Raw genomic sequence first — 85,316 nt, forward strand, 5'->3', positions numbered from 1 at the left:
AGCCGAGCGGCAATCCGAAGGCGGATTTGCGGCAGTATTTCATGCTGGCGCATGGCTCGCATCTGGTCGACACGGCGCGCTTCCTCTGTGGCGAGATCACTGCCGTACGCGCCCGTCTCAACGAGCGCTTCGGCGCCTATTGCTGGTTCGTCGAGACCGAGTTCGCCAACGGCGCGCTCGGCCATCTCGACCTGACGGTTGCGGTGCGCATGGACTGGCACGAGGGCTTCCAGCTCTATGGCGAGAACGGCTCGGTGATCGCGAAGACCTTCAATCCCTGGTATTTCCGCGCGAGCGAGGTCGACATCTTCCACGAGAAGGAAGCGACCTCGCGCAGGCCGCTCGGCGCCGACGGCCACTTCTTCCGCCGCCAGTTGGAAGGTCTCGCCGACACGGTGCTCAACGGCGCGCCGCAGCGCGGCGCCAATGTCGAGGACGGGCTCGCCTCGATCCGCGCCATGGTGGCGATCGCGCGCTCGGTCGAGAGCGGCGAGCGCGTCGAGCTTGCCGGCGTCAGCGGAGCGGTCTGATGCAGGTCGGGGTGTTCGCCAAGACTTTTCCAGGCAGCGACCCGGCCGGCGTCTTAGCTGCCGTTCGCGACGCCGGCTTCGCGGTCACCCAGTTCAACCTCGCCTGCGCCGGCCTGCCGTCGATGCCGGACAGCGTTCCGGACGAAGCAATCCGCGCCATCGACGCAGCCGCCAAGGCTACCGGCATCGGTCTCATCGCGCTGTCGGGCACCTACAACATGGCGCATCCGGACAGCCGGGTGCGCGACGACGGGGTGCGGCGACTGGCGGTCATCATCGAAACGGCAGCCAGGCTATCGATCCCGCTCGTGACGCTCTGCACCGGAACGCGCAACGCCGAGGACCAGTGGGTGCACCATMCCGACAATGCCGATCCTTCGGCCTGGGCCGACATGGCGCGCGAGATGGAGAAAGCCGTGCTGCTCGCCGAACGCCACGGCATCGATCTCGGCATCGAGCCGGAGCAGGCCAACATCGTCACCTCGGCCGACGATGCCGTGCGGCTAATTTCCGAGATGGGCTCGAAGCGGCTGCGCATCGTGCTCGACCCGGCCAATCTCTTCGAACAGGCGAGCGCCGATGAAGCGCGCGCTATCGTCGCCGAGGCGGTCGAACGCACGGCGGGCCACGTCTCCCTGGCGCATACCAAGGACCGTTTCGCCGACGGGCGTTTCGCCACGGCCGGACAAGGCGTGGTCGACTTCGCCGACTTCATCGTCCGGCTGAAGGCCACCGGCTTCGACGGACCGCTGATCACGCACGGTCTCTCTGCCGCGGAAGCGCCGGGCGTAGCCCGATTCCTCAAGGGGCTGCTGTGATGGGCACGCTGCGCCGCGACGGCGCCACGCTCCGTGTGACCGACACGGGCGAAGGCCCGGCGGTCGTCTTCCAGCACGGGCTGGGTGGCGGCGAGGCGCAGGCCGCGCAGACTTTTCCCACCGGCTTCCGCCGCATCACGCTGGAATGCCGCGGGCACGGCGGCTCCGGGTTCGGCGAGCGGCGGCCGTTCTCGTTCGAGATGTTCGCCGACGATGTTCTTGCCGCCGCCGACCAGGCCGGCCTCGACCGCTTCATCGCCGGCGGCGTCTCGATGGGCGCGGCGATTGCGCTCAGCCTCGCCTGCCGTCATCCGCGACGCGTCGCCGGCCTCATCCTGGTGCGGCCGGCCTGGACGTTTTCCGCCGCGCCGCAGAACATGCAGCCGATCGCCGAGGTCGCCGAGTTGATCCTCGAACATGGAGCCGACAAGGCGCGGACGATCTTCGCGCAATCGGAAACCGCCACGAGGCTCAATCGCGAGGCGCCAGACAATCTCTCCTCGCTGCTCGGCTATTTCGACCGGCCGGACTCCAAGGCCTTCGCGCAGGTGCTTGCCGACATCGCCGGCGACGGCCCCGGCGTTTCCGAACGCGACGTGGCCGCGCTCGACATTCCGGCGCTTGTCGTCGGCAACGCGGTGGATGCCGTGCACCTACTGTCGGCCGCCCACGCGCTTGCCGCCGCGATGCCAAACGCGACCCTCGCCGAGATCACGCCCAAGGCGCGCGACAGCGCCAGGCATTTCAGCGAGTTGCACGCGCAAATCGCCGCCTTCCTGCAAACCCACTCGAAAGTCCGGAGCCGCATTTTCTCATGACCGGCAAACCCCTATCCGGCCCCGCCGCCATCGCGGCGCTTCCGCGCGATCGGCTGATCGGCGAGTTCTCGCTGTGGTCGGCGGATCTCGCCAATATGGAGCGCGACCTGAGGCGCATCGAAGCGCATGCCGATCTGCATCATATCGACGTGGCGGATGCCCGCTTCACGCCCGGCTTCCTGTTCTTTCCCGACATGGTGGCGCGCATCGCCAGGCTGACGGCGAAGGCCATCCATGTGCATCTGATGGTCGAGGCGGAAATCGTCGAGGCGCAGACGCGCCAGTTCATCGAGGCCGGCGCCGATCTCGTCACCATCCATGCCGAGAACGGCGAGGCGGGCCTGCGCGCCGTAAGGCTGGCGCATGAGCTCGGCGCCGAGGCCGGCGTCGTGCTGCGGCTGGAAACGCCCGTCTCCGCCATCGTTCCTTTCCTGCCGGAGGTCGCCTTCGTGACGCTTCTCGGCACCTCGATCGGCGTCAAAGGGCAGAGCCTGTCGGATCAGGCCTGTCCGCGGCTGATCGAGGCGCGTGCACTGATGAGGCAAGCCGGCCGCGAGGCCGACATCCTGCTTGCCGCCGATGGTGGTATCCGCCACGACACAGTGCCGCTGCTGCGCGCCGCCGGCGCCGACACTGTGGTGCTGGGCTCGCTCGCGTTCGGCGATCCGGACCTCGCGCAGCGCATGGCCTGGCTGCACGGACTGAAGGCCGCCGGCTGATGAGCACGCTTGCGCTTGCCTTCGATCTCGGCGGCACGGAGCTGCGCGGCGCGCTGGTCGAGCGCAGCGGCGAGGTCATCGCCCGTGTCTCGGAGCCCACGATGGCGGGCGCCGGATCGAAAGCGGTGATCCGCCAGATCATCGCGCTGGCGGAGAGGCTGCTCAATGAGCACCCGCAGGCAAAGGTCATCGGCCTCGGCGCATGCGCGCCGGGCCCGCTCGACCCCAAGGCGGGCATCGTGATAGCACCGCCGACACTTGCCGGCTGGCACAATGTGCCGCTGATGGACATCCTCAGCCGGCAGTTCGGCCTGCCGGTGCGGCTGGAGAACGATGGCAATGCGGCGGCGCTCGGCGAATGGCGCTTCGGCGCCGGGCGGCGCACCGACTCGCTGGTCTTCGTCACCGTGTCGACCGGCATCGGCGGCGGCGTGGTTGCCGACGGTCGCCTCTACCACGGCAGGCGCGGTCTCGCGGCTGAGATCGGCCACATGACAATCACCGGCGAAGGCGACCGCTGCTTTTGCGGCAATATCGGCTGCTTCGAGGCGGTCGCCTCCGGTACCGCGCTCGGGCGCCGGGCGACGCAGCTCACCGCGCCAGGCGACGGCTCGCTGCTCAGGTGCCTTTCGAAGGGCGGCGACGTCTCGGCTCGGCACGTCGTCGAGGCCGCGCGCGCCGGCGATGTGACCGCGCACGAACTCGTCGAGGCGGAAGCGCGATGGCTGGGCATCGGCTTCACCAATCTCCTGCATCTCTATTCGCCGGACCTGATCGTGATGGGCGGCGGCCTGGCCAAAGGGTTCGACCTTCTGGCGCCGGGCATCAGGGCGACGGTCGAGGAGCGCGCCATGCCAGCCTATCGCGAAGTTCCGATCGTGCCGGCCGAGCTCGGCGACCGCGCCGGCCTGGTCGGCGCCGCGAGTCTGATCCTGTGGGAAGGTGAGCCGCGCACGGCGCCGGCGCCGCTGACCTGAGCAAGAGACGCCGGCGGATTTGATCTCGCGCCGGCGGCCGAGATCATCGAGCGGATGACGGAGAGCCGCGGGAACTGAGGGCGCCACCTCTTCCCTCATCGCCGGTGCCCGGCGTGGCCTGTGGCAGAGGCCGCGCCAGCAGATAGAAGGCGGCAACGTGCGTGATCATCAGCAAGGGCACATAGACGATCGGGATCGCGTAGGTTGCTCCCAACTGTCCCGCCAGATCGGGAAGATCGAGCACGGTGCCGTGGTAATAGTCGACGACAAGGTCGACGATGCCGACCAGATTGAACGCGACGACCGAGGGCCAGAAGACTGAGGGTCTCCGCACAGTAAGCAGCGCCAGCATGGCCAGCAGCCCGGTAGCGAAGTCGCCATAGGCGGCGAAGGCAGCAAAGCCTGCGGGCAGGTTCGGACCGACAACGCCCGGCAGCAGGAAGACCAGCCCGAAGAAGCGGAAGCTGTGCAGCGCGGCGATCGCGCGCTGCGCCTCGACGCGATCCATGAGCCTGAGCCTTGGCCAGATATAGGCGCCGAAGCAAAGCAGCCACGGGACATAGCCCAGCACGAGATGGATGTTGAAGATCGCCGCCGGTGACATTTTTCGTCTCCTCGCTCACTATTTGCTTGCGCAATTCCGGACGGAAAACCGCTGCACACTTTTCCTGGAATTGCTCTATTTACTTACGCAATTCCGGACGGAAAACCGCTGCACACTTTTCCTGGAATTGCTTAGTTGGCTGGAAGGGCCTCGAACACGGCTGTCAGGACGCCCAGCCGGCCTTCCATGAGATTGCGTCCGAGATTGGAGGCAAGGTCCACGAAGCCAGATCCCATGACGACGCCGAGGTTCAGCGACGGGGGCGGTCCGGACGCCCGGAGCTCGGCGAACCAGGATTTGGCGGCCACAGTGTCGTCCTGCTGGACAAGGGTGGCGAATCCTGCAGCCTCGATCGCCTCGCGCGTCGCTGCCGCCGACAGCAGGAAGCTTTCTCCGGGCGTCTTCGCCCATGGAACCGGATAGTGCGGATCGCCGCCGTTCAGCACCACATCGAAGGTCGCGAATTTTCCACCCGGCTTCAGCACGCGCCTTATTTCGCGGTAGAGCAGCGGCCTGTCGGCAATGTTCATCGCCACATGCTGCAGCAGCACGACGTCGAAACGGCCGTCGTCGAAGGGAAGCGCCAGCGCGCTGCCGGCCGTGAACGACACCTTCGCGCTCTGCCCCGTCCGTCCGGTCAGATATTGCGCAGCCTCGACGAAGGGCTCGCTGAGGTCGATGCCCACRACGTCGCAGCCATAGGTCGCGGCGAGAAAGCGCGCCGGCCCGCCGACGCCCGATCCGACGTCGAGCACCACCATCTCGGCCGTGATGCCGGCCAGACCGGCGAGTTCCGCGGTCGCCGCGAGGCCGCGCGTGTGGAACTGGTCGAGGGCTGCCAATTGCTCGGGTTTTAGCCGCGGTTCATCCGGGCCGAAAACTGCCAGGGCCGTCTTCAAGCGTTCGRCCAGGCCGGTCGCGCGGTAGTGATCGCGCACACGATCGAGATTATCTGTCATTGCCATTCCTCCAGGCTTGCAGCAGCAGAGATAAGACAGCTTTCGGCCAGCAACTATCCGCGATAATGTCGATGGGCTATGAAGCAGAACTTCACAGTCAGGCATGGCGCGCTCGATGGCGTCGAGGCGTTCCTAAGCGTCGCCAGGCACCGCAACTTCCGCAAGGCGGCGGCGGAGCTCGCCGTCACGCCGTCGGCGATCAGCCAGGCGGTGCGGGCGCTCGAGGCGCGCATCGGGGCCGCACTCTTCATCCGCACGACGCGCAGCGTCGGCCTCACCGAGGCCGGCGAGCGTTTCCTGTCGCGCGCCGGACCGGCTTTCGAGGAGCTGATCGCCGCAAGCGACGTCGCGCGCGAATTCGGCAAGCGCCCAACCGGATTGCTGCGCCTCTCGGTGCCGCCGGCGGTGATGCCGATCCTGCTCGAGCCGCTTATCGCATCCTTCTGCCAAGCCTATCCTGAGATCGAGCTGGAGATCGTTGCAAGCGGCGAGCTAGTCGACCTCGCGACCGGAGGCTTCGATGCCGGCATCCGGCTCGGCGAGCTCGTCGCCGCCGACATGGTGGCCGTGCGGCTGACCCCGCCCTTCCCGCTCGTGGTCGCCGGCAGCCCCGACTATCTGCGCCAGCGGAAGCGACCGGAGCGCATCGAAGACCTGCGCGGCCATGCCTGCCTGCGCATGCGCCGCTCGAACGGCTCGGTCGCCCCCTGGCGCTTTGCCGACGGCAACAAGACGGTCGAGGCAATCGTCGCCGGGCCGCTCATCGCGCATGACTACCCCACGCTTCTTGGGGCGGCGATCCAGGGCCTTGGACTTGCACAGGTTCCTGGCCCGCTCGCCGGCGCATCGATTGCGGACGGCCGTTTGCAGGCACTGCTGACACCCTTCGCTGTCTCCTCGCCAGGGGCTTTTCTCTACTACCCCGAAAGACGGCAGGTCCTGCCGAAGCTTCGCGCGTTCATCGATCATGTCCGCCTTCACAGCGGCGGCGACCCCGCGCGAAAACGAATGGGGAAACGGCGGTCGCCCGAACCCGGCGCGGCAAAAGCGGCCGACGGCTGAAGCGGTGAATCACGTCAGGCTGGACTGGAGCGTCGCGCCCGTTTCCTCTCTGCCGCCGCGAGGAGGTCCACGAAGGCGCGGACCTTGGCCGGCCGGTAGCGGGCCGGCGGAAACACGGCATGGATGCCGCCGGCGGGCAAGGTCCAGTCGGCGAATACCCGGACGAGGCGGCCCGCGGCGATTTCGTCCTCGACGGCAAAGTCGGGAAAGATACCGAGCCCGATGCCGGCGAGTACGCAGGCCTGCACGGCCGGCGTCTTGTCGCAGACGACGATCGGATTGAGTTCCGTCAGGACCGTCTCGCCATCCTTCGAGAATTGCCACTGGCCGACGCCGCGCAGTTGCGCGTTGGCAACCCATGGCAACGATTTTGCCAGCCTGGGGCTTGCATTCTGCGGCAGGCTGGCCGCCAGCCTGGGTGCCGCGACGACGACCTGCTGCAAGGTTCCCAGGCGCCGCGCCTGGTTGCTGGAATCGGCGAGCCAGCCGATGCGGATGCCGAGGTCGATCTGCTCGTCGACCAGATTGCTGATGGCATCGTCGAAGATCGCCTCGACCTTCATCTTCGGATATTTCCTGAGATATTCGGCGATGGTCGGGGCCACCACTTTCGCGCCGTAGTCGAGCGACGTGGTGAGGCGCAGGGTTCCCGTCGGCTTGCCTGTACTTTGCGAGATGTCGCCATAGGCGGCTTCAGCCTCGCGCAGGATGATGGCCGCGCGGTCGTAGAACAGACGCCCCTCCTCCGTCGCGGTGACGCGCCGCGTCGTCCGCCGCAGCAGCGTCGCGCCCAGCTCCTCCTCCAGCTTGCCCACCTGATGGCTGACCACGGCCTTGGCAACATCGAGACGGTCGGCAGCGGCAGTGAAGGATCCGGTCTCCACGACGGTGGTGAAGTAGACAAGCCGGTTGAGGTTGAGAAGGTCGGCCATCGGATTTTGTCTGATTGGATCAGACAGTTTGTATGATTGATCGCTGTTTTTCGCAACCGGCCGAATTGCCATCTAGCCGCGACGACGCTGCCTAGACGAGACGGCCATGACCGATGCCACCGTGACCTATCTTTTCGACCCGCTTTGCGGCTGGTGCTACGGCGCCACGCCGATGCTGGACAAGCTTGCGGCGAACGGCATCGGGCTCACCCTGCTGCCGACCGGGCTCTTCGCCGGCGCCGGCGCCTGGCCGCTGGATGCGGGCTTCGCCGCCCATGCCTGGGCCAACGACCAGCGCATCGAGCGGCTGAGCGGGCAGCGCTTCACGCAGGCCTATCTCGACAATGTGCTGAACGTGCGCGGCACTTTGCTCGACTCCAGCGCCGCAACTCTCGGCATCACTGCGGCCGGCCTCGAGGATCATCAGCGGCGGCTGCCGGCGCTGAAGGCCATCCAGCATGCCCGCTATGTCGACGGCCRCGACATCGTCACGCCGAGCGGCGTCGCCGCGGTGCTGGCCGACGCCGGCATGACGGACGCTGCGAGGCTCGTCTTGGYGCCGACCGATAGCCTGCTCGCCGCCACCCGCGACCTCGTCGGCCGCGGACGTGCCCTTTTCCAGAGGCTCAACGCCAATGGCGTCCCATCGCTCGCCGTCATCCGCAACGATGCGCCTCGGCTCATCGGTTCGAACGCGCTCTTCGGCAGCTACGACAATCTCGTCGCCCATCTCCAGGCGGCCTGATCCCGCCCCTCCCCAAGCAGAAGGAAATACCATGAAAATCGCCCTTATCGGCGCGTCCGGCCATGTCGGCTCGCGCCTTCTCAAGGAACTCTCCGATCGCGGCCATGCCGTCACCGCCATCGCCCRCAACCCCGAAAAGATCGCGCAGCTCCCGGGTGTGACCGCGGTGAAAGGCGACGTCTTCGACAAGGACGGCCTCGCGGCGCTGATCAAGGGGCATGACGCCGTGATCAGCTCGGTGCATTTCACGGCCAGCGATCCCGACATGCTGATCGCGGCGGTGCGTGCTTCGGGCGTCAAGCGCTACCTCGTCGTCGGCGGCGCCGGCAGCCTCGAGGTCGCGCCGGRCAAGCGCCTGGTCGACACGCCGGAATTCCCCGCCATCTACAAGGAGGAGGCGCTCAAGGGCGCCGATTTCCTGGGCGAGCTGAAGACGGTTGCCGACCTCGACTGGACCTTCCTGTCGCCTTCGGCCCTGTTCGTGGCGGGGGAACGTACAGGCAAGTTCCGGCTCGGCAAGGAGGCGCTGCTTTCGACCGACAAGGGCAGCAGTATCTCCTTCGAGGACTATGCCATTGCCATGACCAATGAGATCGAGAAGCCCGAGCATATCAGGCAGCGCTTCACCGTCGGCTACTGAGGCGACCGCTTTCAGCTCCTTGTGGCGGGTCGCCGGCCATGGCGGACCGCCACTACGCGGTGTGAGACGCGATCAACGATTGGATGCGTTCGGCGTCCGCGCGCCTGACGGGATTGTAGACGATCATGCCGAGTTCCGGACGGCCATCGACCGCGAAAACGGAGAACTCCAACTCGATCAGCCCGATCTCGGGATGCCGCAAACGCTTCACACCTTCGCCATGCGCCGGCACGACGTCATTGTCCCGCCAGAGCGAGGCGAACTCCGGACTGATCCGGGAAAGCTCCTCGACGAGTTCCGTGATTTCCGCGCCGGCGCCGGCCCGAACGGCATCGGCCCTGAAGGAGCCAACCACGAAGCGGGCGACACTCTCCCAATCGTCCTGCGCGTCGCGCACGCGCGGGTTGCCGAACATCAGGCGCAGGATGTTGCGCTGCTCGCGCGGCAGCTTGGAATAGTCGGTCAGCATCGCCGCCGCCGCACGGTTCCAAGCGACCACATCCCATGTCGCGGTCTTGATGATTGCCGGGCTTGGTTCGAACGCGTCGAGGACGCGCTGGAGGCGTGGCGTGACGCTGTCGACGTTTTTGTAGCAGACTTCCGGCGGCCGCCCGAGCCCCAGCATGAACAGGTGCTCGCGTTCGGGTTCGGTCAGCATCAGCCCGGTCGCGATGCGGTTCAACACATCGGCAGACGGCGCGCCGCCCCGCCCCTGCTCCAGCCAGGTGTACCAGGTCGGGCTGATATTGGCGCGCTGCGCCACCTCTTCACGGCGCAGGCCTTGCGTGCGCCGCCGCCCCGTGGCGAAGCCGAAGGCGGCGGGATCGAGGCGCATGCGGCGATCGCGAAGAAAAGTGCCAAGCTTGTTGGTCGTGCCGACGGGCATTCCGATCCTGTTGGCTATTATACCATGATAAAGTCACTACTTTAACAGAATGACTTATAGCGCAAGAAGGGCCTCCGAACAACAAGCGGAGACCTCCCATGCGTGTATTTCTTACCGGCGCAACCGGCTTCATCGGTTCCAGAATCGTGCCCGAACTCCTTGCCGCCGGRCACAAGGTGCTTGGCCTGACCCGCTCCGAGGCCGGTGCGCGGTCTCTTGTGGCCGCGGGCGCCGAGCCTCATCGCGGCGACCTCGAAGACCTCGGCAGCCTGCGCGACGGCGCGGCCAAATCGGATGCGGTGATCCACACCGCCTTCGACCACAATTTCTCGAATTTCGTGGCGAATTGCGAGAAGGACAAGCGGGTGATCGAAGCACTGGGCGGCGCGCTTGCCGGCTCGGACCGACTGCTCGTCATCACATCCGGCGTCGGCATGGGCAGCGGCGAGCCCGGGCAGCCGGCCAGGGAAGACGTGTTCAACACCGAGCATCCCAATCCGCGCATCCTGTCGGAGCTTACCGGCGCGGCGATGGCTGAGAAAGGCGTCAAAGTATCGGTGGTGCGGCTTCCGCAGGTGCATGACACGGTCAAGCAGGGCCTCATCACGCCGCTGGTGGCGCTCACGCGCGCCAAGGGCGTGTCGGCCTATGTCGGCGAGGGGCGCAACCGTTGGTCGGCGGCGCATGTCCTGGATGTCGCGAAGCTCTATCGTTTGGCGCTAGATAAGCAGGAAGCCGGCGTGCGCTACAACGCCGTCGCCGAGGAAGGCATCGCCATGCGCGAGATCGCGGAAGTGATCGGCGCCGGTCTCAACGTGCCGGTGGTTTCGCTCGCGCCGGAAGAAGCGGCCGGCCATTTCGAATGGCTTTCCATGTTCGCCGGTCTCGATACGCCGGCGTCGAGCGAGTGGACGCGTGCGAAGCTTGGCTGGCGGCCGACCGGCCCCGGGCTCATCGCCGATCTCGAGCAGATGGACTATTCGCAGGCGGCAGCGGCGTAAAATTAACGGGGCACACGCCTCCTTCAGGCGCGCAGCAGATCCGCCAGGCTGTCCGACTTCTCCACCTTGTCGGTGAGGTCGAGCCCGGACAGCAGGTCGACCAGATGGCTGTTCATCAGCGCCGCGGCGTCGGCGCTGTCGCCGGCCTCGATCGCGTCGACCAGCGCATGATGGGCATGCTTCTCGCAAGTCGCGTCGCGGCGCTTCCAATAGAGCGCGATGATCAGCGAGGAATGCGAGACGAGGTCGCGCACGAAGTTGGTGAACACCGAATGCGCGGCGATCTCGGCGATGCCGACATGGAAGCGCRCCGACAGCATGATGGCGTCGCTGTCGCGGCCCGCATGCAGCGCCTCGTGCTCCTTCTCGAGATGCTTGCGCAGCTGCGCGATGTCGGACGGCACGGCCGCCTTGGCGGCAAGCGCCGCGACCTTGGGCTCGATCAGCGCCCTCGCCTCGAACACCTCCCGCGCCTCGATCTTCGACGGCTGGGCGACGAAGGCGCCGCGATTGGGCTCCAGCCGCGCCAGCCGGTCGTGCGCCAGCGCTTGCAGGGCGGAGCGGATGACGGTGCGGCTCACCGAATAGATCGAGGCCAGTTCGTCCTCCGGCAGCTTAGTGCCCGGAGCGAGCCGATGGCTGACGATGGCGTCGCGGAGCGCATAGTAGATCGGCGACCAGCGCGCTGCCGGCCTGTCGTCGCGATCTTCTTCCCTGAGTACCGTCAACATGCTTTCACTGCGCAGGCCCGAYGTGGCCCGTTCTGCCCCCAAATCGCCAGCAGCCAGTCCAATCTAATGGCGCTCGCGCCCCGGTCAATCCCGAGGGGATCCGATCTCCCGGGGCCGTGCTAGCCCGGCGAGCCGGCGCCCATAGGCGATGCAGGCGCGAAAATTCCCGCGAAACGCTTGCCGCGAGGAACCGCATAGCCGCCGACCTTCGACGTCCTCAGTCCCACCTTGAACAGGCTTTCGGCCAGCGTGACCGCGCAGACAACGCCGTCGAGCACCGGAACGCCGTGCTCTTCCGACAGGCTATGGGCCAGATCCGCCATGCCGGCGCAGCCAAGCACGATCGCCTCGGCGTGATCCTCGCGGATGGCGCGCGCGATCTCGTCCGAGATCTTGTGCCTCGCGTTCGAGCCGGGCTGTTCCAGATCGAGCACGGCGACCTCCGAGGAGCGCACCCTGGCGCAGCGCGAGGCAAGCCCGTATTTCGCCAGATTGTGTTCGATGGCGGGAACCGAGCGGGCAAGCGTGGTGACGACGCTGAACTTGCCGGCGACGAGGCTAGCTAGATGGAAGGCCGCCTCGCCGATGCCGATGACGGGAGCTTCGCTGGCGCAGCGCGCAGCATCGAGCCCGGTGTCGTCGAAGCAGGCGATCACATAGGCGTCCGCTTCCGGCGCCTTGCCCATCTCGGCGATGATGCCGGGAATTGCAAAGACCTCGTCGAAATAGCCCTCGATGCTCGGCGGACCGTCGGCCRGATTGACGGCGATGATTTCGGTTCCCGCCGACGCGACGCTCGCGGCCGCCTTGCCGATCTTGCCGGTCATCGAAGCGGTCGTGTTGGGGTTGATGACGAGTATGCGCATTAAATCAGCCTCAGATCTCGCCGCCGAGATAAAGACGCTTGACCCGATCGTCGGTCAGCAGTTCGGCGGAGTTGCCGCTCAGCGCGACGCTGCCTGTGGTCAGCGCATAGGCGCGCTGCGAAATGCGGAGCGCCATGCGGGAGTTCTGCTCGACCAGGAGAACGCTGACCTTCTCGTCGCGGTTGATCGCGACGATCGAGCGGGCGATGTCCTGCACGAGCTTCGGCGCGACGCCGAGCGAGGGCTCGTCGAGCAGCAGCAGCTTCGGCTTCGCCATCAGCGCGCGCCCGATGACCAGCATCTGCTGCTCGCCGCCGCTCATCGTGCCGGCGGCCTGCGAGAAGCGTTCCTTCAGCCGCGGGAAGCGCCCCAGCACCATCTCCATCGTCGCCGCGATCTCGGCCTTGCTGGAGCGCGTGAAGGCGCCCATCAGGAGATTGTCCCTGACCGTCATAAAGGGGAAGACGCGCCGTCCCTCCGGCACCATGGCAATGCCCAACTTGACGATCTTGTCCGGGGCGGCGCCGTCGATGCGCTTGCCATTGTAGTGGATCTCGCCGGACCTGATCCGGTTGAGGCCGGTGATGGCGCGCAGAATCGACGACTTGCCGGCGCCGTTGGCGCCGATCAGCGCGACGGTCTCGCCCTCGTTGACCTCGAGCGAGACGCCCTTCAGCGCGTAGACATGATCGTAGTAGAGCTCGACGCCGGCGAATTTCAGGATCTGGTTCATAGGCCGATCGCCTCGTCTTCGCTGCCGAGATAGGCTTCGATGACCTTCTCGTTCGCCTGGATTTCCGACGGCGTTCCCTCGGCGATCTTCTGCCCGAAATTGAGCACCACGATGCGGTCCGAGATCTTCATCACGGCCGGCATGTCGTGCTCGACGAGCAGGATGGTGAGGCCGAGATCGCGCAGACGCCGCACCATCGCCACCATGCGCATCGTCTCCTCGTGGTTCATGCCGGCGAAGGGCTCGTCGAGCAGCAGGATCGAGGGATTGGTGGCAAGGCCGATGGCGATGCCCAGTGCCCGCAAATGGCCGTGCGGCAGGTTGCGGGCGATCTCATTGGYGAGCGAAGCCAGGCCGAGCAGCGCCAGGATCTCGTCGGCGGATTGCCCGAAAGCCGCTTCATCGGCCTTGGCCGTGCCGGTGCCGAGGAAGAAGCCGACGAGACTCGCCTTCGAGCGCAGATGGTGCGCGATGATGACGTTGTCGCGCACGCTCATGTTCTTGAAGATCGTCGTTTCCTGGAAGGTGCGCACGACCCCCTTGCGCGCGGYGATATGCGGCGCCATGCCGGAGATGCGTTCGCCCTTCAGGCGGACCTCACCCGACGTCGGCCTGAGGAACGACGAGATCAGCTTGAACAACGTCGACTTGCCGGCGCCATTCGGGCCGATCACCGAGAGGATCTCCTTCTCGCGCACCGAGAAGGAGACGTTGTTGACCGCGACGAGACCGCCGAAGCGTTTGCTGATGCCGGAGACTTCGAGCATTTCGGCCATGGCTCAAGCCTTCTTCCGCGTCGGAGCCGTGAGGCTGAGGAGGCCGTTGGGCAGCACCAGCATCAACACGATCATCAGGCCGGAATAGATCAGCAGCTGGAACTGGCCGGTCTGGAACAGCAGATCCCAGCCGAAATAGAGCACCAGCGTGCCGAGCATCGGCCCGAACACATAGCCCAGGCCGCCGAGGAAGCAGTTCAGCATGAAGTTGACGGAATCGGTGACCGTGAAGCTCGACGGATAGATCGACTGCGAGATGGCGGCGAAGATCGCGCCGGCAACCCCGCCGAAGAAAGACGAGACGGCATAGGCGATGACGCGCAGATAGGCGATGTTGACGCCGATCGAGGAGGCGAGTTCCTCGTTCTGCTGCAGCGACTGGCAAAGCTTGCCGATGCGCGAATGGACCAGGCGGTACATCACGCCGAAGCAGGCCACCATCAGCGCGACCGCGAGCAGGTAGAAGGCGAGCCGCGAATTCTGCAGCGTGGCGAAGTCCGGAATGATCGTGAGGCCGAAAATCGACAGCGCGCCGGGCAGCGGGATGCTGACGATGCCCTTGGCGCCGTTGGTGATCGGCAGCGCCAGGGCTAGCAGCCGCGCCACCTCGGTCAGCGTCAGCGTCACCATGGCGAAATAGACGCCGCGCAGCCGCAGGATCGGCAGACCGATCAGCACGCTTGCGGCGGCGCAGAAGAGACCGGCAACCGGCAGCGTCAGCCAGAATGACCAGCCATGGTTCATCACCAGAATGGCCGAGACATAGCCGCCCATCAGCGCGTAGGCGCCCTGGCCGATGTTGATGCGGCCGATATAGAAAGTGAGCCACACGCCTGCGCTGGCGATGCTGAGAAGCGCCACCGAGGTGAGCGTGTAGTAGAGGTCGATCCGGCCGCTTGCCGAGATCGCCGCCGGCACGGCGATGAAGACGATCGCCAGGAAGACGACGATCGAAGCGATTTTCATGTTGCGATTGCGGGTCATGGCGCGATCAACCCCACGGCTTGCCCATAAGCCCGTTGGGGCGGATCGACAGGAACACCATCAGGGCGGCGAAGATGACGAGGTAGGTGACGTCGCCATATTCGCGCAGCACCGTCAGGCCGACCGACTCCATCATGCCGAGGATGAAGCCGCCAGCGATAGCGCCGCCGACGACGCCGGCGCCGCCGATCATCACCATCAGGAAGGCCTTGATCGAGATCGGCCCGCCGATGCCGGAATTGACGCCGGTGATGGTGACCAGCAGACCGCCGACGACACCCGCCAGCATCGCGCCAAGCGCAAAGCCGATCATCGAATAGCGGTCGACCCGTACACCCATGAGCTGGGCCGCGACCCGGTCCTGGGCGAGCGCGCGCATGGCGCGGCCAACCCGGCTGTATTGCATATAGAGGACGAAGGCCGCGATGAAGACGATGGCCAAGGCGCCGACCACGAGGCGGTCGTAAGGCATGATGATGCCGACCTGGTTGAAGACGCCCTTGACGATCTTGGGAACGCCGCGCTGCTTCTCGCCGAACATGAGCAGGATGACGGCGTCGAAGAAAAAGGCCGTCGCGGCCGCGAGCAGCATCGTGCTCTCCTCGCGATGACTGCGCCGGATGACGGTGCGGAACAGGAATTTCTCCATCAGCGCGCCGATGACGGCGAGCGTCACACCGGACGCCAGCAGCGCCACGACGAAAGGCAGGCCGAGCTGGCCGTAGACAGTGTAGGTGATGAACCCGCCCAGAACGTACATCTGCCCGTGGGCGAAATTCAGCACGTTCATCAGGGCGAAGATCAGGGTGAGCCCCAGCGCAATCAGCGCATATTGGGCACCGAGATACAATCCGTTGGCGATKACCTGTTCCATGGAGACCTTCGATCTTCCGCGGGGTCCRGACTATCGCCCGGACCCCCGGCATGCGGGAGGAAGCAACCTAGGAACCGAACCCTAGTCGACCGAGCCGACGAACAGGGTCTGGAAAGCACCGTCCTTGTATTCGTTGACAACCATCGGCACGGCGAGCTGGCGCTTCTGGCCGAAGGATGTCGTGCCGACATAGCTCAGCTTGGCGTCGCCTTTCAGGAAGGGATTGGGCGCCGAGAAGGTGTCCATCGTCTTCTTGAACTCATCGACGTTGTTGATGGCCGCCGGATTGGCCTTCAGTGTTTCGAGAATATACTCCAGCGCGTAGACCTTGGTGTTGGACTCGTCATTGTACTCGCCAAACATCTTGGTATAGCGGGCGACGAACTCCTTCATTTGATCAGACGCGATTTCCGGCGTAGAGGCGCCGCCGACGGAAATGAAGCCGTTGGCGTACTCGCCGGCGCCCTCTTGCAGCACCTTGGCGTCCTGGGCCGTCTCGGTCGAGATCAGGCCCTCGAAGCCGAGCTCACGGGCGGCGCGGATGAGCAGCGGCGCGTTCGCCGGAGCGACGCCAGACAGCACAAGGAGGTCGGGCTTCAGCGCGACGATCGGCGTCAGCACCGGCGTGAAGTCGCGGGTGTCGTTCTGGTAGGTGTCGTTCTGGGCGACGATCTGCAGGCCGAGCGCCTTGGCCGCCTCGACGCCGCTGTCACGCTGGCTGAGCGGGTCGGACTCGTTCGCGGCAACAAAAGCGATCGTCTTCACGCCCTTGTTTTCCTTGAGGTATTTGTAGATCGCCGGACCCGACTGGTAGTTGGCGATCATGCCGAGCACGGCGTTCGAGGCCGGCTTCTGGTAGAGCGCCTTCGGGAAGGCATAGGGGAAATAGATGATGCCGTTGGCCTCGGCGACGGGGCGCACCGCGGCGGCACCGTCATCGACATTCGGCCCAACGACATAATGCACACCTTCCTGCGCCATCTTCTCCATGCCGGCGATGGCGCGCTTGGGATCCTTCTGGTCGTCGAAGGTGACGATGTTGATCTTATAGGTGTCGTTGCCGATCTTGACGCCGCCGGTCTCGTTGAGCCAGGCGGCGCGCGTCTGCATCGAGCGCACGTTCGACGTGCCCCAGGCGGCGGCAGGGCCGCTGGTGACGCCAACGAAGCCGATTTTGAGTTCCTTGTTTTCAGCCTGCGCGGACGGAATGCCGATGGCGGCAATGGCCAGGGTGGAGACGGCGCCAAGCACCATCGATTTCAGGGTGGAGCGTCGGTTGATCATCTGCAGTTCCCCTTCTGGTTATCGCGCCTTGTGTTTTGTTCGTAGGGTGCGCGGATAGCCTAAGGGAAACCCACTGCGGCAAATTGTCAACATCTTTCTGAATTATTGTATACAATAATCGGAAGAAATGTGTGCGATGGGCTCCCAGCCTGGCCAGGCAGCACTCAAACGAGGCTGTCCGCCGGAGCGCCAGCCAGCCTGGGTGAACCCGATCAGGTTCGTAGGGATGCAAATCAGGTTCGGGCTTGCCGACGGCCGATTGCGCGCAGAAAAAGCGATCGCGGGCGGCGCCTATTTTCCGCAGTGATGGTCGTTGATCTTGTTCAACGCGTTCGCATCCGGGCCCGTCCGGTGATAGGAGCAGGCGCCCGCCGCGGTGGTGACCAGCATGGCGTCGTAATAACGCGGTCCGCCGAACAGGATGTCGATGAGGTCGCCTTCGGCCGGAACATAGCGTTCGCGCTCGACCGGGCGATGATAGTGCCGGTCACCTGCGAATGCCTGGACGGGACCGGCAACGGCGGCGGCCAAAACAAGAGCACAGATCGCAACGTATTTCGTCATCGGCGGCACCCTTCCGGCCATACTGTTTGCAGCATATCCAAAATCGCCAGCTGAGCAAAAGTTCCCGCGAAGGACTTTGCAAACGAGTCCGCCTCCGTCGAGAAAGGCCTGTCAAATCCCTAGTCGAGGAAACCTTAATGCAGGTGCCTCAGCTTGTCGGGATTGCGCATCACATAGATTGCGCTGATCTTGCCATCCTCGATGTCGAGCGCGGTTGTCTGGAGTTCGCCGTCGGACTCGAGCGTGACGAAGCCAGGCAAACCGTTGATGAAGCCAAGGCGGACAAGCTGCGAGCGATTGTCCTGAAGCCAGGCGGCGATGGTCTCGTACTGCTTCATGACGGCGTCGAAGCCGAAGACCGGCTCTGTGGCTGCAGGACRCTTGCCGCCGCCATCGGCATGGGCGCTGACATCGGCGCTCAGCATGGCGCCCAGCGCCTTCATGTCGCCGTTGCGCGAAGCGTTGAAGAAGGCCTCGGCAAGCTCGAGGCCCCGTTCTTTCTCGACCTTGAAGCGGGGCCGCGCCTCGCGAACATGGCTGCGGGCGCGGGCTGCAAGCTGGCGGCAGGCAGCGGCGTCGCGCTGGATCGCCGCCGAAACCTCCTCGAACTGCAATCCGAACACGTCGTGCAGCAGGAAGGCCGCCCGCTCGAGCGGCGACAGCCGCTCCAGCGCCAGCATCAGCGGCAAGGTGATGTCGTCCAGCTCGTCGTCTTCGACGACGGGATCGGGAAGCCAGGTGCCGACATAGGCCTCGCGCCGGTGGCGGGCGGATTTGAGCTGGTCGAGGCAGAGGCGCGTGACCGTGCGGCGCAGAAAAGCCTCCGGCTGGCGCACCTCGGCGCGGTCGGCCCTCATCCAGCGGATGAAGGCCTCCTGCACCATGTCCTCGGCATCGGCAACGGAGCCCAGCATGCGGTAGGCGACCCGCATGAGCTTGGGGCGCAGCGGCTCGAATTCCGCCGCCGCGCCGCCGGATGCCGGCTGCGCCATCAAGCGGCGGCCGCCTTGTTGGAGGCCTTCGCATTGGCGGCTTTCAGGGCCGCCGGGTCGACGAAGCCGCCGAAGCCGACCGCGATGCGGTTCCAGCCATTGATTATGTTGATCATCAACGTGAGCTTCACCCGCTCCTCTTCGGAGAAATGGGGCTTCAGCGCTTCATAGGCGGCTTCATGCGTATGGCCTTCGCTCATCCGCGTCAGCGCCTCGGTCCAGGCAAGCGCCGCGCGCTCGCGGTCGGTGTAGCACGGCGCCTCGCGCCAGGCGGAAAGCAGGTAGACGCGCTGCTCGGTCTCGCCGCGTTCGCGGGCATAGGTCGTGTGCAAGTTGATGCAGTTGGCGCAGCCGTTGATCTGGGAGGCGCGGATCTCGATGAGCTCGGCGAGAGCCGGATCGAGGCTGGAGGAGATGGCGAGCGAGGCGCGGTGCCATTCCTTCATCAGCGACGGGGCGGCGGCAAGGGGATCAAGTCTGACAGTCATGGTCGGTTCCTTTCGTTGGTTCCGACCTCAAGACGAGTGAGATTGTGCCGGATGTGACATGGCGCCGAAATTTTTGCTCGACGGAGTCAGACTTGTCCAGGACAGATCCCTTTACTCGAAGGCGTAAGTGAAGCCTTCTGAAGAGGCGCCCACGGTGACCTTCGTCGTCTTCTCGCCCTCGAGCGAGCGGTTGAGCACCCCGCGGCTCAATTCCGGCAGCAACGTATTGGTCAGGATGGCATCGATCATTCGCCCGCCGGATTCGATTTCGGTGCAGCGCGCCTTGACCAGATTCATGACGCCGTCGCCGATGACCAGTTCGGCATCGTTGGTTGCCCTGAGGCGCCGCGCGATCTTGGCGAACTGGTGACGGGTAATCGCCTCGATCATCGCATCCGACAGCGGATAATACGGGATGGTCACCACGCGGCCGAGGAAGGCGGCTGGGAACACTTTCAGCAGCGGGGCGCGTAGCGCGGTGTCGAGGTCGTCGATGCCAGTTCGCACCGTGCCGTTCTTCGTCCGCTCCATGATGACGTCGGAACCGACATTGGAGGTGAGCAGGATCAGCGTGTTCTTGAAGTCGATGCGCCGGCCCTCGCTGTCGTCCATCATGCCCTTGTCGAAGACCTGGAAGAAGATCTCGTGCACGTCGGGGTGCGCCTTCTCGACCTCGTCGAGCAGGATCACCGAATAGGGTTTCCTGCGCACCGCCTCGGTCAGGATACCGCCCTTGCCGTAGCCGACATAGCCGGGCGGGGCGCCCTTCAGCGTCGAGACGGTATGCGCCTCCTGGAACTCGGACATGTTGATGGAAATCAGGTTCTGCTCGCCGCCATAGAGCGTCTCGGCCAGCGCCAGGGCCGTCTCGGTCTTGCCGACGCCGGAAGGGCCGCAGAGCAGGAAAACACCCACCGGCTTTTCCGGCGCGCCGAGACCGGCGCGGCTGGTCTGCACGCGCCTGGCGATCATCTCCATTGCATGGTCCTGGCCGACCACCCGCTCGGACAAGGTGGCGGCCAGCCTGAGGGCCTTCTCGGTCTGGCTGGACAGCATCCGTCCCGTCGGGATGCCGGTCCAGTCCTGCACCACGGCGGCAACGGCATTGCGGTCGACTGAAGGCAGGATCAGCGGCGTCTCGCCCTGCGCCGCTGCCAGCTCCGCCATCAGTTCGCGCAGCCGCGCGAGATCGGCCTCGGGGGCTTCGGCAGCCGTCTCGGCAGAAGCTGCTTCGGGCTTTGCCACATCGGCCGTGGTCCCGTTGCTTTTCGCGGCGATGGCTTTGCGAGATCCGGCGTCGGCAGTTTTGCTTTCGGCTGCCTGTTTCTCTGACACCTTCGCTTGCGTCGCTTCGGCGTCCTCTTCTCCGGCGGCTTCCTCGCCCGCCGCCGCGTCGAGCGGGACGCCCTCACCGCGCAGTCTGGCGCGCAGGTCGAGGATCTCGCTGACCAGCGCCTTTTCGCGATCCCAGCGCGCCTGGGCAGCGGCTAAAGTGGTCTCGGTTTCCGCCAGACCGGCGTCGACGCGAGCCTGCCGGTCGGCAACGTCGATGCCGATCGCCGCCTCGCGACCGATGATGCCGCGCTCGACCTCCAGCGCCTGGCGGCGGCGCAGAATGTCCTCGACCTCGGCGGGCGTGGCATGCTGCGAGACCGCGACGCGGGCACAAGCCGTGTCGAGCAGGCTGACCGCCTTGTCCGGCAATTGCCTGGCGGGGATGTAGCGGTGCGAAAGCGCAACCGCCGCCTCGATGGCCTCGTCCAGGATCTGCACCTTGTGGTGCTGCTCGAGCACGCCGGCGACGCCGCGCAGCATCAGCACGGCTACCGCTTCCGAGGGTTCTTCGATCCTGACCACCTGGAAACGGCGGGTCAGCGCCGGGTCCTTCTCGATATGCTGCTTGTATTCGGCCCAGGTGGTGGCGGCGATAGTGCGCAGCTCGCCGCGCGCCAGCGCCGGCTTGAGCAGGTTGGCCGCGTCGCCGGTGCCGGCCGCGCCGCCGGCGCCGATCAGGGTGTGCGCCTCGTCGATAAACAGGATGATCGGCGTCTCGGACGCCTGGACCTCGTCGATGACGGCCTTCAGYCGCTTCTCGAACTCGCCCTTGACGCTGGCGCCCGCCTGCATCAGCCCGACATCGAGCATGCGCACGCTGACATTCTGCAGTGTCGGCGGCACGTCGCCCTGGGCAATGCGCAGGGCAAATCCTTCGACCACGGCCGTTTTGCCGACACCCGCCTCGCCGGTCAGGATCGGGTTGTTTTGCCGGCGTCGCATCAGGATGTCGACGATCTGGCGGATCTCGGGATCGCGGCCGACGACCGGATCGATCTTGCCGTCGCGGGCGCGCTGGGTGAGGTCGGTGGCGTATTTCGCCAGCGCCGAATCCCCCCCCGGGCCGCGCTTCATCGGCGTCTCGGGGGCGGCTGGCGCGGGAGGTGAGCCGGCTTCGAGCGAGCCTTCGGTGACATCGGCGAAGCGAGAAATGACGGCGTCGGCATCGATCTTGTCGAACTCGGCGCTGATCTTCGACACCAAGCCTTCCAGCATCGGCGTCTTCAGGCAGGCAAGCAGGATATGGGCGCTGCGCACCTCCTTGGTGCCGAACTCAAGCTCCGCCAAGCTCCAGGCTTCCTGGATGGCGTGGAAGATATGGTCGGAGAACTCTTCAATCGAGGTGGCGCCATAAGGCAGTTTGTCGATGGCGCGGGTCATGTCCGCCGTCAGCCGGCTGACGTCCAACCCGGCATCGGCGATGATCATCTGCACGTCCGAGCGCTCGGAGAGCACCAGCTGCTGGATGAAATGGACGAGCTCGACATAGGGATTGCCGCGCAGCTTGGCCGTGTCGGCCGCGGCCTTGAAGGCGCGCACCCCTGTGGCATTGAGCTTGGCGACCAGTTCCTTACGCTTGAAGCTCTGCGATGACCGGCGCTGTTCCATCGAACCTGCTCCCGCAATCTGCCGACCGTACCCTGCCATATAAGCGGCTGCTTGACAAAGCCRCATGACGGACAGGCCGCCTGGATCTGTCCGGGCGGCACCGCCCGGTTACTCAAGCCTTGCAAACTCATACAACAAACACCGGATTACCGTCCGGGCTATGCGARCCATTTCACATACCCGGCCCRRCAATCGCGCCATGGGTTTCGCCGACGAAAACGGTCGCGTTTAGCTTCCGTTAGTTTTTGAGCAGATGCTCAATTGTGGTAGAGTGAGACCGTGTGATAACGTTGCATCACATAGTGGTCTCGGGGCCGCGGGCTGGGGGGTTAGTGTGATTGATCTCGCACTCTGGCTGAATCCTCTGAACGGTGAGAATCCGTCGGGAGAGGACTTGCGCAACGACCCGGCCTTTCACGAGCTGGAGCGCCTGRCGGAGCCCCAGATCAAGGTCGTCCATGACGGCAACAACAAGCCTACAGCGCAATCCACCCCGGTCGACTGGGYCGCTGTCCTCGACAAGGCGGAAGAGTTGCGTTCCCGCGGCCGTGACCTGCGCCTGCTGGTCATTGTCGCGCGGGCGCTGGCCAACGAAGAGCGGCTGGCCGGCCTGGCGCGGGGTCTGACCCTCATCGCCGGGACCTTCGACCAATATTGGGACACGATGCATCCGGCATTGCGGCCRAACGCGCCGCCGCGCGACGCCGCCCTGCGCCGCATCAATGCCCTGCTCGATCTCCAGAACGGCCAGCAAGGGCTGCTGGCGAACCTTCGCGAGATGGTCTTCTTCTCGCCGCGCCAGATCGGACCGATCAGCGGGCGCGATCTTGAACAAGCCGCGCTCGACGAGCGCGTCATGCTGCAGGAGGCGGCTTCGGGGCTGAACGCGGCCGAGAAGGCGGCGCTGACGAGTGCCCATAGCCAACTATTGAACCGGGTGCGCAGCGGCTGCGCGGCGCAGATCGACCAGGCGGGCGACGCGATGACCTCGCTGCTCGCCGACGCCCGCGCCGTGATCGCCGCCCTCGACGAAGTCGACGCCGCCCTCAACAAGCGCATCGACGGCAACGGCCCCACCATCCCGGAATTGAGACGCTTCCTGCAGCGCTTGCTGACGACGCTGGAGCGTAATTCGGCCGCCGGCGCCACGGCCAACGGGGCCGCAAAGCCAAATCAGCAGYCGGCCGAACCGGCATCACCCGCCCGAAACGGTCATGGCGCAGACGCGATGGGAGCCTCAGCAATGGGAGCCGAACCGATGGYAAGTGTCGCAGGCTATGCGGAACCGAGCGCCGGGCTGCCCGACCGGATCACCTCGCGCGACGACGTCGTCAAATGCCTCGACCTCGTCGTCGCCTTCTATGACCGCACCGAACCGTCGAGCCCGATACCGCATCTCGCCCGCCGCGTGCGCCGCATGGTGCACATGGATTTCGTGGAACTGATGGAGGATCTCGCCCCGTCGGGGCTGAAGGAGTTCCGGCTGCTTGCCGGTGTCCCCGATCCGAAGAAGCCGGCCCAGAAGGATGAAAGGTAACAAGCATGCCAGCAGAGAGCAAAGCGAAGGTCATCGAAAGAAACCGCGCCCCGCGCGTGCAGATCGCCTACGACGTTGAAACCTACGGCAGCCCGACGACGATCGAACTGCCGTTCGTCATGGCCGTGATGGCCGATCTTTCCGGCGCTTCACAGACCAAGGAAGCGATGAAGTCGGTGCTGGACCGCAACTTCGTCGAAACTGACGCCAACCGCTTCCCGAAATTCATGGAGGCGATGGGGCCGCGCGTGAAGGCGCGGGTGAAGAACACGCTGCCGCAGGCCGAGGGCGCCGAGCGGGAGGAGGAACTGGCGGTCGATCTCACCTTCTCGAAGATGGGCGATTTCGCGCCGGACAAGATCGCCGAGCAGGTCCCGCAACTGGCCGAGATCCTCAAGATGCGCCGTCAGCTCGAAGAGCTGCTCGGCTTCATGGACGGCCGCGTCGACGCCGAGAAGCGCATCGCGCAGCTTCTCAACAACGAGCCGCTGCTGAGCAAGATCGCCAGCCAGGCGATGTCTGACGGCAAGGCCGAGGAGTAAGTCATGGCTGAGCAACAAACCACTGCAACCGCCACCGCCGAGGCGGAAACCATCGATCTCGGCGAATTCAGCGGACTCCTGGAAAAGGATTTCAAGGTCAAGAAGGACGACAGCGAGAAGCTGCAGCAGTTGGTGCGCAAYCTGGCGCTGGCCGCGCAGTCGCGCTCCGAGACCACGACCATCTCGTCCAATGCGATCAAGTCGATCAAGTCGCTGATCGCCGGCATCGACAAGATGCTGACGACGCAGGTCAACGAGATCCTGCACGCGCCTGAAGTGCGCGAGATGGAAGGGACATGGCGCGGCCTGTGGTACCTCGTCAACAACACCGAGACGGATGCGAAGCACCTCAAGATCCGGGTGATGAACATCTCCAAGGAGCAGCTGGCCGACACGCTGGAAGACTATGAAGGCCAGATGTGGGACCAGAGCCCGATCTTCAAGAAGGTCTACACGGACGAGTATTCGAYGCTGGGCGGCGAGCCAATCGGCTGCATCATCGGCGCCTACGAATTCTCGAACCATCCGCGCGACGTCGGCCTGCTGCGCAACATTTCGGGCATCTGCGCGTCCGCGCACACGCCCTTCATCGCCGCCGCCTCGCCGCGCCTGTTCCGCATGGACAGCTGGCAGGAACTTCCGAACCCGCAGGACCTGCAGATGATCGTGTCGAACCCGGCCTATGCGTCGTGGCAGTCGCTGCGCGAGAGCGAGGACGCCCGCTATATCGGCCTCACCATGCCGCGTGTGCTGGCGCGCCTGCCCTACGGCACCGAGACCGTACCGGTGAAAGGGTTCACCTTCGAGGAGGAGGTGGGCGGAGACCACAACAAATATGTCTGGATGAACGCCGCCTTCCCGATGGGCGTGAACATCAACCGTAGCCACAAGCTCTTTGGCTGGGGCACGCAGATCCGCGGCGTCGAGAACGGCGGCACGGTGCTCAACTTGCCTGTGCACGCCTTCCCGACGGACGACGGCTCGATCGCGATGAAATGCCCGACGGAGGTCGCCATCGACGACCGGCGCGAGGCGGAACTGGCCAAGCTCGGCCTGATGCCTATCCTGCACCGCAAGAACACCGACCTCGCGGCTTTCATCGGCGCCCATTCGCTGCAGGACGACGAGACCCGCGCCGGCCGCCTGGTCGATCCCGACGCACAGGCGAACGAGCGTCTCTCCGCCAACCTGCCCTATCTGTTCCCCGTCTCGCGCTTCGCGCACTATCTCAAGGCGATCGCGCGCGACAAGATCGGCTCGTTCAAGGAACGCTCCGACATGCAGATCTGGTTGACCGAATGGATCAACCGGTACGTGCTGGCCAACCCTGCCTTCGCCGACGACAAGGCGCGCGCCAAGCGCCCGCTGGCCGCGGCCGAGGTCCAGGTCGACAGCGTCGAAGGCCGGCCCGGTTACTACAATGCCCGTTTCTATCTGCGTCCGCACTACCAGCTGGAAGGTATCAACGCCTCGCTCCGGCTGGTGTCGGAACTGCCGTCAGTGAAGGGGTGAAATCGTAAGCGCAGTGATCTTGTTTCGTTTGACAGCGGTGGAGAAAGACAATGCCGACAACAATGAAGATCGATGGGTTTCTGAAAGTTCCGGACATCAAGGGGCCCAGCAAGCGCGACGGCCACGAGGATGAGATTGAGGTCCATGGCGTCGACTACAAGATGGTTGCGCCCTACGACCCAAACTCGCTCTCCCGCCGCGGCCGCGTAGCGCTCGGCATGATCAAATTCACCAAGCATTACGACAAGTCGTCGCCCTACCTGAAGAAGGYATTGTTCGAAAACAAGGCGCTCGACGAGGTGGTGTTTTCGGCACGCCGCACCATCGACGGTGAGACCAGCGACTATCTGGTCGTCACGCTCACCGATGCCTCGATCATGGAATACGACATGACGCAGGCCGATGACGAAGCCGATCTGATCGAGGAAGAGGTCAGCTTCGCCTACAAGAAGATCAAGTTCGTCTACAACAAGGACGACGAGATCGAAATGGATGTCTATGTCGGCAAGTGAGGCCAGGCGGCCCGGCGCGAACAAGGCGCAGCTAGCCGGCAGTTCGCGGGCAAAGCGCGAGGCGGTCCAGCCCTCCCTGTGGGACCGCCTCATCAACGACCTGCCCGGCCTGACCTCGGAGATAGACGGGCTCAGCCGGCAGTTGCAGGAAGAGCTCGGCGCCGAGCGCGTGGAAGCTCTTCTTGCCGGCAGCGCGCGGGCCATCGATGCCGATGCGGAACTCACGCCGGACCAGAAGCGTCGGCTGCACCGTCTGGTCTTCCAGACCGAGCACCGCGCCGAGATCGAAAGCCGCGGCGTGGTGGTGTCGGCGCGCGTGCTCAAGGAAGCCGTCCGGCGCGACATCGAAGCCCTGTTCAATACCGAACGATTTGAATCCGTTCCGATGCTTTCCGACGCCGAGCAGGAACAGCCGTTGGAAGAGCTGCCCTCGCTTGCCGACTTCCCGGAAGTGCGGCGCAGCGTGGTCAACTACGGYGTGCCGTCCTTCTCCGGCCGCTCGTCGCGGGACTTCGACCGCGATGCGCTGGCGCGCGAGATTCRCTCGGTGCTCGCCACCTTCGAGCCGCGTCTCAAGGAGAGCGCCACGACGGTCAATGTCACCCTCGGCGACAAGAGCGTCGGCCTGAAGATCGAGATCGACGCCGTGCTGATCATGACGCCGACGCCGGAGCGCATGCGGCTGCGCACCATGATCAATCTCGACAACGGCCTGGCGCGAACCGAGTTCAGGGAGACCTGAGATGGATCGGGTCTTCGTCGAATATTACGAAGAGGAGCTGACCCATATCCGCGCGCTGGCCGCGGAATTCGCCGACATGCATCCGGCGGTTGCCCGCAATCTTTCCCTCGACACGGTTCCGTGCCCCGATCCCTATGTCGAACGGCTGCTCGACGGCGTGGCCTTCCTTGCCGCGCGCACGCGGCTGAAGGTGGACGCGGAGCGCTCGCGCTTCTCGCGCGCCGTGCTCGACGTGCTCTATCCGGACCTGGTGACGCCGGCGCCGGCAACGGCGATGGCCGTGCTGAAGCCAGGGCAGCAGGTGCAGTCGATGATCGCCGGCCATTCGGTGGCACGCGGCACGCGCCTGGTCTCCAGCCTGCATCCGGGACTGTCGACGCGCTCAACCTTCACCACCGCGCAGGAGGTCACGCTGTGGCCGATCGCGATAACCTCGGTCAGCTATTTCCAGGACCGCAGCGGGCTGGCGGCGGCAGGCATCGGCCCTGTCGGCGGCGTGCGCGGCGAAGCGGCGCTGCGCATCGCGCTCGCCCGGACCGGGCAGGGCAAGCTCAGCGAACTCGCGTTAGATCGCCTCGATCTCTATTTCGCCGGGCGCACCAAGGCGCCGCTTCTGTTCGACGCGATCTTCGGCGCCTGCTCGGCCGTCGGCGCGCGGCCGGAAGGCAAGACCAATCCGCTCTCGACCCTGCCCGAGCCCGAGATGGTCGGCATCCGCGACGACGAGGCGCTGATGCCGCGCACGCGCCCGACCTTCGAGGGTTACCGGCTGCTGCGCGAATATTTCATGATCCCCGAGCGCTTCCATTTTGTGCGGGTCTGCGGCCTGCAGCCGGTGGTGCGCAAATGCGAGGGAGGAATAGAAATCATCTTCCTGTTCCGGCGCCCGGTGCCGGAGCTCGCCGATGTGACACCGGCCGATTTCGAGCTCTTCGCGACGCCGCTCATCAATCTGTTCGAGCGGGAATGCAACGTCATCGAGATCGATCCGCGCAGGACGCGGCAGGTCGTGCATGCCGATCGGACGCGCGCACGCGATTTCGAGATCTTTCGGGTGACCCGCGTGGAAGACGCCGACGCGGAAGGCAGCGAGGCAGAAATTCCCGAGCTCTTCAGCCTCGGACAGAACCGCGGCGGCGGCTGGGTCTATTCGACCGAACGGCGCCCGCGCCGGGCGACGGAAGACGAGCGGCGCGACGGCGTGACCCGCACCTCCTACACCGGAGACGACGTCTTCCTGGCGGCCTCGCGGCCCGCGGGGAGCCCGGCCAACCGGCCGCTCAAGCGGCTCGACGTGACGGCGCTCTGCACCAACCGCGACCTGCCGATCCTCGACGATACGCCGACGCTGACGCTGGAGACGGCCGATCCGGTCGAAGCGGTGAGGCTGCTTGGCGCGCTGCGCCCGCCGCAGCCGGYGATCCCGGCATCGCTGCCGGYGGGCGCGGAAGGCGAATCGCGCGCCGACAATCTCGCCTGGCGTCTGGTGGCGCAGCTCTCGCTCAATTTCCTCAGCCTCGCCAAGGAAGGCCGCGGCGTCGACCCGCTGCATGCGCTGCTCGACCTCTATGCCGACCGTGGCGATCCGAGGCTTGCACGCAACGTCCATTCGATCGTGCGCATCGATTCGCGCCCGGTCATCGAGCGGCTCAAGATCGACGGGCCGATGTGTTTCGGGCGGGGCACGGAAGTGACGCTGCATGTCGACCAGTCGGTGCTGGCGGGGCAAAGCACGCTGCTGCTTTCGGCCCTGCTGGCGCGGCTGTTTGCCCGCCATGCCGGAATAAACGGCTTCGTGCGGACGCGCACGCGGCTGCTGCAGAAGCAGGAGGATGTGCCATGGCCGATGACGCCCGGCAATCGCTACCTGATCTAGGCAGCCCCGCGCCTGACGCGACCGCCACGAACGGAGGCGAGGCGCTGTCGGAAAGCTTCGACTTTTTCGAGCTGCTGCGCCGGCTGGAGCAGAGCGGCGGGCTGTTCGGCTATTCCGGCCAGGCCAATCGCGAGCCGGCACGGCTCGGCCAGCATGTGCGGCTGAGCTTCTCGGCGAGGGATGTGATCAAATTCCAGGAGGCGAGCGAAAAGGCGCCGGCGCGGGTCACCATCGCCAATCTCGGGCTGCTCGGACCTGAAGGCCCCATGCCGTTACATCTGACGCGCTGGGTTCTCGACCGGCTGTCGCAGCGCTGGTTCACCGGAACGGAGGCGGAGCAAACCAGCGACACGACCTTCGTCGACTTTGTCAACATCCTGCAGCATCGCATGATCGCCCTTTACTACCGGGCCTGGGCGGACGCGCATCCGGCTGTGCAGGTCGAGCGTTCTGTCGGCGGGCGTGTCCGCGCCATGCTCGAAGCCATGGCGGGGATCGGGCTTCCGGGCACCCAGGATCCCGAGCTCGACACGGTGAGGCTGCGCCAGGCCGGATCGCTCGCCAACCAGGTCGACGGACCTGAGCGGCTGACGCTGTTCCTCGCCACGGCCTTCAAGGTGCCGGTGCAAATCAAGGAATTCGTCGCCGCCTGGATCACCATACCGGCGGCGCTGCAGAGCCGCGTCGGCAAGGCCTATGCGGCGCTCGGGCGCGGAGCGACGATCGGGCCGCGCGTCTTCAGCCGCCAGAGCCGGATCGAATTGCGCGTCGGCCCGCTCAGCCTCGACGACTTCAAGGCATTCCTGCCGGGAAGCCGCCGCCTGGCGCTGTTCAAGAAGGCGGTGCGCGACATGATCGGCGAGACGCTCGACGTCGATCTCAGGATCGTGCTCGCGCGCGAGGCCGTGCCGCCGCCGAAGATCGGAACCGTCCAGCTCGGCCGGACCGCCTGGCTTGCACGACCCGCCGACAGGGGAGACGCCGACGACCTCAAGCTGCATACGGTTGTCGGCTGGCGGCCGGAAATGGCGGAGGCGGCGGCATGAGCCTGGTGCTGACGCTCGAACAGGGGCCACGCTCCCAGGTGGTCAGACAGACCCGCCTCGACGAGGGCGAACTGGTGATCGGTCGCAGCGCCGATGCCGGCTGGCAGATCGACGATCCGGACATGTTCGTCTCGCGCGCCCATTGCAAGATCAGCGGCGGCCGCGACGGCTATTTCGTCACCGACACGTCGAGCAGCGGGTTGTTCATCGACGATTCCGACAGCCCGCTCGGCGCCGGCAGGTCGACACGCCTGCAAAGCGGCATGCGGCTGAGGATGGGCGACTACGTGCTCTACGTCGAGGTCCAGCCCAACGCGAGCCGGACGTCGGTTGGTCAGGTCGCCAACCGTTCCGCCCCCGCATGGTCGCCGCCGGAGCCACGCGCTTCGCCTGCCATCGGCGGCGACGATTTCTTCTCGGCCAAAGTCGAGGAAGAGCCGCGGCAACCGCGTCCGGCCGACCTGCCGGACCCGTTCGAGCAGCCGGTGCCGGGCGCCTACGATCGTGCCGCGAACCGGCGCAGTTCGCCTGCCTTCGACGACCCGTTCAGCCTCGACCCGGTGCCGACACCGGTATCCAGCGACGCCGCGGCACCTGGCCGGCCGGATCCGTTCGGCTTTGGCGACATGCCGTCCCATGGCAGCGCGGCGGAGCCCGCGCCGAAACCGGCGAGCTTCAATGACGATTTCGGGTTCGGGCCGGCCCCGACGCCTGCCCCGAGCAACGGCGCCGGCTCTGCCAGCCGACGCGAGCGACAAGCCGAAAAGCCGCAGGCGGCGCATCCGTGGGACATGCCGAGCCAGGCGGCCGAGCCCCCTGCCGCGCCACGCCACGCCCCCGCCTCAAAGCCGTCCCGTTCCGCCCAGCCCGGGCCAGGCGACATGGCGCTGCGCGCCGCATTCCTGCGCGGCATGGGCGTCGAGGAAGCCGATTTCCCGGGGCGCGATCCGGTCGCCGAAATGGAGAAGTTCGGGCGCGAGTACCGGCTGATGCTGGATGGCCTGATCCAGCTCCTGCGCAAGCGCGCCGAAGAGAAGGGAAGCGCGCGCGTCGCCCAGACGGTAGTCGGGGCCTCCGAGGTCAATCCGCTCAAATTCCTGCCCACCGTCGAGGATGTCATCGTCACCATCATCTCGGAGCGCAGCCCGGGCTTTCTCTCCGGCGAGGCGGCGATCAGCGATGCGGTGAAGGACCTCGCGCAGCACCATGTGCGCGCCTGGCGCGGCGTTCAGGCCGCGCTCCGGCGCATGATCGACCGCTTCGATCCGGCGGCGATCGAGGAAGAGCTGAAATCCAATTCCGCGATCGGCAACCTGCTTTCGGGCGGGCGCAGCGCCAAGCTGTGGGAGCTTTACCAGAAACGCCATCGCGACATCGCCCAGAGCGCGGAATCGAGCTTCCTGGGCGAAATCGGCGCCGACTTCAGGGATGCTTACGAGGAGGAGTAATACATGATCGATCGACGCGAATTCATCGTTGCCCTCGGCGCGACGGGGCTGCTTGCGGCATGCCAGAGCGGCCCGCCGAAACCATCGGTCATCACGGTCAATGTGGCCGGTGGCGCCGGCATGAATCCGGGCCCCGGCGGCGGCGATCGGCCGGTGACGGTGCTGGTGATGCGGCTCGCCAGCACCGGCAAATTCAACTCGGCCGATTATTTCGCGCTGCAGGGCGATGCGGGCTCGGCGCTCRGCGCCGACCTCATCGGATCGGACACCATCTCCGTCGCGCCGGGCAAGACGGCGGCAAAAACCATCACGGTCGAGCCGAACGCGGCGGCGCTGGGCTTCGTCGCCCTGATCCGCGAGCCCGGCGGACGCAACTGGCGCACGACCAAGTCGGTGTCGCCCGGATCGAAATTCACCATCAACGTCAGCCTCGGCAAAGGCGGCATTTCCGCCTGACAGCGAGACAAGGGGTGGCAGTGCAGAGAGCAACGGCATGAGCGACGCAAACRGGGTGCTGTGGTCCGAGGGTCTCTTCTTGAGGACCCAGCACTTCCAGCAGCAGGACCGGTTCTTCGAGACGATGGTGCGCGGCGCCTTGCAGGCCGGCCAACTCCACACGTTCGGCTTCCAGCAGCTGACGCTCGACCAGTCGCTGCTCGATGCCGGCCAGGTTTCGATCGTATCGGCAAGGGGTATCTTCCCGGACGGCACGCCCTTTTCCATTCCGGAATTGATGGACGCGCCGAAACCGTTGCCGGTCACGGCAGACACCGGCGCCGGTTCGGTGCTGGTCGCCCTGCCGCTCGAGCCGCCCGGAGGCGTCGGGTTCGATCCGGCGCATGCCGCATCGACCGGCGCGCGCTATCACGGCAGGATCGTCTCGGTGCGCGATGCCGTGCAGGGCGGCGCCGACCCGGAAGAGATCGAGATCGCCCGGCCGCAGGCGGTGCTCTTGGCACCCGGCAAGTCGGTCGGCGGCTATACCGCGCTGCCGGTCGCCGACATCAAGGGCGTTCGCGCCGACGGCGGTGTTTCGCTCGACGAGAGCTTCCTGCCGCCGACGCTGATCAYCGGCGCAGTCGCCTGGTACCGGCAATTGCTGCAGGAGGTCGTCACTGGCCTCGACCAGATCGCCGAGGCGCATGGCAAGATGGTGATGGGTGGACCCGGCCGGAGCGTCGAGGACCTGCTGATGCTCCATCTCGCCAATGCGGCCAAGCCGCGGCTTGCCCATATGCTGGCGCAGGACGTCTTCCATCCGGCCGAGCTCTACCTCGAGCTTGCCGGCCTCGCCGGCGAGATGGCGACCTACGGCTCCAGCTCGCGACGGCTCGGCGAGCTGCCGGCCTATGACCATATGGCGCCCGGCCCGGCCTATATGGCGCTCGCCGACGCCTTGCGCTCGCTCATCCTCAGCCTGCGCTACATCGAGCCGAAATCGCGCGCACTGCCGGTCATGCGGCATTCGACCAATGTGTGGAAGGTCCGCATCGACAATCCGAAGCTTCTGGTCGCCAGCCGCATCGTCATCCGGGTCGGCTCCGAGCTGTCGGAGGACGCGCTGCGCAAGATCTTCGTCAACCAGGCGACCGTCGGCGCGGCGGACCAGTTCGAGGGCCTGTGGAAGTCGCGTCTGCCCGGCATCCCGCTGAAGCCGCTGCACTCGCAGCCGCGCGAGATCCCCTACGACGGCGACCGGCTGTGCCTGGAGCTGGATCAGAAGAGCGAGCATTGGGCCTCGCTGCTCGACGCCCCCGGCTTCGTCATCGGCGTTTCCGGTGTGCTGCCGAGCGAGCCGCAGGTCGACTGCTATTCGGTGAACAGGTGAGGCCATGAGCCGGGATGATCCTTTCGGACTGTCGGAGGATCGCGAACGCACGCGGATCAGRCTGACCGGCGCGTCTCCCCGGCCGATGACGCCGCTGACGCCGAGCGCGCCGGTAAAGCGGGCGCGCGCGCATCCCAACATGCTCATCAACACATTCGCGCCGCTGCTCGAATTCGCGCCGGAGCTCGAAAGCGCGCTGGCACCGGAGAACCCGGAGGTGTTGCGCACGCGCCTGCTCGACGAGTTGGTGCGGGCGCGCGATGCCGCCATGGCGGCAGGCTCCTCGCTGGAGCGGGCCGACCAGGCCGCCTGGGCGGTGGCCGCGCTGCTCGACGATCTCGCGCTCAACACGCCCTGGGGCGGCGCCAGCGCATGGCCGCGCCAGCCGCTGGTGGTCATGCTGCGCGGCGACGTCGATGCCGGCACGCAGTTCTTCTCTCGTCTCGACGAACTGGAGCGGCACCCGAACCGCGACCGCGAATTGCTGGAATTGCAATATTACTGCCTGGCGCTCGGCTTCCGCGGCAAATATCGCGTGCCCGGCCGCGCCGGCGACCGTTCGCTCAACGCCGTGCGCGTGGCGGCAGCCCGCTTCCTGCGCAACGCTGACGCCGAAGACGCGCCGCTGTCGCCGAACTGGAGGGGCGTGGTCGCTCCCGACGAGCCGCAGCGATTCATCGTTCCGATCTGGGTGATGGCGCTTGCCGCGGTTGTCATCGCCGCCGCCGCCTATGTCGGGCTTTCGATGGGGCTGAGCAGCCAGGCGGTCGAGCTTTCCGCCCTGGTGCGCGCGCTGCCGCCGCCGCAGCGCACGGATGTCGCCCGCGCCGCGCCCAAGGTCGACGCGCCCGAACCCGAAGCGCCGCAGCCGGAGCCGGTCGATTTCGCGCTGCTGCCGGAATTCAAGGCCGAGGCGCCGGATGGCCTCAAGGGGGCACTGAGCGGCACAGAGAGCGTTTCGCTGGCCAAACTCATCATCCAGTCTTCCAACCCCGAGCTTTTCCAGTCGTCACGCGCGACGCTTACCGAAGGCTACGAACCGCTGGTGGCGTCGATCGCCAAGGTGATCCTCGCCAATCAGGAGCTGATCGGCAACATCACCGTCGTCGGTCATACCGACAATGTGCGACTGCAAAAGTCCAACCCGCTTGCGACCAACCAGCGGCTTTCGGAAGCGCGGGCCGAGACGATARCCAACCTGCTGGTGCAGGCCGGCGTGCCGAAGGAGCGCGTCCATTCCGAAGGGCGCGCGGAAACCGACCCCGTGGCAGACAACTCGACACGCGAGGGCCGGGCGCTCAACCGGCGCGTCGAGGTGCTGGTCGAGAAGAGGCTCTGAGATGTTCATCCTGCGCTTCCTCTGGGCGGTTCTCACCTCGCGCTTCCTGTGGACGCTGATCGGCATCGCGCTGCTTTCGCTTCTCATCTGGGTGTTCGRCCCGATCGTCCAGGTCGGCCCCTATTCACCGTTCGATTCCGACAATGTGCGCATCGCCATCATCGCGGGATTGATCATCCTGTGGCTGATCTGGCTGATCATCGCCCAGCGCCGCGCCATCCGCGCCAACCGCATGTTTGTCGCTGAGATCGCGGCGCCTGCGGTGGAGAAGCAGCTCACCCCCGGCGAGGAAAGCGTCGCGGCCGTCGGCGCCAAATTCGCCGAGGTGATGGCGGAGCTCAAACGGCGCAAGCTCGGCGGCAGAAAATTCCTGCGCGAGATCCCGTGGTATGTCATCGTCGGACCGCCGGCCACCGGCAAGACCACGGCGCTGCGCCAATCGGGCCTCAACTTCCCGATCGATCTCACCGACGATCTGCAGGGCGTCGGCGGCACGCGCAATTGCGACTGGTTCTTCTCGGAGAACGCGGTTCTGATCGACACCGCCGGCCGCTACGTCCAGCAGGAAAGCCAGCCGGACGTCGACGCGGCGGAATGGCTGGGCTTCCTCGACCTGCTGAAGAAACATCGGGGCCGACGGGCGCTGAACGGCGTCATCGTCGCGCTGTCGATCGACACGCTCTCGGAAGGCGACGATGCGATCAAGGCGCATGGCCGCAAGATCCGCCGCCGGCTGGCGGAGCTCAACGACCGGCTCGAAATCCGCCTGCCCGTCTACCTGATGCTGACCAAGGCCGACCTGATCAAGGGGTTCGAGGCCTTCTTCGGCGGCTTGTCGACCGCCGCTCGCGAACAGGTGTGGGGAACGACGTTCGCGCTCGATGCGCGGGTCGACGCCGGCATGATACAGACGGAGCTGGCCAGGCTTGCCGCGGAACTGGAGCGGCGGCTGGTGCCGCGGCTTGAGGACGAGGATAAGCTCGGCTCGCGCGCCGAGATCTTCCGCTTCCCGGCCCAGCTCGCCAGCCTCTCCGAGCCGATCCAGGTGCTGGTCGAGGCGATGTTCGGTGAAAGCCGCTACGAAGAGGCGGCCTGGCTGCGCGGCCTCTATCTGACGTCGGCGACACAGGAAGGCGCGCCGATCGACCGGCTCACCGCGGCGCTTTCCTCCTCCTTCGGCCTGCCGCCGCGCCGCGCGATGCTCGCGCCGCGCGTCGAGAAGCGCAGCTTCTTCCTCCGCAATCTTCTGACCGAGGTCATCTTCAAGGAAGCCGGCCTCGGCACGTTCGATCCGCTGGCGCAGCGCCGCCGCGCCTGGATCTGGCGCGGCGCGGCGGCCGCATGCTCGGCCGTGGCGCTGCTCGCCGTCGGATTGTTTACCTGGTCCTATCTCGACAACCGCAACGCCATCACCGCGCAGGCCGGCCAGTTCGAGGCGCTGCAGGCGCCGCTGACGGACGTTTCCGCCACGCCGGCATCGGTGGAGCAGCCGACGATGGACGGCGCGCTGGCCGCGATGGACGCGGTGGCTACGGCCCGCACCGCGCCGCCGGATGCGGCCCACAACCTGCTCGGGCCGACCGCCTCGGCGGAGCTGGTGCGGGCGCAGACCGACACCTACGACCATGCGCTGCGCAACGTGCTGGAGCCGCATATGGTGGCACTGCTCGAAGCAACGATGTGGCGACAGATCCGCGATCCGGACTTCATGCTCGGCGCGCTGAAGACCTATCGCATGATGACGGGCCTGTCGCAGATGGACCCCGACTTCGTCCAGAACTGGTGGGTGAACAGCCTGCCGCAATTTGCTGCAGCCCCGTCCTTCCCCACCACCGATGCCGAGGACCACCAGCTTGCCGCGATCCGCCGCATGGCGGTCGACGACAGCTACATCGCCCCCGACAAGGAGCTGGTGGCGGAGGCGCTGAAGACGGTGTGCACGGTCTCGCTGCCGGAGCGCGCCTACAAGCAGCTGCTCRCCGACCCGGAAGTCGCCGGCGTGAAGGAATGGGTACCTGCCAATTTCGCCGGACCCAATGGCGCCAAAGTGTTCGCGCGGCGCTCCGACAAGACGCTGCGCGTCGGCGTTCCCGGCCCCTACACCTATGCCGGCTTCCATGATGCCGTTCTCGACCGCGTCGAGGATGTTGCCGCGCAGGCGGCGCTCGACCGCGCGGTGTTCGCCGGCGGCTGCTCGGAGAATTCCGAGACCTCAGTGTCGGCGCTGTCGGTGGATATTCTGAAGCTTTATTACGACGACTATATCGCGCAGTGGGACAGCTTCCTGCGCGACATGCGGCTGGCGCCGCTGAYCGACCTCAACGTCGCCAGCGAAAACCTCAAGGACCTTTCGAGCGCCGATTCCGCGCTGAAGCGCCTGCTGACAGCGGTGGTGCAGGAAACCGATCTCACCCGATCCGACGACGCGTCGGCCGACAACAAGAGCGGCGGCGCCGYCAAGACCGGCTCGAAGCTGCTCTCCAAGCTCGGCAAGCTGGGCAAGGTGGTGAAGACGGGGGCAAAGCTTTTGCCGCGCGCCGGCTCGGCAAATCAGGTCGACATGACGGGCAGCCTGGTGGCCGAACATTTCAAGCCGCTTAAGGGCACTATCGCCCAAGTCGACGGCCAGCCGCCGGCGCTCGATGCCGCCGTTGTGGCGCTGACCGCGCTCTCCAACGTGCTGCAGACGGTGACCGCCAATCCCGATCCGCAGGAGGCCATCAAGAAGCAGGGCGGCCTCGCCGAGCTGACGGGCGCGGTCGCACGRCAGGCGCAGATCCTGCCCTCGCCGATCAACGACTGGCTGGGCGGCATTGCTGGCGACACCAGYGGCCTGTCGCAGAAGGCGGTCACCAACGAGCTCAACGCCATCTGGCGCGCCGACATCCTGCCCTTTTGCCAGGCAGCGCTCAACAACCGCTATCCCTTCAGCCCGGACAGCGCGGTCGACGTCAATGTGCGCGATTTCCAGCGCCTGTTCGGACCCGCCGGCCTGATCGACGCCTTCATCAACGACCATCTGATCAACTATGTCGACACTGCCAGCGAGCCCTGGAAATGGCGCGCCGATTTCGGCCTCGACCCTTCCGCGCTGCCGGCGTTCGAACAGGCAAGGCACATACGCGACGACCTGTTCCCCGGCGGCACCGGCCCGGTGATGAACTTCACGCTAGAGCCGAAGGACCTGTCGCCCAACGTGGCGCGCGTGACGCTCAATCTCGATGGCCAGAACCTCGTCTACTACAACAACGCGACAAGGCCGCAGCCGATGACATGGCCCGGCAAGGACGGGACGGGCGTGATCTCGCTCGCCTTCCAGCCGGTCGACGGCTCGCCCGAGGTGATGCTCAACGAGACCGGCAGTTGGGCGTGGCTGAGGATGCTGCGCGGCGGCAAGTTCGCCGGAACCAAGCTCTCCGACGTCTACAGCCTGCGGCTCGGGACGAAAGGCATGTATGCCGATTTCGAGCTCAAGGCAGCCAGCGTCGAGAACCCCTACACGCTCGAAATGTTCAAGAAGTTCACATGTCCGCCGCAGATATGAACACGGCCGGCTTCTACGGCAAAATGCCAGCCACCGGCGATTTCGTGACGCGGCGGCTGCCGGGCGATTTCGTGCGCGCCTGGGACMGCTGGCTGGCGCAGCACATCGTTCCGCTGTTTGACCTTGGAACTTGGCCGGCGGACACCGCGTTGCGGTTTCTGGCAGGCCCCGCCTCCTTCGGCGCCTCGATGGGCATCGTCGTGCAAAGCGCCGACAGGATTGGCCGCCGGTTTCCCCTGAGCGTCGTCGTGCGGCTCACCGAGGCGTCTCTCACGCTGGCCTATGCGGACGGCTGGTTCGACAGCATCGAGGAAGCGGCCTTCGCCGCGCGACAGGGCGAGCTGACGCCCGACGAACTGGATACCGCCCTGACGGCCCTGTCCCCGCCACCTGTCGAACAGGATGGTGACACGATCGACGACCTCGTCATGTGGACAGCGCGCTCGGACATTTTCGATGTCGATCCGCAGACGCCGCAGCCGGTGCTGGAGCAGATCTTCGCCGCGAGTTGGGAGACCAGCTGATGCAGATCTGGAACCAGATGGGCTATCCGCACCAGTTCACTATGGGCATGGATAAGGCCGGCCATGAGTGGCTGGTCGTGGTGGTGAAGGGCACGTTCRATTTTCCGGAGAAGCCGGGCGGACTGGTGCGGAAATCGGCGGAACAGGTTCCGCTGGTCATGGCCGATACGCATACCGGCGCGCCGGGCTATTCGGCAGCACTGTGGGAAACCGACTTCGCCTTCCGCAAACCGCGCTGCGACGTGATCGCCAATGGCTGCGCCTACGCGCCGGGCGGACGCCCGGCGGAGCGGGTGCCGGTCGGCATCAAGGTCGGCAACTGGTCGAAGCTGTTCGAAGTCGTCGGCCACCGCGAATGGCGTGCTGTCGGGCCCATGTTCACCGCAACCGCACCGCAGCCCTTCCTGAAACTGCCGATCTCCTACGATGTCGCCTGGGGTGGCGTCGACCGGCTGGACCCCGGCGACCAGCTTCCCGCCAGCTACAAATACAACCCGGTCGGTACCGGCTGGTCGCGCGCGAAGAACCAGCGGTTCATTCCAGGCCTTCGCCTGCCGAACACGCAGGCTATCAATGAGGAAATCCGCTCGCCCTTCGGCGACTACAAGCCGATGAGTTTCGGACCGATGGGCCGCGGCTGGCCTGGCCGCATCGAATATGGCGGTACCTATGACCAGAACTGGATCGACAACGTCTTCCCTTTCCTGCCTGAGGATTTCGACGAGCGCTATTTCCAGATGGCGCCGCCCGACCAGCAGATCGACCATCCGCGAGGAGGCGAAGAAGTGGTGCTGGTGAATCTGACGCCGGAGGGGCGTGTGAGTTTTCGGCTGCCCTCGTCGGCATTGCCGATGACGTTATTCAAGGGCAGGCAGAAAGCGTACGAGGCCGACATACTTCCCGATACTGTTCTTCTGGACACTGAGAAGCGCCGCTTCTCGCTGGTCTGGCGCGTGTCGCAACGTATCCAGCGTACCATCCTCGATTTTTCCGAATGCTGGGTTGGCCCGCCGACCGAGTCGATGCTGCGAGCACGCGCCACCGGGCGCGCCTATGTTCGGGCTAGCCTCACTGTCGCCGACGACGAGGCCGAAGACGCATGAGTATCACAATCGATATAGCCGCAATCGGCATGGTGACGGCCGTCGGCCTTGACGCGCCCTCGGCCTGCGCAGCGATGCGTGCCCGACTCGATGGTTTCCAGGAAACTCGCTTCCTTGGGCCGGGCGGTCAATGGCTGATCGGCGCGCCGGTGCCGCTGCCACGCGGCTGGATCGGCGAAAAGCGGATGGCTCATCTTGCCGCCGCGGCGATCTGCGAAGCCTTTGAAAGCGTTCCCAAAGCACGAGGTCAAACTGCACTCATTCTCTGCTTGGCGGAGGAGAGTCGGCCAGGCCGGCCGGTAGCTGACGGAGCTCGTCTGCTCCACCATATCGCTGAAATTGTCGATGTCGAGCCCCACGCGCGCTCTCGCATCATCAATCACGATCGTGCATCAGGGCATGTGGCGCTGGAACAAGCGCGCAGGATGATTGCCTCCGGTGAGGCACCTTACGTGATGATCGCCGGCGTCGATAGCTATCTGACGGCTCCGGCCATCGAGCACTACCGGAAGAACAACCGACTTCTGGCGCCCGAAAATCCCAACGGTTTTATTCCCGGCGAAGCAGCTGCCGCAGTTTTATGCCAGCGATCGGGACATCGTGGCTTTCGCCTCTTCGGCCTCGGCCTGGCCCGCGAGGCCGCGTCGATCTACAATCCCGAGGACTTGCCCTTGCGTGGCGATGGCATGACCGCGGCATACGAAATTGCCTTCAAGGAAACCCGCATCGAGATGAGCCGACTCGGCTATCGCATAGCCGATCTGATTGGTGAGCAATATTGGTTCAAGCAGAGCGCACTGGCAAGCTTGCGACTATTGCGCGGCCGTCACGATTTTCAGGATATCTGGTCTCCAGGCGAATCGCTTGGAAATGTCGGCGCGGCAGCAGGTCCGCTCATGATTGGCATGGCTTGGACGGCGTCCCGTAAAGGGTACGCCGCCGGCAGTCCGGTGCTAATCGAAGCATCAAACGATGCCGGCGCCTGCGGCGCCGCACTCTTTGCGACGAGATTCGCCTGATGGGCAATGTCTTCGCAAACGGTCTGGAAATTTCCGGCAAGGCGGTGAACGCCCAGACGATTGCCGCATTCCCTGACGTTTGCTTCACACCACCCGAAAACCCGGCGACCCCTCCCGGGGTGCCCATCCCGTACCCCAGCTTCGGGATGGCCAGCGATACCGAGCAGGGGACGAGCACAGTCAAGATCGGCGACCAGACCGTTAACATCAAGAACAAATCCGACTTGTCCAGAACGTCAGGGACAGAGGCGGGTTGTGYTGCCAAAAAAGGCGTTGTCACTTCGAAGAACACCGGCAAGGAGTACTTCAACTCCTGGTCAAACAACGTGAAATTCGACGGCGAGCCGGTTATCCGTAACACAGACCTTGCCACCAACAATCATGCTTCTCCGGTCGGCAACACCCCACCTTGGGTTCACATAGCGGCCTTGTCCGTAGGCGGGCAGAACTGCCTGGCGTTGCTTGCCTCAATTGACATCCACGTGCACCCCTATGACGAGGCCGACAATCACTGCAAGAAGGGTAAGCAACAGTCTGATCATGTTATTCAGAATGCATTTTTCGAACCCGAGCGTGGTGGCGGGCCCATAAGTGCGTTCCCGCGCTACACGGAAGGCGACGCGCCCTGCATATGCCTCAACGACGGCAAGAAGAAAACTACTCAGCACGGCAAGAAATCCCGCAAGCAGATCAAGCGTGCGGCAGCCCAGCGCCGGGCGGGCGGCGCTGGCAAGTCAGGAGCTTGTTCGCAAAGTTACGCATCCGCCCGCGATGCCGAACTTCAACATACGGCCGAAAGCCTGCCGAAGCTGGCAGCTAGCCCCGACGCGCAGGAGTGCTTGAAGGCCATATGCGACACATATTTCAAATGGGCCACTAGAAAGCGTAGCCAAGACCGACTCGATGAAGTTCAATGCGACGTACCGAAGGTATGAACAATGGAATGCACCGACGCCCACATCRCAATCAAGGATGCGTTTTACTGCCTGTTCTACGAGGAACTCGGTCCCGGTAACCATCTTTCTCGCATCTATCACTTTAGCGGACGAAGGAACCCACAGGTTCGTCTCGTCGCCGAGATTCGCGAATGGATAGCATCGATTTGGGYCAACCGCGTCGGCAGACTTTTTGGAGCTGTCTGGGACGGCCAAATACTGTCGATCGGAGACAGGGTCGAACCGATCGCCAGCGTCGATCTTCTAGGTACGATCAAACTCGCGGGTTTCGCAGACGAACCTCAGTTCATTATGGGCGAAGATGGTCTTATCTTTGAGAATCGGCGTGGTGCCTGGCAACGGGTTCCATTCCGCGGCAAGCAGGACGTCTATTCGGTCGCTCGAAGGAAGGCGGACGAGTATGTGTTCGCAGCCTCGACTGGCCGGATCATTACGTACGTCGCGGGCACGGCTTCAGTTGATCACCTGCCGACTAATGTAGATCTGCATGGAATCGCCTTCACCTCGCCGGAAAAAGGAGCGGTCGTGGGAGATGAAGGCGTCGCCTTCCTGTATGGCTCTGGTACATGGACTGATGTTTCCGAAGATCGACCGAGTTTGCAGGATGTTCACGCGTTCAAAGGCCGCCTACTGACCACGTTGGAGGCTGAGACAATAGACGAGATCGCCGGAGATGGTTCCTTCGCTACCGTCTATGATCGGCCGGGGTATTATCTCTCGTCGAACGATGATTTCTGCGTGACTTTCGACGATGAGGCAGCACATATCTTCGACGGCCGCGCGTGGGTCTCGGTCCCGTTCGCTGGCCTAGTTCCGTTCTAGCAGATGAAAGTCGCCCGGAGACGTGCAGCGTTTGGAAGGACGGCAGGCATAGAAATAACGCAGAAAAGCTCTTCGCAAGAATCCATTTCTGCATAACGTGATCGTCATTGTCTTCGCGTCGATCGTCGGGCTAGTTCTGGCTGGACGTAGACTTTTCAGTCTCTGTTGGCGGACAACCACGCGCGGACTTTTTCAACATCCAGATCAACGATGCGCGGCGGCTGAGCCACTGAAAGCATGCGAACTACAAACAATTCCCCGGGTTCAGGGTACTCGGCATAGCGCTCCCTCGCAATTTGGCTACCCACGTCGCCGGCTACTTTAAGGCCATCAAGATGCGCCTCCAGTCGCTCGACCAACCGGGCGAGGCGCAGCTCGTCCATTTCAGGATTTTCGTCAGGATGTAGCAGATGACGGTCGTAAACAGTCCAAAGGAACGCTGCCATCTCGGCATGTTGACGGACAATTTCGCGAAGAGCTGGCGCTGGCATCAGTTCAGATTTACCGAGCCACCGCGGATTCGGTTTGCCGCGCTGGCATGACTTGTCAGATACGTACCGCGTATAGTGATGTGACCATCCTTTTCCATGATGATGGTCGCCTTGCCGCAGCGAAGCTCGATACGTTCGTTGGCGCTAATTCGAACACGTTCGCCGTCTCGAATGATGGTCGAAGCATCTGATTTGGGAACGGGATCAATGATCCGCCCGACAATAAGTGGTCGACCGGGATCTCCATCCTGAAACAGCAAAGCTACCTCTGCGCCAATCATTTCCGAGGTGAGTTCTGCAAGGCTACGCGCGGGAATAGCCGTCTCTCGCAGGTTGCCGGGAAAGACGACCAGGGGGGCATTCTCGYCGAAGCCCAGGAATATACCGATCACAACTCCATCGATCCGTTCGGCCGTTCGTGTCATCGCCAACGCCCTCAATTCTGCTTAATTTCCGAACCTTTCATTGTGATATCGCTCGAAGCTTTCACGTTGATTTTGCCCGACCCTTTGACTGTGATGTCCTTGCCCTCGATCGTGATCGTGCCATCCTTCTTCATGCCGATTGCAGCTGACCCGCACTTGATGATGATCGAGTCTCCCGCGTCGATCACCAGATCTTTCCCAACCTTGATGGCACCGTCTTCGTTAATCTCGACCACACTGCCCTTGCCAATCTTCAGCGCACGTGCGCCAGCCACTTGCGTAGCGTCGTCTTCCGCTATTTTGGTGCTGCGGCCTTTGCCGATTTCCGTGGTCTGCCCGCCTCCAATCTTGAAACTCTGATCGGCGCCGATATTGACACTCTGCGCAGTCCCGATGTTCCAGCTATCAGCGGCTCCAATATCGTGGCTCTGCTCGATTCCGACCGTCACCGACCGTGAGGCGCCAATCGTATTCGTCTGCGCTGCGCCCACGGTTCTTGTCTCCGTGGCCCCTACCGAGTCTACACGCGCCGCACCCACCGTGATCGTCTGCACCAGCCCCACCGTCTGGGAATGGTTCGCATCAATATTTTCCGTGGAATTCGCAACGACGTGAATGGTCTCGTTTGCCATCACCGTCAGCGAGYGGTTCGCGCCCACCGTCTCGGTGTCGTTGCTGCCGATATTGGTGGTCTGGTCGACGCCGATCTTGACCGTCTTGTTGTTGCCGACGTCCTCGTCGAGGTTGTGGCCGACGGAATGCTTGGCGTCGTGGTCGATGCGGTCGGACTGGTCGTGTTGCACCGTCTTGTTGCGGTCGTGCTTGATCAGCAGGTGGTGGTCCTTCTGTGCCTGGAAATTGACCAGCTCCGAGCCCGCTTTGTCCTCGAACATCAGCTCGTTGTAACCGCCGCCGCCTTTCGATGAGTTGGATTTCCAGCCCGATTGTGTCGCGTTGCCAGGCAGCCCGTAGGGCGGCATCTCGGCGGCGTTGTAGACACGGCCGGTAATGATCGGCAGGTCCGGGTCGCCCTCGATGAAATCGACGATGACCTCCTGGCCGATGCGCGGGATCTGGATGAAACCCCAGCCGCTGCCGGCCCAGGTCTGCGACACGCGCACGAAGCAGGAAGAGTTCTGGTCCTTCTTGCCGAGGCGATCCCAGTGGAACTGCACCTTCACGCGGGCATATTTGTCGGTGAAGATCTCCTCGCCCGAGGGGCCAACAACCGTCGCCGTCTGCGGCCCGCGCATGATCGGCCGCGGCGTGGTGCGCGGCGGGCGGTAAGGCAATGAAATAGGTGCCGCCCCCAACACGACCCTGAAGTTCTCGGTGAAGGCCTCGTTCTGGGTCCGGTAGCCCGGATCGAACAGCCTGTATTCGGCGCTGATCACCAGATATTCCTGGTTCTGGTCGTCGCGCGGGAAACTCTCCAGCTTGAAGGWGCAGCCGGAAAAAAGGCCGCGCACGGTGCCTACAGCCGTGCTGCGCTGGTGCACGGCCTGAAGCTCCTCGCGGCGGATTCCAGCAACCGTATCGCCACGCCCGACATCGAGATGCGCTCCGGGCTGCCGATAGTTCTCGCCGGAGGCCTCCTTGTGGCYGAACGGCTGCGCCGACTTCGCCATCAGGTCGGCGCCCGGCTTCTGGAAATCATAGTCGGTATGGGCATAGGCGCCCGGCCGCACCGCGCTGCCCGGGATCCATTCGGTGATGTATTCGACGTCGCGCCGCGAGCCCTGCCCCTCGAAGTTATAGAGCACCTTCTCGTAGCCCGGCGCCGGCTTCAGCTTGCTCATCGCATCGCAAAGCACCAGCGTATGCTTGCCCTCGTCGTGCTCGAAGAAATAGAAGATGCCCTCGTGCTCAAGCAGCCGCTGCACGAAATCCAGATCGCTCTCGTCATACTGCACGCAATATTCGCGCGACGGATAGGAGCCCTGCAGGCGCTTCTCGAATTTCGCGATGCCGTATTTCGAGAAGATCTTCTCGACGATCTCGACCACCGTCATGTTCTGGAAGATGCGGCAGTCGGTGGTGTTGCCGAGGAACCAGAGCCACGGCCTGACCACCGCTTCGTAATAGGCCAGCCGATCCTCGATGCGGGTCAGCTTGAACTCCGACACAAGGCCGCTGAACCAGCGCTTCGGATCGGATTCGCCTTCGACCGAGACGGCGCCGCCCAGCATCTTCAGCGGATCGACATCGTGGCTCTTGGAGACGAAGCCGACGGTATAGGCGAAGCAACGGCTGACCTCGTCACGCCCGACGAGATGGGTGAAGGTCAGCAGGTCGGCGCCAAGCGGCGTTTGCACAACCGTGGCACGTTCGTTTGGCATGGGTCGTGCCCCTCCTGGACGCGGCCGCCAGTATGATGGATTGAAACCCCCGCTATGTTAACCRCATCACGTTCGGGAACTTTTCGCACCCACCGCACCGGACTACCGCAAGCCTAGCACATGTTTGGCGGBGGCCAAACAACAGCGACGGCTAAACTATGCCCCATGCGCGGGGCATGCGCGGGTGTGAAACGCTCCTCTCCCGCCGCTCCTTGAAGCTGATAGAATGGCCGGAACAATTCCAGGAAAGTCCGCAACGGTTTCCGTCCGGAATTGCGTGAAAACAAGTATCTATCGGTGAGGCTCGGCGGCAGTATCGGATGTTCATCTCGCTCCAGATCAGCAATGTCGACAGGCTGCCTTCCGGCACGGCGACGAGCTACGCCGCCCGTGACCGCAGCTTCGAGATCGGCCGCGAGAATTGCGACTGGACACTCGCCGACCCGGACAAGTTCATCTCCGGCCGGCATTGCGAGGTTCGCTTTCAGGCGGGCGCCTTCTGGCTCTACGACATCTCGCGCAACGGAACCTTCATCAACGGCTCCAGCCAGCGCATGGCCGGCCCGCATCGGCTCACCCATGGCGACCGGCTGCTGATCGGCCGCTATGTCATTTCGGTTTCGATCGATGACGAACGCATCGCCGCCGGCCATCCGCAGGCTAGGGCCGGTTCGACGCAGCGCGAGCTGCCGCAGTCGACAGGCAGGCCGCTGGAGTTCTCCAACGAGCCGTTTTTCAGCCCGACGGAGCAGCGCGCGGCACAGCGGGCGCCGGTATCGACGTCGTCTGCGCTGCAGCCGACCCCTGCAGCCCCGGTTGTCCRCTCCGCCGAAGCCGACAGCTTGCTGCGGGAGATCGCGAAGGCCGCCGGCATCGCACCTGAGCTGCTTCGGTCGCGCGACCCGCAAGACGTCGCCGCCGAGATCGGCACCGTGCTTCGAACCACGGTCGAGCAATTGTCGCTGCTGCTCAAGGCCCGCGCGGCAGCCAAGGTGCTCGCCAAGAGCGCACATCGCACGATGATCGGCGCCGAGAACAACAACCCGCTGAAATTCGTGCCGGGCACCGACGACATACTGGAGATCATGTTTGCCAAACGCAGGGCCGGGTATCTCGACGCCGCRCACAGCGTCGAGGACGCCTTCCGCGACCTCAAGGCGCACGAATTCGCAACCTATGCCGCCATGCAGGCCGYGCTTTCCAGGCTGCTCGACGACCTGTCGCCCGAGGCGATTGCCAGGAAGCTTCCGCCAACCTCCTTTTCGTCCAAGAAGAGCCAGGCCTGGGATGCGCTCGTCGCCACCTGGCGGACCATGGAGGAGACGCATGAGAACGGCATGCTCGACGTCTTCCTCGCCTATTTCAGCGAAGCCTACGCCAAGGCCGGCAAGCAGAAATAGCCGGCTAGTCCGGCGAGGCCAAACCAGGCGCTATGTGACGGGTCTCACAGAAGAAACCACCGCTTCGACCATCCTGCTTTCCGATTTCAATCATGGGCCTGTGCGACTAGGATAGCGGATGGAAGCTTGCCTGGCGGGCAAAGCGGCGTGGCTTGGGGCGTGTGCAGCAATGTCATGTTTCGGCGAGATGAGCCTTTCCATCCGGCCCGCCGCCCGGTCTTGGCATGGAAAGCGCGACGTCGGCCTCGTCTCTCGCCGAAGACATGTTCGCTGCGCATCGCGGGTGGATCGCCGATGAGCTCGAAGGACGATCCCTCCCGGCCGGCGGACAAGACCGTCATCCGCGCGCCGCGGCCAAGGCAACGATCGCCGGCTCCTGAGAGTTCCCCTGCGGGCAGCGGTGCGCCGGTTTCGACACCTCTAAGAGAATCGACGCTATTCGACGCCGGCGTCGGCCGGCGGATGCCGACAGGCTGGTCGTCGGGAACCGTGATCTATCAGGGCGCCGCTGCCGATGCAGCGGCGCCCGCTCCATCCCCTCCGGCGTTGCAACAGGAAGCGGTGCTCGACGCCACGGATGGCGTGAAATACGCAGCGGCAAATCCTATCCTCGCTGCGGCCGCGCCCCTGCTGATGCTGTTCGGCCAGTTGCGGCTGATGCCGGTCGAGCGGCATGCGGCTCCCTTGGCGGAGCACATCGCAGAAGCGATCGAGACCTTCGACCGGGAGTTGGCGACGGCCGGCGTTGCCGCGGAGGACGGCAGAATCGCGAAATTCGCCCTTTGCGAGACCGCCGWCGATCTCGTCGRCAACCTGCCCTGGCCGAAGGACGACGGCTGGAGCGGGCACAGTCTGGTGACAAAAATCTTCCACGCCAGGCCAACCGGCACCGGTTTCTATGAGGCGCTGAACAAGATCCTGGGCAGCCCGGAGGGCCATCACGACCTGCTCGAAGTGATGCATGCCTGCCTGTCGCTCGGTTTCGAAGGCCAGTATCGCGGTCGGGCTGGCGACAGTCTCGAACGCGTCCGGCGGGACGTCTATGACACGATCCGCTATTTCCGCCCGCGCGCCGGGGAGGACATCTCGCCCCATTGGCAAGGCATGGCGGCGACGATGTCAAAGCCATCGCCGCGGCTGCYGCTCTGGGCGGTGGCTGCCGCCGCGGCGACGCTGGTGGCAGCGGCGTTCTTCGGATTGCGGGTCTTGATCACAAATGAAGGGGATGCCACGGCCGGCGAGCTGCTGGCGCTCAATCCGTCGACACCGGCCACCATCGAACGCGCCAGCGTGGCGCCGCTCGCCGAGCCCGCGGAAGCCTCCCCGCCACCGCCCCCAGTCGCCGCAGCGACCGCCGCCATCACCCAGATCGACCGCATCCGCGCCGCGCTCGCCAAGGAGATCGCCGGCGGCGGGCTGACCGTCGGCACGAAGGGCAATTTCATCGTGGTGGAGGTCAACAATCAGCTGCTGTTCGCGTCCGRCCAGGCCGAGCTGAAACCGGAGTTCCAGCCCATAGCGGCCGACATCGCCACGGCGCTCGATGCCGAGCCGGGGCCGATCCGGATTGTCGGCCACACCGACAATGTGAAGCCGCGCAAATCGAGCCAATTCAAATCCAACTTCGACCTGTCCGTCGCCCGCRCCAAAGCCGTGCAGGCGATGATGGCAAAAGCGTTCAAGGACCCGTCGCGGATAATGGTCGACGGCAAGGGCGAAGACGAGCCGATCGCCGACAATGCGACCGCGGAGGGCCGCGCCAAAAACCGCCGCGTCGATGTGATGATCCCGAAGGAGGAGACGCTGTGAGCGGGCGCGGCGGGAAGCGGCGATGATGCGCTGGGCGCTCAGGATATTCAGCCTGCTTGCACTTGCCGGGTTCTCGGCGGCCGTCTGGTATGCCGGGCCGYTGATCCACTTTGCCGATACCCGTCCGCTCGAACCCGTCTGGCTGAGGGCTGCAATCATCGGCGTGAGCGTCGCGCTGCTTGCGCTCTTCTACGGCATCCGGCTCTGGCACAAGCGCAAGGCGCAAAGGGCGCTCGAGAAAGCAATCACGTACAGCGATGATCGCAATGACGACGCGCAGGTGCTCGGGGCGCGCATGAGCGAGGCCATTGCGACGCTGAAGCGGTCGAGTGGCAAGCGCAACTTCCTCTATGAGATCCCCTGGTACATCATCATCGGTCCGCCGGGCGCCGGCAAGACGACGGCGCTGGTCAATTCGGGGCTGAAGTTTCCGCTTGCCGGCTCCGGCACTGCGCAGCCCTTGGCCGGCGTCGGCGGCACGCGGTCCTGCGACTGGTGGTTCACCGACGATGCGGTGCTGATCGATACCGCCGGTCGCTACACGATGCAGGACTCGGACCGCGAGCGCGACAAGGCAAGCTGGCTTGCTTTCCTGGCGCTGCTCAAGAAGCACCGCACCAGGCAACCGATCAACGGCGTGATCCTCGCCATCAGCCTAGGCGACCTCATCAGCCTCGACGACCAACAGATCGACGCGCACGTCGCCGAGATCCGCAGCCGCCTGCGCGAGCTGTATGAAACGCTGAAGGTCCAGTTCCCGGTCTACCTGCTCTTCACCAAGGCGGATCTCGTCGCCGGCTTCATGGACTATTTCGGCGATTTCGACGAAGCCCGCCGGCGCAAGGTGTGGGGCGCGACGTTCCAGACCACCGACCGCAACAGGAACATGACCGGCGAGGCTCCGGCCCAGTTCGACGCGCTGGCCAGGCAACTTGCAGACGAGGTCGCCGACCGCCTGCAGGACGAGACCGACCCGGCCGCGCGCATCGCGATCTTCGGCTTTCCGGCGCAGTTCGGCGCGCTGAGGACCCGTGTGCTGCGCTTTGTCGGCAGCCTGTTCGATCCGTCGCGGGCGCACGTGAACGTCAGCCTGCGCGGGCTCTATTTCTCCTCGGGCACGCAGGAAGGAACGCCTATCGATCAGGTGCTGGGCGCCATAGGCCGCAGTTTCGGCAGCGCTGCGCAGGCGCATCTTTCCGGCACCGGCAAAAGCTTCTTCCTGCACGATCTATTGGCCAAGGTGATCTTCCCGGAGGCCGGCTGGGTCTCGTTCGACAGGACGGCCGAACGGCGCACGGCATTCGCCARATATGCCGGCCTCGCCGCGATCGCGCTGGCAGCCTTCGCAGCGCTCGGCGTCCTCGGCGTCAGCTTCGCGGCCAACCGGTCGCTGATCGACTCCACCAGGCAGGCCATGGCGCATTATCGCGACAGCGCGGACTCGCTGCTGAAGAGCACGACGGTGAGCGATGTCGATCTGGAGAACGTCATCGGCCCGCTCGATCAGCTGCGCAACCTGCCAGCCGGATTCGAGACCGCCGACCAGACGAAGCCGATCGAGGAGACGTTTGGGCTGAGCCAGCGGGAGAGGCTGCTCTCGGCGTCCAAAACGGCTTACCGGCAGGCACTGGAGCGAAGCTTCCGCTCCCGGCTCCTTGTTCAGGCGGAGCGGACGATCCAGGCCAGGATGGCCGACCCGATCGCGCTCTACGAGCCACTGAAGATCTACCTGATGYTGGGCGGCAAGGCGCCCAAGGTCGATGACGAGTTGATCGTCTCCTGGATGAARCAGGACTGGGAGGAAAACCGCTATCCGGGCGAGAACAATCGCGAGGGCCGCGCGCAGCTCGAAAAGCATTTGCGCGCCATGCTCACGCTCGACGATGCCTATGACCCGGTCTTCGCGCTCAACCAGCCGCTGGTCGAGGCAGCGCAGCGCTCGCTCGGGCGCATGAGCCTTGCCGACCGCGCGTCGGCGCTGATCAGGTCGGCGGTCTACGCGGCAAGGCTCGAGGATTTTTCCGTCTCCGCGAAAGCAGGCCCCGAGGCGCAGCTGCTGTTCGAACGCATGGACGGTAGCGAGCTCTCCGATCTTCGCGTTCCGGGCCTTTACACCCGGGCCGGCTTCAACGGCTTCTACCTGCCGCAGCTCTCGCGCATGGCGCAGATGCTTGCCGACGACCAATGGGTGCTCGGAGGCGGCGGCGAGCAAGGCGGTATCGACCAGGATCTGCCCAAGCTCGGCCCCGAGCTCATCGACCGCTACGGCAAGGAATTCGCGGCTGCATGGAACGGCGCGCTCGATCAGCTGAAGCTGAGGGCGATGCTGAAGGACAAGCCGCAATATGTCGTGCTCTCAGCCGCAGCTTCGCCGGACTCGCCGCTCGACCGGCTGTTCACGGCGATCGCCGACGAAACCGCGTTGACGAAGGACAATGCCGCCTCCGAGGGCGGAAGCGGCACCGCGCAGCAGGACATGGCCGGCATGGCCAAGGGCCTCGCCCGCATCGGCCTGCAGATCGCCGGCGGCAAGTCGCAAAGCCGCGCCGGCACGAGCTCGCCCGCCGCGCGGAATGCCGGCGCCACCGTGGAGGCGCAGTTCCGGCCGTTCCAGGTGCTGGTGAGCGGCTCCACCGGGCGCCGCCCGCTCGATGCGCTGACGCAGAACTTCCACGATATCTACCAGGGCTTGAAGCTCGCGGCCGATGTCCCCTCGCAGAGCGAGCGCGTTAACGCGAACCTGAAGCTGCAGATTTCGACGATGCGCGCCAATGCCTCGCGCCTGCCCAAGCAGCTCGCGCGTATGGTCGATCAGGCCGCGGACGAGTTCGAAGGCAATGTCGCCGAGACCTYGGTCGCCAACCTCAACCAGGCGCTCGACGAAACGGTCACGCGTCCCTGCGAGGAGGCCGTCAACGGCCATTATCCCTTCGCCGGCGACAGCACGGAGGAAATCTCGATTGCCGATTTCGCCAGGCTGTTCGCGCCGGGCGGCCTGATGGACCGGTTCTTCGCGCAAAACCTTGCGCCGCTGATCGACATGACGGGCCAGGACTGGACCTGGAAGCAGGATGCCCGTTCAGGCCGCGATCTCGCCAAGTCAACCTTGAAGGCGTTCCAGTCGGCGGCGGAAATCCGCAGCGCCTTCTTCCCCTCCGGCGGTTCGGCGCCGTCGGTCTCGATCACCTTCACACCCTCTTCGCTGAACAGYGAGGCTGACAGCGCGGTGCTCGATGTCGACGGGCAGACCGTCCAGAGCGCGCAGGCCGGCAACGCGCCGAGCACGGTGACATGGCCAAACGGCACCGCCTCCGGATCCGCCAGCCTCAGCCTGACGCCGGAAATGCCAGGCCGCGAGTCCGCCCTCAAATTCCAGGGGCCCTGGGCCTTGAAGCGACTGCTGGACAAGGCGGCCGTCACCAGCAGCGGTGGCAGCACGGAAGTGCGCTTCGTGATCGGCGGTCGCGACGTCGCCTACACGTTRCAGACCGGGTCGGGAGCCAATCCCTTCCTGCTGCCGGCGCTGTCCGGCTTCAGCTGCCCGAAGGCGTTTTGAAAATGGCTCTGTTGAACAGCGCCGGTTCGGCCCTTCATTTCGATACTCTAATGTATGCGCTTGTGGCAAAGTGGCATGGGCACGCGCCCCACGGTTCGTCACAGAGGACGCTCGCGAAGCGCTTGGTGGCAAATTGAGCACTGTCGCCCTTCCCATCGAGAGCTTCGGCGTGAGCCACAAGGGCTGCGTACGCGACCACAATGAGGACAATTACCTCGTCGAGCCGCAAGCCGGCCTATGGGTGGTGRCCGACGGAATGGGCGGGCATGAGGCCGGTGAAGTCGCCTCGGCCAGCATCGTCGATCACCTGGCGACGATCGGCATTGCGAGTTCGGCGCCGGATCTTCGCGCGCGCTTCGAGGATCGGCTGAGCCGCGCCAATGCCGAGATCCGCAACATATCGCGATCGCGCGGCGTCACCATCGGCTCGACATTCGCGGCGCTGCTCGCCATGGACGGGCGCTTCGCGGGCCTGTGGGCCGGCGACAGCCGCATCTACCTGGTCCGCGGCGGCGCGATCTCGCAGATTTCGCGGGACCATACCGAGGTCCAGGAGCTTCTCGACCGCGGCATGATCAGCGCCGAGGAAGCGCTGATCTGGCCGCGCCGCAATGTCATCACCCATGCCGTCGGGGTCAGCGACGAGTTGGTGATCGATTTCCAGCAAGGCGAGCTGATGCCGGAGGACGTCTTCGTCCTGGCGACCGACGGGCTCACCGCGCATGTCAGCGACGCCGAGATCGAAGCGGCAGTCAAGTCCGCGGCGCTGCAGGCGGCGTGCGAGACGCTGTTGGAAATGGTGCTGGCGCGCGGCGGAACGGACAATGTCACCATCGTGATGGTGAGGATCGGCAACGGACCCAACGGTCAGCCGCTCAATGCAGATCAGCCATGGGCGGATGGTAGATGAGCGACGACGACAAGACGCGGATTTCGCCGAGCCTCGCCTATGCAGGCGTGGGCACGCAGCTCAGCGGCATATACGAGCTCGACGAGCGGATCGCCTCCGGCGGCATGGGCGAGGTCTATCGCGGCCACAACATCCAGACCGGCGACCATGTCGCGATCAAGATCGTGCTGCCCGAGTTCGCGCGCGACCAGACGATCCTGTCCCTGTTCCGCAAGGAGGCGTCGATCCTCAACCACCTGTCGCATGACGCGGTGGTGCGCTACCACGTCTTCACCATCGATCCGGGGATCGGCCGCCCCTATCTCGCGATGGAGTTCGTGGATGGCCAGTCGCTGTTCGACGTCATGCGGCGCGGCCCCATGCCGCCACAGGATGTGCGGAGGCTTTGCCATCGCCTTGCCTCGGGCTTGAGCGCCGTGCATCAGGCCGGTGCCGTCCACCGCGATCTCTCGCCCGACAACATCATCCTGCCGGGCGGCCAGGTCGAGCGCGCCAAGATCATCGACTTCGGTATCGCGCGCTCGGCGACGGTGGGCGGCGAGACGCTGATCGGCGGAAAGTTCGCCGGCAAATACAACTACGTCTCGCCCGAACAGCTCGGCCTCTACGGCGGCGAGGTCAGCGAGCAGTCCGACATCTACAGCCTCGGACTCGTGCTGGCGGCGGCGCTGCGCGGCAAGCCGCTCGACATGAGCGGATCGCAGTATGAGGTCGTCGAGAAGCGCCGGACCGTGCCGGACCTTTCCGATATAGATTCCGATTTCCGCGCGCTGAYCGAAGCGATGCTGCAGCCGGATCCTCGCGACCGACCGGCCAGCATGGCGGAGATCGCCAGGGCGACGCGCGACGACGATCTCGACGCGACCTTGCCGCCGCCGGTATCGTTTGCTCCGCGCGAACGGTCGGGCTTGYCGCGCGCCGGATGGACGGCGCTGCCGAACTCCAGCGCCCAGCCTTCTACCGTGCCCGGCGAACAGCGCTTCGTTCCGCATGTGCGGCCGGCATATCTGACGCAGCCCCGGCCTGCTCCGGCCGGCGCTCCTGCCAGCGCAGCCACACCGCTGGCGCGGCGCAGGCCTTCGCGGATGCCGGCAATCGCGGGCGGCACCGTGCTGGCTATCATCGGCTCCGCGGGTCTCTACTTCAGCGGCGTCATAGCATCTCAGCCGCCGGCCATAGAAAAGTCCGCGCCGCTTGAACCGAAGCCCGCGGCGAAACCCGCAGCGGAGGCGCCAAGGCCCGTGGCGGAGGCGCCAAAGGTCCGGCAGGAGGAACCGAAATCTCAACCGCAGGCGCCAGCCGAGCCACCGCCCGAACCACCCAAGCCCGAGAACGCCGCCACCGTTGAGCCGGCGAAACCTGCCCTAGCCGCTCCGCCGCAAACGCCACTCGCGGAGAAGCAGGCGGAAGCCGCGACCAGGCCAAGCCAGGAGCCGGCACAGCCCGTCCTCCAGCGCCCGGCCACCAACGATCAGGCGCAAGTCCAGCGGCCGACCGAGGTCGAGCCGATCCCGACGCCGATCCCAAAATCGCCAACTCCCGCTCGCTTGCCGCAGGCTGCGGAGAGCCCGAAACCGGCGCAGCCGGCGTCGGGACCGAGCCGGACGGAGGTGCAAAACACTCCGGCGCCGCAAGCAAAGCCGCCGGTGACGAAGCCCAGCGTGTCGGACATCGTCGACGCTCTGTCCAAGCTGACCAAGCCGAAGGCTCCGCCGTCTCAGGTCACAGAAATCCAGCCCTCGACGCCTCTTCCCAGCCAGTCGGGAGCGTCCAAAATGCCGGCAAGCCAGCCGACAACGCCGAGCCCGTCGACACAAACGGCACCACTGCCTAAGCCGCCGCCCGCCACCAAGGCGCCTCAGAATAACGACGTCGCCATGAACCTGCCGCAGCCGAAGGTCCCGCCGCCGGCGAAGAAACCCGACGCACTGGCGCAGCGCGCCTCCTGGGTGCGCGACTTCAGCGGCGGCGATTGCTTTTACGCGACGCTGACATCGGCAACGGACAACGCCGCCGCAATCGAAGGTTTCGGAACGGCGGTGCAGCCCTTCGAGCAGATGCTCAACGATTTCCAGTCGAGGTTCCATCTCGAACCGGACATCAGCGTTCGCCTCATCGACCCGCCCCAATGCGCGGTGACCAACTTCCTGCGCTTTCTCGACCGGAGCGGGGCCGAAAGGCCGCAGCTCGTTCTCGACCGGACGTCCGTGCCGGATGGCTCGCCGATCAGCGGCTCGCTGGTGACGCGCGGCGGGCTCATATCCAACGTGATGCTGATCGATCACAAGGGCATGGCGTTCAACCTCGACGATCGCATGGTTGCGCAGGCGGACAAGGCGACTTTCAACTTCCCGATCGGTCTCGCCGCCGCCGACAAGGCGACCGGCGCGGYCGTGCCACAGGTGATGCTGGTGATCACCGGGCCTCGGGATATCCAGGCCGCGATGTTCTCGCAGCCGACCCCGGCCTCGGAGCTGCTGCCCAAGATCCTCGAGGAGATCGAAGCCAATGGTTCCCAATTCTCCGCCACGGCCAAGTATTTCCGCCTTGGCGGATAGACATGGACGTCGATGCAACCCCGCCGCCCGCGTTCATCGTTCCAGTTATCGCCACGCAGAAGGCGTGGACGGCTCGTTCTGCCTGAGCGCATGAGGCACGCCGCGATAGTTGTCGCGGCGCTGCTCTCAATCTTTTTGACCGGCCAGGCGCATGCCGAATTCACCGTCTGCAACCAGACGCTCGACGTCGTCAATCTTGCCGTCGGACAGAAGGTCGAGGATGCCGACCAGACCGACGGCTGGTGGACCATCGGCGCCAACCAGTGCGTCAACGTCATCCGCGAGGAACTGACCAACCGCTACATCTACATCTATGCGACGGACGTCTTCGGTCACGCGATCCTCAACGGATCGACCGAGATGTGCATCGACCGGCGCCGCTTCTCGATCCGCGGCATCGACGAATGCTGGCAGCGCGGCCATATCGCGGCGCGCTTCGTAGAGGTCGACACGCTCGAGCAGGTGCGCTGGACCTATTTCCTGACCGGGAACAGCCCGTGACGCACAGCATCGACACGAGCTTCAAACTGAAGAAGCAGGCGCGCCTGGCCGAGCGCCGGCGCAGGCTATGGCGCTGGGGTCTTTCCGGCGTTGCCGTGGTCGCCATCGCCTCGATCGCTACGGGGTTCTATCTGACCAAAGACTACTGGTCGTTCGGCGACGAGGACGAGGAGCTGCATCCTGTCGAGGGCATGGTGGACGTGCCGCCTGACGCCTCGGTCTATGTGCCGGCGATCATCGACCTTGCCGGCGATCCGATGTGGATCACGCTTGCGCCGGACACCGACGCCGCAACCAGGGGCCACACGGTCGCACGACCGGCCGAGCTCGACGGTTCCGGTGCCTCGCTGCAGATCGAGATCCTCTCCGACGTCATGCTGAGCGCCAGCGAAAAGTTCATGACGACGATCCCGTCGACGCAGGAGGATTTCGCCTTCTTCCAGGCGCAGCGTCAGGCGGCGAAGTCTCCGGCTGCGGCGCCTGAGGATCGGCAGGCCGCCCTGCCCGCTCCGGCTGCAACGGACGATCAGCAAGGCGATCTGGAGAACGATCTCCAGCCAGTGCCTGACGAGGCCGCTTCGGCGCCCAAGGCGGATGCAGACGATCCGGAGGCCGGCTGGGGCGAGACCGTCGATCAGGGCGAGGCCGCCCTGCCCGCCTTCAAGAAGACCGAGATCGAGAACAACACGACGGTTGCGACTGTCACCAGCGAGTACCAGCGCTTCGAGGCGACCGAGGACACGTTCGTGAAGATCCTCAACGACCGCAGCCTGGACAGCGTCGTCGCCGACGCRCATTTCTCCGCCGACGACGCCAAGCTCGCGGGCGAAGCACTGAAGGCGCTGTTCAACCGCGACGGCCTGGGAGCAGGCTATGTCGTTGCCATGCGCGGCTTCAGGCCGAACCGCGAAACGACGACACTGTCGCTGATGCAGGTCTCGATCTATGCCCGGAACCTCTATGTCGGCACGCTGACACGCAATGCCGCGGGCGCCTTCGTGTCGGGCGTCGACCCCTGGGTGCGCGAGGATTTGTTCAACTATTCCGGCGCTTCCGACGAAGGCGGGCTCAAGCGGCAATACCGGCTGCTCGACGCGATCTATTCGACGGCCGCGCGCAACAAGGTCCCGACCAGTGTGATCGGCGAAGCGATCATGTATCTGTCGCGAGGCCAGGACCTCGACGCCTTCGCCAGCGAGGACCAGCGGCTTGTGCTCATCTATTCGCAGACGCCGCGCGGCCAGGACGAGACGTCGGGACGGGTTCTCTATGTCGGCGTGCAGGGCGGCGAGAAGACCATCGACTGTTTCGTTTTCCAGCAAAGCGACGGCCAGTTCGCCTGCGTGACCGGCAATGACGAGGTCCGATCACTCACCGTCACCAACGGCATGGTCACGCCGGTCAGTGGCGTCATGACCTCCACCTTCGGCCCGCGCAAGCATCCGATCCTGGAGACTGTTCGCATCCACAAGGGGGTCGATTGGGCGGCTCCCATCGGCACGCCGGTGATGGCGGCCTTCGACGGCGAGATCAGCTTCCAGGGCGACGGCGGCAGCTACGGCAACCTGGTGAAGATCACCCATGCCAACGGGCGTGAGACGCGCTACGCGCATATGCAGAAATTCGCCATCGCGAGCGGCGTCGGCACCAAGGTGAAGGCCGGCGACGTCATCGGTTATGTCGGCACGACGGGCCTTTCGACCGGACCGCATCTGCATTTCGAGCTCTACCAGAACGGCGAAGCCATCGATCCTCTCGGCACCGTCACCACCGTGGCCAGCGGCGATTCGGCCGTCGAGACGCTGACTGACCGCATCGTCCATGTAGAGAGCGGCGGCAGCGCCCGCGCCAAGAACCCGCTTTCCTCGGCGACCGGAGCCGGCCAGTTCATCACCAAGACCTGGATCCGGATGATGAACACCTACCGGCCGGACCTTGCCCGCACGCTCTCGACCGCCGACCTGCTGGCGCTTCGCTACGACGCCACGCTGTCGCGCGAGATGGTGCGCAACCTGGCGCGGGAAGGCGAAGCCTATCTTCGCGCGCGCGGCCACCAGATCACCGCCGGCCGGCTCTATCTCTGCCATTTCCTGGGCATGGAAGGCGCGGCCCAGGTGCTGGGGGCGCCGGGCTCGACGCAACTGAGCGCCGTGCTGGGATCGGCGGTGATCCAGGCCAATCCGTTCCTGACCGGCAAGACCGCCAGCTACGTCATCGACTGGGCCGAGCGGAAGATGGGTCAGAGGGTGACCCGCATGGCGTCCGATCAGGGCCAGCAGACGACCACGACCGAGATCCGGCAGACGTCGCCGGAATTCGAGAAGTACAAGGAGGCCGTGACCGCCCTCATGGGCTCGATCCAGGCCAGCCTTTGAGGCTTGAGTTGCCGCGCCCTATTCCGTCCTGATCCGCATCTCCACCCGGCGGTTGACCGGATCATAGGGATTGGCGACGCGCGGATGCGACTTGCCCAGGCCGATCGCTTCGAGCCGGGCAGCCTGGACGCCGTTCGCCGTCAGGAAGGCAGCCACCGACTGCGCCCTGCGCTGCGACAGATCCTTATTGTAGCGATCCGAACCGGAGGCATCGGTATGGCCTTCGACGATGAAGCTGAACGAGCTCAGCCGGTTGTCCTTCAGCGCCTTGGCGAACTCATCGAGCTCCGTGCGCGCGGTCTGGTCGAGCTGAGCGGAATCCAGGGCGAAATTGATCATCATGTCGAGCCCGGTCTTATCGGAGGCCGCGTTCTTCTCGTTCTTGCTCTTGCACTCTTCCTCGGTGCCGACGCAGATTCCGCGCGATGCGCCGAGATTGCCCTGGCCGGTGAAGAACTTCACGATGTCTTCGGATTTCTGAAGCGGATCAGCGGAAACGTGCGTCGAAAAAARCACCGCCGCCAATGCAAAGGCTGAACTGGCCCACCGCATGACCGATACTCCTGTTTGAGCGGATTTTCGCTACAGCTAAAATTACCAAATTTCCCGACGGTTGTCTGTGAACAAACGCACGCTGGGAGCGGCCGCCCTTTGCTAGGGTCAGGCTTGACCAGCGCCTCCGCCGGGGCTTCAGTACCTCTATTCCTAACGAGGGCGGGCAGCCATGGCCAACGGGCTCCGGTTCAGGACGGCGCGGGATCTCTTCAGCGCGTGCCCTGCGGTTGGCAAGGAGATGAAGGCGCCTCCCACCGACCAGCCATCGATCGAGTTTTGCCGCGCGCTGCTCGCCGGGCGCGTGCCAGAGGAGGCAGTCACCTTCTGCGCCTACCTCCTGCCGGAGCGGGCGGCGATCTGGTGGGCGCATGAGTGCCTGAACAACCTTGCCGAACTCCTCGGCGACAGGGACCTCGAACTGCTGGTGCTCGTTCGCGACTGGGTCGGCGAGCCAGGCAATCCCGATCGTCGCGCAGCGGTAGCCCAGGCCGTGGAGATGCCGCCCGCAACGCCCGTTTCCTGGCTCGTCCTGGCGGCCGGTTGGCGCGACGCCAGTGCGACCATCGATCATGCTGCGACCGGATCTCCCGCCGCCCATGCCGTCAGCGCAGGGATCCTCGCTGGGCTCGCGCGGGTATCGCTCGCCGACCGTTTCGCCGTTCTTTCCGCCTTCGTCGAAATGGGCATCCAGATGGCCGAGATGGAAGCTCAGCGGCAATCGGCCGACGCTTATTAGACCCCGATCCGCTTCAGATTTCCGCGGTCGCTTTCGTCCAACTTGCGCCCGCTTGGTCAGCGCTACCTTGAAGCGGATCGCCTGCTATCGAGCGATCATCCCCAGCCGCCCCCGCCACCGCCACTGCTTCCGCCACCGCCTCCACCACCGCCGCCGCTGCCACCGCCCAAAGGCGCAATGACTGGCGCGGGCTGATCCTGCACGGGCTTGATCAGTTTCTTGGCGGTGACCTTCTTCTGCTTGACCACTTTCGGCGCTGTGGTCGTGCGGACGACCTTTTGTTTGGTCGTCGTCACCGCCGGCTCGACCTTGGGCGTCATGGTCRTGCAACCCGCGACAGCCAGGACACCGGATAGGAATGTTGCAACGATTGTCTGTTTCGATGCCCAGCCCACCACATTGCCTCCCTGTTGATCAGAACAAGTCCCGACGCGGGTTGGCTTGTTCCCAGACCGCCCTGGCCGTCTTGACGAGTTGATCGTCCAACGAGCCGCCCGCTGAAATCTTCGACTTGAGTTCGCCACGCATCTGTTTCAGGGCCACCGTTTTCGCCTTGGCTCCGAATTTCGCCAGTGTCGCTTTCGCGTCTGGGATTTCGTTGCGAAGATCCAGCGCAGCCGCGAAAGCAAGATAGCGTACAGCCACTGCCTGGTCGGCCTTGTCGCCCCTTTGCATCTCCAGGGCCGCGCGGTCATAGGCCGCCGACTGATCGCCGCGGTCGGTCGCCAGTTCGAAAAGCCTTTGCGCTTCGGCAAGATCCTGCTGCACGCCGACCCCGTCCCTGTACATGCGCGCAAGGCTGCCGGGAGCGTAGGGCTGGCCGAGATCCATGGCCTTCTGGAAAAGCGCCTGCGCCGTCTTCGCGTCCTTCTCGACGCCCGTGCCGGCGAGATAATTGCGGCCGAGCAGGTTCATCGAATACATGTCCTGCCGCTCGACGCCGGCCTTGAGGAAGGCAACGGCGCGGGCCGGATCGGCGGGCACGCCGTTGCGGCCCTCGGTGAAGATCGCGGCAAGATCGTTCATGGCGTAGGTGTGGCCCATCGCCGCCGCCTTGAGCAGCAGGTCCAGCCCCTTGCCGGTGTCGCGCTCGACGCCATAGCCGTTGAACAAGGCGCGGCCCCACGACGTCATCCCATAGGGGTCGCCCTTTTCGGCCGCCGCCGCATAGAAGGTGTTCGCCTGCTTGCGGTTGGCGGGCATCCCCGTTCCCGTCGCATTGAGGTAACCGAGCTCGAACACGGCGCGGACGTGCCCTTTGTCGGCGGCTTCCTCAATCGCCTTCTTCGCCTGGTCGACCTTGCCCGCCGCAAGCAGCGCGCGTCCGAGCTCGTAGTGGAAGCGGGCGACATCGGGATAGGCCTTCACCGCCGCCTCGCAGGCCTTCACCGCATCGGCGCCGATCTCGTTCGGCAGGAGGCCTGGGACAACGCCCTGCAGGTCGAGAGGCTCGCCGGCGGCCTGGTCGCACGGATCGACGCTTGGCGAGAGTTTCATGGTGGCCGGCTTGGACGTGCTGTTGTCAGCCCGGATTTCGAAGCCGACTATGAGCGGTTTGGCGGCGCCGATCTGGGGCTCGTAGCGCAGATGGTCGACTTCATCGGCCATCAGGCTGGATTCCGGCGACAAAGTCCGATCAGGCAGCGACAGCGTTCCCGTTGCCGGATAGCTCGCAACCTTCAGGCTGACCGCGGGGTCCTTGGTCGGGAAATCGAGCTTCAGCGGAACCGGGCCCACGCCGACCGGGACGCTGATGTCGCGGTTTTCGATCGCCTCGGCAGCGCCGGTGATATGGATGCCGCGCTCCAGCACCTGTTGCTTCTGCTCGGCCTCGAGCGAGGCCACAAGCTGCTGCCCTTCGGCGCCCTCGCCGTTCTTGACCCGGAACACCAGGATGCCCTGGGATTCTCCGCCCCAATTGTCGCGCGTGGCATAGGCCAGCATGTCGACCTCTTCCTGCGCGGCGGAGCCCTTCGGCACGTCCATCGCCAGGCGCGGCAGGTCCTTGCCCGCGATCGGCTCGCCGGTAGCGACAGGCTTGCCGTCGAGCATCAGGTGTCCGAGCGCCGGCGGCCTCTCGATGCTGACGGTGACCGTGCCGCCATCGACATCGACCGGCTCCGGCAGGTCGAGCGCCACAGGCCCGACGCCCGACGGGACGACTTTTTCCAGCACCGGCGGCAGCGCGGGACGGCTGGCGCGGCGCATCAGCACCACGTCATCGATCAGCGAGGAGTTCTCCCAGGGAACCTGCTTGCCGTCGGTGGCTTTGACCACGTCGCGGCGAACCGCGGCCATCACCGTGCGGATCTCCTGGTTCGGCGCCAGCGCGCGGCGGGAGAAGGCGGACGAGAAGGGGCTGAGGTCGCCGGTTCCATCATAGGCCACGGCCCCCGGCTCGGTGGCGAAGGCAATCAGCGTGTTCAGCGAGCTTTTCACCTGCGCAAGACCGGCGCCGCCCGCGGCGATCAGCTGGTCGCGTAGCCAGTAGTCCTTGCGCGGAAACGGATTGTTGCGGCAGGCGTCGAGAATGATCACCTGGATCTTCGATTTCGCGCGCAGCTGTTGCAGCACGTCGTCGAGCTTGATTGCCTGGACCTCGATGTCGGCCGCATCTTTCAGCGAGGCATCGACCGGGATCAGGAAATTCTCGCCGCYGATCTGGAAGCCGTGGCCCGAATAATAGACGACGGCAAGCTCGGCGCCGTCCGCCGCGGSGAGATAGTTGCGGAACTGCTCCTCGAACTGAAGCTTGGTCAAGTCCTTGGCGACGAACACGTCGAAGCCGGCCAGCCGGAATGTGTTCGACACATCCTGAGCATCTTTGTCCGGGTTCTTGAGGGCCGGGATCTCGCGGTATTCGGAATTGCCGATCACGAAGGCAACCCTGCGATCGGCATGAGCTTCGAACGCCGTGAAGCCCATGAGGACCAGGGCCGCAATGAACGCGCAGCATCGCAGCATGGCAAATCCTTAACTGCTATGACCTGTCGGCCACAGGAACGCAGCTTGCGGCGCCAAGGTCTGTTAAAGAGTTCACAATCTGCCGGGATCGGAGCAGAACGCATGCATAACGACAGCGGGCGCGCGTCTTATCCAATCAAGTTCTAAAATACTCCAGAGGCATGGGCGCCGCAATGATGCTGCGGGCCGCGGCCGTGACAGATGCGCTTTGTCATTGGGCCTCGCGTAAGGCGCTGAAGCGCGGTTCTAAAGCGCGTCGCGACGAGAACGGATGAGGCGGCGCGCTCTAAGTCTTTGTTTTGATGGATCTCCCAAAACCGCTGCGCACTTTTGGGCGACATGCGTCAGGCCARCCGCGCGGCGTGCCACTTCAGGTGGTCGTCCATGAAGGTCGAGATGAAATTGTAGGAATGGTCGTAGCCTTCCTGCATGCGCAGCGTGAGTGCGATGCCTGCCTTCTTGCAAGCCTCTTCGAGCAGCCATGGGCGCAGGCCGTCCTGAAGGAAGCGGTCGGCCGTACCCTGGTCGACCAGCAGCTCGCCGAGGCGGTGGCCGTCTTCGATGAGCAGCGTCGTATCATAGTCGCGCCAGCTCTTTTCGTCCGACCCCAGRTATTTTTCGAACGCCGGTCGCGACCAGCCCGCCGTCGTCGGCTGCGCAATCGGCGCGAAAGCCGAGCAGCTCTTGAACCTGTCCGGATTCTTCAGCGCGATGGTCAGCGCGCCATGGYCGCCCATGGAATGGCCGAAGATCGACTGGCGTGACATGTCGACCGGAAAATTCGCTGCGACGAGCGCCGGCAATTCTTCGGTGATGTAGGAATACATGCGGTAGTTTTTCGCATAAGGCTGCTGCGTCGCATCCAGGTAGAAGCCGGCGCCGCAGCCGAACTGCCAATTGTCCTTTTCGTCCGGGACGTCAGGCCCGCGCGGGCTTGTGTCTGGGCAGACGATGACGAGCCCCAGTTCGGAAGCCATGCGGCGATACTCACCCTTGTCCATGACATTGGCATGCGTGCAGTCCAGGCCGGATAGATACCAGAGCACCGGCACATGGCCTTGCGCTGCCTGCGGTGGCGCGAAGACGRCAAAGGTCATGTCGCAGGCGCAGGCCTCGGAAGCGTGCGAATAGACGCCCTGGATGCCGCCATGCGATTTGGACGTGGAGAGAACTTTCATCGGCTTCGCCTTCTCGTCAGGGAGTGTCGGGTCCGGCATAGCTGCCCGCCCTCGCACTAGCAACCTTGCGCCTCACAAGATGCAGACGGGCGATCGAGTTCCATCGTCAATCGACCGCCAGCGCCGCCGCAAGCCGTCGCCACGCCTGGAAACGATATTCGCGATCGACCTGTTGAGGATGATATCGGCCCCGAGCCGCGCCAGGCGGCGATGGATTGCCCCCTGCTCCAGCGTTGCGTGTCCAGTCCGAGAGGCAGGGGCGTCAGGCCCGCCAGCAAGCGAGGCAGGGGGAAAGACCTCAAGGTCGCAGGCTGCCCCCGGGTTAGAGAACAGGGAGCGACGCGTTGCCGCTCGCCGACATCGTCAGGCGATAAGCTGGTCGATCCTGATCGGCAGATCGCGGATGCGCTTGYCGGTCGCGTGGTAGACCGCGCTTGCCACGGCAGCGGCCGTGCCGACATTGCCCAGCTCGCCCAGGCCTTTGACGCCGGCCGGATTGACCGCCTGGTCCACCTCCGGGACGAGGATCACCTGCAAATCGTTGATGTCGGCATTGACCGGCACGAGGTAGTCCTGCAAGTCGCGGTTGACGTAGCGGGCGTAGCGCCCGTCGACTTCGGTCGCTTCATGCAGCGCCTGGCCGATGCCCCAGATCATGCCGCCCATCAGCTGGCTGCGCGCGGTGCGCGTGTTCATTATGCGGCCGGCCGCGAAGGCGCCGACAATGCGCGGCACGCGGATTTCCCTGGTGTATCTGTTGATGCGGACTTCGACGAACTCCGCGCCAAAAGCGTATTTCACCGAATCCGCATCGTGATCGCCGCCATGGAATTCGGGTTGGCCGGCATAGAGCTTCTTCAGCGCGCCGGGCGTCGCGCCCTTGGGCGCGAACTCCGCATATTCCTCGATGGCGCCAAGCTGCATCGTCTTGAAGACATCCTCAATCCTCGCCRACGCTCCGCCCTTCGCCGTGATCTTGCCGGCCGCGAGGTCCAGTTCCTCGTTGTGGGAACCGGCAAGCGGTCCGCCCTCAGCGGTGGCTCCGGCATAGAGTTTCGTCCGTATGGCATCGCAGGCCTTGAGCACGGACGAACACACGCTTGCGGTGGAAATCGAGCCGCCCGATACCGGTGCTGGAGGCAGGCTGCTGTCACCCATTTCGACGCTCACCTTGTCGATCGGGACGCCCAGACGTTCCGAAGCCATCTGGGCGGCCACCGTGCGGACCCCGGTGCCGATCTCATGCGAGCCGCACTGCACCCTCACATCGCCGTCGGACGTCAGGCGCACGCGCGCCGCGCAAGGCGCGACGGCCGTCGGATAGATGGCCGTGGCGCAGCCCATGCCGATCAGCCAGTCGCCATCGCGCATCGACCCGACCTTCGGATCCCGCCTCGCCCAGCCGAAGGCGTCGGCCGCCTGGTCGTAGCACTGGATCAGCGAGCGGCTTGAGAAAGGCTTCTTGCCGATCGGTTCCGTCTTCGGTTCGTTGATCYGGCGGAACTCGACAGGGTCCATGCCGAGYGCCACCGCCATCTCGTCCATGGCATTTTCCAGCGCGTAGACGTAGGGCGTCTCCGGCGGCGAGCGCATATAGCCCGGCGTGTTGCGGTCCGCCTGCACCAGCGAGACATGCGTCAGCACCGAGCCGTAGTCGTACATGCGGCCGGTCGCCGAAGTGCCGGCGACGACATAGGCATCCGGACGGGACGTCACTTCCCAGCCTTCATGCGCGAAAGCGGTGATGCGGCCGTCCCTGCCCGCACCGATGCGGATTCGATGCCGGGTTTCGGCGCGGTAGGTCTGCGTGCCGAAGGCCTGCATGCGGCTCGTCACGCAACGCACCGGCCGTCCGAGGCGCCGGGCGGCAACGGCCACGATCGCGGTGCGCGGCGTCATCGGTCCTTTCGAGCCGAAGGCCCCGCCGATGTAGGGGCTCACGATGCGCACATTCGCAGGATCCATCTTCAGTTGCCTTGCAAGCTCGACCTTCCAGCCGGTGACGTTCTGCGTCGGTTCGTGGACGATGAGCTGGTCGCCCTGCCAGAAGGCGGTTGTCGAGAACAGCTCGATCGGATTGTGGTGCTGGGTCGGCGTCGAATAGCGCGCGTCGATCTTGACCGGGGCAGTGGCATAGGCGGCGTCGAAATCGCCAGCCTTCACGTCCTCCTTGTGCATGGGATTCTTGCCGGCAGCGTCGACAGTTTTCGTGCCAGGGCTGTCGAAGCTGGCGCTCGGCTTCTCCTCCTCATACTCAGCGCGGATCAGTTGCGCGGCCTCTTCGGCCGCCTCGAACGTCTCGGCAACGRCCAAGGCGATGATCTGCCCGTCGTGGTAGATCGTCCTGTCGTGCAGCGGACCGATCGACGTCGCGCTCGAATTGCCGAATTTCGGCTTGTCGACCTTGTCCATGTCGCCATAGGTGACGATGTCGAGCAGGCCCGGCACCGCGCGCGCATCGTCGAGACGAAGCCTGGTCACCTTGCCCTTGGCGATGCTGCTGGTTGCGAGCGCGCCATAGGCAATGTTGGCCGTCGGCAGGTCAGCAGGATAGTGGGCCTGTCCGGTGACTTTCAGCCGCGCATCGACGCGCGGCAGCGGTTCGCCCATGTTCTCCCTGGGTTTCGGAGCGGCTGCGTCCATGGTCACACCTTCATGTCTCGGGTTTCGAGCAGCGCGCGCACCAGCGTTCGCTTGCCGAGTTCGACCTTGAACGCGTTGTGCTGGCGCGGTTCGGCATCGGCAAAAGCGGCTTCCGCCGCCGCACCTGCCGATGTCTCGTCGAGTTTCTTGCCTTGCAAGGCCGCCTCGGCCGCCCTGGCGCGCCACGGCACGGTCGCCACGCCGCCCAGCGCAATGYGCGCCTCGCGGACGCTGTCGCCGTCGAGGTCGAGCGCCACGGCCGCCGATGCCAGAGCAAAGGCGTAGGATTCACGGTCGCGGATCTTCAGGTAATGCGAACGCCGGGCCCAGGGAACGGCGGGCACTTCGATGGCCGTGATGATCTCGTCGGCCGCCAGATCGGTCTCGATATGCGGCGTCTCGCGTGGCAGCCGATGCAGCCTGGAGAACGGAATTTTCCGCGCACCTCGCGAGCCCTCTACGCGGACGACGGCGTCGAGCGCGATCAGGGCCTGGGCAAAGTCGCCGTGATAGGTGGCGATGCAGGCGTCGCTGGCGCCCAGCACCGCGTGCTGGCGGTTGAAGCCTTGCATCGCCGCGCAGCCGGAACCCGGCACGCGCTTGTTGCAAGGCCAGGAGGTCTCGCGGAAATATTCGCAGCGCGTTCGCTGCAGGACGTTGCCGGCAAGGCTCGCCATGTTGCGGATCTGGCCGCTTGCCGCCAATCTCAAACTGTCGGCAATGACGGGATAGCGGCGCTTGACTTCGCCATGGTCGGCGGCCTCGCCCATCCGCACCAGGGCGCCGAAGCGGATGCCGTCATCGGTAACCCGGATCTGCCTCAGCGCCGGTTCTTCAAGCCGGTTGAGGTCGAGCAGGCGGTTGGGCTCGGCCACGCCGAGCTTCATATAGTCGGCAAGATTGGTGCCGCCGGCGATGAATTGCGCGTTCGCCCGCGTCGGCTGGTCGTCATCGGTGGTGAAGCGGGACGCGATGGCGACCGCGGCGGAGATGTCCGACGGTTGCTCATAGACGAAAGGGTGCATCGTTCAGGCTCCCCTCGTCTGGTCGCGCGCCTGAACGATGGCGGCGACGATGTTCGGATAGGCCGCGCAGCGGCAGATGTTGCCGCTCATGAATTCACGGATGTCGGCCTCGGAATTCGCATGGCCTTCGTTGATGCAGCCGATCGCCGACATGATCTGACCCGGCGTGCAGTAGCCGCACTGGAAAGCATCGTGGTCGATGAAAGCCTGCTGCATCGGATGCAGCTTGCCGTCGCTCGCCGCGAGCCCTTCCACCGTAGTYACCTCCCTGCCCCGGTTCATCACGGCGAAGCTCAGACAGGAGAGCACGCGTTTTCCGTCGACGAGCACCGTGCAGGCGCCGCACTGGCCGTGGTCGCAACCTTTCTTCGTGCCGGTAAGGCCGACATGATCGCGAAGCGCATCCAGCAGGCTCGTCCTTGTGTCCAGCGAAAGCGCGTAAGGCTGTCCGTTGATGCGCAGCGACACGGCGACCGCATCCCTCAGCTTGGAACGGGCTGCACCCGGTTCTTCCGCCCTCGCGGGAGAGGTCAGCAACGGTGCCGCAGCAGCGGCTGAAACGGTGCCCGTCATGAAGCTTCGCCGGCTGAGGCCAAGCGCACTTTGGGCGGGATTTGTTGACATGGCTTGCTCCCTGGCTGGCTGATCATCTGCGCTAACCGCTCAGCCGGAGCATTGTTCCGGATTTGTCCGCGCAGGTCCGGCTCACGAAAGAGTGAGCCCGGAAGCACATCCCAAGGGCACCCGGATGGGGTGTTGTCTGGGGGGTGGAGGCAGAGCCGGCCGTGCCGGCAAAGGAACTTTTCCGAGCGCGGGAGGTTGACCTCAGCTTGGCGGTGCGCCGCGGCGCCGCCCAAATTCCCATTTGTCGATCGAGAGTAAGACCGGTGGATACGAATTCTCCAGTTGCCGAACCCGTGGACGAGACGCAGCGCAAGGCTCGCCGCTCCGACAAGCGGGACAAGAGCTCGCAACATAGAAGCCCGCAGCGCTCCAGCACCCGAAGGGCAGCCAGGGCTGAGACCTCCGTGGAGAGGACTGAAGCGCCCCCCGAAGAGGGACGTGTTCCGCAAGACGGGCGACGACGCACCCTGTCCGGATCCGTCAAACGGCATCCTTTCACAGCGGGAACCGTCCTGCTCGTCGTGCTGCTGGCTGCAGCCGGCGCATCGCTATGGTGGCTGAACGCGCGCAATTATGAATGGACGGACGATGCCTTTATCGATGCGCGCACTGTGACCATTGGCGCCGAGATTGCAGGCCGCATCACGGACGTGGCCGTCACCGACAACCAGCCGGTACAGGCGGGCGCGGTCCTGCTTCGCATCGACGACAGCGATTACCAGGCCTCGCTCAAGCAAGCTGAGGCGAGCGTGGCCGCGGCGCAGGCCGAGATCACCAATGTTGGGGCCCAGACCGAAGCGCAGAACGCCAAGATCGACGCCGCGCAGAAGCAGGCCGCGCAGGCGCAGGCGGCGCTCGAATTCGCCAGGTCCGAGGACCAGCGCAACCGCGAACTTCTGGCAAAAGGCACGGCGACGCAGCAGCAGGCGCAGCAGGCCGCTTCAACGCTGCGCCAGGACCAGGCGGCCCTCGAGACGGCCGCCGCGAATGTGGAGGCCGCGAAGAGCCAGCTCGCCGTGTTGCAGGCGCAGGGCAAAAGCGCCGAAGCCAAGCTGCAGCAGGCACGCGCCAGCGCGGACCAGGCGAGGACCGCGCTCACGCGCACCACCATCATGGCACCGGTGGCCGGGCGCGCGACCAACATCACGGCTGCAAAAGGTACCTATGCGCAGCCCGGGCAGGTGCTGATGATGTTCGTTCCGAACAACGTCTGGGTGAAGGCGAATTTCAAGGAGACGCAGCTCGACCGGATGCGGCCGGGCCAGCCGGTCGACATCGCCATCGACGCCTATCCGGAAAAGACTTTCCATGGCCGTGTCGAGAGCGTGCAGGCCGGCAGCGRCACCGCCTTCAGCCTTCTGCCGGCCGAGAACGCTACAGGCAATTTCGTCAAGGTCGTCCAGCGCGTGCCCGTCAAGATCGTCTTCGACCAGCCGCCCAATGCCTATCTCGGCCCGGGCATGTCGGTGGTGCCGACGGTCAGGGTACGATGACTGACGCGGCACTCGCCCATGGCGGTGAAAGCCGCTCCGCCGCAGGCGGGCGCAACCCCTGGCTCATCGCGATCGTCGTCTCCATCGCGACCTTCATGATGGTGCTCGACACCTCGATCGCCAATGTCGCGTTGCGCCACATCGCCGGCAGCCTTGCGGCCGGACTGGACGAGAGCACCTGGATCATCACCACCTATCTTGTGGCCAGTTCGGTGATCATTCCGATCAGCGGCTGGCTGGCCGACGTCATCGGCCGCAAGCGCTATTACATGCTCTGCGTTGCCACCTTCACGGGTGCGTCTTTGCTCTGCGGCCTGGCGCCCAATCTCGAAATGCTCATCCTGTTCCGTATCCTCCAGGGGCTTGGCGGCGGCGGCATGGCGCCAAGCGAGCAATCGATCCTTGCCGACACGTTCCCGCCCGAAAAGCGCTCGCAGGCCTTCGCGCTCTACGGCATTGCGGTCATCGTCGCGCCGACCGTCGGCCCGACTGTCGGGGGGTGGCTGACCGACCATTTCTCATGGCATTGGATCTTCTTCATCAATGTGCCTTTCGGCATTCTTTCGCTGGGCCTCGTGCAATGGCTGGTGGTCGAGCCGGACGTGCTCGAACGCGAGCGCCGGGAGAGGCTGAAAGACGGCTTCAAGGTGGATTGGGTCGGCTTCATCCTGGTGACGCTGGCGCTCGGATGCTTGGAGGTCTTCCTCGACGAGGGCCAGCGCAACGACTGGTTTTCATCGAGTTTCATCACCACTTTCGCCGTGATCTCCGCCATCTCGTTGCTCATGCTGATCCCCTGGGAGCTGACACACCGCGACCCGATCGTCGACATGCGGTTGCTCTTCATGCGCCAGTTCGGCACAGCTTTCCTGGTCATGATGGCGGTGGGCGCCGTGYTGTTCAGCACGACGCAGCTCATGCCGCAGCTGCAGCAGACCGCGTTCGACTATACCGCGACGCTGTCGGGGCTTTCGATGATGCCGGGCGGCATCGCCATGCTGATGCTGATGCCGGTTTCGGGCTTCGTCTCAGGCTTCGTGCAGCCGAAATACCTGATCATGATGGGCATGTCGGTGGTGGCGGTAGCGCTTTGGCATCTGACCTCGCTGGTGCCGGACGCGACGTTCAGCTTCTTTGCCTTTGCGCGCGTCTTCCTGATGATCGGCCTGCCCTTCCTGTTCATCCCGATCACGACGGCGGCTTATGTCGGCCTGCCGCCAAGGAAGACCAACCAGGCTTCCGCGCTGATCAACGTTGCCCGCAACATCGGCGGCAGCATCGGCGTCTCGCTGACGACCACGGTGATCGCGCAGAACGCTCAGCTGCATCAATCGAACCTGGTTGCAAATACCGTGCAGTCATCGTCCATCTACCAGCAGACACTGCGGCAGGTTGGCGAGTATTTCGCCGCCCAGGGCTCCCCCGCCGTCGAGGCGAAGGCGCAAGCGGTCGGCTGGGTCGCCCAACTCATCGGCCGCCAGGCGACGCTTCTCGCCTATGTCGATGTCTTCCGCTACTCGGCGATCGTCACGGCATTGCTCGTGCCGCTCGCGCTTCTGTTGCGATCGCCCAAGCCGTCCCGGTCCGCGAAATAGCGCCTTTCTGACGGAACATGCCCGGTGGGTTGTGGGTTTGCACCCAAGGCAATGGCTGTCGAGAGCGATATGAAATCGAAGCTGGTCACAGAGACTTCCGGACAACGAACCTTCGTGGTCGTGATGGACCAAGGCGACGAAGCGATCGCCACGCTGACCACCTTTGCCGAGCAGAACGGGATCACCGCCGCTTCGTTGACGGCGATCGGCGCTTTCGAGAGAGCGACAGTCGGCTGGTTCGATATCGCGTCGAAATCCTACCGCGAGATCCCTGTCGACGAGCAGTGCGAAGTGCTGAGCGCGATCGGAGACATTGCCGTCGACGACAATGGCAAGCAAAGCCTCCACATTCACGCGGTGCTTGGCCTGAGCAACGGCAGGACACGCGGCGGACACCTCCTGGAAGGCATCGTCCAGCCGACATTGGAAATCACCGTGCTGGAGTCGCCTGGTTATCTGCGCCGGCGGAAGCGCCGCGATCTAGGGATTGCCTTGATCGACCTAGAGGCCTGACAGGCGCAAGCGAAAGCTCACTCCGCTCCAGGCCGAAAGCAATGAACCGGGTGTGAGGAAGCCCGCAGGATTGGAGAAAGAGATGGCCCCCCGCAACAAGCAGCGATCCAAACAGCAAGACGAAACCGAAGCCCCAGCTATCGAGCAACAGGATTGGGACTCCTTTGAGGGCAACAAGGTGCTTCCGGACAGCGCGGTCGTGGAGGAAGGGATCCCCGACGCCAAGGAGACGGAAGAAACTCCTGCCGAGGAAGACGACGACAATCCCGCCCAGAACAGCGACGAGGCCTTGCCGGACGACGAGGAGGAGGAAGTTTTGTCGCGGGATCCCTCCAAGGAAGGAGGGCGGTTCGACGAGGTCTAAATCAGGGATCACGCGCCGAGCTTACCGGGCTTTATTTTCGCCCCTTCCGCTTGACCGGCGCGCCGGYGATCTTGTCGGTATCGAGCTGCCCGATGACTTCCTCGTCGCCGACTTCGGTCAGCACGGTTTCGACATGCTCGTCTTCGACGCCGAGATAGGCGGCGATGACGCGCGGGTCGGTCCTGACCGACTGCGGGTTGCCGTCGGAGATCTTGCGGCCGTATTCGATCACCACGACATGGTCTGAGATCTGCATGACCACCGACATGTCGTGCTCGATGAGCAGGATCGAGGTGCCGGTGTTGTCCCTGATGTCCATCAGCAGATCGTTGAGCCCCGCCGATTCCCTCGGGTTGAGGCCGGCAGCCGGCTCGTCGAGGCACAGAAGCTCGGGCCCCGTGCACATGGCGCGCGCGACCTCCAGCCGACGCTGCGCGCCATAGGCCAGATCGCCGGCCGGATCGTCGGCGCGCTCGATGAGGTCGGCCTTCTCCAGCCAGTGCCTGGCGACCTCGATCGATTCGGCCACGGCTTGGCGATAGGCCGGGAAGCCGAACAGGCCGAGGAAGGTGTAGCCCGAGGCCTTCATCAGCTTGTTGTGCTGGGCGACGAGCAGGTTCTCCAGCAGCGTCATGCCCGGGAACAGCCGGACGTTCTGGAAGGTGCGCGCCACCTTGGCCAGCCGCGGAATGTCATGGGTGGGCAAGCGCTCGAGCAGATAGGTCGAGCCGTCACGCCGGTTGAGCGTGATCATGCCTTCCGACGGCTTGTAGAAGCCGGTGATGCAGTTGAACACCGTCGTCTTGCCGGCGCCGTTCGGCCCGATCAGCGCGGTGATCTCGCCGCGCCTGGCCTGGAAGGACAGGTCGCCGATAGCGACCAGTCCTCCGAACCTCATCGACAGGTGCTCGACCTGCAGGATGAAATCGCTCACGGAAGCTCGCATGTCCATCAGCAGTGAACCTCCCTGGTGAACGAGCTCGTGTGCCCGCGACCGCCGCAAGCGCCGCGCCCATGATGAGCTTGATGAGATAGAGCGGTCGACGTCGACGCCAAGCAGCGCGGGTGCTACCGAGGCCGGAGATTTAGCATCGGCTCCGGCCCACTCTCACTTAGTACGGGGCAAAATCCCCAACAGTTCGCCTAAGCGAAGCGGCAATTGCGGGGACGCGCGCAACTCGGCACAACTCTCTTTCCAACGCTGCAGATATTGGTCGGCTGGAATCCCGCTGCGGCCGGGCCAGCGGTTGAGCGCGCCGAGTGCCTCGACGCAATCGGGAGCCTTCTCGTATTCCGCGAGAATGCTCAGGGACATTGCCTGCGCAAATGGATTGAGGCCTGGAATCTCGATCTCGCTTCGGTGGCCGGCGAACCACTTCGCAGCATCGCGGGTAAGCCCTTGGCTGTCGGCAAGCGCGCCGTAGCGTTTGACGATGTTCTTGCGATATTCGGCGATGGCATCGCCGAAAGCGTTGTCGCCGGCGAATGGCGGGTCCTGCTTCCAGTCCTTTGCAAGGYGCCCCAAGCCGCGTAACGAGAACGCCTCCACCATGGCTTCCTCGAGCCATTGGCAGGGAGCCGCAGGCTTGGCGTCGGACTGCCAGCTGTTGGCCAGCACATGGCCGAGTTCGTGGCCGAACTGGTAGGCAAGCTTCGACCAGTCGCGCTCGCCGATGTCGACGATGACCCACGCCATATCGCTGCCGTCCCGGTGCAGCCAAATCGCCGGCTGTCCGGAGGTGTGCTCGTCGACCCGCACGCGAATGGGCTGGCGATCGGAGACCAGGCGAACGTCATCGAGGCTGGCATGACGCATGCGTTCCAGCACCAACTGAACCGAGCGAGGGAGCATGTGGCCCCAGTCGCCCGTGAGTTCGATGGGGGCGGTGAGAAGGGTTGGGCGAAAGGAAGTCGAAGAGGCGCGCTTCAGGATCATGGCTTGACTCTCGTTCAAACCAATCCAACGCAGAGGGGCGGCAAAGGTTGTGCCTGCCGCGACTAGCCCGGCTGTCGCAATGATGAGATCACGCCGCCGCACTTTGGATTCCCGACTTCCGACTGCCATGATCAGAGCATCATATCACTTCAACATGACGAAGTAATGAATAATAGTCCACCTAAGCCTTCTGAAAAATTACTAGCCTGTTGTCGACGTTGTTTCGTTGATGTTCTAACTTTTCAAATATGATTCCCTTGGAAACGCAGGCCACGCAATTAGCGAAGGATCGCATCAATTCGACATCTTGCGGGGTGATATCTTCGATAATATAAATGCCTCCCGGTTTTAGCTTCCCGAATGACTCCATAAAAAAGCAAATATTCGCCGACGCTTCATGGAGCCCGTCGTCTACCATGATGTCGAATGTGCGGTTGYCCACCTCGTCCCAAAGCGCGCGAATTGCACGAGGTTCCCTCTGGTCTGTCCAAAATGTCCGTATTCGCTCTTCTTCRAAGAGGATGTCGGAGTYGATGTCAKCGCCGTAGACCAATGCATGCGGAAAATACGCCCGCCATCCGCGCAAGGATGCCCCCGGCTTGCCGTCAGGCCCCATAGAGGATGGCGCGCCCACTTTGTTTGTTCCGAGACCGAGTTCGAAAATAGATAAGTCTTTCTGTCTGTATTTTGAGAACAGCATATCATACAAAGACGTATAATTGTGAAACGGGTGTGATTTGTCGCTACCGTGTTCTAGCATTATTTGACAAAGATCAGTCCACTTAAACGTTCCCGCGTTTATAATATATTTTAAATGAGATTCGAYATTAATTTCGTAAAGATCACTCCTTTGCATTTTAACTTCCTCCCTTATTATCTGTTGTTTCTCAACTCTATGAGTTCAATCCATTCATCAATTGAATATTTCCAATCAAATTTCCGAGATGCATCCTGTATTGATAGGCATTTATCAGTAAAAGCTGATGGATTGTCCTTAAAGTATCGCAAAGTATGAGCCGTGAAGATTTTGAATTTGTCGGCCTCGATGGGGGCGATGATGCCACCCCCATGATAGGCCTTGAGTGGGAAATGTCCCACTGGCGTGCCGATTACGAGTCGGCCCGCTGCCGCTGCCTCCATGACCGGCAACTGGGCAGCTTCGCTTATCGAACTAGTCACCACGGCATCAACCGATTGATAGAAGGCGGGCATGTCGTGAAACGAGGTTTGATTTCCAGTCGAACCAGCGATCTTGAACGCCAAACCGGCATCAAGAACCGCTTCCCGAGCGAGATCGCCCCGTTTCCACTCGATGCCATATGTTTTCACAGACATCGAGGAGGCGTAACCGACTGTGGTCAGCGCCCTCGGGATGTCGCAGCGAAACTCGTCGAAATTTATGCCCAGGGATGCGACCATCGGAGCTCTGGGCACGCCGCGCATCATCGATGCGCAATATACGTACTCACTCACCACGCCATAGTTGGCGAACTTTTCGAAGACCGCCGTGCCCTTCTGCTCTATCAGCATTCGTATGTCGAATTCGTGATGCGAGACGGCGATGATCTTGTCGAAGGGGACATTGTAAGCGTCGACCAAGGTCGACACACCGTCCAGGGCGGAAACTACAAAGTCGTAGTGCGGAATGAGCTCTTGAGCGTATTCGCCATGATTTTGCTGCCAATCGAGTATGTCGACCAGGTAGCCCCGATCGTGCAGGTGTCTGCAGAGATCGTAGTAGACCCGACCGTGCGACCATTTTGGGTAGCCGTAGAACAAAATCTTCTTGGCATATGGCTGCCGAGCCGACTTCATCCGGGTCAAGGGATGGACGATATGGCTGGCGATATCTCTTCTGTTGAATGCAGCTTCCTCATTGCGCCATGCACCATCAAGCGTAATGCTAGGCTTATCGGTGCACCAGTTCTCGGACGCAATGAACAATTCCCATGTGCTGCAAACGGAAGCCCGGTGCATCACCCTGCCGTCGGGTATCGCAGATAGAAAATGACCGCCGGATCTCAGTGCGAGCAGTCCTCGCTCTAGAGGGATCATTTCGAGTGTCGAAACGGCGCCCGATCGATCTTGACCTTGCGGCTGTGACGCCCTCAGGCATACGTCGTAGAAGCAATGGATCGGATCCCGCGAACCGTTGGCAGCGTGGATCAACTGACCCCGCGTATAGCTGCCGGGCGAACTCCTTTCGGGTTCGRAAAATGTGTTTGCCGGGCTGCTTCCGATTTCGCCGTGCCGCAACTCGCCAGTGGATGAATCGACAAAGAGCACCGTGCCGAATGCCGTGAACAGCCGCGCGGGCGACTGTGCCGAGACCTTGGTCATTTTTGTAGCCGCACCTCCTCTCGTCGCCGAACGAAGAAATCCAGGTTGTCCCTGAGCCGCTGATTGCCCGGATCGAGTTCGAGCGCCTTTTGCCCCCATTCCACCGCCCGGTTCATCGCGTCGAGGTGCCAGGACGCGATTGCGCCGAGGTCATGCAGTCGAGGGCCCCAGCTGTTGGCGTCGTCCAGATAGCTGCCGGTGCGGTGCGTCTTCTCGATGCCGTTGGTGCAGGCCCAGAACAAATTCAGCCAGTCGGCTTTGGCGTGGAACTCTTCTGCCAGGTCGAGCCAGATTTCCCTGCGGTGCGGCGCTTCGATGCGGGCCCTGTCCAGCCAGGACAATTTCTCGTCCGGCAGCATTCGCGCGAGGTACCGCATCGCTTCCGAGCGTTCTTCGCCCCAATTGCTAGTCGGCAACGTCAGATAGCGCTTGAGCATGTGAACGGCCCGATCGTGCTGATTGGCCCACATCAGGTCCCGTCCGAGCCAGAAGCAGATCTGAGCGTCGTCGGGATCTTCCTGGTGCGCTATCTCCATCAGCGGCAGGTAGTTGCTTCGCGTGGGCTTGGAGTGATCCTGCACCTCGWACATCCTTATCTCGGCGCAACTGGACGTGACTTCCTTTGCCCCCGTGAAGACCAGGGCTTCATGGACCGGACGCCTGAAGCGATATCCCCAGCGGTGATGAAAATTCTTCGTCGGCCAACCGCGCAGCGGCGTCGGGTCATCGACACTCGATCTGTATATCGTCTGGCAAAAAAGAGCAGTGGTCTCGGAGGTCCAGGCGGCCTCGAGCTTCTGGCGCCAGCCGGCCTCGAGAAACCGGTCCATGTCCATCGTGCAGCAGACGTCGACGTCGTCGGGCAGCRGCGCCATGGCGGCATTGCGGGCGTCGTCGAAGCGCCACGGGCGGATCGATATCTTGTGAACCGTAACGCCCGCCGCGGTCAGCCGCGCTACGGTGTCATCGGTGCTGCCGGTGTCGACCACGATCCGGTAATCCGCATCGACGGCCGAATTTGCCCAGCGCTCCGCATTCGCCGCTTCGTTCAAAGCGATGGTGTAGACCGCGATTTTCACTTGCGCTCCGCTTCGCCAACGGCTGATGCGGGAATCCGCCTCGCCACCCTGTCAGCTCGGCCGCCTTTGCGTATCGCCACAAGGCCACCCAGCAGCCTTGCGCGATCCAGTTCATAGTGACTGTCGAAGAACAGGATTTCGGCGAACTGATCGGCAAGCTCGCCAACTCCGAAGGGGTCCAGCGAGAGCGAACGCCCGTTGTCCTTGATTTCGCGCAGAAGCGTCTTGGTCAGCGTGATCCTGGCGGAGTCCTCGCCGGGCGGCTGCCAATCGAGGTCCTCGATGAAATACCAGCCACCCTCGGCGAGCAGCGGGAAGAATTCGCGCAGCGTAAGCTGCTCGTCATGCGATGCATGGCTGCCGTCATCGATGATGACGTCGAGGAGGCCGGGCCCGATCTTGGCCGTGACGCTGCGCAGATCGTCCTGCCTGGATTGGTCGCACACGAACGAAACGAACCTGTCGTTGTTGGATCGCGAGAAGTCGGTCAGGTCGACGCCGATGACCTGGCAGAACGGAAAATAGCTTTGCCACAGCGAAACGGACGGGGTCTCGGTCTGGTTGCCCTCGGCCAACCCGCGGCACAAGCCGATTTCCATGAGCCGCTGYATGGAAAAACGCCGGGGCGCCAGCAGCCGATCGTAGATCCTCGCGTAGCAATGACGGTTGCCGGTGTGCCGGTTCTTGTCGGTGTTGAAACGGTCGGYGAGATCCGTGAGGGTCGGGAAGCTTTCGAGTGGGCTCACCAATTGCGAGATCAAGGGCGCTGTTTCGTTGCCTTGCTTGACCTCGTTGCGCGCCGTCCACAGGTGGATCCCGAACACGCGCTCATCGTTCAAATAGTCGGCCAGTTCCGCAATCGGCTTTTCAAATCGGTCGAGCTCGGTCCAGTCGATCGAATTGAAGAACATCGGACCGAACACCCGATCGCGAAGCTCGGCGCCGGCATCGGACGCAATGTAGTCGGACAGAAGCTTCGGCCCGACGTCGCCGAAATCCTTTCCTCGTGCTTCATGAAAGCGCGAGATGGACATCTCATACAGCGCCCTCATATGGCGGCTGTACGGTTTGGCATAGATGACGTTACCGCAGATGAAGTGGCCCTTGTGCGATCCACGCCATTGCAGGTTGAAGAAATGATCGCCGTTGAACGGGAAGGCCCTTAGCAGGATGACGTCGCTGTCCATCCATAGCCCGCCATGCTCGTAGAGCGCGGCATAGCGAAAGACATCGCTGAAATACCTGATCTCGGAGCCGCTCACGATGCGTTCGAACAGGGATCGGGGCATGACGTCATCGGCCGCCCGGATTTCGATCCCATAGGGGATCAGAAATTCAAGCTTGTCGGGCGAGTAGCTCCATACCCGCACCGGATGGCCGGCGCGCCGCATCGATGAAACGGCGGCTATCAGGGTCCGGTGCTGCGCTGCCTCGGACATGACTTCGTAAAAGCAATTGATCTGCGGCAGCGCAACGTCGTCTGCACCTAAGAAGGGCGTGATCCGCACGTCGAATTCCCGTGATCGATCGCGGCGGTCCCGGGGCGAGGTGACATCGCGCAGAAACGGCGCGAGTTCGCCGTATATTTCTTCCGCCGATTTCGCCTCGCCTCGCCTGCCTTCGTCATCGGCAGCCCGATCATCGGCGCGATCGGGCGTGATCCCGGTTTGYAGCGAACGATCAATAGGCGCTGCGCCATCGGACGGCGGAGCCGGGGGCTGCGGCGGCCACTTCAACTCGAACCCAGCCTCAGCCAGGCCGGAGCGCAGGCGATCAACGTCCTCCAGCAGGGCGCGCACCTCCGCCTCGTCGACGGTCGCCAGCCAGGACTCGCTGTCGGCGACACTGTAAGAGATCAACAGACGTCTTTCATCCGGATGCCAGGCCAGCCCTGCGGCGAATTCAATCCCCTTCTTGTTGAAGAAGAACGGGCGGCTGACCTTCCGCAACGTGTTCGTTTCGTCGAACCAGACGAAGCGGTGCAGGTAGTAACGCCGGTCTTCGGCCGTTCTCCATTGCACCTCGTGTATCAAGGCCAACCATCCGTCGTCGAAAGCGACGAGCTGGCTGCCGCCCCTGAATCGCTGAGCCGCGATCGCAGCCTCAGTCGTGCCGAGTGTTGCGCCGCGTTCGTCCACTGTCCGGGTCGGGTCGCAGGCATAGATGAACTGCAACCGCTCGCCGCCTGCGTCGTCCGGCTTGACTTGCGGCATCCAGTCCTTCTCATGCGCGCGTGGCCCGCCGGGTCGCAGGGCGCGCCAGTCGGCCAGCCTGCACCCATTGCCTTCGTCGATGCGTGCGACGACCTGCTCGCACCATCCCTCCGGCGTAAACTCGCGGACGCAGGCGGAACCCCACAGTTCGCCGTTCCAGGCAAACAGGCGCATATCCTCAAAGCCGCGCACGCGTTTGTAGACGGGTTCGGGCATGTCAACGGGCGGAAGGATCTCCTTGACGGACTCCACCGCGAGTTCATCGCTCAATCGAAGAAGGAAATTCCGGCTGCGGATCGCGTCGCCGTCCTTCGGCTCGAATTCGAGCCCGTTCTCGGTCAGCGGGTAGTTCACGGCGCGTTGCGAGAGCACGATCTGCGAACCCAATCGCGTCACTGACGGATTGGTGGGCCGGTAGCCGTCGGGGGCATCGTATCCGACCGGGCGGGCGCTGAAGGACGGCATCTCCGCCTTGGCGGGCCGGACATAGAAGAAGAGGTTCGACCGTGCCAGTTCCCTTGGGCCGTCAGCTATCGTGCGGTCCAGCGCCAGCCAGTTGCATGCTGCGAAACCGCGATCCTTGCGCGCGGGATCGCGCGCGTAGTTTGCTGCGATCGCGTATTCTTCCCGCAGGCCGGCGGTGTAAACGAAATCCTCAAGGAACAGGATGTCCTGCTCCGGGCGATTGATCGGCAGCCCCGCTTCCGAAAACAGCACGCTGGCGTGGTTCATCCCCTTCTCGCGATAGAACCGCGCCAGGTCGTAAAGCGGTTCGGCGCGCTGGGGGCGTTGATCAAAGGCGGCCAATGCCTGGCGGATGAAACCGGCATCGTCGCCGAGCTTGCGCAGGCAGCGCGCCTCCTGCAGGCGGGCGCTCCAAGCTTCCTCGTCCCAACCGCCCATCGCGGCGCGTTTGGCATAGGCTACTGCGGCCTCCTCCGCCCGCCCGGCGTCACGGTAGGATTGCGCAAGATAGTACCAATATCGGTGGTTTTCCGGATCGCCTTCGAGAGCTCCCAAAAGGAGCTTGATGTCACGCTCGAACTTGTCGACCCGGTTCGAGCCCGTGGCGTGATCCTTGTACCAAACGCTCCGAAGCTCCTGCACCCCGCCCGGCACGTCGATATATTCGTGGGTAACGCCGTGATAGCGCGCGCCGGCGTCGCGCCTGACCAGACGCGTGTTCCAGTAGGCAAGGCCCGAATCCGACCGTTGCAAGAGCCGATAGCCCGGGCCGTGGAGCCGTCCGCGGAAATCCCGATCCTCGACGACAAGCTCCATGTCGGCATCGTCGAACAGCAGATAGTCATAGGAGAGCTGCGAGGCATAGGCACGGTCGAGCGCCGCGTTGCGCGCCTGCTCGAAATTGTGAAAGGGAAACTCATGCAGTTCGCCGGGCACATTGCGAGCGGCAAAGAACGATCGAATGAAATCCTGGCTTCCATCGGACGATCCGGTATCGCCAATGACCCAGCAGTCGATGTGGTCGGCAACCGCACCAAGACAGCGCTCGAGATTTGCCATCTCGTTCTTGACGATCATGTTGAGGCAGATGCGCTTGCCGTTTGTCATCCGTGAATTGCCGACCCCYGTTTGAGTGATGCTCGGTCTGGGCCGCCTGCAAAGACAGCTGCCAGCCGCAACACCAAAGGTCTCATCACCCGCGCCCTCACGCGGCAATTTCGCTCAGCATAGCCTCCATATCCGAACATCGGATCATTGGTTTTATCAGGTCGCCCTACATCGTTTGGCGTAGCCTTTGCGCTTAACTCTACCCCTTTTGGCTGAAACAGGCCACTGCCGGTAGGGCAGCACGCTGAAAGCCAAGCCTTTGAGGTCTCGTCGCTTTTTTTACAGCCGCGAGACCTTGAGGGTTGTCGCCCATCCGCGAGCTATCTCCAAATTCCCAGCTTTTATAGTTTACAAATTGCTAATTTTCTAAAATACTAATCGATGGCCGGGGGGCTACAAGCCTCACGGTCAAGTACGCCATGAAATCGGCAGACATGTGAAGAGTCCCGAGGGTTCGGGGAAGTAAGCCAGTTCGCGTATGAGTGAAGGGCGGGTGTTTTGGCGCGCCTGCCTGAGGTAGCGTTTATCTGTCTTCCCGCGGGGGGCAGACGGCTTTGCATTCCCGAGTTCCCTCATGAGTGATCGCCGAGAGATCGGCGTCACATGGCGGGAGTGAGTGTTGTGCGAGYGTTGTTGCGAGCGAACCGGAAAGGGCTCGATGCGGCCCTCCGTTGCATTGCTGCTCCTCGCTGCGACAGATCCCCAGTTCAATTTCAGCCAGGCGCCGGTTGTGGTCTCGATACATTGATTTGCGGCCGCCAATTGATGGCCGGCGCGTCCGGCCGCCTTGCCCCTCATCCATCAGAGCACCGGCGACGTGTCGTTTCGTCCACCTCGCCGGCCGGCTCCGCAAAACCTGAATGCCATTCCGAACAGGTCCTGAAACCACAGGTGAAGGACGCAATTCCGCCCGCCCCTGCCGCAGCCGGCTGCCTGGCTCGACCGGCCTCGCTCTCGCGAGTTGCAGCGTCGGAGGGCGGATCGTGGGCGCAGTGGTTTGGCCGTYGCAGGCCATTTGAGCGCGGGCAGAGACTGGCTGCATTCCGGTCGTGCACGCTCGGTGATCACCCCAAAACCAAGAGTGAAGGACAGAAAGCGCGGCGGCGCATTCGCCACCGATTGAGGAGGATACAATGAGCTATTCAGCGGGCTTTGCCGTTATGGAAGTCACCGTTCGAGGCACCCTGCCTGTCGGCGACACGACCGAGAACGTCACCTATTTCATTCTGGACACAGCCAAGAGAGCGATCGTCGGTCAGGTCATCCTTCCCAAGGCCGTCCCGCGAAGCCTCGCTGTCTCTCTCACCGTAAAGGTCCCGAGCACTGCCGGATCGCTTGCGATCGGCACGTTCGATGACGGCGGAAACTTCCAGGTCGCCAGCTTCCTGCGCGTGGAAATCCCCGCTGTCGACCCTTCCGCTGATCGTTCCGACGGCGCCGTCGGGCCGTCCGGAAGATGATCGCGTCCCGATCTCATTGTCCCTTGCGCCCGCTAGCCAGGCTGGTGGGCCCCTTCCCCGTGAACTGAATTCGAAGCCAACAGGAGCCAGTCATGGCCCGTGCATCTGAATTCCTCTTTGTGGATCGTTCAATCGCCGACCTCGAGACTGTTCTCGGCAACCTGCGGCCCGAAGTCCAAGCCGTCGTGCTCGACTCCCGCCGGCCGGCGGCGTCGCAGATCGCTGCGGCTCTGGTTGGGCACGAAGGGCTCGAAGCCGTACACATCATCGCGCATGGCGCGCCCGGGCGCGTTCAATTCGCTGCCGGAGGGTGGTCAGCCGAAAACCTGGAAGAAACGGCCGAGGATTTTGCGGCAATCGGCAGGGCGCTTGCCGCGGATGGCGAGCTGCGGCTGTGGAGCTGCGAAACGGCGTCGGGGAATGCCGGCGAGAATTTCGTTGGAGCCCTGGAGGAGGCCGTCGGCGCGAGCGTTTGCGCGTCCACTTCGCTGGTTGGCGCAGCCGCGCTGGGCGGTGCCTGGGAACTCTTGTTACGCGCGAAGTCCTCCGCACCTTTGCCCCCCATGACATCAGCCGGCGTGGCCGAATACATGGGCGTACTTGCGGCTGGCGATCTGACACTCACTGGAACCATAGATTCCGGCTCAAGTAATAACATTAACACTTACTATCTTGTCGATACCAATGGCACAACAGCAATTACTACCGATGACACGGTCGTTGGCAGCTTCCAGCTTCCTTCAGCAGCTAACAATGCCGTTCCTACATTTTCAGTGACGGTAACAGTTCCTGACACTACCCATACGTACCTCATCTACGACTCCGGATTCCACTTATAYGGCACACTTACTCCTGTTAGCCCCCCTACCAATCCTCCCTCTTATACCTTCTCGACGACGACTATCAACAACCTCGGGGCCGCCGGCAATAATGGCGATCACTTTACTGGAGGCCTGGTAACTGTCGCGCCGGCCGGCGCCACAGGTCCAACAGGGCCGACCGGCGCAACCGGCGCCACGGGCGCGACCGGAGCAACCGGCGCAACAGGTGCGACCGGCGCAGGCGGCGCGACCGGTGCAACCGGAGCGACCGGCGCTACCGGCGCTGGCGGCGCTGGCGGTGCCACAGGCGCGACCGGAGCGACCGGTGCAACCGGAACGACCGGCGCTGGCGGTGCCACAGGCGCGACCGGAGCCACAGGTGCAACGGGTGCTGGCGGCGCGGGCGGCGCGACCGGTGCAACCGGAGCGACCGGCGCTACCGGCGCTGGCGGTGCCACGGGTGCAACCGGAGCCACAGGTGCAACAGGCGCCGGCGGCGCAGGCGGCGCGACCGGTGCAACTGGAGCGACCGGCGCTACCGGCGCAGGTGGTGCCACAGGTGCAACCGGTGATACCGGAGCGACGGGCGCGACCGGAGCCACAGGTGCAACCGGCGATACCGGCGCAACAGGCGCGACCGGTGCTGGTGGCGCCGGCGGCGCCACCGGTGCGACAGGCGCTACCGGCGCCACGGGCGCAACCGGAGCCACTGGTGACACTGGTGCCGGCGGAGCGACCGGCGCTACCGGCGCCACGGGCGCAACCGGCGATACCGGAGCGACTGGGGCTACCGGTGACACTGGTGCAGGTGGCGCGACCGGTGCGACGGGTGGTACCGGCGATACCGGCGCAACCGGCGCGACGGGCGATACCGGCGCCACAGGCGCGACGGGCGATACCGGCGCCACGGGTGCGACCGGCGACACCGGCGCCACGGGTGCGACCGGCGACACCGGCGCCACGGGTGCGACCGGCGACACCGGCGCCACCGGGGCAACGGGCGACACCGGCGCCACCGGGGCAACGGGCGACACCGGCGCCACGGGCGCGACGGGCGACACCGGCGCCACGGGTGCGACGGGCGACACCGGCGCCACGGGTGCGACGGGCGACACCGGCGCCACGGGGGCAACGGGCGACACCGGCGCCACGGGGGCGACCGGCGACACCGGCGCCACGGGGGCGACCGGCGACACCGGCGCCACGGGTGCAACCGGCGCTACAGGTGCCACCGGCGCGACGGGTGACACCGGTGCGACGGGTGACACCGGTGCGACGGGTGACACCGGAGCAACGGGTGCGACCGGAGCTACAGGTGCAACTGGCGCCACAGGTGCGACCGGAGCTACAGGTGCGACCGGCGCAACCGGCGCCACAGGTGCGACGGGCGCTACAGGTGCGACCGGAGCAACGGGTGCGACCGGAGCAACGGGTGCGACCGGCGCAACCGGGGCTACAGGTGCGACGGGCGCCACAGGTGCAACTGGCGCAACCGGCGCAACAGGTGCCACGGGCGCGACGGGTGACACCGGTACGACGGGTGACACCGGTACGACGGGCGCCAC

General features: G+C 64.4%; 70 protein-coding genes and 1 pseudogene (1 of these 71 only partly in view). 41 read left to right on the forward strand and 30 right to left on the reverse strand.

The window, feature by feature from the left end:
- The 5 genes in view from ORS3428_RS07980 to ORS3428_RS08000 are tightly spaced (each overlapping or abutting the next) and all read left to right on the forward strand, a layout consistent with a single transcriptional unit that may run on beyond the window.
- On the forward strand, nt 1-530 hold the 3' end of the coding sequence (locus ORS3428_RS07980; protein WP_071096222.1) for a Gfo/Idh/MocA family protein. The gene continues 547 nt to the left of window position 1, outside the view; only the last 530 of its 1,077 coding nucleotides appear in the window; its start codon lies beyond the left edge, outside the window; it ends in the stop codon at nt 528-530.
- Complete coding sequence (locus ORS3428_RS07985) at nt 530-1,348, forward strand: sugar phosphate isomerase/epimerase family protein (protein ID WP_071096224.1); 819 nt, start codon at nt 530-532, stop codon at nt 1,346-1,348. Before ORS3428_RS07980 ends, ORS3428_RS07985 begins: the two co-directional genes overlap by 1 nt.
- Nucleotides 1,348-2,166 (forward strand): alpha/beta fold hydrolase, encoded by an 819-nt coding sequence (locus ORS3428_RS07990; protein ID WP_071096226.1) that lies wholly within the window; start codon nt 1,348-1,350, stop codon nt 2,164-2,166. Before ORS3428_RS07985 ends, ORS3428_RS07990 begins: the two co-directional genes overlap by 1 nt.
- Nucleotides 2,163-2,885 carry a ribulose-phosphate 3-epimerase gene (locus tag ORS3428_RS07995; protein ID WP_071096227.1) on the forward strand — a complete coding sequence of 241 codons (723 nt, stop codon included), beginning with the start codon at nt 2,163-2,165 and terminating at the stop codon, nt 2,883-2,885. Before ORS3428_RS07990 ends, ORS3428_RS07995 begins: the two co-directional genes overlap by 4 nt.
- Nucleotides 2,885-3,862: an ROK family protein gene (locus ORS3428_RS08000; protein ID WP_071096229.1), complete on the forward strand. Its 978-nt coding sequence runs from the start codon at nt 2,885-2,887 to the stop codon at nt 3,860-3,862. Before ORS3428_RS07995 ends, ORS3428_RS08000 begins: the two co-directional genes overlap by 1 nt.
- Nucleotides 3,863-3,905: 43 nt before the next feature.
- On the opposite strand, the gene ORS3428_RS08005 is transcribed toward ORS3428_RS08000, so the two are convergent.
- Both ORS3428_RS08005 and ORS3428_RS08010 read right to left on the reverse strand, forming a co-directional pair.
- Nucleotides 3,906-4,466: a hypothetical protein gene (locus ORS3428_RS08005; protein ID WP_244507889.1), complete on the reverse strand. Its 561-nt coding sequence runs from the start codon at nt 4,464-4,466 to the stop codon at nt 3,906-3,908.
- Nucleotides 4,467-4,597: 131 nt separating this feature from the next.
- On the reverse strand, nt 4,598-5,425 hold the full coding sequence (locus tag ORS3428_RS08010) for a class I SAM-dependent methyltransferase (protein ID WP_071096231.1): 828 nt from the start codon (nt 5,423-5,425) through the stop codon (nt 4,598-4,600).
- Nucleotides 5,426-5,503: 78 nt separating this feature from the next.
- Between ORS3428_RS08010 and ORS3428_RS08015 the strand changes: the two genes are divergently transcribed.
- Nucleotides 5,504-6,487: a LysR family transcriptional regulator gene (locus ORS3428_RS08015; RefSeq protein WP_071096233.1), complete on the forward strand. Its 984-nt coding sequence runs from the start codon at nt 5,504-5,506 to the stop codon at nt 6,485-6,487.
- 14 nt (nt 6,488-6,501) lie between these two features.
- On the opposite strand, the gene ORS3428_RS08020 is transcribed toward ORS3428_RS08015, so the two are convergent.
- Nucleotides 6,502-7,419 (reverse strand): LysR family transcriptional regulator, encoded by a 918-nt coding sequence (locus tag ORS3428_RS08020; RefSeq protein WP_071096235.1) that lies wholly within the window; start codon nt 7,417-7,419, stop codon nt 6,502-6,504.
- A 106-nt stretch (nt 7,420-7,525) separates the two neighbouring features.
- On the opposite strand from ORS3428_RS08020, the gene ORS3428_RS08025 reads away from it, so the two are divergent.
- Together ORS3428_RS08025 and ORS3428_RS08030 are read left to right on the forward strand one after the other, a co-directional pair.
- Nucleotides 7,526-8,164, forward strand: a complete 639-nt coding sequence (locus ORS3428_RS08025) for a DsbA family protein (RefSeq protein ID WP_071096237.1) — start codon at nt 7,526-7,528, stop codon at nt 8,162-8,164.
- A gap of 31 nt (nt 8,165-8,195) precedes the next feature.
- On the forward strand, nt 8,196-8,804 hold the full coding sequence (locus tag ORS3428_RS08030; RefSeq protein WP_071096240.1) for an NAD(P)-dependent oxidoreductase: 609 nt from the start codon (nt 8,196-8,198) through the stop codon (nt 8,802-8,804).
- A gap of 52 nt (nt 8,805-8,856) precedes the next feature.
- Here the strand turns inward: ORS3428_RS08030 and ORS3428_RS08035 are convergent, their stop codons facing one another.
- Nucleotides 8,857-9,690 (reverse strand): helix-turn-helix transcriptional regulator, encoded by an 834-nt coding sequence (locus tag ORS3428_RS08035; RefSeq protein WP_071096242.1) that lies wholly within the window; start codon nt 9,688-9,690, stop codon nt 8,857-8,859.
- A 98-nt stretch (nt 9,691-9,788) separates the two neighbouring features.
- On the opposite strand from ORS3428_RS08035, the gene ORS3428_RS08040 reads away from it, so the two are divergent.
- Nucleotides 9,789-10,691 (forward strand): SDR family oxidoreductase, encoded by a 903-nt coding sequence (locus tag ORS3428_RS08040; RefSeq protein WP_071096244.1) that lies wholly within the window; start codon nt 9,789-9,791, stop codon nt 10,689-10,691.
- A gap of 23 nt (nt 10,692-10,714) precedes the next feature.
- On the opposite strand, the gene ORS3428_RS08045 is transcribed toward ORS3428_RS08040, so the two are convergent.
- The 11 genes from ORS3428_RS08045 to tssH form a co-directional block, all read right to left on the reverse strand.
- Nucleotides 10,715-11,422, reverse strand: coding sequence for a GntR family transcriptional regulator (locus ORS3428_RS08045; protein WP_071096246.1), 708 nt, complete (start codon nt 11,420-11,422; stop codon nt 10,715-10,717).
- Nucleotides 11,423-11,541: 119 nt separating this feature from the next.
- A complete protein-coding gene (locus tag ORS3428_RS08050; protein ID WP_071096248.1) occupies nt 11,542-12,288 on the reverse strand; it encodes an aspartate/glutamate racemase family protein in 747 nt (248 codons plus the stop codon).
- A 10-nt stretch (nt 12,289-12,298) separates the two neighbouring features.
- Nucleotides 12,299-13,021, reverse strand: coding sequence for an ABC transporter ATP-binding protein (locus ORS3428_RS08055; protein ID WP_071096250.1), 723 nt, complete (start codon nt 13,019-13,021; stop codon nt 12,299-12,301).
- Entirely contained in the window at nt 13,018-13,797 is a 780-nt protein-coding gene (locus tag ORS3428_RS08060) for an ABC transporter ATP-binding protein (protein ID WP_071096252.1), read from the reverse strand. The genes ORS3428_RS08055 and ORS3428_RS08060 overlap by 4 nt, the downstream gene beginning before the upstream one ends.
- Before the next feature lie 3 nt (nt 13,798-13,800).
- Nucleotides 13,801-14,781 carry a branched-chain amino acid ABC transporter permease gene (locus ORS3428_RS08065; RefSeq protein WP_071096254.1) on the reverse strand — a complete coding sequence of 327 codons (981 nt, stop codon included), beginning with the start codon at nt 14,779-14,781 and terminating at the stop codon, nt 13,801-13,803.
- Nucleotides 14,782-14,788: 7 nt separating this feature from the next.
- Nucleotides 14,789-15,655, reverse strand: coding sequence for a branched-chain amino acid ABC transporter permease (locus tag ORS3428_RS08070; RefSeq protein WP_071096256.1), 867 nt, complete (start codon nt 15,653-15,655; stop codon nt 14,789-14,791).
- Between the two features lie 81 nt (nt 15,656-15,736).
- Entirely contained in the window at nt 15,737-16,939 is a 1,203-nt protein-coding gene (locus tag ORS3428_RS08075) for an ABC transporter substrate-binding protein (RefSeq protein WP_071096259.1), read from the reverse strand.
- A 291-nt stretch (nt 16,940-17,230) separates the two neighbouring features.
- Complete coding sequence (locus tag ORS3428_RS08080; RefSeq protein WP_071096361.1) at nt 17,231-17,503, reverse strand: hypothetical protein; 273 nt, start codon at nt 17,501-17,503, stop codon at nt 17,231-17,233.
- Nucleotides 17,504-17,637: 134 nt separating this feature from the next.
- Nucleotides 17,638-18,495, reverse strand: coding sequence for a sigma-70 family RNA polymerase sigma factor (locus tag ORS3428_RS08085; RefSeq protein ID WP_071096261.1), 858 nt, complete (start codon nt 18,493-18,495; stop codon nt 17,638-17,640).
- The gene (locus tag ORS3428_RS08090; RefSeq protein ID WP_071096263.1) at nt 18,495-18,983 is read right to left on the reverse strand and encodes a carboxymuconolactone decarboxylase family protein; all 489 of its coding nucleotides are present in this window, start codon (nt 18,981-18,983) and stop codon (nt 18,495-18,497) included. Before ORS3428_RS08090 ends, ORS3428_RS08085 begins: the two co-directional genes overlap by 1 nt.
- Before the next feature lie 111 nt (nt 18,984-19,094).
- A complete protein-coding gene (gene tssH, locus ORS3428_RS08095; protein ID WP_071096265.1) occupies nt 19,095-21,926 on the reverse strand; it encodes a type VI secretion system ATPase TssH in 2,832 nt (943 codons plus the stop codon).
- 334 nt (nt 21,927-22,260) lie between these two features.
- On the opposite strand from tssH, the gene tssA reads away from it, so the two are divergent.
- The 17 genes from tssA to ORS3428_RS08180 are packed head-to-tail and all read left to right on the forward strand — an operon-like array spanning nt 22,261 to nt 42,276.
- Nucleotides 22,261-23,463, forward strand: coding sequence for a type VI secretion system protein TssA (tssA, locus tag ORS3428_RS08100; RefSeq protein ID WP_071096267.1), 1,203 nt, complete (start codon nt 22,261-22,263; stop codon nt 23,461-23,463).
- 5 nt (nt 23,464-23,468) lie between these two features.
- On the forward strand, nt 23,469-24,005 hold the full coding sequence (tssB, locus tag ORS3428_RS08105; protein WP_071096269.1) for a type VI secretion system contractile sheath small subunit: 537 nt from the start codon (nt 23,469-23,471) through the stop codon (nt 24,003-24,005).
- Between the two features lie 3 nt (nt 24,006-24,008).
- Nucleotides 24,009-25,517, forward strand: a complete 1,509-nt coding sequence (gene tssC / locus ORS3428_RS08110; protein WP_071096271.1) for a type VI secretion system contractile sheath large subunit — start codon at nt 24,009-24,011, stop codon at nt 25,515-25,517.
- A gap of 50 nt (nt 25,518-25,567) precedes the next feature.
- A complete protein-coding gene (locus ORS3428_RS08115) occupies nt 25,568-26,029 on the forward strand; it encodes an Hcp family type VI secretion system effector (RefSeq protein WP_071096272.1) in 462 nt (153 codons plus the stop codon).
- The gene (gene tssE / locus ORS3428_RS08120) at nt 26,016-26,771 is read left to right on the forward strand and encodes a type VI secretion system baseplate subunit TssE (RefSeq protein ID WP_071096275.1); all 756 of its coding nucleotides are present in this window, start codon (nt 26,016-26,018) and stop codon (nt 26,769-26,771) included. The genes ORS3428_RS08115 and tssE overlap by 14 nt, the downstream gene beginning before the upstream one ends.
- Nucleotide 26,772: 1 nt before the next feature.
- A complete protein-coding gene (gene tssF / locus ORS3428_RS08125) occupies nt 26,773-28,647 on the forward strand; it encodes a type VI secretion system baseplate subunit TssF (protein WP_071096277.1) in 1,875 nt (624 codons plus the stop codon).
- A complete protein-coding gene (gene tssG, locus ORS3428_RS08130) occupies nt 28,611-29,693 on the forward strand; it encodes a type VI secretion system baseplate subunit TssG (protein WP_071096279.1) in 1,083 nt (360 codons plus the stop codon). The genes tssF and tssG overlap by 37 nt, the downstream gene beginning before the upstream one ends.
- A complete protein-coding gene (gene tagH / locus ORS3428_RS08135) occupies nt 29,690-31,141 on the forward strand; it encodes a type VI secretion system-associated FHA domain protein TagH (RefSeq protein WP_071096281.1) in 1,452 nt (483 codons plus the stop codon). Before tssG ends, tagH (ORS3428_RS08135) begins: the two co-directional genes overlap by 4 nt.
- A 3-nt stretch (nt 31,142-31,144) precedes the next feature.
- Nucleotides 31,145-31,597, forward strand: coding sequence for a type VI secretion system lipoprotein TssJ (tssJ, locus tag ORS3428_RS08140; RefSeq protein ID WP_071096283.1), 453 nt, complete (start codon nt 31,145-31,147; stop codon nt 31,595-31,597).
- 37 nt (nt 31,598-31,634) lie between these two features.
- A complete protein-coding gene (gene tssK, locus ORS3428_RS08145) occupies nt 31,635-32,969 on the forward strand; it encodes a type VI secretion system baseplate subunit TssK (RefSeq protein ID WP_071096285.1) in 1,335 nt (444 codons plus the stop codon).
- 4 nt (nt 32,970-32,973) lie between these two features.
- A complete protein-coding gene (tssL, locus tag ORS3428_RS08150; protein WP_071096287.1) occupies nt 32,974-34,308 on the forward strand; it encodes a type VI secretion system protein TssL, long form in 1,335 nt (444 codons plus the stop codon).
- Nucleotide 34,309: 1 nt separating this feature from the next.
- Nucleotides 34,310-37,852: a type VI secretion system membrane subunit TssM gene (tssM, locus tag ORS3428_RS08155; protein WP_071096289.1), complete on the forward strand. Its 3,543-nt coding sequence runs from the start codon at nt 34,310-34,312 to the stop codon at nt 37,850-37,852.
- Nucleotides 37,849-38,376, forward strand: a complete 528-nt coding sequence (tagF, locus tag ORS3428_RS08160; RefSeq protein ID WP_071096291.1) for a type VI secretion system-associated protein TagF — start codon at nt 37,849-37,851, stop codon at nt 38,374-38,376. Before tssM (ORS3428_RS08155) ends, tagF begins: the two co-directional genes overlap by 4 nt.
- Nucleotides 38,376-39,479, forward strand: coding sequence for a DUF2169 family type VI secretion system accessory protein (locus ORS3428_RS08165; protein ID WP_071096293.1), 1,104 nt, complete (start codon nt 38,376-38,378; stop codon nt 39,477-39,479). The genes tagF and ORS3428_RS08165 overlap by 1 nt, the downstream gene beginning before the upstream one ends.
- A complete protein-coding gene (locus ORS3428_RS08170) occupies nt 39,476-40,498 on the forward strand; it encodes a beta-ketoacyl synthase N-terminal-like domain-containing protein (protein WP_071096295.1) in 1,023 nt (340 codons plus the stop codon). The genes ORS3428_RS08165 and ORS3428_RS08170 overlap by 4 nt, the downstream gene beginning before the upstream one ends.
- Complete coding sequence (locus ORS3428_RS08175) at nt 40,498-41,433, forward strand: DUF4150 domain-containing protein (protein WP_071096297.1); 936 nt, start codon at nt 40,498-40,500, stop codon at nt 41,431-41,433. The genes ORS3428_RS08170 and ORS3428_RS08175 overlap by 1 nt, the downstream gene beginning before the upstream one ends.
- Before the next feature lie 3 nt (nt 41,434-41,436).
- A complete protein-coding gene (locus ORS3428_RS08180) occupies nt 41,437-42,276 on the forward strand; it encodes a hypothetical protein (protein ID WP_071096299.1) in 840 nt (279 codons plus the stop codon).
- Between the two features lie 155 nt (nt 42,277-42,431).
- On the opposite strand, the gene ORS3428_RS08185 is transcribed toward ORS3428_RS08180, so the two are convergent.
- From ORS3428_RS08185 to tssI, 3 genes are read right to left on the reverse strand one after another with little or no spacing between them, the layout of a single operon-like run.
- On the reverse strand, nt 42,432-42,767 hold the full coding sequence (locus ORS3428_RS08185; protein WP_071096301.1) for a hypothetical protein: 336 nt from the start codon (nt 42,765-42,767) through the stop codon (nt 42,432-42,434).
- The gene (locus ORS3428_RS08190; RefSeq protein WP_071096303.1) at nt 42,767-43,192 is read right to left on the reverse strand and encodes a DUF6484 domain-containing protein; all 426 of its coding nucleotides are present in this window, start codon (nt 43,190-43,192) and stop codon (nt 42,767-42,769) included. The genes ORS3428_RS08185 and ORS3428_RS08190 overlap by 1 nt, the downstream gene beginning before the upstream one ends.
- An 11-nt stretch (nt 43,193-43,203) precedes the next feature.
- Entirely contained in the window at nt 43,204-45,531 is a 2,328-nt protein-coding gene (gene tssI / locus ORS3428_RS08195) for a type VI secretion system Vgr family protein (RefSeq protein WP_071096305.1), read from the reverse strand.
- 320 nt (nt 45,532-45,851) lie between these two features.
- Between tssI and tagH (ORS3428_RS08200) the strand changes: the two genes are divergently transcribed.
- The 7 genes from tagH (ORS3428_RS08200) to ORS3428_RS08230 all read left to right on the forward strand — a co-directional run bounded on the left by tagH (ORS3428_RS08200) (nt 45,852) and on the right by ORS3428_RS08230 (nt 58,640).
- Entirely contained in the window at nt 45,852-46,931 is a 1,080-nt protein-coding gene (gene tagH, locus ORS3428_RS08200; RefSeq protein WP_071096307.1) for a type VI secretion system-associated FHA domain protein TagH, read from the forward strand.
- Between the two features lie 294 nt (nt 46,932-47,225).
- On the forward strand, nt 47,226-48,740 hold the full coding sequence (gene tssL, locus ORS3428_RS08205; RefSeq protein ID WP_071096309.1) for a type VI secretion system protein TssL, long form: 1,515 nt from the start codon (nt 47,226-47,228) through the stop codon (nt 48,738-48,740).
- Nucleotides 48,741-48,762: 22 nt separating this feature from the next.
- Nucleotides 48,763-52,296 (forward strand): type VI secretion system membrane subunit TssM, encoded by a 3,534-nt coding sequence (tssM, locus tag ORS3428_RS08210; protein ID WP_071096311.1) that lies wholly within the window; start codon nt 48,763-48,765, stop codon nt 52,294-52,296.
- A 133-nt stretch (nt 52,297-52,429) separates the two neighbouring features.
- The gene (locus tag ORS3428_RS08215; RefSeq protein ID WP_071096313.1) at nt 52,430-53,206 is read left to right on the forward strand and encodes a PP2C family protein-serine/threonine phosphatase; all 777 of its coding nucleotides are present in this window, start codon (nt 52,430-52,432) and stop codon (nt 53,204-53,206) included.
- A complete protein-coding gene (locus ORS3428_RS08220; protein WP_071096314.1) occupies nt 53,203-55,764 on the forward strand; it encodes a serine/threonine-protein kinase in 2,562 nt (853 codons plus the stop codon). Before ORS3428_RS08215 ends, ORS3428_RS08220 begins: the two co-directional genes overlap by 4 nt.
- Nucleotides 55,765-55,854: 90 nt before the next feature.
- Entirely contained in the window at nt 55,855-56,265 is a 411-nt protein-coding gene (locus ORS3428_RS08225; RefSeq protein ID WP_071096315.1) for a DUF1036 domain-containing protein, read from the forward strand.
- Nucleotides 56,262-58,640, forward strand: a complete 2,379-nt coding sequence (locus tag ORS3428_RS08230; protein WP_071096316.1) for a M23 family metallopeptidase — start codon at nt 56,262-56,264, stop codon at nt 58,638-58,640. Before ORS3428_RS08225 ends, ORS3428_RS08230 begins: the two co-directional genes overlap by 4 nt.
- Nucleotides 58,641-58,658: 18 nt before the next feature.
- Here the strand turns inward: ORS3428_RS08230 and ORS3428_RS08235 are convergent, their stop codons facing one another.
- Nucleotides 58,659-59,192 carry an OmpA family protein gene (locus ORS3428_RS08235; RefSeq protein WP_071096317.1) on the reverse strand — a complete coding sequence of 178 codons (534 nt, stop codon included), beginning with the start codon at nt 59,190-59,192 and terminating at the stop codon, nt 58,659-58,661.
- A gap of 241 nt (nt 59,193-59,433) precedes the next feature.
- Between ORS3428_RS08235 and ORS3428_RS08240 the strand changes: the two genes are divergently transcribed.
- On the forward strand, nt 59,434-59,931 hold the full coding sequence (locus tag ORS3428_RS08240; protein ID WP_244507890.1) for a DUF6931 family protein: 498 nt from the start codon (nt 59,434-59,436) through the stop codon (nt 59,929-59,931).
- Between the two features lie 95 nt (nt 59,932-60,026).
- On the opposite strand, the gene ORS3428_RS32315 is transcribed toward ORS3428_RS08240, so the two are convergent.
- The 6 genes from ORS3428_RS32315 to ORS3428_RS08270 form a co-directional block, all read right to left on the reverse strand.
- Nucleotides 60,027-60,251: a hypothetical protein gene (locus tag ORS3428_RS32315; RefSeq protein WP_244507891.1), complete on the reverse strand. Its 225-nt coding sequence runs from the start codon at nt 60,249-60,251 to the stop codon at nt 60,027-60,029.
- Nucleotides 60,252-60,345: 94 nt separating this feature from the next.
- Entirely contained in the window at nt 60,346-62,895 is a 2,550-nt protein-coding gene (locus tag ORS3428_RS08250; RefSeq protein WP_071096321.1) for a caspase family protein, read from the reverse strand.
- A gap of 344 nt (nt 62,896-63,239) precedes the next feature.
- Nucleotides 63,240-64,073: an S-formylglutathione hydrolase gene (gene fghA / locus ORS3428_RS08255; RefSeq protein WP_071096363.1), complete on the reverse strand. Its 834-nt coding sequence runs from the start codon at nt 64,071-64,073 to the stop codon at nt 63,240-63,242.
- Nucleotides 64,074-64,436: 363 nt separating this feature from the next.
- Nucleotides 64,437-66,716, reverse strand: coding sequence for a xanthine dehydrogenase family protein molybdopterin-binding subunit (locus tag ORS3428_RS08260; protein ID WP_071096324.1), 2,280 nt, complete (start codon nt 66,714-66,716; stop codon nt 64,437-64,439).
- Between the two features lie 2 nt (nt 66,717-66,718).
- Complete coding sequence (locus tag ORS3428_RS08265; RefSeq protein ID WP_071096326.1) at nt 66,719-67,741, reverse strand: FAD binding domain-containing protein; 1,023 nt, start codon at nt 67,739-67,741, stop codon at nt 66,719-66,721.
- A 3-nt stretch (nt 67,742-67,744) separates the two neighbouring features.
- Entirely contained in the window at nt 67,745-68,365 is a 621-nt protein-coding gene (locus ORS3428_RS08270) for a (2Fe-2S)-binding protein (RefSeq protein WP_083355052.1), read from the reverse strand.
- A 212-nt stretch (nt 68,366-68,577) separates the two neighbouring features.
- Here ORS3428_RS08270 and ORS3428_RS08275 point away from each other — a divergent pair, with 212 nt between their 5' ends.
- The 4 genes from ORS3428_RS08275 to ORS3428_RS08290 all read left to right on the forward strand — a co-directional run bounded on the left by ORS3428_RS08275 (nt 68,578) and on the right by ORS3428_RS08290 (nt 72,330).
- Complete coding sequence (locus tag ORS3428_RS08275; protein ID WP_244507892.1) at nt 68,578-69,858, forward strand: HlyD family secretion protein; 1,281 nt, start codon at nt 68,578-68,580, stop codon at nt 69,856-69,858.
- A complete protein-coding gene (locus ORS3428_RS08280) occupies nt 69,855-71,453 on the forward strand; it encodes a DHA2 family efflux MFS transporter permease subunit (RefSeq protein WP_071096330.1) in 1,599 nt (532 codons plus the stop codon). The genes ORS3428_RS08275 and ORS3428_RS08280 overlap by 4 nt, the downstream gene beginning before the upstream one ends.
- 69 nt (nt 71,454-71,522) lie before the next feature.
- Complete coding sequence (locus ORS3428_RS08285) at nt 71,523-71,966, forward strand: PPC domain-containing DNA-binding protein (protein WP_071096367.1); 444 nt, start codon at nt 71,523-71,525, stop codon at nt 71,964-71,966.
- An 82-nt stretch (nt 71,967-72,048) separates the two neighbouring features.
- Nucleotides 72,049-72,330, forward strand: a complete 282-nt coding sequence (locus ORS3428_RS08290; protein ID WP_071096332.1) for a hypothetical protein — start codon at nt 72,049-72,051, stop codon at nt 72,328-72,330.
- Nucleotides 72,331-72,406: 76 nt separating this feature from the next.
- On the opposite strand, the pseudogene ORS3428_RS08295 reads toward ORS3428_RS08290, so the two are convergent.
- From ORS3428_RS08295 to ORS3428_RS08320, 5 genes and pseudogenes are all read right to left on the reverse strand, one after another.
- Nucleotides 72,407-73,282: pseudogene (locus ORS3428_RS08295) on the reverse strand (ABC transporter ATP-binding protein); the annotation flags it as partial.
- A 156-nt stretch (nt 73,283-73,438) separates the two neighbouring features.
- Nucleotides 73,439-74,266: a hypothetical protein gene (locus ORS3428_RS08300; protein WP_071096336.1), complete on the reverse strand. Its 828-nt coding sequence runs from the start codon at nt 74,264-74,266 to the stop codon at nt 73,439-73,441.
- Nucleotides 74,267-75,139: 873 nt separating this feature from the next.
- The gene (locus ORS3428_RS08310) at nt 75,140-76,606 is read right to left on the reverse strand and encodes a glycosyltransferase (protein WP_071096339.1); all 1,467 of its coding nucleotides are present in this window, start codon (nt 76,604-76,606) and stop codon (nt 75,140-75,142) included.
- Nucleotides 76,603-77,685 (reverse strand): tetratricopeptide repeat-containing glycosyltransferase, encoded by a 1,083-nt coding sequence (locus ORS3428_RS08315; protein WP_157895938.1) that lies wholly within the window; start codon nt 77,683-77,685, stop codon nt 76,603-76,605. Before ORS3428_RS08315 ends, ORS3428_RS08310 begins: the two co-directional genes overlap by 4 nt.
- Nucleotides 77,682-80,705: a glycosyltransferase gene (locus tag ORS3428_RS08320; RefSeq protein WP_131802861.1), complete on the reverse strand. Its 3,024-nt coding sequence runs from the start codon at nt 80,703-80,705 to the stop codon at nt 77,682-77,684. The genes ORS3428_RS08315 and ORS3428_RS08320 overlap by 4 nt, the downstream gene beginning before the upstream one ends.
- Between ORS3428_RS08320 and ORS3428_RS32970 the strand changes: the two genes are divergently transcribed.
- The 3 genes from ORS3428_RS32970 to ORS3428_RS31315 form a co-directional block, all read left to right on the forward strand.
- Nucleotides 80,688-81,476: a hypothetical protein gene (locus tag ORS3428_RS32970; protein ID WP_131802862.1), complete on the forward strand. Its 789-nt coding sequence runs from the start codon at nt 80,688-80,690 to the stop codon at nt 81,474-81,476. The two genes, ORS3428_RS08320 and ORS3428_RS32970, sit on opposite strands and share 18 nt — an antisense overlap.
- A 1,127-nt stretch (nt 81,477-82,603) precedes the next feature.
- Nucleotides 82,604-82,930, forward strand: coding sequence for a hypothetical protein (locus ORS3428_RS08325; RefSeq protein ID WP_131802863.1), 327 nt, complete (start codon nt 82,604-82,606; stop codon nt 82,928-82,930).
- A 92-nt stretch (nt 82,931-83,022) separates the two neighbouring features.
- Nucleotides 83,023-85,316 (forward strand): DUF4347 domain-containing protein (locus ORS3428_RS31315; protein WP_122984380.1); only part of this gene is annotated, 2,294 nt, incomplete at its 3' end.

This window comes from Mesorhizobium sp. ORS 3428, assembly GCF_001854785.1.
Classification (GTDB): Bacteria; Pseudomonadota; Alphaproteobacteria; order Rhizobiales; family Rhizobiaceae; genus Mesorhizobium.

Bases quoted from the DNA above. Each gene is read 5' to 3' on its own strand.
- ORS3428_RS07990 (WP_071096226.1), top strand. From the start codon at position 1,348: ATGGGCACGCTGCGCCGCGACGGCGCCACGCTCCGTGTGACCGACACG.
- ORS3428_RS07995 (WP_071096227.1), top strand. From the start codon at position 2,163: ATGACCGGCAAACCCCTATCCGGCCCCGCCGCCATCGCGGCGCTTCCG.
- ORS3428_RS08000 (WP_071096229.1), top strand. From the start codon at position 2,885: ATGAGCACGCTTGCGCTTGCCTTCGATCTCGGCGGCACGGAGCTGCGC.
- ORS3428_RS08005 (WP_244507889.1), bottom strand. From the start codon at position 4,466: ATGTCACCGGCGGCGATCTTCAACATCCATCTCGTGCTGGGCTATGTC.
- ORS3428_RS08015 (WP_071096233.1), top strand. From the start codon at position 5,504: ATGAAGCAGAACTTCACAGTCAGGCATGGCGCGCTCGATGGCGTCGAG.
- ORS3428_RS08020 (WP_071096235.1), bottom strand. From the start codon at position 7,419: ATGGCCGACCTTCTCAACCTCAACCGGCTTGTCTACTTCACCACCGTC.
- ORS3428_RS08035 (WP_071096242.1), bottom strand. From the start codon at position 9,690: ATGCCCGTCGGCACGACCAACAAGCTTGGCACTTTTCTTCGCGATCGC.
- ORS3428_RS08055 (WP_071096250.1), bottom strand. From the start codon at position 13,021: ATGAACCAGATCCTGAAATTCGCCGGCGTCGAGCTCTACTACGATCAT.
- ORS3428_RS08065 (WP_071096254.1), bottom strand. From the start codon at position 14,781: ATGACCCGCAATCGCAACATGAAAATCGCTTCGATCGTCGTCTTCCTG.
- ORS3428_RS08075 (WP_071096259.1), bottom strand. From the start codon at position 16,939: ATGATCAACCGACGCTCCACCCTGAAATCGATGGTGCTTGGCGCCGTC.
- ORS3428_RS08080 (WP_071096361.1), bottom strand. From the start codon at position 17,503: ATGACGAAATACGTTGCGATCTGTGCTCTTGTTTTGGCCGCCGCCGTT.
- ORS3428_RS08090 (WP_071096263.1), bottom strand. From the start codon at position 18,983: ATGACTGTCAGACTTGATCCCCTTGCCGCCGCCCCGTCGCTGATGAAG.
- tssB (WP_071096269.1), top strand. From the start codon at position 23,469: ATGCCAGCAGAGAGCAAAGCGAAGGTCATCGAAAGAAACCGCGCCCCG.
- tssG (WP_071096279.1), top strand. From the start codon at position 28,611: ATGGCCGATGACGCCCGGCAATCGCTACCTGATCTAGGCAGCCCCGCG.
- tagH (WP_071096281.1), top strand. From the start codon at position 29,690: ATGAGCCTGGTGCTGACGCTCGAACAGGGGCCACGCTCCCAGGTGGTC.
- ORS3428_RS08170 (WP_071096295.1), top strand. From the start codon at position 39,476: ATGAGTATCACAATCGATATAGCCGCAATCGGCATGGTGACGGCCGTC.
- ORS3428_RS08185 (WP_071096301.1), bottom strand. From the start codon at position 42,767: ATGCCAGCGCCAGCTCTTCGCGAAATTGTCCGTCAACATGCCGAGATG.
- ORS3428_RS08225 (WP_071096315.1), top strand. From the start codon at position 55,855: ATGAGGCACGCCGCGATAGTTGTCGCGGCGCTGCTCTCAATCTTTTTG.
- ORS3428_RS08240 (WP_244507890.1), top strand. From the start codon at position 59,434: ATGAAGGCGCCTCCCACCGACCAGCCATCGATCGAGTTTTGCCGCGCG.
- ORS3428_RS32315 (WP_244507891.1), bottom strand. From the start codon at position 60,251: ATGACGCCCAAGGTCGAGCCGGCGGTGACGACGACCAAACAAAAGGTC.
- ORS3428_RS08285 (WP_071096367.1), top strand. From the start codon at position 71,523: ATGAAATCGAAGCTGGTCACAGAGACTTCCGGACAACGAACCTTCGTG.
- ORS3428_RS08290 (WP_071096332.1), top strand. From the start codon at position 72,049: ATGGCCCCCCGCAACAAGCAGCGATCCAAACAGCAAGACGAAACCGAA.
- ORS3428_RS08325 (WP_131802863.1), top strand. From the start codon at position 82,604: ATGAGCTATTCAGCGGGCTTTGCCGTTATGGAAGTCACCGTTCGAGGC.